Annotated in this window: 96 protein-coding genes and 3 pseudogenes (2 of these 99 cut by a window edge); 60 read left to right on the top strand and 39 right to left on the bottom strand. The window is 44.4% G+C overall.

Annotated features, from left to right (window positions below; genetic code table 11):
• Together LFX25_RS17740 and LFX25_RS17735 are read right to left on the bottom strand one after the other, a co-directional pair.
• On the bottom strand, positions 1-70 hold the beginning of the coding sequence (locus LFX25_RS17740; protein WP_238731420.1) for a monovalent cation:proton antiporter-2 (CPA2) family protein. The gene continues 1,727 nt to the left of window position 1, outside the view; the window shows 70 of its 1,797 coding nt (coding positions 1-70); it begins with the start codon at positions 68-70; the stop codon falls past the left edge of the window.
• 47 nt (positions 71-117) lie between these two features.
• On the bottom strand, positions 118-873 hold the full coding sequence (locus LFX25_RS17735; protein ID WP_238731648.1) for a type 1 glutamine amidotransferase domain-containing protein: 756 nt from the start codon (positions 871-873) through the stop codon (positions 118-120).
• Between the two features lie 176 nt (positions 874-1,049).
• On the opposite strand from LFX25_RS17735, the gene LFX25_RS17730 reads away from it, so the two are divergent.
• Together LFX25_RS17730 and LFX25_RS17725 are read left to right on the top strand one after the other, a co-directional pair.
• Positions 1,050-1,535 carry a glutathione peroxidase gene (locus LFX25_RS17730; protein WP_238731419.1) on the top strand — a complete coding sequence of 162 codons (486 nt, stop codon included), beginning with the start codon at positions 1,050-1,052 and terminating at the stop codon, positions 1,533-1,535.
• Positions 1,536-1,581: 46 nt separating this feature from the next.
• Entirely contained in the window at positions 1,582-2,019 is a 438-nt protein-coding gene (locus LFX25_RS17725; protein WP_238731418.1) for a MarR family winged helix-turn-helix transcriptional regulator, read from the top strand.
• Here the strand turns inward: LFX25_RS17725 and LFX25_RS17720 are convergent.
• Positions 2,016-2,990: an NAD-dependent epimerase/dehydratase family protein gene (locus LFX25_RS17720; RefSeq protein WP_238731417.1), complete on the bottom strand. Its 975-nt coding sequence runs from the start codon at positions 2,988-2,990 to the stop codon at positions 2,016-2,018. The genes LFX25_RS17725 and LFX25_RS17720 overlap by 4 nt on opposite strands.
• Before the next feature lie 128 nt (positions 2,991-3,118).
• On the opposite strand from LFX25_RS17720, the gene LFX25_RS17715 reads away from it, so the two are divergent.
• Positions 3,119-3,490, top strand: coding sequence for an LIC13410 family lipoprotein (locus tag LFX25_RS17715; protein WP_238731416.1), 372 nt, complete (start codon positions 3,119-3,121; stop codon positions 3,488-3,490).
• Between the two features lie 4 nt (positions 3,491-3,494).
• On the opposite strand, the gene LFX25_RS17710 is transcribed toward LFX25_RS17715, so the two are convergent.
• Positions 3,495-4,286, bottom strand: coding sequence for an LIC13411 family adhesin (locus tag LFX25_RS17710; RefSeq protein ID WP_238731415.1), 792 nt, complete (start codon positions 4,284-4,286; stop codon positions 3,495-3,497).
• 107 nt (positions 4,287-4,393) lie between these two features.
• On the opposite strand from LFX25_RS17710, the gene LFX25_RS17705 reads away from it, so the two are divergent.
• Positions 4,394-6,817: a 1-acyl-sn-glycerol-3-phosphate acyltransferase gene (locus LFX25_RS17705; RefSeq protein ID WP_238731414.1), complete on the top strand. Its 2,424-nt coding sequence runs from the start codon at positions 4,394-4,396 to the stop codon at positions 6,815-6,817.
• Here LFX25_RS17705 and purT read toward each other — a convergent pair.
• The 3 genes from purT to LFX25_RS17690 form a co-directional block, all read right to left on the bottom strand.
• Positions 6,814-7,977 carry a formate-dependent phosphoribosylglycinamide formyltransferase gene (gene purT / locus LFX25_RS17700; RefSeq protein WP_238731413.1) on the bottom strand — a complete coding sequence of 388 codons (1,164 nt, stop codon included), beginning with the start codon at positions 7,975-7,977 and terminating at the stop codon, positions 6,814-6,816. The two genes, LFX25_RS17705 and purT, sit on opposite strands and share 4 nt — an antisense overlap.
• Positions 7,978-8,085: 108 nt before the next feature.
• Positions 8,086-9,249 (bottom strand): FecR family protein, encoded by a 1,164-nt coding sequence (locus LFX25_RS17695; RefSeq protein WP_238731412.1) that lies wholly within the window; start codon positions 9,247-9,249, stop codon positions 8,086-8,088.
• A 166-nt stretch (positions 9,250-9,415) separates the two neighbouring features.
• Complete coding sequence (locus LFX25_RS17690) at positions 9,416-11,047, bottom strand: helix-turn-helix domain-containing protein (protein WP_406600509.1); 1,632 nt, start codon at positions 11,045-11,047, stop codon at positions 9,416-9,418.
• Positions 11,048-11,725: 678 nt separating this feature from the next.
• On the opposite strand from LFX25_RS17690, the gene LFX25_RS17685 reads away from it, so the two are divergent.
• From LFX25_RS17685 to LFX25_RS17650, 8 genes are all read left to right on the top strand, one after another.
• Positions 11,726-12,694 (top strand): sodium-dependent bicarbonate transport family permease, encoded by a 969-nt coding sequence (locus tag LFX25_RS17685; protein ID WP_238731411.1) that lies wholly within the window; start codon positions 11,726-11,728, stop codon positions 12,692-12,694.
• Between the two features lie 168 nt (positions 12,695-12,862).
• On the top strand, positions 12,863-14,806 hold the full coding sequence (locus LFX25_RS17680) for an alginate export family protein (RefSeq protein ID WP_238731410.1): 1,944 nt from the start codon (positions 12,863-12,865) through the stop codon (positions 14,804-14,806).
• A 21-nt stretch (positions 14,807-14,827) separates the two neighbouring features.
• A complete protein-coding gene (locus tag LFX25_RS17675; RefSeq protein WP_238731409.1) occupies positions 14,828-16,549 on the top strand; it encodes a proton-conducting transporter transmembrane domain-containing protein in 1,722 nt (573 codons plus the stop codon).
• Complete coding sequence (locus LFX25_RS17670; RefSeq protein WP_238731408.1) at positions 16,516-17,403, top strand: NADH-quinone oxidoreductase subunit H; 888 nt, start codon at positions 16,516-16,518, stop codon at positions 17,401-17,403. The genes LFX25_RS17675 and LFX25_RS17670 overlap by 34 nt, the downstream gene beginning before the upstream one ends.
• Positions 17,404-17,419: 16 nt before the next feature.
• The gene (locus tag LFX25_RS17665) at positions 17,420-18,040 is read left to right on the top strand and encodes a formate hydrogenase (RefSeq protein WP_218739467.1); all 621 of its coding nucleotides are present in this window, start codon (positions 17,420-17,422) and stop codon (positions 18,038-18,040) included.
• Positions 18,037-19,245 carry a proton-conducting transporter transmembrane domain-containing protein gene (locus tag LFX25_RS17660; RefSeq protein WP_238731407.1) on the top strand — a complete coding sequence of 403 codons (1,209 nt, stop codon included), beginning with the start codon at positions 18,037-18,039 and terminating at the stop codon, positions 19,243-19,245. Before LFX25_RS17665 ends, LFX25_RS17660 begins: the two co-directional genes overlap by 4 nt.
• The gene (locus LFX25_RS17655; RefSeq protein WP_238731406.1) at positions 19,246-20,655 is read left to right on the top strand and encodes a hydrogenase large subunit; all 1,410 of its coding nucleotides are present in this window, start codon (positions 19,246-19,248) and stop codon (positions 20,653-20,655) included.
• Positions 20,652-21,473 carry an NADH-quinone oxidoreductase subunit B family protein gene (locus LFX25_RS17650; protein ID WP_238731405.1) on the top strand — a complete coding sequence of 274 codons (822 nt, stop codon included), beginning with the start codon at positions 20,652-20,654 and terminating at the stop codon, positions 21,471-21,473. Before LFX25_RS17655 ends, LFX25_RS17650 begins: the two co-directional genes overlap by 4 nt.
• Positions 21,474-21,608: 135 nt before the next feature.
• Here the strand turns inward: LFX25_RS17650 and LFX25_RS17645 are convergent, their stop codons facing one another.
• Entirely contained in the window at positions 21,609-21,998 is a 390-nt protein-coding gene (locus LFX25_RS17645; RefSeq protein WP_238731404.1) for a DUF1304 domain-containing protein, read from the bottom strand.
• 157 nt (positions 21,999-22,155) lie between these two features.
• Between LFX25_RS17645 and LFX25_RS17640 the strand changes: the two genes are divergently transcribed.
• Positions 22,156-23,139, top strand: a complete 984-nt coding sequence (locus LFX25_RS17640; RefSeq protein ID WP_238731403.1) for a GlxA family transcriptional regulator — start codon at positions 22,156-22,158, stop codon at positions 23,137-23,139.
• Here the strand turns inward: LFX25_RS17640 and LFX25_RS17635 are convergent.
• Positions 23,132-24,547, bottom strand: a complete 1,416-nt coding sequence (locus LFX25_RS17635) for a hypothetical protein (protein ID WP_238731402.1) — start codon at positions 24,545-24,547, stop codon at positions 23,132-23,134. The two genes, LFX25_RS17640 and LFX25_RS17635, sit on opposite strands and share 8 nt — an antisense overlap.
• A 193-nt stretch (positions 24,548-24,740) precedes the next feature.
• Positions 24,741-25,670: a glycosyl hydrolase family 18 protein gene (locus LFX25_RS17630; protein ID WP_238731401.1), complete on the bottom strand. Its 930-nt coding sequence runs from the start codon at positions 25,668-25,670 to the stop codon at positions 24,741-24,743.
• A 111-nt stretch (positions 25,671-25,781) separates the two neighbouring features.
• On the opposite strand from LFX25_RS17630, the gene LFX25_RS17625 reads away from it, so the two are divergent.
• The 7 genes from LFX25_RS17625 (at position 25,782) to LFX25_RS17595 (ending at position 32,908) form a co-directional block, all read left to right on the top strand.
• The gene (locus tag LFX25_RS17625) at positions 25,782-26,672 is read left to right on the top strand and encodes a fructosamine kinase family protein (protein ID WP_238731400.1); all 891 of its coding nucleotides are present in this window, start codon (positions 25,782-25,784) and stop codon (positions 26,670-26,672) included.
• 61 nt (positions 26,673-26,733) lie between these two features.
• Positions 26,734-27,465 carry an SDR family oxidoreductase gene (locus LFX25_RS17620; RefSeq protein ID WP_238731399.1) on the top strand — a complete coding sequence of 244 codons (732 nt, stop codon included), beginning with the start codon at positions 26,734-26,736 and terminating at the stop codon, positions 27,463-27,465.
• Positions 27,466-27,532: 67 nt separating this feature from the next.
• Complete coding sequence (locus LFX25_RS17615; RefSeq protein WP_238731398.1) at positions 27,533-28,489, top strand: ABC transporter ATP-binding protein; 957 nt, start codon at positions 27,533-27,535, stop codon at positions 28,487-28,489.
• Positions 28,486-29,607 (top strand): ABC transporter permease, encoded by a 1,122-nt coding sequence (locus tag LFX25_RS17610; RefSeq protein WP_238731397.1) that lies wholly within the window; start codon positions 28,486-28,488, stop codon positions 29,605-29,607. The genes LFX25_RS17615 and LFX25_RS17610 overlap by 4 nt, the downstream gene beginning before the upstream one ends.
• A gap of 26 nt (positions 29,608-29,633) precedes the next feature.
• Complete coding sequence (locus LFX25_RS17605) at positions 29,634-30,752, top strand: quinone-dependent dihydroorotate dehydrogenase (protein ID WP_238731396.1); 1,119 nt, start codon at positions 29,634-29,636, stop codon at positions 30,750-30,752.
• 109 nt (positions 30,753-30,861) lie between these two features.
• Complete coding sequence (locus LFX25_RS17600) at positions 30,862-32,298, top strand: M43 family metalopeptidase leptolysin (RefSeq protein WP_238731395.1); 1,437 nt, start codon at positions 30,862-30,864, stop codon at positions 32,296-32,298.
• A 25-nt stretch (positions 32,299-32,323) separates the two neighbouring features.
• Positions 32,324-32,908 carry a hypothetical protein gene (locus tag LFX25_RS17595; protein WP_238731394.1) on the top strand — a complete coding sequence of 195 codons (585 nt, stop codon included), beginning with the start codon at positions 32,324-32,326 and terminating at the stop codon, positions 32,906-32,908.
• A 144-nt stretch (positions 32,909-33,052) separates the two neighbouring features.
• Here the strand turns inward: LFX25_RS17595 and LFX25_RS17590 are convergent, their stop codons facing one another.
• Entirely contained in the window at positions 33,053-33,727 is a 675-nt protein-coding gene (locus tag LFX25_RS17590) for a hypothetical protein (protein ID WP_238731393.1), read from the bottom strand.
• A gap of 47 nt (positions 33,728-33,774) precedes the next feature.
• Here LFX25_RS17590 and LFX25_RS17585 point away from each other — a divergent pair, with 47 nt between their 5' ends.
• From LFX25_RS17585 to LFX25_RS17570, 4 genes and pseudogenes are all read left to right on the top strand, one after another.
• Positions 33,775-34,320, top strand: a complete 546-nt coding sequence (locus LFX25_RS17585; protein WP_238731392.1) for a SixA phosphatase family protein — start codon at positions 33,775-33,777, stop codon at positions 34,318-34,320.
• Complete coding sequence (hpt, locus tag LFX25_RS17580; protein WP_238731391.1) at positions 34,317-34,862, top strand: hypoxanthine phosphoribosyltransferase; 546 nt, start codon at positions 34,317-34,319, stop codon at positions 34,860-34,862. Before LFX25_RS17585 ends, hpt begins: the two co-directional genes overlap by 4 nt.
• A 269-nt stretch (positions 34,863-35,131) precedes the next feature.
• Positions 35,132-36,919: pseudogene (locus LFX25_RS17575) on the top strand (cation:proton antiporter domain-containing protein).
• Between the two features lie 5 nt (positions 36,920-36,924).
• Complete coding sequence (locus LFX25_RS17570; protein WP_238731390.1) at positions 36,925-37,113, top strand: DUF1289 domain-containing protein; 189 nt, start codon at positions 36,925-36,927, stop codon at positions 37,111-37,113.
• A 129-nt stretch (positions 37,114-37,242) separates the two neighbouring features.
• Here the strand turns inward: LFX25_RS17570 and LFX25_RS17565 are convergent, their stop codons facing one another.
• Positions 37,243-38,505: a glycosyltransferase family 4 protein gene (locus LFX25_RS17565; RefSeq protein ID WP_238731646.1), complete on the bottom strand. Its 1,263-nt coding sequence runs from the start codon at positions 38,503-38,505 to the stop codon at positions 37,243-37,245.
• Positions 38,506-38,691: 186 nt separating this feature from the next.
• Here LFX25_RS17565 and folE point away from each other — a divergent pair, with 186 nt between their 5' ends.
• The 7 genes from folE (at position 38,692) to mtnP (ending at position 47,441) form a co-directional block, all read left to right on the top strand.
• A complete protein-coding gene (gene folE / locus LFX25_RS17560; protein ID WP_118954575.1) occupies positions 38,692-39,243 on the top strand; it encodes a GTP cyclohydrolase I FolE in 552 nt (183 codons plus the stop codon).
• 236 nt (positions 39,244-39,479) lie between these two features.
• On the top strand, positions 39,480-41,444 hold the full coding sequence (gene acs / locus LFX25_RS17555) for an acetate--CoA ligase (protein WP_238731389.1): 1,965 nt from the start codon (positions 39,480-39,482) through the stop codon (positions 41,442-41,444).
• A gap of 309 nt (positions 41,445-41,753) precedes the next feature.
• Complete coding sequence (locus LFX25_RS17550; protein ID WP_238731388.1) at positions 41,754-42,527, top strand: cobalamin-binding protein; 774 nt, start codon at positions 41,754-41,756, stop codon at positions 42,525-42,527.
• A gap of 202 nt (positions 42,528-42,729) precedes the next feature.
• Entirely contained in the window at positions 42,730-43,566 is an 837-nt protein-coding gene (locus LFX25_RS17545) for a bifunctional helix-turn-helix domain-containing protein/methylated-DNA--[protein]-cysteine S-methyltransferase (RefSeq protein WP_238731387.1), read from the top strand.
• Between the two features lie 99 nt (positions 43,567-43,665).
• Entirely contained in the window at positions 43,666-44,778 is a 1,113-nt protein-coding gene (locus LFX25_RS17540) for a poly(ethylene terephthalate) hydrolase family protein (RefSeq protein ID WP_238731386.1), read from the top strand.
• A 135-nt stretch (positions 44,779-44,913) separates the two neighbouring features.
• Entirely contained in the window at positions 44,914-46,482 is a 1,569-nt protein-coding gene (locus LFX25_RS17535) for a methyl-accepting chemotaxis protein (RefSeq protein ID WP_238731385.1), read from the top strand.
• A gap of 95 nt (positions 46,483-46,577) precedes the next feature.
• Entirely contained in the window at positions 46,578-47,441 is an 864-nt protein-coding gene (gene mtnP / locus LFX25_RS17530; protein WP_118954580.1) for an S-methyl-5'-thioadenosine phosphorylase, read from the top strand.
• A gap of 7 nt (positions 47,442-47,448) precedes the next feature.
• Here mtnP and LFX25_RS17525 read toward each other — a convergent pair.
• From LFX25_RS17525 to LFX25_RS17510, 4 genes and pseudogenes are all read right to left on the bottom strand, one after another.
• Positions 47,449-48,274 (bottom strand): annotated as a pseudogene (locus LFX25_RS17525) (alpha/beta hydrolase).
• Positions 48,275-48,285: 11 nt separating this feature from the next.
• Positions 48,286-49,614, bottom strand: coding sequence for an alkaline phosphatase D family protein (locus tag LFX25_RS17520; protein WP_238731384.1), 1,329 nt, complete (start codon positions 49,612-49,614; stop codon positions 48,286-48,288).
• Between the two features lie 104 nt (positions 49,615-49,718).
• Positions 49,719-50,750, bottom strand: coding sequence for an alpha/beta hydrolase (locus tag LFX25_RS17515; RefSeq protein WP_240009061.1), 1,032 nt, complete (start codon positions 50,748-50,750; stop codon positions 49,719-49,721).
• A complete protein-coding gene (locus tag LFX25_RS17510) occupies positions 50,737-52,170 on the bottom strand; it encodes a flavin-containing monooxygenase (protein WP_238731382.1) in 1,434 nt (477 codons plus the stop codon). Before LFX25_RS17510 ends, LFX25_RS17515 begins: the two co-directional genes overlap by 14 nt.
• 119 nt (positions 52,171-52,289) lie before the next feature.
• Here LFX25_RS17510 and LFX25_RS17505 point away from each other — a divergent pair, with 119 nt between their 5' ends.
• From LFX25_RS17505 to LFX25_RS17495, 3 genes are all read left to right on the top strand, one after another.
• Positions 52,290-54,110, top strand: a complete 1,821-nt coding sequence (locus LFX25_RS17505; protein WP_238731381.1) for a GMC family oxidoreductase — start codon at positions 52,290-52,292, stop codon at positions 54,108-54,110.
• 104 nt (positions 54,111-54,214) lie between these two features.
• Entirely contained in the window at positions 54,215-55,675 is a 1,461-nt protein-coding gene (locus LFX25_RS17500; RefSeq protein WP_240009060.1) for an NAD-dependent succinate-semialdehyde dehydrogenase, read from the top strand.
• Between the two features lie 197 nt (positions 55,676-55,872).
• Positions 55,873-59,040, top strand: coding sequence for a SpoIIE family protein phosphatase (locus LFX25_RS17495; RefSeq protein ID WP_238731380.1), 3,168 nt, complete (start codon positions 55,873-55,875; stop codon positions 59,038-59,040).
• A 104-nt stretch (positions 59,041-59,144) separates the two neighbouring features.
• Here LFX25_RS17495 and LFX25_RS17490 read toward each other — a convergent pair whose 3' ends face one another.
• Complete coding sequence (locus LFX25_RS17490; protein WP_238731379.1) at positions 59,145-59,594, bottom strand: OsmC family protein; 450 nt, start codon at positions 59,592-59,594, stop codon at positions 59,145-59,147.
• Between the two features lie 393 nt (positions 59,595-59,987).
• Between LFX25_RS17490 and LFX25_RS17485 the strand changes: the two genes are divergently transcribed.
• From LFX25_RS17485 to LFX25_RS17465, 5 genes are all read left to right on the top strand, one after another.
• A complete protein-coding gene (locus LFX25_RS17485) occupies positions 59,988-61,577 on the top strand; it encodes a methyl-accepting chemotaxis protein (protein ID WP_238731378.1) in 1,590 nt (529 codons plus the stop codon).
• A 105-nt stretch (positions 61,578-61,682) separates the two neighbouring features.
• Positions 61,683-63,272, top strand: a complete 1,590-nt coding sequence (locus tag LFX25_RS17480; protein ID WP_238731377.1) for a methyl-accepting chemotaxis protein — start codon at positions 61,683-61,685, stop codon at positions 63,270-63,272.
• 214 nt (positions 63,273-63,486) lie between these two features.
• Positions 63,487-64,488, top strand: coding sequence for a ketol-acid reductoisomerase (gene ilvC / locus LFX25_RS17475; protein ID WP_135573076.1), 1,002 nt, complete (start codon positions 63,487-63,489; stop codon positions 64,486-64,488).
• Between the two features lie 396 nt (positions 64,489-64,884).
• Positions 64,885-65,784 (top strand): porin OmpL1, encoded by a 900-nt coding sequence (locus LFX25_RS17470; RefSeq protein ID WP_238731376.1) that lies wholly within the window; start codon positions 64,885-64,887, stop codon positions 65,782-65,784.
• 319 nt (positions 65,785-66,103) lie between these two features.
• Complete coding sequence (locus LFX25_RS17465; RefSeq protein ID WP_238731375.1) at positions 66,104-67,726, top strand: caspase family protein; 1,623 nt, start codon at positions 66,104-66,106, stop codon at positions 67,724-67,726.
• Positions 67,727-67,883: 157 nt separating this feature from the next.
• Here LFX25_RS17465 and LFX25_RS17460 read toward each other — a convergent pair whose 3' ends face one another.
• Positions 67,884-68,090 (bottom strand): hypothetical protein, encoded by a 207-nt coding sequence (locus LFX25_RS17460; RefSeq protein WP_238731374.1) that lies wholly within the window; start codon positions 68,088-68,090, stop codon positions 67,884-67,886.
• Between the two features lie 175 nt (positions 68,091-68,265).
• On the opposite strand from LFX25_RS17460, the gene LFX25_RS17455 reads away from it, so the two are divergent.
• Both LFX25_RS17455 and LFX25_RS17450 read left to right on the top strand, forming a co-directional pair.
• Complete coding sequence (locus LFX25_RS17455) at positions 68,266-68,502, top strand: hypothetical protein (protein ID WP_118954649.1); 237 nt, start codon at positions 68,266-68,268, stop codon at positions 68,500-68,502.
• Positions 68,499-70,334 carry a MutS family DNA mismatch repair protein gene (locus tag LFX25_RS17450; protein WP_238731373.1) on the top strand — a complete coding sequence of 612 codons (1,836 nt, stop codon included), beginning with the start codon at positions 68,499-68,501 and terminating at the stop codon, positions 70,332-70,334. Before LFX25_RS17455 ends, LFX25_RS17450 begins: the two co-directional genes overlap by 4 nt.
• 120 nt (positions 70,335-70,454) lie before the next feature.
• Here LFX25_RS17450 and LFX25_RS17445 read toward each other — a convergent pair whose 3' ends face one another.
• From LFX25_RS17445 to LFX25_RS17415, 7 genes are all read right to left on the bottom strand, one after another.
• Positions 70,455-70,880: an LIC_13387 family protein gene (locus LFX25_RS17445; protein ID WP_238731372.1), complete on the bottom strand. Its 426-nt coding sequence runs from the start codon at positions 70,878-70,880 to the stop codon at positions 70,455-70,457.
• A gap of 23 nt (positions 70,881-70,903) precedes the next feature.
• Positions 70,904-72,955, bottom strand: a complete 2,052-nt coding sequence (locus LFX25_RS17440) for an AsmA family protein (RefSeq protein ID WP_238731371.1) — start codon at positions 72,953-72,955, stop codon at positions 70,904-70,906.
• Positions 72,952-73,914 (bottom strand): ABC transporter ATP-binding protein, encoded by a 963-nt coding sequence (locus LFX25_RS17435; RefSeq protein ID WP_238731370.1) that lies wholly within the window; start codon positions 73,912-73,914, stop codon positions 72,952-72,954. The genes LFX25_RS17440 and LFX25_RS17435 overlap by 4 nt, the downstream gene beginning before the upstream one ends.
• A gap of 21 nt (positions 73,915-73,935) precedes the next feature.
• Positions 73,936-74,919, bottom strand: a complete 984-nt coding sequence (locus LFX25_RS17430) for an ABC transporter ATP-binding protein (protein WP_238731369.1) — start codon at positions 74,917-74,919, stop codon at positions 73,936-73,938.
• On the bottom strand, positions 74,916-75,959 hold the full coding sequence (locus LFX25_RS17425; RefSeq protein WP_238731368.1) for an ABC transporter permease: 1,044 nt from the start codon (positions 75,957-75,959) through the stop codon (positions 74,916-74,918). The genes LFX25_RS17430 and LFX25_RS17425 overlap by 4 nt, the downstream gene beginning before the upstream one ends.
• On the bottom strand, positions 75,956-76,966 hold the full coding sequence (locus LFX25_RS17420) for an ABC transporter permease subunit (RefSeq protein WP_238731367.1): 1,011 nt from the start codon (positions 76,964-76,966) through the stop codon (positions 75,956-75,958). Before LFX25_RS17420 ends, LFX25_RS17425 begins: the two co-directional genes overlap by 4 nt.
• 124 nt (positions 76,967-77,090) lie before the next feature.
• Complete coding sequence (locus tag LFX25_RS17415) at positions 77,091-78,203, bottom strand: lipocalin-like domain-containing protein (protein ID WP_238731366.1); 1,113 nt, start codon at positions 78,201-78,203, stop codon at positions 77,091-77,093.
• On the opposite strand from LFX25_RS17415, the gene LFX25_RS17410 reads away from it, so the two are divergent.
• Complete coding sequence (locus tag LFX25_RS17410) at positions 78,202-80,142, top strand: hypothetical protein (RefSeq protein ID WP_238731365.1); 1,941 nt, start codon at positions 78,202-78,204, stop codon at positions 80,140-80,142. The two genes, LFX25_RS17415 and LFX25_RS17410, sit on opposite strands and share 2 nt — an antisense overlap.
• Positions 80,143-80,265: 123 nt before the next feature.
• On the opposite strand, the gene LFX25_RS17405 is transcribed toward LFX25_RS17410, so the two are convergent.
• Positions 80,266-80,403 (bottom strand): hypothetical protein, encoded by a 138-nt coding sequence (locus LFX25_RS17405; protein ID WP_238731364.1) that lies wholly within the window; start codon positions 80,401-80,403, stop codon positions 80,266-80,268.
• On the bottom strand, positions 80,400-81,311 hold the full coding sequence (locus LFX25_RS17400; RefSeq protein WP_238731363.1) for a CPBP family intramembrane glutamic endopeptidase: 912 nt from the start codon (positions 81,309-81,311) through the stop codon (positions 80,400-80,402). Before LFX25_RS17400 ends, LFX25_RS17405 begins: the two co-directional genes overlap by 4 nt.
• 473 nt (positions 81,312-81,784) lie before the next feature.
• Between LFX25_RS17400 and LFX25_RS17395 the strand changes: the two genes are divergently transcribed.
• Genes LFX25_RS17395 through LFX25_RS17370 form a run of 6 tightly spaced genes read left to right on the top strand, consistent with a single transcriptional unit; the run spans position 81,785 to position 87,816 of the window.
• Positions 81,785-82,522 carry a phosphoadenylyl-sulfate reductase gene (locus LFX25_RS17395; protein WP_238731362.1) on the top strand — a complete coding sequence of 246 codons (738 nt, stop codon included), beginning with the start codon at positions 81,785-81,787 and terminating at the stop codon, positions 82,520-82,522.
• An 8-nt stretch (positions 82,523-82,530) separates the two neighbouring features.
• Positions 82,531-83,436, top strand: a complete 906-nt coding sequence (cysD, locus tag LFX25_RS17390) for a sulfate adenylyltransferase subunit CysD (protein ID WP_238731361.1) — start codon at positions 82,531-82,533, stop codon at positions 83,434-83,436.
• The gene (cysN, locus tag LFX25_RS17385) at positions 83,436-84,686 is read left to right on the top strand and encodes a sulfate adenylyltransferase subunit CysN (RefSeq protein ID WP_238731360.1); all 1,251 of its coding nucleotides are present in this window, start codon (positions 83,436-83,438) and stop codon (positions 84,684-84,686) included. The genes cysD and cysN overlap by 1 nt, the downstream gene beginning before the upstream one ends.
• A 3-nt stretch (positions 84,687-84,689) precedes the next feature.
• Complete coding sequence (gene cobA / locus LFX25_RS17380; RefSeq protein WP_238731359.1) at positions 84,690-85,490, top strand: uroporphyrinogen-III C-methyltransferase; 801 nt, start codon at positions 84,690-84,692, stop codon at positions 85,488-85,490.
• The gene (locus tag LFX25_RS17375; RefSeq protein WP_238731358.1) at positions 85,487-86,095 is read left to right on the top strand and encodes a precorrin-2 dehydrogenase/sirohydrochlorin ferrochelatase family protein; all 609 of its coding nucleotides are present in this window, start codon (positions 85,487-85,489) and stop codon (positions 86,093-86,095) included. The genes cobA and LFX25_RS17375 overlap by 4 nt, the downstream gene beginning before the upstream one ends.
• A gap of 38 nt (positions 86,096-86,133) precedes the next feature.
• On the top strand, positions 86,134-87,816 hold the full coding sequence (locus tag LFX25_RS17370; protein ID WP_238731357.1) for an NADPH-dependent assimilatory sulfite reductase hemoprotein subunit: 1,683 nt from the start codon (positions 86,134-86,136) through the stop codon (positions 87,814-87,816).
• A gap of 124 nt (positions 87,817-87,940) precedes the next feature.
• Here LFX25_RS17370 and LFX25_RS17365 read toward each other — a convergent pair whose 3' ends face one another.
• Together LFX25_RS17365 and LFX25_RS17360 are read right to left on the bottom strand one after the other, a co-directional pair.
• Positions 87,941-89,020: an SMP-30/gluconolactonase/LRE family protein gene (locus tag LFX25_RS17365; protein ID WP_238731356.1), complete on the bottom strand. Its 1,080-nt coding sequence runs from the start codon at positions 89,018-89,020 to the stop codon at positions 87,941-87,943.
• Positions 89,013-89,933, bottom strand: coding sequence for a LysM peptidoglycan-binding domain-containing M23 family metallopeptidase (locus LFX25_RS17360; RefSeq protein ID WP_238731355.1), 921 nt, complete (start codon positions 89,931-89,933; stop codon positions 89,013-89,015). Before LFX25_RS17360 ends, LFX25_RS17365 begins: the two co-directional genes overlap by 8 nt.
• 62 nt (positions 89,934-89,995) lie before the next feature.
• Between LFX25_RS17360 and LFX25_RS17355 the strand changes: the two genes are divergently transcribed.
• The 7 genes from LFX25_RS17355 (at position 89,996) to LFX25_RS17325 (ending at position 100,839) form a co-directional block, all read left to right on the top strand.
• Positions 89,996-90,907 carry a CPBP family intramembrane glutamic endopeptidase gene (locus LFX25_RS17355; protein ID WP_238731354.1) on the top strand — a complete coding sequence of 304 codons (912 nt, stop codon included), beginning with the start codon at positions 89,996-89,998 and terminating at the stop codon, positions 90,905-90,907.
• Complete coding sequence (locus LFX25_RS17350) at positions 90,904-91,683, top strand: hypothetical protein (protein WP_238731353.1); 780 nt, start codon at positions 90,904-90,906, stop codon at positions 91,681-91,683. Before LFX25_RS17355 ends, LFX25_RS17350 begins: the two co-directional genes overlap by 4 nt.
• A gap of 66 nt (positions 91,684-91,749) precedes the next feature.
• Positions 91,750-93,630 (top strand): chloride channel protein, encoded by a 1,881-nt coding sequence (locus LFX25_RS17345; RefSeq protein ID WP_238731352.1) that lies wholly within the window; start codon positions 91,750-91,752, stop codon positions 93,628-93,630.
• A gap of 171 nt (positions 93,631-93,801) precedes the next feature.
• Positions 93,802-95,325, top strand: a complete 1,524-nt coding sequence (locus tag LFX25_RS17340) for an OmpP1/FadL family transporter (protein ID WP_238731351.1) — start codon at positions 93,802-93,804, stop codon at positions 95,323-95,325.
• Between the two features lie 220 nt (positions 95,326-95,545).
• On the top strand, positions 95,546-96,847 hold the full coding sequence (locus LFX25_RS17335) for a sterol desaturase family protein (protein ID WP_238731350.1): 1,302 nt from the start codon (positions 95,546-95,548) through the stop codon (positions 96,845-96,847).
• A gap of 97 nt (positions 96,848-96,944) precedes the next feature.
• The gene (locus tag LFX25_RS17330) at positions 96,945-99,068 is read left to right on the top strand and encodes a DUF4139 domain-containing protein (protein ID WP_238731349.1); all 2,124 of its coding nucleotides are present in this window, start codon (positions 96,945-96,947) and stop codon (positions 99,066-99,068) included.
• A 148-nt stretch (positions 99,069-99,216) separates the two neighbouring features.
• Positions 99,217-100,839 (top strand): mucoidy inhibitor MuiA family protein, encoded by a 1,623-nt coding sequence (locus LFX25_RS17325; protein WP_406600539.1) that lies wholly within the window; start codon positions 99,217-99,219, stop codon positions 100,837-100,839.
• Positions 100,840-100,851: 12 nt separating this feature from the next.
• On the opposite strand, the gene LFX25_RS17320 is transcribed toward LFX25_RS17325, so the two are convergent.
• The 7 genes from LFX25_RS17320 to LFX25_RS17290 all read right to left on the bottom strand — a co-directional run bounded on the left by LFX25_RS17320 (position 100,852) and on the right by LFX25_RS17290 (position 106,569).
• On the bottom strand, positions 100,852-101,883 hold the full coding sequence (locus tag LFX25_RS17320; protein WP_238731347.1) for a vWA domain-containing protein: 1,032 nt from the start codon (positions 101,881-101,883) through the stop codon (positions 100,852-100,854).
• Between the two features lie 101 nt (positions 101,884-101,984).
• Positions 101,985-102,569 (bottom strand): alpha-ribazole phosphatase, encoded by a 585-nt coding sequence (gene cobC / locus LFX25_RS17315; RefSeq protein WP_238731346.1) that lies wholly within the window; start codon positions 102,567-102,569, stop codon positions 101,985-101,987.
• On the bottom strand, positions 102,554-103,345 hold the full coding sequence (locus tag LFX25_RS17310; protein WP_240009059.1) for an adenosylcobinamide-GDP ribazoletransferase: 792 nt from the start codon (positions 103,343-103,345) through the stop codon (positions 102,554-102,556). The genes cobC and LFX25_RS17310 overlap by 16 nt, the downstream gene beginning before the upstream one ends.
• 5 nt (positions 103,346-103,350) lie before the next feature.
• Positions 103,351-104,385: a nicotinate-nucleotide--dimethylbenzimidazole phosphoribosyltransferase gene (gene cobT / locus LFX25_RS17305; RefSeq protein ID WP_238731345.1), complete on the bottom strand. Its 1,035-nt coding sequence runs from the start codon at positions 104,383-104,385 to the stop codon at positions 103,351-103,353.
• Positions 104,382-104,987 (bottom strand): DUF6580 family putative transport protein, encoded by a 606-nt coding sequence (locus LFX25_RS17300; RefSeq protein WP_238731344.1) that lies wholly within the window; start codon positions 104,985-104,987, stop codon positions 104,382-104,384. The genes cobT and LFX25_RS17300 overlap by 4 nt, the downstream gene beginning before the upstream one ends.
• A gap of 15 nt (positions 104,988-105,002) precedes the next feature.
• Entirely contained in the window at positions 105,003-105,833 is an 831-nt protein-coding gene (locus LFX25_RS17295; RefSeq protein WP_238731343.1) for an LIC_13355 family lipoprotein, read from the bottom strand.
• A 148-nt stretch (positions 105,834-105,981) separates the two neighbouring features.
• Complete coding sequence (locus tag LFX25_RS17290; RefSeq protein WP_238731342.1) at positions 105,982-106,569, bottom strand: LIC13354 family exoprotein; 588 nt, start codon at positions 106,567-106,569, stop codon at positions 105,982-105,984.
• Between the two features lie 606 nt (positions 106,570-107,175).
• Here LFX25_RS17290 and LFX25_RS17285 point away from each other — a divergent pair.
• Positions 107,176-108,522, top strand: coding sequence for a flavin monoamine oxidase family protein (locus LFX25_RS17285; RefSeq protein ID WP_238731341.1), 1,347 nt, complete (start codon positions 107,176-107,178; stop codon positions 108,520-108,522).
• A gap of 119 nt (positions 108,523-108,641) precedes the next feature.
• Here the strand turns inward: LFX25_RS17285 and LFX25_RS17280 are convergent, their stop codons facing one another.
• Positions 108,642-109,328 (bottom strand): DAPG hydrolase family protein, encoded by a 687-nt coding sequence (locus LFX25_RS17280; protein WP_238731340.1) that lies wholly within the window; start codon positions 109,326-109,328, stop codon positions 108,642-108,644.
• 173 nt (positions 109,329-109,501) lie between these two features.
• Between LFX25_RS17280 and LFX25_RS17275 the strand changes: the two genes are divergently transcribed.
• Positions 109,502-110,152, top strand: coding sequence for a TetR/AcrR family transcriptional regulator (locus tag LFX25_RS17275; protein WP_238731339.1), 651 nt, complete (start codon positions 109,502-109,504; stop codon positions 110,150-110,152).
• Between the two features lie 230 nt (positions 110,153-110,382).
• On the opposite strand, the gene LFX25_RS17270 is transcribed toward LFX25_RS17275, so the two are convergent.
• Together LFX25_RS17270 and LFX25_RS17265 are read right to left on the bottom strand one after the other, a co-directional pair.
• A complete protein-coding gene (locus LFX25_RS17270; protein ID WP_238731338.1) occupies positions 110,383-112,518 on the bottom strand; it encodes a toprim domain-containing protein in 2,136 nt (711 codons plus the stop codon).
• Complete coding sequence (locus LFX25_RS17265; protein ID WP_238731337.1) at positions 112,515-113,903, bottom strand: DNA gyrase subunit A; 1,389 nt, start codon at positions 113,901-113,903, stop codon at positions 112,515-112,517. The genes LFX25_RS17270 and LFX25_RS17265 overlap by 4 nt, the downstream gene beginning before the upstream one ends.
• 75 nt (positions 113,904-113,978) lie before the next feature.
• Here LFX25_RS17265 and LFX25_RS17260 point away from each other — a divergent pair.
• From LFX25_RS17260 to gltX, 3 genes and pseudogenes are all read left to right on the top strand, one after another.
• Positions 113,979-114,181: pseudogene (locus LFX25_RS17260) on the top strand (hypothetical protein).
• Positions 114,105-115,034, top strand: a complete 930-nt coding sequence (locus LFX25_RS17255; protein ID WP_238731336.1) for an LIC_13346 family putative lipoprotein — start codon at positions 114,105-114,107, stop codon at positions 115,032-115,034. The pseudogene LFX25_RS17260 and the gene LFX25_RS17255 overlap by 77 nt, the downstream one beginning before the upstream one ends.
• A protein-coding gene (gltX, locus tag LFX25_RS17250) for a glutamate--tRNA ligase (protein WP_238731335.1) crosses the window boundary here: on the top strand, positions 115,031-115,343 show its 5' portion. It continues 1,250 nt past the right edge of the window; 313 of the gene's 1,563 nt are visible here — the first part of the coding sequence; its start codon is at positions 115,031-115,033; its stop codon lies off the right edge, out of view. The genes LFX25_RS17255 and gltX overlap by 4 nt, the downstream gene beginning before the upstream one ends.

Raw genomic sequence — 115,343 nt, 5'->3', positions numbered from 1 at the left:
AAAGTGGAACCGAAATTACGGCCGCGGAAAGAAATACGATGAGTGTAATGAGTAAATTATGATCCTGCATTCTTCTTCCTTGAAAAGTTTAGACGATCTAAGTGATCCCAATGGACCTCAAAACAACTTCATAAAAGAAATTACGAACGAATGCGCGTCTCCGGGCCATCTTGAAGAAACGTAATTTCCGTCGATCACTGCGTGACCTCGTTTCAACTTCTTATCGTTGTCTCGGAAAATGGGTTTCGGTCCGAAATGAAAATCCTTCGGATCTTGAAGCGCGGCTTTTACTTCCTCTTCCACGGATTGAGGATAAGTCCGGTAATAATTTCCGAGCCACAATCGCGTAAGATTCCACGCGGCCATTTCTTGCGATTTTAAAAGCGCGGTTGTTTTCTTTCCGAAAAGAATGGAACGATCGCTTCCGGGTAATTTACTCCGCGCGGCCAAAACCACTCCGTGACAAATCGCCCCCACCGGTTTTCCCGTGGCAAAAAATGCACCGACAAAATCCTGAAGTTCCTTCGATTCCAGATATTCTTTCATCCCGGGGGCGTGTCCGCCTGGAAGAATCAATCCGGAAAAATTCTCCGGTTTTAAATCCCGATACGAAAGAGGATTTTGAAAGTTAGAATCGGCGATCATCTCTTTGTAAGCGGCTCTTGCCTTTTTATGCGCGATCAAAAGCGGCTTCCAGATTCCGAGCCCTTTCCCTGTGAGCATTCTAAAATCGGCAACTCCGGGTTTACCGTTCGGCGTTGCATAGAAAACTTCAAAACCGTTCTCCTTGAGAATTTTCCAAGGAATCGCACTTTCGGAAGGATCAAAATCAACGGAGGGAAGCGGGATGAGAATCTTGTGCTTTTCGGTCATAGGAAGAATTCTATCCATTCTCTTAAAAAATCAACACAGAAGAAGAAAGATTACGATTCCGGAAAAAATTATAAAAGTCTTCGAAATACGATCGGAAGCACGATTTTTTTCTTGACTAAAACGGGAAAAATGACTTTTGTAAAATTAAATTGTGCACAATCTAAATGGAGATTGAAATGAGCCAGACATTATATGATTTGACCGCGACTCTCAACAGCGGTAAAGAGCAAAAGCTCGAAGATTACAAAGGAAAGGTTCTTCTGATCGTGAACACCGCAAGCGAATGTGCTTTTACTCCGCAATACGCGGGTTTACAAACCTTGTATAACAAATACAAAACGGACGGATTGGAAGTGCTGGGATTTCCCTGCGATCAGTTCAAACACCAAGAGCCCGGCTCTGACGAAACGATCAAAGCGTTTTGCCAAAGAAATTACGGTGTGGAATTTCCGATTTTCAAAAAGATCGACGTGAACGGGGACAACGCTCATCCGGTGTTTCGGTTTTTGAGAAACAAAGCGTCCGGATTTTTCGGAAATGCGATCAAGTGGAATTTCACGAAGTTCTTAGTCGATAAACAGGGAAACGTAATCAAACGTTATTCTCCGATGACGACTCCCGAAAAGATCGAAAAAGAAATTCAGGATCTTTTAAAAAAATAAACGCGACCCCGTCCTATCGGAAGGACGGGATGCTTTTATAACTGCCGTGAAAGAACTACTTCTAGAAAATCAAATTTGTTTTCCTCTTTACGCTTGTTCCAGAGCTGTGACGGCCTTGTATCGTCCGATCCTGGAAGAATTGGGTTTAACGTATCCGCAATACCTTGTTCTATTGGTTCTTTGGCAGGAGGACGGATGCAGCGTAAAGGAGATCGGAAAAAAATTATATCTCGATTCCGGTACGTTAACCCCACTGCTTAAACGGATGGAAGATTCGGAGCTCGTGATTCGAAAACGTTCGGAAGAAGACGAACGCTCCGTAGAGATCTATCTTTCCTCCAAAGGAAAAAAGCTCAAGGACAAAGCCGTATGCGTGCCGACGAAACTTTTGGAAAACTTGGACGTGGATAAAAAAAGTCTTACCGATTTAAAGAACGATCTCGATCGTCTGCTGACTCTTCTTTCCGAAAAGACCGAAATTTAATTTTGTTTTGCCGGGTGAAGAATACTTGCGATTCCCTCTTCAAAATCCGTTTTAAACTTCAATCCTAAATCCTTTTGAATCGAATCGCTTACCACGATCGAAGATTCCTGGATGTATTGCAGATTGATTTTTTTCTTTGTGATCTTGGTAAGAATCGAGTTTGCCAGGTTGAATAAAAATAAAACCAATCCGGAAAGTCGTACTCGAACGAAAAATTTTCCCGGAATCGATCTCTGAAACAGGGATTCTATGTCCTCGGTCGATAATGCGTGCGGATGTGCTACGTTGTAAATTTTTCCGGAAGCTTTATTCCATTTCCTTAATATGTCTAGGATACATTCGATCACGTCGGAGGAATGAACCATCGACTTTTTAAAGTTCGGGTTTCCGGAACGAAGCAGAATTCCGTATCGGAATAGTTTCAACAGCTTATTCAGAAAACTTTTATTCGAAGGTCCGTATACGGAAGCGATGCGGAGAATCACGTAGGAATTTTTCCCTTTTTGAAGGATCGATTCGCATTCAATCTTTGAGAGTGCGTAAAACGTATTTCCCTTTAAGGGAGAAGTTTCCGTAACCGGTTTTTCGGAAAAGCCGTAGACCGAAGAGGAACTCGAAAATAAGATTCCGGTTTTTCGATTTTTGGACGCGAACCGAAGTACTTTCCGTGTGACGAATTCGTTTCCCCGTTTGTAATCTTCGAAAGTAGCCGCTTCTCCGCTTACTTTCCCGGCGAGATGAACGATGAAGTCGGGTTTTTCTCCGATGGAAATTTCGGAATCGTTTTCGAGGTCGATTTCATAAAATACGAAATTCCTGTGAAACCGAATCGTATCCGGATAAGAGGAAAGTTTTCTTCCGATACAAACAACTCTGTATCGTTCTAGAAGTTTCGGAACGAGGATCAAACCTAGAGAACCGCTTCCTCCGGTGACAAGAATCGTTTGGATGGAATCTCCTTTCTCGTTCATGCGGTCATCGTGAAGAAGATCGAAAGATAATGAAGAATTTTTTAAATTTCGTTCGGATTTTTCATCTGGACAGAGTGAAAATAAGAATCAACCTTGTTGTTCAAAATCCAAACTTAGAGAAGAATACGATGAAAAAGATTTTTTCAGCGCTTTTGATTGTAACTTGTGCAATGGCTCTTTCGTTTTGCAAGTCCGAAGAAAAGAAACAACCTCCTCGCCAGGAGTTTCAACCGAACTCCGATATTAGAACCTTTGAAGTGGGAATGATAAAAGAAGGAGATAAGCGAATCAAAGCGGAAGCGGTTCTCGGAACTCCATCCGTGGAATTGAACACGCAGGACGGAGCGGTTTTGGAATGGTATTTGGTTTCCACCGATTATCAGAAAAATTCTTACAAAACCTTGGCGGAAAAACCGTCGAACATCACCGAAGATACGAAGTTCATTAAACTTACGATCGATAAGAAAGGTGTTATTAAAAAAATGGAATATAAACTCTGAGAGTTTAATCGGCCACGTCGTCTTCCATTAAATCCAATCCCGCGAGTCCGACTAAAAAGTCGAGAAACTCCGCGGGGTTGAATCCGATTCTTAAACCCACATACGCACCCAAATAGATTTCGATCTGATACAGAAAACTTCTTGGATAACCGTCTTTCTTTTTATTCAAAATCTGTAATGCGTTTTGAATGGCGGGATCGTTGCGATCGAATGTCTGTTCTTCGATGAACCGTCTGTAAAATTCTTCCTTCTTTCTTTTTCTTCGTTCCGCAACGGGAATGTTGTAAAAGGAAAGATAACGAAGTTTCTGGCTTTTGATATTGTATCGTTCGTTTAAAAATTCCGGGACTTTATCGCCGGGAGTTTTCGAGTTCGCGAGGTTTTTGAGTTCTTCTTGAACTTCGGGAGAAATTTCTTCGCTTGTTTCTTCCGTTTCCGAAGTTTGTGTTTCCGTACCCAAAGGAAAAAAGGTATCCCCGCCTAGAATTCCAAAGATCAATTGTTGCGATCGATACGAACCGAAATAACCGCCTCTTAGTCCGTATCCTTTTCCTAAATCTCTTTTACCGGGTTCGGATTCTCCGCCTTGAAACACAAAGCCCGCTGCTAAAGGGCCGATTCTTACACCGGCACCATAACCGGGAGTTTCCACGCCGGCGGTAAAGATGTCCTTAAAATCGTTTTTTCTGTTTTGAAGATAAGTCGCACAGTTCGTAGCGCTGATAAATAAATAAAGTATGAACGTAATTAAAAGAATGGATGAACCGCCGTTCTTTTTCGTGCTCGATAAAATCACAAACCCACTCTGTTATGATTTGTTCCTTAGGCAACCATGAAAAAGAAAACGAAACACGACGTTTTCTGATTGTTTCCGGTATTCTTCGCTTCTCAATAGCAATCAGAATGGAAGAAACAAAACCATCCGAACTGATTTCCGCCAATATCGCCGTTTTAGGAGGAGGGCCGATGGGGGTCTTTCTCTCCACATATCTTTCACCGCAGGCAAAAGAAGTTTTTCTCTGGTATGACGATAGAAAACGCGCTCAAAAAATAGAGAAGGAAAGAATCGCTTCGTTGCTCGAAGATTCGATCACTCTGCCCGAAAACGTCCGCGTCAAAAGCGAATTCGATTTTTTAAAAAGCGGATCCTGGGTTTTGATCATCGCTGTTCCTTCCCGATTGATGGAAGGGATTTTGGACGAACTTGTAAAGGTTCTAGATAAGAATTCTTCACATTTTATTTTTACGTTTACGAAAGGGCTTTTGTCTGCCTCGACGAGAAGAAAATCAAATTGCATTACATATTCTGAATATATTCAAAAACTTTCCGCCGCAAACGAATTGAAAAACATCGAATATACGGCGGTAAACGGCCCCAATCTTTTGGGTGAATTAAAACGGGGACATCACAGCTTTTATTGTCTCGCTTCTTCCGGACCGAGATCGGTGGATATCTTCGAATCCTTGTTTGCGGGATCGAGAAATCACACGAAAACATACGAGGACTTGGTCGGTTTGGAAGTATTCGGGGTGATGAAAAATCCGATCGCGATTGCATGCGGAATCGCATCGGGAATTCCGGAATGCGGAAGCAACTTCGAAGGAGAATTGATCAGCCTCGGTTACTCGGAGATTCTCACCCTTTTGGAAACCCTCGGAATCTCGACCAGATCCGTTCAGGAATACGGTCTCGCCGATCTGATCGCGTCCTGCACGTCGCGTTACAGCCGAAACAAGGCATATGGACATCGCTTTGTCCACAAATTGATTTCGGGAGAAGACCAACCGAACCTCATCGAAAGAATCGAACTCTTTTTCAATCCGGCCGAATTCATTCAAAAAGAAGTGAGTCAAAGTGAAAGTCACGTGGAAGGTGCGTTTGCGTTGGCTTCGATCACCGCGCTCGCGGAAGAGAAGAATGTCGAGATTCCTTTGTACAATACGTTGTTTCAAATTCTTACAAGAAGGGTCTCGCCGACGGAATTGATTCGATTCGTTTCCAAGTCCACATCCGACGAAGTGCGTCACATCTCTAAAACCGCGACGAAACGTTCCGGCTTAGGGATGGCTTCCGGAAAGAAGTTTCAAGAAGCTCTTAGCAAAAATGTTCTGCGTCATATCAACGGGCAACCGGGCATGACGGACCGAATCGTAAAACAATCCACGCTTTTGATCAAGGCTTTGGAAAAACGATATGCGGAAGCGCAAGAAACGAACGACATCACGGATCTTTTGCAGATTCCGAAAGAAATTCAACTTTGGAAAGAAGTGGAATCTGTCTTTCAGGAAAAGGGAAATAAGGATCTGACTAAAATATTAGATTTTTATGTTTCTGAGATCGCCGACGATTACAAACCGTTTCTACGAGATACTCTCATTCATTTGATCGCCCCGACTCGATACGTATTGAGCGGTTTTAAACCGGGAGCGGGATTGCCTAAGATCGGCGGTTGTGTTAAGGAAGTCAAAGCGCTCGCTTCAAGATACGATATTCTTTATACGCCGACGCATCGATCTCATTTGGATTCAGTGGAAGTCGCCTTCGGATTAAAATGGCTCGGACTTCCCGTACCTCGATACGCGGCGGATAAGAAAGTGATGGCGACTCCGGGACTTGCAAACATTTTGAAATCACTCGGCGCGTATATGGTCGATCGAAAACGGAATCGGAATATTCTTTATTTGGAATGTTTGACTCAATATTCCACGATGATGTTGGAGGCCGGAATTCCGACCTTGGTTTATCCGGAAGGAACTCGTTCGAGAACAGGCGGAATCATTCCGATCAAAACGGGAATCTTATCGACTTCCGTGGATGCGTACAAACATACGGGATCCGAAGTGATCGTAGTTCCGATTGCGTTGTCCTATGAAAATGTTCCCGAAGACGAGGAATTTTGCGGAAGCGATAAAAAGCCCGGATTTAAGGATTTCTTTTATAAGAGAACGGAAGTTTACATGGATCTTTGCGAGCCGATCCCCGTTTCCCGATATATTCACGAAGAGGATCCGACGGGTTCCATCGGTTTTGAAATCATGCAAGGATGGAAAAAATACAGAAGAATTCTCCCGAACCAATTGATCGCGCGTTTGATGGTCGAAACGGGAACCGAAGTCGCAATCAAAGATCTAAAGAATCTGATTGGGGAAACGATTCTTACTAAAAAAGGAAATTATCTTACGAAAGACCCGGATGAGATTTTAAATCGAGGCTTGAAGGTATTAAAACAAAGAAAGATCATTGCGGTCGAAAACGGAAGCGCGAAAATACTGGATCGGAATTTAATCCAGTATTACGCGAATATGTGTACGGACGAATCGACTTAGTCGATTTTGATTTTAGATGCGAGCAGAGCCGCGCGTTTGCGAAGAGAGGAAATTTCTTCTCCTTTTGTGGAATAAGATAGAGTAACACCCATTCTTCGATACGGTCTTGTAACCGGTTTTCCGAAAATTCTGAAATCCGATTCGGCCATTCCGGAAGCGACGTCCAATCCTTTGACTTCGGGAGTTTTTCCGTCCGTGCTTGCAAGAATCACCGCGCTTGCTCCTTTTCTTTCCTGAACGATTTCCAAAATCGGAATTCCCAAAATCGCACGGAGATGAAGCTCGAACTCGTTGAAATTTTGTGTTCCGGCTAACGTGACCATTCCCGTATCGTGCGGTCGCGGAGAAAGTTCGGAAAAGTAAACCTTGTCTTTTGTAAGAAAGAATTCCACACCCCAGATTCCCGCTCCGGTCAGAGCTTTTGTAACTGCGTCCGCCATCCTTTGCGCTTCTTTGAGCTGTGTTTCGGAAAGTTCGGCGGGTTGCCAACTTTCTTGATAATCCCCTCGTTCTTGTCTATGGCCGATCGGCGGGCAGAAAAGAGTTTTTCCGCTTTTTTGAGTTACGGTTAAAAGGGTGATTTCCGAATCGAAAGGAATGAACTCTTCTACGATTACTTCGGCGGCTCCGGCGCGCCCTTTGGTTTGCGACGCTTCCCAGGCTTTGGAAATTTCGTCTTTGGATTTGATCACCGATTGTCCTTTTCCGGAAGAGGACATGAGAGGTTTTACTACACAAGGAATCCCTAATGTTTCAACCGCACTTCTGAGTTCCACTTCCGAAGAAGCGTATAAATATTTTGCGGTAAGAAGATTGAGTTCCTTTGCCGCAAGATCGCGGATCGCCTTTCGGTTCATCGTGAAGTTGGCCGCCTTCGCGGATGGAACTACTTGATATCCTTGTTTTTCGTAGTCGTAAAAACGTTCGGTTCGGATCGCTTCGATTTCGGGAACGATCAGATCCGGTTTGTGTTTTGAGACTACCTGATCCAAAAGATCTCCGTCGAGCATATTGATGATTTCTTTTTCGTGAGCCACTTGCATGGCGGGAGCGTTGTCGTAAGAGTCGACGGCAATTACGTGTTGCCCCAATCGCTGCGCTGCGATTACGAATTCTTTACCGAGTTCCCCGGAGCCTAAGAGAAGAATTTTCTTTTTCATATCCTGTCGGCAGAATGCAGGAATTCTTAGAAAGATCAAAAAGAAAATCGGAGGATCGATTCAATTTCTCGCAAAATTAGATTTGCGACCGCATCTTGCGTTTTGCTTTTACTTCGATTTCGTTTTAATCTGAAATGTTTGATAGTCTACGTAGTCGATATCGTCCTTGTTCAAACGAATAACGCCGGAGGGCATATGAAGAATCAGACGATTTCCGATTTGGGTTACGATCGCACCGGAAAGTTTTGTTCCGTCAGATTTGACTACAATCTCAAGAACGTTGTAATACTCTCGGATTTTTTTCTCATCCTTAAGTTCGTTCGCTTCCGCGTCGGATTCGATTTTTTCCAACGCCAGATCCAGTCTGGATGTCTGATCCTTTTCTATCTCCGAAGAAATCGAAGCGATCTTCGGTTGAGTCGGATCGGGATTTTCTTCTAAGAGGGCCTTTTCTACGAGCTGCTGATCGGCTTGGACGAGCGTTTCCAATTCCGCTTTTTCCTGCGGGGTCTCGACGAAAGCCTTCTTTTCGAGATTCGGATTTTCCATTTTTTTCAGCGATTCGAATTCTTTTGCGATATCTTCGTTCTTTTCGATTCTTGTCAGAACGAGTTGAATCATGTGATCCAAATCCGGCTTCACGTAAGAGGCCTCTCCGTTCTCCAAAACGACTTCGTTTTTTTCCAGGAAGGTTACGAATTCCTTATAAAGCTCCTTATCCAGCGCTTTACTGTCTTCGAGAATCTCTTTAGGAATTTTGAATGTGATTGCGACCGCACCTTCGTATACTTTCACTTTCGGAGGTTTGCCGTTCGTCAGTTCGAATGAAAAAGCGGTTCCTCGAACTCCCGCGACCGTCGTCGGGGTGGAAATCGTAAAAGCGTCGCTCGTTTTGAGCTTGTTTGTTTTAATCAGCAATTCGCCCGCTTGAACGTAAAGATTGGTTTCTCTGCGGTTGGGATCGGAAATATTTTTTAATGCGACTTTGCTGTAGGATTTGATTCGAATCACGTCGCCTTTAGCGGTTTGTATGTCGATCGATCCGGAAAAAGTATGAATCCAATCGTTCACCTGCAGAATCAGTCCGGGCTTTGATTTCAGTTTTTTGCCGTTTCTTTCGATGATGACTTCGCCGCTTTGAAAAATTACGATTATCCCGGAAGGAGGAGCGGGTTCGTCTTTGATGAAAAGCGAAGAAACAAAACGGCAGGAGAGATCTAGGCTTAAAATAAAGGAAGATAGAATTAAAAAGGAAAGAAGTTTTGTTCGCATGGGAATTTCCTAGACCAGGTTAAATATAATAAATCTGTTAAATGTTAACAGGCTGGAGATTCGAATTTTTCAGATTTAAATCATATTTTATTTCCGAAAAAGATACATACAAACCCGATTTCGGATTTCTGATTCCACAAAAGGGAGCAATCCGAAAGAATTTTCCTTAGATGCGTTTTTCGAAAGCGGCTTCGTTTTTGATTTTCTTTCTGCGGAAAGCGTTCGGATTGGTTCCGGTGAATTTTTTAAATTCCATATAGAACGTTGACTTGGAGCTGAATCCCGCTCGTCCGCCGATTTCTGCAGTGGTTTCCTCGGGATGATCCAAGAGGAGTTTTTTGGATTCCTCGATGCGGTATTGATTGATCAACGATGGAAAATTATTTCCAAATTCGACGTTGATGATTTCGGAAAGCTGATGGAGGCTCAAACCCAATTCTTTCGCAACGTTTTCTTCCTTTAAGGATTTCTGAAGATAAATCTTTTTCTTTTCGAGAAGGTTTTTGATGTCGAGAACGATCTCGCTGACATTCAAGGAAGAGGTCGTAGATTTTCTCGTTTGAGCGGATTCTTTTTCCTCCGATTCCTCCGCCGATTTTCTATTGAAGAATTCATTCAGCGAAAAACTGACTAAGATCGAATGAAACGGAAGAAACAGAACGACTCCGAAAACGGAGAAAGAATTAAACGGATAAAAATCGAAATGGAAAATCGTCTTGTACGTATCCAACAATAAGAAAGCGGTCCACGAAGCAGTGTAAAGCAAACCGATCGGAGAATTCGTGCGCAAGAATTGATAATGAACTCGGATAAAATAATAACTGGAAAGCCCGACGGTCGCGACCAAAAGAAGAATTCTATGATCATACCAGGATTGAAATAGCGGTATCAAGGCGTACAAAGAACCCAACGCACCGGCGATCCAAAAAAACACGGAGCGAAATACTTTTTTCTGATTCGCCCGATCGATCGTAAAAAGATAAAGGAAAAGAAAAACGTGCGATATCGCGAGAAATAAAAAATAACTGTGACGGAATAGATTGTTCGTATTTCCCGCGATTTCCGCGAAGGTTCTTCCGTGAAGAAAATAGAACGTAAGAAGAACGGAAAAGGTATATAAAGGAAACGTAATAAACACTTTGTTCTTAAACCGGAAATAACCGAAGAGTGAGTATAGAACTGCGATTCCGACGACGCCAATGATCGAATACGGTAGAATCGACCTCATTCTTTTGTGAAGTTCGTATTCTTCCAAACCCATAATCCGAATCCTGTAATTGATATCTTCGTTGGATTGAATGAAAAGATAAAAGATTCGGCTTTCGTTCGGTCCCAGATCCATTCTGAAATGAGGTAAAGAAGCTAGAATTTTTTCGTCCGGGTTCGAGTTGGAATATCCGGAGCTTGAAGAGATGAACTTTCCGCTTTTATCAAAAAAACAAAGCTGAGTGTCGGGGACGTTCAACCAGCCTAAAAGAAGGATTCTGCTTTGAAGCGTATTTTCCGAATTCTTTACGCTAAACCGAAGCCAATTTCCGAACGGTGTCCTTTTTACGCGGAGAACGTTCCCGGAGATAGGATGCCATTCCAAATCTTCGAGTCCTTCGATATGTTCGGGAGAACATCCTGCAAATTGTTGTCCTCTGTATCGATATTCAATAAGAGAGCTGATATCCTTAGAGGAAGTATCCTCGTTCAATAATACGGATTCCGGGTGGGCAAAAGCCGATGAAAAGGAAAAAAACACGCTGAGAATCATCGCAAAAAATTCGGGTTTTAACGTTGAACTCGTTTGCATTCTTTTCTTTATTCCTAGTCTTATAATATTCATCGGAGATGATATCATTCTTTTTCAAAAGGTTTCTGAGGCAAATTGAGTTTTTATTTTTTCTCAGAAAGAAATGCCTGATTTTTAGGTTTGTTTTCCGAACTGGATTCTCTTAGAAAACTCGGTTTGCACCAGTACTTTTTTACAATCTGTCTTTAAAAAAGAAAGGGTTTCATTTTTCGATCGTTCCTTTCAACCCGCATATTCGAAAAATTCACCAATCTTCCAATTTTATAAAGTTAGACACTATTTCCGGATTCTTTTAAAACACTTCTGAATCCGAAAAAAGACAAAAAATTCGGTATAAAATAGAAACAAACTTCTTATAAACTAACGAAATCGGCTCGACTTTAGGCAGAATAAAGAAATGCCAAAGATTCATGACGTAGTAAAAAAACTTCCATTCAGCCTTTTACGTTATGTCGCACGGTTTTTTAACGAACAGGAACGAATTTTTTTGGAAAACTTAATTTTCCAAAAAGTGATTGTCCAATTTTATAATCCTGGAAAGTCTATTCCTTCAGTAGGGGAGAGTTGAGAAAGGGTTCCAATTTCTTCCTTCCCTTAACTTTGGATTACTGCTTTCTCCCTTTGAGGTTTCAATTCAAATCGAGTAACGGTGTCTTTTAATCATGGAGTTAGCTAACTATGGACATGCACGCTATATTAGAAAATGTGCTGAACCCGCCGGTGTTGTTTTTCTTCCTCGGTATGGGAGTGGTCTTTTTCAAATCTGATTTGGTAATCCCCGAATCCTTGTCTAAATTCTTCTCAATGTATCTCCTTTTTGCCATCGGCTTCAAGGGAGGACATGAGCTTTCCCGTACCGCGTTCAGCCAAGAGCATTTCTTTACTTTGCTCGCTTGTTCGATCATGGCGATTGCGGTTCCGATTTACGCGTATTTCGTTCTGAAGATTAAATTAGATAAACATAACGCCGCCGCTTTGGCGGGATCTTTCGGTTCGATCAGTGCGGTAACTTTCGTAACAGCGGGCGCGTTCTTGCACAATCTCGGCGTTGAATACGGCGGGTTTATCGTTGCAGGGATGGCTTTGATGGAATCCCCTGCGATCGTAATCGCAGTCGTCCTCGACCGTTTGAATAAAAATAAAATGAACGGTGGCGGAGCGATTAACTGGAAAGCACTGTTTCACGAAGCGCTGTTCGGTTCTTCCATTTATCTTCTTGTGGGAGCCTTAATCGTTGGTTATGTTACCGGGGATTCAGGTTGGAAGGCAGAAAAGGTTTTTGCAGATGATTTGTTCAAGGGAATTCTAACATTCTTCCTTTTGGACATGGGTATTTCAGCGGCACGCAGGTTTAAAGAACTCACTCACGTGGGATTCTTTTTGATAGCGGCTGCGATCGGCTTGATGATCGTAAACGCAGCTTTGGGTGTTGTTCTGACGAAAGTTATCGGAATGCCTGTGGGAGACGCGCTTATGTTCGTCGTTCTTTGTGCATCCGCCTCTTATATCGCGGTTCCTGCCGCTATGAAGGATATGATCCCGGAAGCGAACCCGAGCATTTATCTTACGGTTGCGCTTTCGATCGTATTCCCGATCAACATCGTCGCAGGAATTCCTCTTTATTATTACCTTGTGACTTTGACCTGAGGAGGGTTTGCTTTTCTCGGCGAACCGTTTATTTGAATGGAAAATCGCCGAGAAAAGCCGAATACTAAAACATTCAATAATTCTCATTTGAATCCTTCCTTAAACGGAAGGATTCAATCGAAGATGAAGATGATCGTTTTCTTAAATAAAAAAAGAAGAGTTAATCAAATGACTTCGAATCAAAAAAAAAATACTGTAAAAATAGGTTTCATTCTGTTCTTTCTCCTCTCTTTCGAGAGCGGAGCGTTACTGGCCCAAACAACCCCGACGCCAACGGCCGAGGTTAAATCGGCGGGAGAGGCCGCCAAACCTTCGACCGAATCGAAAACGGACGACGCTGATTACGTTTCCCCGATGAAGAAGGGCGGCGTCGGCGCAGAATACAATCGTCACATGTTTATCGATCCCGATCTCGCCAGGACGGTGAATAAATACTCGAATAAACTTTGGCTAAACGATTGGATCAAGTTGGGTTTTTATCTCAGACCGAGATACGAATCCAGAAACAACTTAAACTTCGATAAATCGAATCACGCGTATACGGATCGTATTATGCAGACTTCCGCATTTTACTTTCTGGTCGATCCGAGTCCTTACGTGACCTTCAAGGTTACGGTTCAGGACACAAGGGTTTGGGGAGGCGAATCTCCGGCAAACGTGGGGGATATTCGTTCCGGTTTCTTCAATAATACGCCGACCCTAAGTTCCGATCCGAACACTCCCGGAAAACCGAGTAATTCCATCGCTCAGAATAATACGAGCATCCGTGAGGCGTTCGTAATGATCAAAAAACTTCCTCTCGATGCGAAGGTTCAAGTGGGTCGACAAATCTGGGCTTACGGCGATCAAAGAATGTTGGGCGGCGCGAACTGGACGATCAACGGTCTTTCTTATGACGGTGCGCGTTTGATGTTCGACTATGAGAATTTCAGCTCTCACTTTTTCGCGGCGAGACCGTATTGGACTCAGAGCGGCGTCAACGGCGTCCTTTCCTCCAACGATCCGAAAGTGAATTCGACTGCGGGAAATACCAACCCCGCGGCTTCTCAATCGGATACGACCTTATTCGGAACATACAATAGTTTTAAACTCTTAAACGAAGTGGTATTAGATGTTTATAATATAGACGTCGTTAAGAAATGGATTCCGCAGACGACTCCGGCTTCGACGGCGGACGACGTTTTAGCGCAGAATCGCAAAAAGCAGACCGATATGCTTTACACGACCGGCTTTCGTCTGACCAACAGAACCAATAAGAACAATCTTCCCGAAGGAAAGTCTTGGGACTGGACGATCGAAAGCGCGTGGCAGAACGGTTACAACGGACAGAGAATTCATAAACAGTTTATGGGTTATAATCTTCCCGGTACCATCGAAGGCGCGAATCTTGCCGATATGAGAACGGAGCGGGTTAAGTATTCCGGCCGTTTTCACGTTGTGCAGACCGGCTATACTTTCGATAAACTGCGGATCGGCGCGCAATACATGTATGCCTCGGGGGACAACAATCGCTCGGACGGCAGCGTCGGGACTTTTCAAACCCTCGTGAATCCCCGATTCGGCGTAATACCTTATTGGAATAACGTCGCAGGTCTTTCCGAAAATATCGATACGAAGAATCTGAGTTCTTGGAACGCAAACATCACTTACAAAAGCGAAAAGTGGGGGATGTTTCAAGTCGCTTATATCATCAACGACAAGGTTCAAAAGAACGATGCATGGTACGCGATCAACGGAGGAGCGAATTCCATCGCGGGTTCCGCTTTGTCTTCTCCCGTTGCAACGGCGACTAACGCGACCGGAACGATGGCGACTGCCGGTTCCACCGAAAATTATACCGGAAACGCTTACACACAATCGTATTCGACAGGCAGAAACATTTATAACGAATTGGACTTAACGTGGATGTTTCAGGTGAACGACAACGTGTCCATTTGGACCGGGGCCGGATTCCTGATCGCGGGAAATTCGATTCGGAACTATAGAAACAGTCCGTTGCTCTATAACGGAACAACGAACCAGTTTGAACTGAACCCCGCTGCGTTTATGAAACAGCACACTTCCGCGAATAACGCGAGCGTGTTCTTCTTTCAAGTGAACGCCGCTCTTTAGAAAAAGGAGGCTCATCAGCCGATGATCATTCTATCTTACCTGATAGTCGCAATGTCCCTTATCGCACCTTTCCTTGCTGGAAAGGTGCTCGGTAAGAATTTTTTCGGACAAGACACGGCCATATTCATTGGTCTCACTCTCCAATCAGTCTTGGGTCTGATCACCTCCATCTACGTTTACGGATACGAACACCGCAGAAGAACGACGGTTCTCTTAGGGTATGCCGTGTTCTTCCTCAGCACGGGATTTTGCTATTTGGTCGGTAAGACCTTGTGGCTGATTCTTTTTTGGGAATTATCCACGGTCAGTGCGTTCCTTTTGTATCAAGGCGGCAAGTGGACGCCGAACTCGATCAAAAGTTTTATTGCGCTGGTCGTTGCGGGAGGCGTGGGCGCTTTCTGTTTTACGTACTGGATCTATTCCCCTGAAAGCGAATTCGGAAATATGTTTTTGGTCGCGGGTCTTTTGGTTAAGGCCGCGTTTTTCGGATTTCATTTTTGGCTTCCCGAAGCGCACTCCGGTTCCCCGGCTCACGCATCCGCCGCTTATTCCGGGATCTTGGTCAATCTTCCTTTGATTCTTTTTCATCAACTCGTCGCACCTTGGCTGGGGAATACGGTTTATATCAAGATTCTGATTCCTCTCGCGGGCTTCGGAGTTCTTTGGGCGGGGCTTTCATCTTTGTTTTCGAGAGACGCGAAGAAGGCGATCGCTTACAGCACGGTGGAGAATATGAACTTTCTGTTTCTCTGCATTCTTCTTTCCGCGTTATGGAAGGACAACGAAGTCGGGAGTTTGAGGGTGTTGAGCCGATCCTTTTCGTTTCTCTTTATTCTTTCTTTGATTCATCACAGCATCAGCAAGACGTTTCAATTTCTTTCCATCGGATATCTCACTAAAATATCAGGTTTTTCGAATGTGGATCAGAATACCGGGGTCGGAAGAATTTCCGGTCTCCCTTCTTCGTTGCTGAGTTTGGGGACGATCAGCTTTCTTGCGATTCCCGGAACGACAGGCTTTTTATCCGAAGCCACCTTCGTGAAGTTAGTCGCCGGTGTTTTGGAAATTCCGGGACAAAGCGCGATTCTCGTACTTCCTTTGCTGATCTTGGTATCTTCAGGTTTGGTGCTGGGCGCCGCGGGTCACTTAAGAATTTTTTTGGGAATGGTATTGTCCAGACCGAGAAACAACTGGCAGGAAAACAAACCTTCCCGTTCGATTTTTTATTCTCTTTCTTTGAGCGGAATTTTGATTCTTCTCGTATCATTGGGAATTTCCGCTTACGCGGTTTATTATTCTCCGACAACCGAATGGCTGGATGAGAAATGGTATCGCGGACTTGCGATCGTCAACTTTTTAGGTCTCGGGATGATTGCGCTCGTAGGAATTTTCGGATGGAGAACGAAAATTTCCAAAAGAAAACTCTGGGATTGCGGGGGAAATTACGGAGGAGCGGACGTCGCGATTCCTTCGGACGGGATTTCAGATCCGCTGGTCCCTTCTTTGGGAAGATATTTCACTAACGAAGACGGGAACTCCAGATTGGACGATGGAATACTTCACGGTATTATAAAATTCTTAAATACTTTCAAGACAAGAGTCAACGAAGCGGACGAAGAATCGATTTCGATCAATCTCGCGTTTTCTTCCGTAACCGTCGTGATTCTTCTGTTCGTGATTATCGGCCTCAAATTAGCCGAGGGAGATTTATGGAAATTATTCTTAAATACCTTGACCCAGTAATTCGGGTATTATCGTTTATCGCACTTCCGTTCCTTTGCGGAGGTCTTGTCCAAAAGATAAGATCGTACGCTCAGGGAAGAGTGGGCGCGCCCGTTCTTCAGATTTTGTACGATACCTGGAGAATGATCCGAAAAAAACCGGTGGACGGACCTTTCTCCGGATTCTTTACGGAAGCTTCTCCGTTGATCGCGTGTTTGTCCGGATTAGTCGTATGGAGTTTGGCGAGTTTCGAATGGGGTTCCTTTCTTCTCATTCCGTTCTTAATCGGAATCATGAGATTTGCGTTGCTCGCTTATTCCGTGGAAAACGGAACCTCGTTTGCGGGGATGGGAGCTGCGCGTGAAGTGATTCTCTACGTTTTCTGCGAACCGATCATGATTCTCGTTCTTGTCGTTTTCGAATCGCACCTCGTATTCAACGCGAACTTTGCGAGCCTCGCCTTCGGCGGTCTTTTTCTTTTGGGAACTTCTTTGGTGATTTTAGCCGAACTCGCCAAACCGCCGTTTGACGATCCTAGAACTCACTTGGAACTAACGATGGTTCACGAAGCGATGTTGTTGGAAGCGTCTGGCAGCAGGAGAGCCCTTTTCGAATTGGCGCAACAATTCAAGACGTGTGCGTTGTTTCTCTTTGTCGCAAAGATGGGCGTTTATCACGGAGAATTCTTTTTGAATAGGACGGTCGCTCCGTTCTGGCTCGATATCGTCGCCGTCTTGGGAGCGCTTTTCGTTTCGGTTTGTGTGGGTTATATAGAAGCGAACAGCACTCGAAGAAAATGGCTCTGGGTTCCCGAGTTGCTCGGTTTGAATTTTATCTTCATGCTCTTTTTGGGCATTCTTCTCAAGTTAGGTTGATCCTAAGGAAAATTATATGGGAACAGAATTCAGTTATTTAATTCTACTTCTTTTGGGAGTCGTGATCCTGCTCGAGAACCGTTTGAAACGACTCGTGCTTTTGCTCGCGTTTCAAAGCGTTTTTCTTTTGGTTCCCTTGTTTGAAAACAACGGTTACGGAAAGCACAGTTTGTTTTTGGCGGGAATGATCCTTTTGTTCAAGGTCGTCCTGACTCCTTGGATTCTTTTTTGGACCGCAAGAAGAACGAACTCGGTTGAATCTACGTTTCCGAAGGTGGGGTATATTCCCACTTTCGCGCTGTTGATGGTAGGGGCCGTAGTGGGGTTTTTTATATTAGGATTTACTAAACTTCGTTTCGGTGAAGTGAATCAAATGTCCTTTCTTTACACATTTCTTCTTTTGTATGTTGGGATGGTGGGATTTGTCGTTCGACGCCACTGGGTCGGTGTGATCGCTTCCTTTGCGGTCTTTGAAAACGGAACCTTTCTTTTGACTCAAATCTTAAGAACGGAACTTCCTCTCGGGATCGAGTTCGGTTCCTTTTTGGACGCAGTGTTTATCATCGGCGCGGCGGCGACCTTGAGAATCAGCATGGAAGGATCTTCCGAAAACGAAAAAGAAGAGGTTTCCGTATGAGTCTTCTCGTTTTAAACGGAATCGGAGCCGCGGTTTTATTTCTGATTCTGCTCGCATATATTTTGGCGCCGACTCGGGGACAAAGACAGATCGCAATGTGGTCTTTCTTGATGATCCTCTGTGTCGGATTAACGTTTGCCGCATGGAACCTGGAAGGTTTTGCGCTTCAGTGGGTCTTGATCGAAGCGACCACGTTTACGGGTGCGTTGCTCGTGTCTTCGAGCAGAACGTCCAAATCGTTTCCGATCGCTTGGAAATTTCTTCTGATCAACTCGTTCGGATTGGGGATCGCGTTTTTAGGGATCATCATCGTAACGGCTACGTTACACGGTATCGATCATCCCGTCGAAGTGTTGGCGGGTAAATTATCCGAGCATCCCGAAAATCTGTGGATCGAAATCGGGCTTTGGTTGGCGATCTTCGGTTACTCAGCAAAGCTCGGACTTTTTCCGAATCACGTTTGGGTCGTCGATACGTACGGCGAAAGTCCGAGTCAAATCTCCGCATTGATCGCATCCTTCGTTCCGGTCGCGGTAAGTTACGCGCTCCGACCGTTCATACACATGGATCATCAGTTGTATCCGACCACGTTCAGCGCGGCGGACGGTTTGTTGATCCTCGGTGTTATCACGATGTTGCAGAGTATCGTCGCGTTGTATCAAAGAAACGACTTGAGAATGATGACCGCGAAAGTGGCTCTCTTTCATAGCGGTGCAATCGGAATTTTTCTTTGGATGGACCTTCCGGATCCGGTGTTCAACTTCGTAATGGCCGGAAACATCGTGCTGAAATCCGTTCTCTTTTTAACGATGGGAATCGTGAGAATGGACGCGGGTAAACGCGAACTCAGCAAGATCTTTCTTTCGGATTCGATCAACAAAAAGGCGCTCGCGCTTTACACTGCATCTTTGTTCGTCGCGTTTGTTCTTCCCGGTTCTCCGATTTTCGTGAACGATCTTCTGCTTTTAAAAGTGGGTTGGACGCAGGGTCAGTGGTTCGTGATTACCGTTCCGTTTTTGGGATTGATCTTTTTCGGAGTGCTGCTCTACAAAACGGTTCCTCTTTTCAATTTGGAAGACCGGCCTTTCGCAAAGGAATTTGCCGGTACGTTGCAGATCCGTATGACCAACTCACTTTTACTTTTTATCATGGTGTTGGCTCTCGGTATCTGGGGATTTTACCACCTACTGCAAGGAGAATTTTGAATGCGCAGCGTAACGGGTTTGTATCCGAGAAAAGGCAAAAAGGGTTACAACCGCTTCTGGCTTACGAGCGACGGAGTGGAACACGAAGTCGTCGAATATTCCGAAAAGGAAGCTTACGAAGACACCGCGAATCCGATATGGATTCTCAGACATTCTCTCGGAACCGATCAGGGAGAAGAGGATTATTCTTCCTATGATTTCGAAAGATACATCTCCGCGGATCGCAAGACGGACGTGGAAAAATTCGTAACCAAAAAAGGCATTAAGGATTTAGTATATAAGGGATTGAAGGTGCCGATTCCCGCGAGTCATTATTCGCACGCGGTCGGTCCGATTCATGCGGGTGTGATCGAACCCGGACATTTTCGTTTTATCGTAAAGGGGGAAGAGATCCGCAATCTCGACATTCGCCTCGGCTTTCAAAAACGAGGATTGATCGACTTGATTAAGGGAAAAGGACCGAAGGATTCTTTGCCTTATGCGGAAGCGGTTTCGGGAGACAGCACGATCGCGTATGCGATCGCTTTCTCTAGAATCTTCGAGGAAGCGCAGAAGATCACGGTTCCGCAAGAGTTGGACTTTGCAAGACTCGTTTTGCTCGAATTGGAAAGAATCGCGACTCATATCGGAGACATGGGAGCGATCGCGGGCGACATCGGCTATTATCCGTTGCAGGGGGTTTGTTCTTTGCAAAGAGGGGTTCCTCTCGGAGTGATGGAGGCGTTGACCGGAAATCGTTTCGGAAGAGGGGCTTTGTCTCCGAGTAAAGTGCTTCTTAGAAAGAATCTGAACCGGGAAAAATTAAACGAACTCGCGGAAAGAATCCGGTCGGTAACCGCGGATGTTGCGGGACATTTCGAGCGCGCGGCAGACGCTTCCACAAACCGGGAAAGACTTCAATCCTGCGGAGTGATTCGACAAAAGCAAGTCAGACATCTCGGCTTTATCGGAATGGTGGAAAAATGCACCGGACTCAACAGAGATCTTCGTCATTTAGAAAAATCGTATGCGTTTAGTTCACCGATCTCACTCGACCTCAATCGGGATCATATGAGAGGAGACGCGTGGGCGAGATTCTACCTGCGTTATGAAGAATTGAAAAATAGCGCCCAGTGGTTGGTTGAAGCGATTCCTAAATTGGAAGCTGCGCTCGACGTAAAGACTGTTAAGTCCGCGGCGAAATCCGCGATCAAAAAAGGAACGTATTATTCCGCGGTGGAAGGCTGGAGAGGTCCGGTTCTCGTTTCCCTGGATTTGGACGCCGAAGGGACGATTGAAGAAGCGTATATTCGCGAAGTATCCGTTCCAAACTGGCACGCGCTCGAATTGGCGGTAAGGGGAGAATACATCGGAGACTTTCCGTTGAACAACAAATCCTTCAACCTGAGTTACGTAGGAGTCGATCTATGAAAGTTATATTCGAAGTACTGAATATTCTTCGTCCCGCAAAGACGATGAACTACAAAAAGGTATCCCCTTTGAATCCGAACGCGCGGGGGATTCCGATTCCCGTGCTTGCATCCAACGAGTCCTGTCTTTCCTGCAAATCCTGCGAACAGGTTTGTCCGACTCATTCCCTCAAGATTATTTCTAAGGATAAGATGAGTTTCGATTATGGGGCTTGTCTTCAGTGCGGAAGATGTTCGGAATTTTGTTCCGAAGGAAAGATCGTCGACTCCGGTTTCGTTCACGTTTATTCCACCGATCGCGAGGCTTTGAAAGTCACTTACACGAACGGCATACCGGACGAAAGACAGGAAGTTGAAACCGAAGAGGTGAAACAATTCAGGAAGGCTACCAAGAAAACCGGATTTCAATTCAGAGAAGTCGCCGCCAGCGGAAATAACACGACCGAAGCGGAAATCAACGCGAGCTTTAACGCGCTCTTTGACGCCGAAGCCAGTAAGATTCGAGTGGTCGCATCTCCGAAACACGCGGACGCGCTCGTATATTCCGGACCGGTCGGACCGAATATGGAAGGGCCGCTGGACACCGCTTGGGAAACGATGCCTTCTCCGAAGGCGCTTGTCGCCGCCGGATCGGAAGCGGTTTCGGGAGGACTTTTTAAACTCGGTAAACTTCCGAAAGAGCCGGATCTATTTATCGGCGGTGATCCTCCTAGACCGGACGTAATCGTATCCGCATTCCGTTATCTGATGGGAACGAGAGAATTCTCCTTTCGAGCGGAATTATCCAAGTTCGTTCAGAATTTAAGAGAAACAAAGTAGTTTAAAAAATTTTAATACGCTCCGCGACGAAACCGAATCGAAAAAACTGTTTCTCGTTCGTCACCGAGCATATTAGAAAAATCCAATACGACGCCGCACCGGATTTCGAGATTCGAAGTTCTTTGCGGTTTTTTCTTATCCGCCGGAAACGGCTATTCCGATCAAAACGATCGCGATCAAAGGCGGTAATCCTTGAATGATCGCAGCCCGTGCCATTGAAGGTTTAGAAGCGAATAGAACCGTGCCGGCTCCGAAAACCGAAAGACAGGAAAAGATCATGATCGCCGGCGCGTAGCTTGCGTGAAGTTCGAAAAAAATCGCCCCGTAAAGCGCTCCGATCGCAAGAAACAGGTTGTAAAAACCTTGGTTTAAAAAGACCCCTTTCATCGCTTCCGCTAACTTTTTATCCGTAACTCCGAAACGTCTGTGAATTGTCGGTTTCATCCAAAGAACGCTTTCCATAAGAAAAATCCATACGTGAAGTGCACCTACGATACCGGCTAAAATCCTTGCGGCTAAAATCATTCGTCTAACTCCTAAAATTTGTGGGGGTAGTTTAACAGTTCGGCTTTTCTTTGTAAAGGCGTATCCGCGCCAGTTTTCGACGCGATTCGGCCGATCATTTATTATCCGAATCGGAGTTTTTGTTGCGATTTTGCTAAATCTCGTTCCCATACCGAATATGGACGTTGTCATTTTGCTAATTCCGGGAGCTCCGGCCTCGGTCATTACCGGTCTTTGCGAATTTTTTGAATTCGCAGGAATCGATTTGGAGAATCGGCGTAAGCCTCCCATCTGCCGTGTTCGGACCGCGGCGATTCAATCGGAACCGGTTCAACTTCATGGAAACGTTCAGATCAAACCCGATATAGTCGGTCGTTGTGAAAAGACCGATCTTGTGATCGTTCCCGCCGTTGGGCCGAATGTTTTCAATCTCAAACGTCGATGCGGATTCGAAATCGAATGGCTGAAAGACGCTTCTACGAAAGCGGATCGAATCGCGAGTGTTTGTTCCGGAGCGTTTCTACTTGCGGCTACCGGATTGTTGGACGGGTTGTCCGCGACGACTCATTGGCAGTTCGCTTCTTTTTTTCGGAGAATGTTTCCGTCCGTTCGTTTGGATATCAATAAGTTAGTGATCGACCAAGGTAAATTTCTGACTTCCGGAGGCAGCAACGCTTTTTACGATTTAAGTCTTCATGTTTTAGAACAATCTCTTGGAAGAGAGGTCGCCCTTAAATGTGCGAAACATTTTCTTCTCGATTCGGATCGAATTTCGCAAACTCCGTTTATGACCTTCGCTACGCAGAAGCATCATGACGATCAACCGATCGCGACCGCGCAGGACATTCTCGAGAACGAATTCAACACCGCCATTTCGATGGAATCTCTTGCGCAAAGAGTCGGTATCAGTTCCAGAAGTTTAAAAAGAAGATTCAAAGAAGCGACGGGAGAACCTCCTTCAACGTATTTACAACGCCTTCGCATCGAATGGGCGAGAAGACGTTTGGAGGAAACGGGAGATTCCATTGAAGAAGTAAGTTATGCAGTGGGTTATGAAAATGTGGGTTTCTTTCGAGTTCTTTTCAAGCGTTATATCGGAACCACGCCGCTTGAACATCGGCGACGTCATTCGCTTAAGCTTCTTCCGGCTCGACTTAAATGAACTTTCCCATTCTTTCCATCGAATAAATGGCTTCTCTGGATTTCAAACCCATCGATGAAAACAGGGTTTCGGAATTGATTCCTTCCAGGATATCGACCGGATATGTGATTCTCGGATCGTCTTTCGAGCGTATGGGATAAAAACGTTTTTGATCCCGATAAGAATACGTAGTCAGTACGATCGTTTCCACGTCTTGAAAGACGACTTCCAAGTTTCGCAGCAAGGTGTTGATCTTAGAAGCGATGTTCTCGTTGATATCTTCCCAAGCGGAAAGTTCTCCCGAAATTTCCACGTTGAGATGAATTAAGATCGGTTCGGTTGCCGGTTGTTTCGAACGATTCTTTTCCAAAACCCTTCTCGCAACGTTTAGCGCGTCCGTATCGTTTCCTCTTCCGGTTTTGACGAGAATCGCTTTGTTTCTTTGCAAGAGTTCAAAGCCGTCGCCGTAGCAGATCAATTCTTCCGCGTGGTCTAAGATCCTCCATTTTTCCTCTTCGTTTAAAAAGGACAACTTGCGTCTTTGATTTAGAGAATACGTGATATTCCAAATCGATTGATACAAAAGCGCCGGAATCAAAAGAGGGGGAAGGTCTTTTACCGAAAAAAGTTTTTGAATCAACGCGTGGAATAATTCCGGTTGAATCAGCTTTTGCGATTCGAAATCGTCCGAAACGACGATCGAAGCGGTTTCACGGATGAGATACGACTTCATACAAAGCGCGGTTTGAAAATCGTTGAAAAAACGAAACTCCGGTTCCTCGAACAATTCTTCGGGAGTTTTAAAACCTACGTATCTTGCAGTCGCAGGGTCTTTGATCGGATATTTTAAGAAAGCCTTATGAAAGATATCGGAAGGATGTTTGAAGTCGAAGTTGTCGATGAACTCGGTCGTATCCAAACGGGTTCCGTCTTCGAAGATGAGAGTTTCGGCCATCGAGTCCGTGTTTGTGATTCCTTCCATCACATAAAGTCTGTCTTTTCGAAACATTTTCCGAACCGCTTGCGTCTGTTCTTGAATCGCTTTTCTCGCGGCTTGGTCGTCGTGATTGTGGGCCGCGCAGCCGAGTCCGGGGAGATCGGATCGGTGCATATATGCGATAAACAAAGCGGGAGTATTCGGAGTGTTGCAGGCAGCGTCGTTGATCAGTCGATCGATGCGGTTCCAAAACCAGAAGTTGTTGAGGTTCGTCGAAACGATGTTTCCGTCCGTTCTTCCGAAACGAATCGTAGTCACCGGATAACCTTTGAGTTTGCTTCCGTGCACGCGTCCATCGATGCACTTCGTCACTAAAACCTTGGGCGCTCGAACGCTGAATTCATGGATGACGTGTTTCATTCGATGAATCGTTTCCGATTGAAGAATATTCTCTTCCAAATATTGATCCAAATATCGATGAACTTCCTGCACGAAAAAACCTCTTTAAATGGTTCCTTTCAAAAGAATCCCGATTTCCATTGTAAGAATAGAATGGAAATCGTAAATCCATTTGAAAGAAACCGGAAATTAAAAATGAGCCCGAAGTTTTCGGAAAGCACAGAAAGTCGGAAGAAAACTACGAGATGAATTCGAGGTTGAAGAGCCTGCCGACTCTATTCCAAACTTAAAAACCGATTCTCCAGAACGCGGTCCCTTTGAGTCGAAACGATCGAACCAGTTCTTTATATTTTTCTAATGTTTTTAAATCGGTGATGGCGCCGGTTCCGGACGAATTCTTTAAAATCAAAAAACCGTCTTCGTGCTTTTCGATTTCGAGATCGTTGTTTTCGTTTTGTAAATCCTTTTGTGTGAGAATTCTTACCTTACCGTTTCGATTCCAAAAATAACCGTATAAAGGAAGCCCTAACCAGAGTTTAGAAGGGTCTATTCGTTCGGATAAAAATTCCAGATTCTTTTTCGTAAGAGATAAGGAAGTCACCGGACCAGGTGACGTTTGCGGAGAATGGTAATCGTAACTCATTAGTACAAATTCATCGATCGCTTTTTCTTGAAAGAGATCGGAATGAATCACATAGTTTGGATTTGGAAAGTCGATCTGCGGAAAAACAGCGATTGTGATTACCCGATCCTTGGAGAAACGTTTTTTTAAGATTCTCAGGAACTGTTTATACGAAGCGATTTCCGATTTAGGAATGGATTCTATGTCCAAATGAATTCCCGCTAAATGCGGATTTGAATGTAAGACATCGATGATATTCCGAATCGCAACTTCTATCGTCGCATTCGATTTAAGAAAGCTCGAACCGTTTTTAGAAACGGCCGTGATCAGAGGAATCAGTCGAATTTTATAATTCTTCGATAAAGATACGAAATCTTGCGGCAGCCTCGCCGCTTTCAACGTCCCATCTGATAATATGGTATTCCCTGTATAACTAATGGTATGTGATTTGGAGAGAATCTCCGTCCAGTAAGAGGATGAACGCGTTTCTATCGTTGTAAACAAAACGTAATTCCAATGATTCGATGTTTCCTGAGCCCAAAGTGCGTTTCCGACAAACAAGGATAGTACGGTAAGAATTCTGAAGATGCTCACGTCTTACGGATTATAAAACCATTTTGTAAATTTCAATCAATCCGGGAACCTTTCAGACCGATTTTCTAATCAGATGAAAAGGACCGGAGTCATCCGGGAGGAAGCGAAATTGTGGTTATCAAAGCGGGTTTAGAAGAAGCGATCTGCGAAGGCTTGGAAAGGCTCGGAATTTTAAATTCCGGTCAAAAACCGAGAGTGACCTTTCATTCCTCCAGCCTCAATGAAATCTATCTCGCTACCGTTCCGAATCACTCCTTTGCGGTTAAGGTCATCAAAAACCGCGATATGGCGGAAACCGAAAAAGAATCCCTGGAACAACTTTATAGAATCGGCGTAAGAGTTCCAGAATGTTATGGAATCGTACAAGCGGGGAATGCCTGGTTGTTGGTTATGGATTTCGTCGAATCGGGTTCTGCCTCGGGAACCCGCGAGGATTTAATCCGAAGTCTAAAACTTCTCTACCGCAAGGATTCGAATTCCTGGGGATGGAAACGGAATAATTTTATAGGAACCCTTCCGCAAAAGAATCGATGGCACCCGACCTTTTCCGAATTCTTTTGGGAAAGTCGCTTAACAACGCAGCTCGAGTTGGCTTCTTCCCGAAAACTGATTACGACGAAGGATTTTGAAAACGTAAGGGATGTATTCGAAAAGTTTACGGAAGAATGGAATCTCAATCAGGCAAAACCCCGTTTGATTCACGGAGACCTTTGGTCCGGAAATATTCTGACGGGCAAAAACGGACATTCGTATTTGATTGATCCTTCGATCGCATTCTCTCATCCCGAACAGGATCTTGCGATGTTGAATCTTTTCGGAAGTTCTTTGAACTTGGAGGAGATGCAGCAGATTCTTTCTTCGTGCGGGATCGACGACCCGGATCATTTAAAGGATCGAATTCCTTTTTGGCAGATGTATCCGATCTTAGTTCATATTAATCTTTTCGGTCCTTCTTACCTTTCCTCACTTCGACAAATTCTGCGTTATTACGGTAAGAGCTAATTCCGTTTAAAAACCGCGAATTGCTTGCTTGATTCGTTTGCGAAACAAAGATAAGCGGATCATGAAACTTTCTGGAAATACGATTTTAATCACCGGCGCGACTTCCGGAATCGGTTTGGAACTTGCAAAACGATTTGCGGGTTTGGGAAATACGGTTCTTGCTTTGGGAAGAAACAAGGATTCCCTTTCTAAGTTATCCTCCGTTCCCGGGATCGAAACGATTCGATGCGATCTCACCAAACCGTCGGACTTCGAAAAACTCGTATCGACGATCCGTAAAAAATATTCTTCGCTTAATATTTTGATCAACAACGCGGGCATTCAATACAATCCGGATTTTTCCAAAGATCCGGATCAAACGGAGTTTATCCAAAAAGAAATCGATACGAATCTAACGATTCCGGTCCGATTGATTTCGGTTTTAATTCCGGTTTTAAAAACGCATTCCGAATCGGCGATCGTAAACGTAACATCGGGGCTGGCGCTCGTTCCGAAACGATCGGCACCGCTTTATTGTGGAACCAAGGCCGGCTTACATATGTTCACCGAAGCGCTCCGTTACCAACTCGAAGGAACCAATATCAAAGTGATCGAAATGCTTCCGCCACAGGTGGATACTCCGATGACAGCGGGCAGGGGAAAAAATAAACTGACCACTTCCGCCCTTGCGGACGAGTTTATCGCCGCGCTTGAAAAGAATCGAACGTATATCGGAATCGGCGTCGTAAAGTATTTAGGAGTCGCACTCCGACTTTTTCCTTCTTTGATTTATAGAATGATTAAAAACGCATAAGGAATCGTAATCATAAGTTCGCACAAACGAATTCAAAATTTAGAATGTAGTATGAAAAGGACATCTCTTGAACCGGAATACAAATCTTAATAGTTCTACGGAAACCGTGATCGACGTCAAAAACGTGGTCAAACGATTTAAAAACACGGTCGCGGTCAACGATCTAAGTCTTCAAATCGTTAAGGGAGAATTTGTCGCTTTGCTCGGACCGAACGGCGCCGGTAAAACGACCTTGATCGAAATGTTGGAAGGAATTCAAAAACCGGACGGCGGCTCGATTTCGATTCTCGGAACGACTTGGAAACAAAACGAAACATTTCTACGATCCAAGATCGGTTTGGCGCTTCAGGAAACGCGTTTTATGGATCGGATTACGGTCCAGGAAACCCTCGATCTTTTCGGGACTTTTTACAAAAGTAAAAAGGAAAGAATCAACGAGATTCTCGAATTGATCAATCTCGAAGAAAAACGAAAGGCGTACGTCAGCAATCTTTCCGGCGGTCAAAGACAACGGCTTGCGCTCGGAGTTTCCATATTAAATTATCCTGAAATACTTTTTTTGGACGAGCCCACAACCGGACTGGATCCCGGAGCGAGACGGGACGTTTGGAAAATTCTCGATCGTCTTCGCGAAAACAAAACCACGATGATTCTCACCACACATTACATGGAAGAGGCTGAGACGCTTTGCGAACGGATCATCATCATGGATAAAGGAAAGATTTTGGATCAGGGATCGCTTTCCGATCTTCTCGGCAGGACGGACGGAGGAGAAATCATCCGGTTTTCCATGGAAGACGGTTCTAACCCCGAATCTTGGATTCCCGAAAAAGGAAGATATAAATTTTTCTGGGATCAAGCGAAGTCCGAAGCGCGAATTTATGTTTCCGCGATCGCAGATTATCTTCCCGGATTGATGCAGGCGATCGGCTCATCTGGTAAAAAATTAAACACGTTAGAATGTCATAAAAAGACATTGGACGATCTTTTCTTGAGTATGACCGGAAGAGGGTTGGAAGGATGAAACAGATATTTCAATTGGTCGGCATTCAGCTGAAGGAATTCTTCAGAGAACCCGGAATTTTATTTTGGGCGTTTTTATTTCCGATCGCAATGGCCGGAGTTTTAGGAGTCGCTTTCGCGGGACAGGGCTCGGAAGAAGTTAAAATCGCAGTATTAGAAAATTCTTATCAACTAGAAGAACTTAAAAAAATGCTGAGTGCAAACGACGTTCAAAACCCGCAAAACGGTTTTTCCGGAGCGGTTTCAGAGCCGACTCGAAATCAAGAGAAAAATTCTTCCGTTTCCAATCCGGGCTCACTCCCTTCTTTGAAATTCGTGATTCTTTCCAAAGAAGACGCGATCCGCGATCTCAAACGAGGAAAGTTGAACGTAATCGTCGAACGAACTCAGGATGGAACGGTTCATTTTTCCTTTGACGGAGAAAATCCGAACGGACAGAGGGATTATCTTCTTTTGCTTTCCAAGATTCGATCGAACGAAACCGGTTTCATCTCCAAGATAGAACGATTGGAATCCAAGGGTACGCGATACATAGATTACTTAGTTCCCGGTATGATCGCGATGGGAGTGATGAACTCTTGTCTTTGGGGAGTCGGCTGGAATTTGATCGAGATGCGGATGAAAAAGCTTTTGAGAAGAATGTCCGCAACACCGATGAACAAGTTGTATTTTCTTCTCTCTTTCTTTTTTACGCGTTTGATCGTGACTGCGGTCGAATCCGCGATTTTGCTCGGCTTCACGCTTTCCACGTTCGAAAATGCGTTGGAAGGATCGATCGGTGCCGCGCTTTTGGTGTATCTTTCGGGTAACTTTGCATTCGCTTGTATCGGAATGTTTGTCGGATCGAGAGCCGCCGGTTCTCAAGTAGGAAACGGTCTCGTGAACGCTGTGACGTTTCCGATGATGGTTCTTTCCGGAATCTTCTTCTCCTATCAGAATTTTCCGGAAGCGGTTTTGCCGTTTATCAGAAATCTTCCTTTAACGTTGATGGCCGATTCGTTGCGTGCGGTTTTTATCGAAGGAGCGGGATTCGCTTTCGTCTTGCCGGCCGTGCTTTCGCTATTCGTATATGGAGTGATTTTTCTTTTTGCGGGAATTAGAATTTTTCGCTGGTCTTGACCAATGCGGATTAAAAAGTTTCAGAGATGCTTTCTTCTTTTCTTCGACAAGCCGCCTATTCGACGTTTCTGAAACCGTTCTTTCATTCTTTGGATCCCGAGACCGCACACGATCTTGCAAAGACGCTTCTCGGGATCAGCAATAAGCTTCCCGGCATTTTACCTATGATCGAATTGACGACTTCGTATAAAAGCGATCGTTTAAAAACGAAGGTTGCTGGAATCGAGTTTGAAAATCCGTTGGGAATGGGCGCGGGTTTTGATAAAACGGGAGAACTGTATCCGTTTCTTTCTCGCATGGGTTTCGGTCACGTCGAAATCGGAACGATCACCGGCCAAGGCCAACCCGGAAATCCGAAACCCAGAGTGTTCCGTTATCCGGAAGATCAAGCTCTCATCAATCGAATGGGATTTAACAATCCCGGCGCGGACTTGGCGGAGAAAACGATTTCTTCCCAGAAAAAAAGAAAGATCCGCGGCATAAACGCAGGAAAGACGAAAATCGTTCCCGAAGAAAAAGCGATCGAAGATTACGTTTATACTCTGAAGAAGCTTTCGCCTTACGGCGATTATGCGGTTATCAATATCAGTTCTCCCAATACTCCGGGTTTACGCAATTTTCAAAAACAGGAGAATTTCGTTTCATTGATTCAAGGGATTCGAAACGGACTCGGTGAGAATTTTAAAATTCCGTTGTTCGTGAAATTCGCGCCCGATATGGAAACGAAGGATTTGGAAGCGTTGCTCGAAACCTCTTTGAGTTTGAAATTGAACGGCGTGATTTTGACGAACACTACGATCGATAAATCTTCCCTGAAGCGATATCCGAATGTGGAAAAGGAAGGCGGGCTTTCCGGCCTTCCTCTAAAAAAGCGATCAACTGAATTCGTTCGAGTCGCTTATCAAATTTTAAAAGGAAGAATTCCGATCATCGGAGTCGGCGGTATCGACTCGGGAAAAGCGGCGCTTGAAAAAATTCTCGCGGGCGCTGACCTAATTCAGATTTATACCGGTTATATTTATCAAGGGCCCTTTTTACCTTTGAGAATTCTCGAATTTTTGGATCAGTTCCTAAAAAAACAGGATCTAAAATCGGTGTCGGATTTGGTAGGAAAGGAAAAAGAACTCCGTTTCGATTCGAAATAGTTTGTGATCGTTCCCGAATTCTTTCCTTTTGATTGAAATAAAGAACGATAAACGAATTGATTGTTTTAGAATATTAGGGCTTTCTAAAAGACCGTAGGAAAGAAGGAATATGTTGGGAAGATCTTTAGTTATAGTTTCGATTCTCTGTTCTTTGATGTGGGGTTGTCCCGCAAAAGACGACGATACCGCCAAAAACTTACAACTTCTTTTAGGTCTTTATGCGATCAACGAAGCTCTTTATTATTGCGATCCCGCGGAAAACGTCCGCACGAGCGGAAGCGCACCGAACTTCAGCGTTTCCACTTCTACCTTGAGCCAAGTCTTATTAACGGAAAGCGGCGCTTATGCGGACGGAGGAACGGCCTATCTGGTTGGTACGGTTAAATTTCCCGGCATCGGAAAAAATAATCCGATGGGAATCGTTTATACGGAACAAAACCACGCGTTCTCGTCCAATCCGAATCGTTTTATCTATCCTCTTTGGGAAACGGCAACCGGTAATTTAATCCAAGACAACGGGAAAAGCGAGTCCGCCGGATATCGGTCCGCAACGACCGCATTTCCGATCGGTGCGACGCCTGGATATTACGCTCCCAGTTCGGGGTACAATAACTTTACTACCAATCTCTTAGGAACCGACTTTATTTTACCGAGCATTCCGAGTCCGTCGATCACAACTCGAAGAGTCACGAACAATACGGTTCAAACCTGTGAAGAATATAAATTTCGCGCCGAGCCGAACGGACTTTTCGGAAGCGCGGCTTCCGGTTTGAGTAAGATTTGGCAATCTCGTAAGAAGTTGAACATCAATCTGATTTTTATTCCCGGAGCGGTTACAACCCCGACTACGGCCGCTATGACGACGATGATTCAAACCGTAAAAGATATTTACGCACAGAATACCGTTAAAATCGACGTAAGCGTGACTGCGTCCGTTGCCGCTGCGGGTGCGTCGTATCTTACGATTGCGAATATCACGGACGATTATGGAGACGTCGCTAATTCATTGGGATCTCTTTATAGAACCAATCCTTCCGGCGTTCAAGACGCGAATTCTTTAAACATCTATATCACCCGAGATTATACCGTTTCCAGCAGCGCTCCTGCAGGCATCTTAGGAATTTCTTCCGGTATTCCCGGGATTCCGGTGGCCGGAACTCCGAAATCGGGAATGGTCGTGTTTATCGAAAATCACAGAACCGCTTCCGGCTGCGGAGCGGTCGGCTCCGATTTAACTTGTTCGGCCGATCAAGTTTTTCTCGCAAAAACGATCGCACACGAAGGTGCGCACTTCTTAGGTCTTTATCATCCCGTGGAAAAGGACGTGGTGAAAGGACGATACACTTTGGACCCTTTACCGGAAACCCCGGAATGCAGGGATCAAAACGGGAATAATCTCGTAGGCTTGGGAGAATGTTTAGGGGACGGATTTTTCAACAGCGGCGGACTCAATCTTATGTTTTGGGCCGGAAATCCGGCGATCAATCAAACTCAGTTAACCGGGGAACAAGGATGGGTACTTCGTTCTCATCCACTGGTATATTAAGAAAATGGAATTAACGGATCGGCTTATGAAACTCAAAACCAACGGCGTTATTTTTTCAATCACGTTCTTACTACTATGGATTTCTTCGGCGGTTCAAGCGCAAACCTTGGATCAAACTCAATACAATAAGATCAAAGAGATCGCCACACAAACCGGACATATCGACAAAGAAACTTTGATTCGCGAAATCTTCGCAATCAATCCGAATCCTCAGGAATACTTGATCGCAATTTCAAAAGATCCGGACCTGCGAGTATATGCGATTTCTCAGATCAACGAACTGATCGCCGATTTCGGAGGAAGTTCCGCAAAGAATCATTTGGAATCGACGATTTCGAACGAAAACGCGCATCCTTCGATTCGAAATTCGGCCGTGTTCTCTTACGGTAAAACGTATTATTTTTTGGATAAGGCTCAAACGGAGAATTTTCTAAAACAGTATTCTACTCATGAAAGAATCGGATCTTCGATTCAGAATACGTTGAAAGAACTTCGATTGGGAAAAGTCGGTTCGATTCGTTTTGTTGATCGATTGAAAAAGGAAAGCTTGGATAAGCTTAGAGAGAATCAGAATTTCAGAAAGTCCGGACCTTCCACAAAAAATCCTTAAAAGAATTTGATCGTGAAGGATCCGTAAAACGCGCTCTGATAAGAATTTGAAAAAAATCGGTTTCGGTGAATTGCGGAAACCGATTTGAAAATCGATCGTAAAATCGAATCAAGAAATATTCTTAGAACGAACCGATTCCTATTTTCACGGAGAAGGTTCGTTTGAATTTCCAGCGCTTTGTCTACAAATTCCCTTTTCTTTCCAATCCAATTTCCAATCGTTTGCGGAAGCTTCTTCCTTAAACAAACGAACGATCATTCCGGTACACGTATAACGGGTGTTATAGTCTGCAACCTCGTATTCACCCGCATAACGATACCAATACGTTTCCAGATCGCTGCCCGCCATCGGATCTCCGATCTTTAGGTTTTCGATTATTTTTCCTTTCCATCGCTCGGATAACAGACCTTCTTCGATCAATTTCAGCGCGACTTCTTTATCGGGAGATTCTCTGCCGGGATCGGATAATACGATATTCTTACCGAAACCCAATTCGGAAAACAGCCAGCCTTTTGTGCGAACAAAAACGTAATTCGCGCCGACTTCGGTACGCGTTACGCTACCATCTTTGCGTTTTGCGGTAACTAAAAATGGAAATTTGTATAAGATATCGACATTCGGTTTTGCGTTTTCGATAAGAACCGGCTCGCCGTTGCTCTCTATGGATTGAATTTTATCGCCCGCATTCTTTTTCAGCCAATAAATTTGAACGTCTTTCTTCGCTTTTTCCTCGTCGGGAGGACCAGCTAGTTGTGCACCTAACACGGCCGGCAGTAAAACGAGCAAAGCAATACCTGCTAACGCAAAGACATGTTTCATAGCCCCATAATTACAGTCTTCTTTTGGATCTTGTCAATGAAATTAAGTTGACCGGAAAATGGGAAAGCGAGAGACAAAGTTCGTTGAAACAAATTCATTTAATCAGACACGCTAAATCGGATTGGGAAACCGAGTTCAAGTCCGATCACGAAAGACCTCTTTCCGAACGAGGAAAGAAAAACGCTCGCGCTCTTCGGAAGTATTTGGAAAAGATAGAATTCAAAACGGATCTATTTTTAGTTTCAGATTCTAAAAGGACTCTGGACACTTATAAGAGTATAACTAAGAATAGAAAGCTGTCTTCCGAAATGATAGCAACAGAAGAATTATACGAATCCGATAGCGAAGACATTCTCCTGAAACTTAGAGAGTTGGACTCTCGATTGGAGAATGTTGTTTTGTTAGGTCATAATCCAGGGATTGAAGAGATTGCAAATCGACTCATTCGAGGAACGGAAGACTTATCGCTTTCCGAATCCGTATTTTATAAATTCCCGACCTCCGGCTTTCTAAGTATACAAGTGGAAACGGATTCATGGGAAGAATTGGGAAAGGTTCCCGGAAAAATCATTCGCTTCTGGGTACCGGGATGAATCGAGCCGGAGCCGATATTCTGCACACGCGTTTTTCTCAGGAAGAAATTTCGCAACGAGTCAAGGCGCTCGCTTCCGAAATCGAAAAAGATTATAAAAAACTAAATCCCATTCTGATCTGTGTTTTGAACGGCGGAGTGTTCTTTTTCACGGACTTGGCAAGAGCGATTCCTTTTTCTCTAGAGATTGATTTTATTCAAGCGAAGTCGTACTCCGGAACCGTTTCCACGGGAAGAATCGATTTGTTAAAAGACATCAGCGTCGACATCTCCGATCGTCACGTCATTCTTGTGGAAGATATTTTAGATACGGGATTTACGCTTCAATATCTCGTACGTCATATCTTTACGCGTAATCCGGCAAGTCTTGAAATAGTAACTCTTCTTTTGAAAGAAAGAAAAAACATCTTAGAATTTCCGGTGAAATATGTAGGCTGGAGAATCCCGGATGAGTTCGTCGTCGGTTATGGTTTGGATTTTGACGGAAAATACAGAAATCTTCCGGACATTCACGTTTTAGAATCGGGCGATATTTCCGTTTAATTTTTAAGTCAGAATGCCGGAAATTTAACGGAACCGATTTATTCTTGTACGCTTTTCTTTCATTTCCGCAAACGATTCGAGTCGATTCGGAAAATTACACGAAATTATTCCGATTCGATTCATGTTTTTAAGGAATCGCTAAAAAAAACGTTTTTTGCTCCGTGATTCTTTCCTATTTTTGTACATAGGGCGTTTTATAAGAAACTATCGAGAGATTGTTTCCGAAACTAGAAGTAAACACAAAGAAATCAGCCTTAGGATACCCGTAAATGGAGCATCATTCCCTTTCACTTTTGAACGATATTGCGTTGAGCATAATCTTCGCTACATTCTTTTCTCATATTGCCAGAGTTACGAAACAACCGTTGATTCTGGGTTATGTGGCCGGGGGACTTTTGCTCGGGCCGAACTTGGGTTTCGGTCTTGTGGTCAATGAAGAGAGCATCGAGTTGATCTCGGAGATCGGTTTGATTCTTTTGTTGTTCATTATCGGTCTTGAAATCGACCTCAAAGAATTGGCGCGCATGGGAAAATCCATGTTCATTCTCGGGATCAGCCAATTCGTCTTTTGTGTATTATTCGGTCTTTTATTCTTTAAAGGAATTCTCGCGGGTTCGCCGGGAAAGTTCGATCTTTTATACTTTGCGATCGCGCTCGCCATCAGTTCCACGATGATCGTGGTCAAACTTCTTCATGATAAATTCGAAGTGAGTACGATCGCGGGTCGGCTTACGATCGGAGTTTTAGTTCTTCAGGATATTTGGGCCATTATCTTTATGGGAGTCCAACCGAACTTACAAGATCCGCAGATTCTCAAGATTGCGGGATCGCTCGGGATCGGTTTGGTTCTTATCTGTGTCGCGTTTCTTATCAGTAGATTCTTTTTATCCAAATTGTTTCAAGCGGCGGCCTCCAAACCGGAGTTGATCTTGATCACTTCGATCGCGTGGTGTTTTTTACTCTGCGGTCTCGCGGAGCGCGCGGGGCTTTCCAAAGAAATGGGGGCCTTGATCGCCGGAGTCAGCATCGCTGCGTTTCCGTACGGCGCGGACGTCATCGCAAAACTTTCCGGAATCAGAGACTTCTTTATCACTTTGTTTTTCGTAGCGCTGGGCATGAAGATCCCGATTCCTTCTCTTCAGATCATTACGATTTCATTGATTGCGGTCGTGTTCGTGGTTTTCAGCAGAGTCATCACGGTCGCGACTCCGGTTTATTTTTCCGGAAAGGGTCTACGCGCGGGAATCGTAACCGGCTTGAATCTCGCTCAGATCAGCGAGTTCTCTCTGGTCATTCTTGCGTTGGGAATGGGCTACGGACATATCAGCAAAGAATTGGAATCCACCGTTTTAACTTCGATGATTCTTGCGTCCGTCGTTTCGACTTATATCATTCTTTTTAACGATCCGATTTCCAGATTTATTTTGAAGATGTTGGCGATCGTCGGACTCAAAGAAAAAGACGAAGAGGATCGAACCGAATCGGATATCACGGGACAACCGAAACGAGATATCGTCATTCTCGGTTATTTTAGAATCGCACAAGGACTTTTGGAAGGAATCGAACGAGAGAAACCGGAATGGTTGAATCGAATTCTCATCGTGGACTTCAACCCCGTGTTTCGCCAGTCTTTGGAAGCGAAAGGAATTCGCTGGGCGTACGGAGATCTTGCAAACCCGGAAACTCTGCATCACTTGGGAATCGAAGACGCACGTTATGTGATTTGCACAATCTCCGATATGATTCTGAAAGGAACTACCAACAGAAGACTTTTGGAATCTCTCAAGTCGATTTGTCATCATACACAACCTTCGATCATTCTTACCACGGACGATGTGCAAGAGGCCGAAGTTTTAGTGGAAAGCGGTGCGGCTCACGTTATCGTTCCGGGAAGAATCAGCGGTATGTCCTTATTTAAGGAAATGAAAACGATTGTGGACCATACGAAGAACGGAGTCGAATAATCCGTGATTCAAGCGATCGCCTCGACCCAATCCAAAAAGAAAAAACCAGTTGGGAAAAAGGCGGCTTCCAAGTCTAAAGTGAAAGGGGAGTAAGAATTTTGGTTCGTTCGCCTTGTAATAAAATTTGCACGATGGATTTTGAAACCGGTTTTTGCGAAGGATGTTTCAGAACCATCGAAGAGATCGGGAATTGGACGCGTTATTCCGATGCGGAAAGGGACGATCTCTTTTTAAAACTCAAAGCACGCAAAGAAGAAATCCTTTCAAAGAAAAAACAGTTTCGCTGATTTTTAAATGAAGAATGGGGTTCGTCGTTTCGGCGTTTTCATTCTGAATGAAGTCGAATTGTAAATCATTTTCGGATGTTTTTGTCGGGACAGTTTTCGAAAACGAAGTGTAGGAACTCCTACCTCACCTCAAAGAAGTTCTTTATAAATCTTTAACGTTTCGTTTGCGGCCTTCTTCCACGAGAATCGTGCGGCGTTCTTTTTGCCTTTTGCGACCCAAGTTTTGCCGTAGTTCCGACCTTTTAAAAATTCCTTCAGAAGAATTTCGAGTTCCCGCCGTTGGACGGGGGAAAAATACGAGACGCTTCCTTGTAATATCTCCGGCAAAACGCTCGCGTTTGAGGAAACGACCGGGCAACCGCAGGCCTGCGCTTCCAATGGAGGAAAGCCGAACCCTTCGTATTTAGAAGGAAAAATCAAAAGTCCCGCGCAGGAATACAGACAACGAAGTTCGTCCAAAGACAAACGTTCCATGGGAAAAATGAATTCTTCGTAACCGGCTACGTCTTGTTGCAGATAATCCGGAATTTTTCCCGAAGCACCGCCTAACACCCATTTGGTTTTCAGTAGTTTTGAATCCCATAACGGTTTTAAAACGTTCGCAACGAAATTCAAATTCTTGTGACCTTTGCCGATTCCAACGCTGAGAAGGTATCCTTCTTTGAGTTTATATTTTTTGAGAAAGGTTTTCTTTTCGGCTACGGAAGCGGGATAAAATACCGAATCGTCGATCCCGTTGTGAATCACCCGGATTTCTCGTTTCTGAAAACGAAAAACGGATTCCAAATCTTGAGCCGTATATTCCGAGACGGAGACGATCTTTTTTGCAAAGAATTTCAATAAACGAAATACGATCTGCATATAAGCCCGTTTAAAGAGGCTCGAGTGAAACTCTTTCATCCGAAAGGGAATGATATCGTGAATCGTTACGATCGACTTTTTCAAATACGGTAAGGGCGCGTTGAAGTGGGGAATGTCCAGAAGATCCATTCTCCTCATAAGAGGATGACCGAAAAACTCCTTCAGAGAATAAATAGGAGTAGAATACGATACTACCGGATACGAAAACTCTTTTGCTTTCGAAGAAGTCGCCGAATTTTTTTGCGTCTTGTTTACATTCGATTTTGCGGCGTCGGTTGCGGTTTGGTTTGTCCCTGAATTCTCATTGGAGTCGGACAAACTCGAAATCTCATGACAGGGAATTCCTTCGTTGCGAATCTTTGCTACGTCCCCGAATAAATAAATCCGCAGATTTTCCTGAGCCGCAGCAGGTCCGAGATATTTTAGAAGGCCCCGGATTCTCATTCCGATTCCGGAATGTGCGATCATACGCGCGTCCAATCCGATCGCCAAATTGGCGTTGATTGTTCCTTCTTTTTTTCGGATTCCCATGATCGGACAGGATTCACCGGTGTTGGAAATCTGCAAGAAAATGAAAATCCGATGGATGATTCCGAAGCCACTTTCGAGAATGGGAATAGATCCGAGATTCGAAAAAAAAAATTCCGAAATTCTCCGAAAGGAATCTAATGAAAGACTCCCGGCGGAAAACGGGAAATTGAATAAAGAGAGTTTAACTTGGAAGATAACATCGTAAACATTCTAAAATCGATCGGAGAAGATCCGAATAGGGAAGGTCTTCTCGATACTCCGAAACGCGTTAAAAAAGCGTACGATTTTCTGACGTCCGGTTATCACGCGGATATCACTAAGATCGTCAACGGCGCCATCTTTGAAGAACCCACCGACGGTATGGTTCTCGTGCGCGACATCGAAATGTATTCTCTTTGCGAACATCATCTTTTACCTTTTTACGGAAGAGCTCATGTGGCTTATCTTCCCAATAAAAAGATCATCGGGATCAGTAAAATTCCCAGAATCGTGGACGTGTTTGCCAGAAGACTTCAAGTTCAGGAACGTCTTACCGAACAGATCGCCTACGCGATTCAAGACGTTCTCGAACCGCAAGGAGTCGCCGTCGTCATCAAAGCGAAACATCTTTGTATGATGATGCGAGGAGTCGAAAAACAAAACTCCGAACTTTTTACTTCCTGCATGTTGGGGGCGTTCAAAGAAAATATGGTGACTCGCTCCGAATTCTTGGATCTCATCCGCACCGGTTCAACCTAATCGCAGCGCAGAGGAGCAACAGTGTTGCTCCGAACGCGAGATTAAGGACTCGTGAAGAGCGAAGGCGAAGCACGAAGTCCTTCGATGTCAATATAAACTGACTTTGGCCTCAATAGACTTCAAAGGTAGATTGTAACCGTCGCAGCGCAGAGGAGCAACGGTGTTGCTCCGATTTTCCGCAATTTGGTAGACAGAGAAAAAAAAAGAAACATTCTTTACCGAATCCGGAGGAAGTCATGGCAAAAGAAAGAGTCGTTCCGCCATCCGCAGAATTTAAAAAGAATACGAACATCTCCCTCAAAGACTATAAGAAACTTTATAAAGAATCCATCGAAAATCCCAACAAGTTTTGGGCGAGAGAAGCCAATCGATTGACTTGGTTTAAAAAGTGGACCAAAGTTCTCAGTCATGATTTTAAAAACGCAAAAGTAGAATGGTTTAAAGGCGGAAAACTGAACGTTTCCTACAACTGTTTAGATCGCCATATCGAGACTCCTCTTAAAAACAAAGCCGCACTTATTTGGGAAGGTGACAGTCCTTCCGAAACCAGAGTTCTAACGTATTACGACGTTTATCGCGAAGTGAATCGTCTCGCAAACGTTCTGAAAAATTACGGAGTAAAAAAGGGAGACCGGGTTCTCGTTTATCTTCCGATGATTCCCGAATTGGCTATTACGATTCTTGCATGTACTCGGATCGGTGCGATTCACTCGGTCGTATTCGGAGGATTCTCTCCCGAAGCGTTGCAAAGCAGAATCGACGATTGTAAACCGAAGTTGATTGTCACGGCGGACGGAGGTTATCGCGGAGGAAAACAGGTAGAACTTAAAAAGAATGTGGACCTCGCTTTGGAAAAATCCAAAGAAAACGTAAAGACCGTGATCGTAGTTCGACGCACCGGAAACGAATCCGGTCTGACTTGGAAGGACGGTCAGGATCACTGGTATCATTTTTTGATCGGTGATCCGGAACTTCCCGCGTATTGTAAACCTGAGCCGATGGATGCGGAAGATCCTTTGTTTATTCTTTACACTTCCGGTTCCACGGGAAAACCGAAAGGTGTTCTACATACTACGGGAGGTTATCTTCTCGGAGCGAATCTAACGTTTCATTACGTATTCGATATTAAACCGGAAGACACGTATTGGTGTACGGCGGACATCGGTTGGGTCACGGGTCATTCCTATTTGGTATACGGTCCTCTTTCCAACGGAGCTTCTTCCGTTATGTTTGAAGGCGTTCCTTCCTATCCCGATGCGGGAAGATTTTGGGATGTCATCGATAAATACGGTGTGAATATTTTTTATACCGCTCCAACCGCGATTCGCGCTTTGATGAGAGAAGGTCTCGAGCCGATTCAAAAAAGAAATCTGAGTTCTTTGCGTCTTTTGGGTTCGGTTGGAGAACCGATCAACCCCGAAGCTTGGGAATGGTATTTCAAAAATATCGGAAAAGGAAAATGTCCGATCGTAGATACTTGGTGGCAAACGGAAACGGGTTCGATCATGATTACCGCGTTGCCCGGCGCGATCCCGCAAAAACCCGGTTCGGCGACCTTACCTTTTTTCGGAGTTCAACCCGTACTCGTCGACAACGACGGAATCGAAATCACCGGAAAGGGAGAAGTCTCGGGCAATCTTTGTATCAAAGCTCCTTGGCCTTCGATGATGCGCGGAGTTTACGGAGATCCGAAACGATTCTTTGATACGTACTTCTCCCAGTTCAAAGGATATTATTTTACCGGAGACGGAGCGCGAAGAGACAAGGACGGTTATTATTGGATCACGGGACGCGTGGACGACGTGATCAACGTTTCGGGTCATAGGATTGGAAGCGCGGAAGTCGAAAGCGCTCTTGTCGAAAACAAGTCCGTCGCCGAAGCCGCGGTCGTGGGATTTCCGCACGAGATCAAAGGTCAGGGAATTTACGCATACGTTACGGTGAAGGAAGGAGTCACGACCAATGACGCTCTGAAAAAAGATCTGATTGCGATGGTCGAAAAGATGATCGGCAAGATCGCAAGACCGGATGTGATTCACTGGGCGCCCGGACTTCCGAAAACCCGCTCCGGAAAAATTATGCGGAGAATTTTGAGAAAGATCGCGTCGGGAGAATTCGAAGGTCTCGGTGATACTTCGACTCTTGCCGATCCGTCCGTAGTTCAGAAACTAATCGAAGACAAAATGAAATTTCACAGCTGAAGCGCGTAAAAATTTTTTCGTTTGTCTTGGAAAATGTAGGAACTCCTTCGAAAAAGATGAGAACGGTTCTAACGACGAATCCGTTCGAGCGGACATAATTTGTAGGAACTCCTTCGTAAAAACGCGCGCAAGGGATAGGATAAAAAATCTTTTTGAAGGACATAATCTGTGGGAACTCTAACAAAACTCTTAAGAAAGTGCAGGAGTTCCCACATTTTTCCGAAATTCAACTCTCCAATCGATAAAGATTCTTTTCCAGGATTGAAAATCCGAATCAAATAAATTCAGTATAAGGAAACGTTAAAACCATTGATCGGCCCTCAACGAATCATTTGCCTAACGGAAGAAACGACCGAGCTTCTTTATATGCTCGGAGAAGAGGATCGTATTGTGGGAATTTCCGCGTATACGGTTCGACCTCTTCGAGCTAAAGAAGAAAAGCCGAAAGTTTCCGCGTTTATCAACGGAAACGTGAAACGAATTAAGGATCTTCATCCCGATCTTGTCGTCGGGTTTTCGGATATACAGGCCAATCTTGCGAAAGATCTGATCGCCGAAGGTCTCAACGTTCTTATAACCAATCAGAGAACGTTAGACGAAATCTTGAATACAATGTTGTTGTTCGGCTCGATCGTCGGAAAGGGAAAGGAAACGCAAACCTTGGTAGACGGTTGGAAATCGAAGTTGGAAAGAATCAAAAACGAAAACAAATCGGAAAATCGGCCGAATGTATTTTTTCAAGAATGGGACGAACCGATCATCACCGGAATTTCCTGGGTGAGCGAACTCATTGAAATCGCGGGCGGTAAGGATTGTTTTGCCGAACTTCAAACCAAGTCGTTGGCAAAGGATAGAATTATCACGGCGGAGGCCGTGGCCGCGTTCAATCCCGACGTGTATATCGGATCTTGGTGCGGTAAACCGATGAACTTCGATTGGGTCCAAAATCATCCCGAATGGCAAACTACCAATGCGATTATCAATCGAAAAGTGTATGAGGTTGATCCTTCGATCATACTTCAACCGGGACCGGCTCTTTTTGAAGAAGGGATCGATCAATTGGTAAAGCTGATCCATTCTTGATGGATTTTTTCGGAATTTTGGGAGAACTACAATTTTGATCCGTAAAACGGCAATTATTTTGCTCAACAAAATATGTGGGAACTCATACGAATCCGTTTTTACGGAATAATCAGGGTAAAACGGGCAATAAAATTCTCCCCAAAAAAGAAAAACAGCAAGGATCGGGTTTTTAAAATAGAGGACTTGGAATACGATTAGGTTTATGGATCACTACGAAAAAATCGCGACTGCAATCCAGTTTATACAAAAGCATGCGACTTCTCAACCGGAATTGGATGAAATCGCAAAGTCCGTCAACTTAAGCCCGTTCCACTTTCAAAGATTATTTACCGAATGGGCGGGAGTGAGTCCGAAACAATTTCTGCAATACCTGACCTTGCAAAATGCGAAGTCGATTCTTTCCAAACCGCAATCCACTTTGTTCGACGCGGCGTTTGAAACCGGGTTGTCCGGCACAAGTCGGTTGCACGACTTATTCGTAAAGATAGAAGGGATGACTCCGGGAGAATTCAAGAACGGCGGAGAGAAACTTCAAATCCGATACAGCTTTCAGAAAAGCTCTTTCGGAAACTATGTCGTTGCCTCTACGGAAAAAGGAATTTGTAATTTATATTTTTATGATATTCCAAAAAGTGAAATAGTTTTCGAGTTGAAAGAACAATGGAAACAAGCCGATCTTACGGAACAGACCGACGAAAATCAGGATCGGGTTGTGCGATTTTTCGATCAGACGTTACTCGAAAAGGAAAAAATCCGACTTCATCTGAAAGGAACCGATTTTCAGATCAAGGTATGGGAAGCGCTCTTAAAAATCCCCGAAGGAAAATTGGTTTCGTATGCGGAGGTCGCCGAATCGATCGGTCAGGAAAGCGCGTCCCGGGCGGTAGGAACCGCGATCGGAAAAAATCCGATCGGCTATTTGATTCCTTGTCATCGCGTGATTAAAAGCACCGGTGGAATCGGAGAATATCGCTGGGGTGCCGAACGGAAAATGGCGATGATCGGCTGGGAAGCGAGTCAAACGAAACTTCGCTCCTAAATTTTTAGAATTCTTTCGAAACGATTCGGATATAGTTTTGGACAAAGGACAGGAATCGCGAAATCTTTGATGTAAGACCGAACTCTCGTAGGACTTTTTATGAATCGTTTGTTTGTTGCGTTTCTCATTCTCACTTTTACGTTTTGCAAAGTCGATTTTAACGAGAAGCCGAAAAAAGACGCTCTCGATTCTTGGATGGAAATTCTTCTAATATTGAGTTATCCATATTTGATCGATACGTGTGCGGTCACTCCAGTTTCGCGAAGCGGACCGATTCCGCCTATTTCGCAAGGGTATGGCGCGAGAGGCGCTCATACTGTTTCCGTTACCGCTTTGCCGAATCCGAGCGCTCCACGAAATGTTTGCGTTTATTATCCGTCCGATCTGTCCTCTAAAGCGCCGGTTCTATTTTTAATGCACGGTTTTAGCGCTCCTTCCGCGGAAGCGTATTATCCGTTGATCGATTTATACGTTTCAAAAGGATATGTCGTCGTGTTTCCGATTTATATATCCGACACAAGACCTCCCACCGAAAATTATAAATATATGTTGGACGGAATCAATTTTGCAGTTTCACAATTTTCGAATATAATCGACACGACTCGGGTCGGTTATATGGGGCATTCCTACGGGGGAGGAGCGACTCCCTATTTGGCGCATCAGGGAATCGTTCAAAAGGGGTGGGGCGCGAACGGCTCGTTCGTATTTCTTCTAGCGCCTTGGTATTCTTTTTCGATCACGAACGCGCAGCTCGCGCAGTTTACGAATGCGACAAAAATGATCGTGCAGATTTACGATAACGACAGCGTTGTCGACAATCGAATGGCGATCGACATCTTCAATCAGATCGGAATCGCAGCGGCTGAAAAGGACTTTGAAATCGTTTATTCCGAAACATACAACGGAACGATTCTCGATGCGGATCATTATACTCCGATCAAGAATACGGTCATCGGTTTGGGCGCGTTAGACGTTCTTGATTATTATGGAATTTGGAGACAACTCGACGCACTCGCTACATATACTTATACGGGTTCAGCGTCGGCAAAGGACGTAGCCTTAGGGAACGGTTCGGCGAATCAAAAGAATATGGGTATTTATCCTGACGGACGGGCAGTCAAAACGATGACTGTGACGGATGCTCCAGCACCATTGCACCCAGAAAGTTTCTTCTCCCAACCATTTTCGAGCTCAAACAATCCTAGATTGTAAATCTAAATTTCGAAACGGTGTCAGAAGTTCATTCAAGGGAAACACGAATCTGTCCTTTTATAATACGGTGATTTCATTTCGAAGTTAGAATTCAGTTTTCATTTACTTTAATCAAATTCTGTACACGTTTGGTCTATGTCCAAGCAGTCCATTGAATCCATTCGTAAGAAAGGAGAGGCGCTCACATATTATTCCAGAATGGGAATTATGATTATGATGCTTCTTTCCTTGGCTTCGAGTTTAAAAGCGCTTCACCCCACGATTCGAATCATTCATTCTTCCGCGGCAGGGTTTATGTTCGTTTATACGATCATAGGCTTTATCGTCTACAAAAAGTTCAACATCTATCCTATCGTTCATAAGATATTCATTATATTCGATTCTCTTTTATTGAGTGCCACGATTCTTTTGGACGGAATGGTTTCTGCGGAAATCGTCGCTCCCGTCTTGAAAAACGCGATTCTTTATTCCGTATATTATTTTATCATCGCCTATTCCGGTTTACTCGGAAGTCCGAACTTTGTGATCATCGTCGGTCTTTTCTGCTCGATCGGCTATTCGATCGGCTTGACGAATTCGGTTCTACACGGTTTAAAATTTTCGGAAGACAACACGATCAACATGACCCCGGGTTATGTAAAACTCAGCGCGGAAATCACTAAGATCATATTCATGTCGAGCGTAAGTTTCATCCTGTATCGTCTGATGAATCTTTTTGACAGTCTGTATAAAGAGGCTTCTTCTTATTTTAAGGAGAATCGCGAATTTCTTACCAAGCTGGAGAACAACAGGAAAGTCATTCATTCTTCCGCTGAAACCTTGGAAGTTTCCGTGAGTAATTTCTCCGAGTTTACGAGTTTAACCAGTGCGAAGATGGAATCGCAGGCCGCTTCACTGGAGGAAGTGAATGCAGTGATCGCATCTTTGTCGAAGGCTTCCGAAAACAATGCCGATTCGATCCGAATTCAAAACGAGAACTTGATCGAACTCAATCAGAATTCTCAGCTTCTTTTGGAATTGATCGCGAAGATTTCGGAACACTCCAAAGGTCTCGATACGATCGCGAAAGAAAGTAAGGCGGAGATGGATTTCGTGAAGGAATCCGTGGACAAAACAAGCGAGTTCTTAAAGAACATTTCGAACTCGTTTCATCGAGTCGACGAGATCAACCGGATTCTCGGAGAGATTGCGGATAAAACGAATCTTCTTTCCTTGAACGCATCGATCGAGGCGGCCCGTGCGGGCGCGGCCGGACGAGGATTTGCCGTAGTCGCTCAAGAAGTTTCCAAGCTCGCCGAGTTCACGGCGAACAACGCGAAGATGATTTCCAAGGTCGTCGAAGAATCTCTTGATTTTATCAAGGACGCAAACCGAGCTTCCGCGGATACGGGACATCTGACCCAAAGTCAAAGCGTCAAGATCAACGTGACCGCTTCCAAAATCGAAGAGATGAATATTCTCTACGGACAAGGAACGGAAATCGTTCAAAACTTCGTTCGAAATCTGGAAAAGGTAAAACGATTATCGGACGAACTTTATTATTCCACCGAAGAGCAGATGACCGGTCAGAAAGAAATGATGAAGGCGATGCTCGAATTGGAAAAAGAAGTGAACGAAATCACACAGGAATCCGGTAAGATTCAGGACGGAGTTCTTCAGATCAAAACGCAATCCAGAGATTTGAAGGCTTTGAGCGTGGTCTAAATCCGCTTCGTTTGAATCACTTCCGATTTACAATTTAGGTCCGTTTTCCGAAACTGTCCTTGAAGAAATCATACTTTCTTTAGGAGAACGGACTCATGTCTCACAATGTTAAAGCGGCAATCATAGGCGGAACGGGACTCTATAGCCTGGATGGAATGGAGTTGATCGAAGAAGTTTATCCCGATACTCCTTGGGGAAAACCTTCCGATAAAATCAAAATCGGTAAATACAAAGGAAAACTCATCGCATTCCTACCGAGACACGGAATCGGACATTTTCTTTCTCCTCCGGAAGTTCCGAATCATGCGAACATCTGCGCGCTCAAACAACTCGGTGTGGAAGAAATCGTAGCATTCAGTTCCGTGGGAAGCTTAAGAGAAGAAATCAAACCTCTCGACTTCGTTCTGCCTTCTCAGATCATCGATCGCACTCGTTTCAGAAACTCGACGTACTTTGGAAACGGAGTCGTCGCTCATGCTCCTTTTGCGGAACCGTTTTCCCACAACCTCGGAAAACGAATCGAACAAACAGCAAAGAAGATCGGTTTGGAAATTCATACGGGCAAAACTCTCGTTTGTATGGAAGGGCCGTTGTTCTCCACAAAAGCCGAATCGCATTTATATCGCTCTTGGGGAGCGGATATCATCAATATGACCGTTCTTCCCGAAGCGAAACTGGCGCGTGAAGCCGAGATCGCATATCAGATGATCTGTATGTCCACCGATTACGATTGTTGGAGAGAAGGGGAGGAATCCGTTACCGTTGAAATGGTGATCGCGAATTTGAGCAAGAACGCCGAAACCGCGAAAAAACTTTTAGCGGAACTCATTCACGTGATCGGAAACGGAGACGATCTGACTTTGAAGAACAGCACGAAGTATTCTCTCATCACCGCTCCCGAAAAAAGAAATCCGGAAACCGTTAAAAAGCTTAAAGTTCTTTTCCCCGAATATTTCTGATCTGGATTTACCGAATTTCATCCAGGCTTTTTTTCAAAGCCTGGTGATATTCCGGAAAAACGGTTAAGTCGTTGTGCGAGCCGTTCGGAATCGCATATAACAAAACGTCCCGATTTTGTTCTTTCAACTTTTTGAATATGATTTCCGAATTTGAGAACGGAATAATTTCGTCTTCCGTTCCGTGAAAGATCCGAATCCTGGATCGGACCGATTCCAATTTTTCCAAATTCTTGAATTGAAACCGAAGCATCCAAGGCTTTAAAAACGGATAATATTGTTTTGCGAGAGAAGATAAATCCGTAAACGGAGTTTCCAGAAACAAAGGAAGATCCGGATTCTTGGAGACCAGGTCGCAAGCCGCTCCCGTTCCGATCGAACGTCCGTAAATGATAAGCGAAGTCCGTGGGATTTTTCGTTCTTCGAGAAGATAACGCAACCAAAGTTCGGCGTCATCGTTCATCGAGGCTTCCGAAATCGTTCCGGTATTTTTCCCGTAGCCCCGATAATCCGTAACCAGAATATTCCATCCCAAAGGAAGAAAGTCTTCGTAGATTCCACCCCAAGTGCGGAGGCTCCCCGCATTTCCATGAAAGAATAAGATCGTTTTTTGCGAGTCGTTTTTTTTTTGCCTCGAAGTAAAGGGCGTAACTCGTTTCGCCGTCCGGTGTTTGAAGTTTGATTTCTTGAGACGCCTCCGGAAAACGAAACGTAAAATCGTTCGGAAGTTTTTCGGGAAAAAAGACGAGCTTGTCCTGATTCCACCAAATCAGAAACAAAACGAAAAAGATAAAACCGAATAAAAATAAGAAAATCAGATTCATGGAAGGTTTCATACTGCTCAAGGTCAAGGACTCGGAGGAATTTCCCTTTTCCAGACTTCTTTACCCATTGCATCAAAAATTTGTAATGTAAGCTTTCTTTCTCCCCGTTTTCCGGAGACGGAAATCATTCCGAAGTTTCTTCGATCCACAAGAGTTCCTTCCACTCGCAAGGAATTCTTTTCGGTGATCGGGGAATAATAGCCCGACGTCAAAGGCGAAACGGTAAAATCATAGATCGGTTCCGCACCTTCTTCCTTAAGAAGATTGAGTTCGGTATGATGGCGGTCGCCCGTCAAAAAGATCAGATTCTTCACTTTCAAATCCCGAATTGCGGAAAGAATTTTATTTCGCTCTTCGGGATATGTCGCGTAGTTTTCATAAACCGCGTTCGGGTTGAGGAACTGTCCTCCGATCGCAACAAACTTGAACGAGGCTTTTGAAAAAGCCAAAGAGTTGACGAGCCATTGAAATTGTTTTTCCCCCAGAATCTGTCTCGGACCAACCACCTTATTATTGTTAGCCGTTCGAAACGTGCGGTCATCCAAAAGAAAAAATTGAACGTCTCCCCACGTAAAGGAGCCGTAAATTCCTTCTTTTGCATAATTCGGATTTCCCCAATGAAGTTTGAACATTTCTTCCGCGGTTTCCTTCATCCAAAAGGAAGAATCTCCGTCGTTCGGGCCGTAATCGTGATCGTCCCAGATCGCATATTGATGAACGGACGCAAAGAACGGCGCGAGTTCGGCAATTCCGCGCTGATGTCGATACCGATGAAAGAACCCGGTTCTTGAATCCCAATCCGTTTCCCGCAGATAAATATTATCTCCGAGCCAAAGCATAAAGTCCGGCTTTTTTGAAAGGATGGAATTGTAGATAAAATATTCCCCGCCGTAAGGTTTGCCCGGAACATCGTATTCGGTTTCGTTGACATAGGCGCAACTTCCCAGCGCAAAGGAAAAAGACGGAGGATCTTGTCCGGCGGCAAAAAAGGGTTGAGCTTGGAATATTTGCGGATGTTTCGCTTCGATTCGTTTTCCGTCTACGAGTAAATTGTACTGATACCTTTTACCCGGAATCACTTTGTCCGCGATCAACTTTGCGACAAAGCCAGTTTTTGCATTTGTTTGAATTTCTTCGGAGATGAATTTGTTTTTATGGTTTCCAATTTCAGAATATTCTAATGTTACGATGGATTTTCGATCCGTCTGCACCCAAACGAGAACTTCTTTGAGAGTGGAATACCCGAGGATCGGTCCGGAAACGATGTTTGCGGGTTCCGCGCTCAAAGGAAAAACGCAAGCGATCAAAAAAGAAAGAAGAATGGATGGGTTTTTAAGAATTCGAAATTTCATAAACGGAATTGCCTTGGATCCATTACCTTTGTTGAACCGTTTAAAAATTCAAGATAAAGTTTTTATAAAAAGAAAAACGATTCTGCCTTAACAAGAATCCGCTTTTATTTGATCCCGAATCCTTTTCGGATTAACAAAACCGCGCCGTCGAGCGCTTTCTTTGCGTCCGGGATCAATCCGGCAAAATTGAAATATCCGTGAACCAATGTTTCGTACATCTGAAATTCAACCGGGACTTTGGCCTTTTTTAAAGTTTCTATAAGCTCGATCGCTTCGTCTTGCAGAGGATCGAAGCCGGCTAACTGAACGAACGTGCGTGGAAAGTCCGTAATTTTTTTATGAAGAATCGGAGATGCTGCGATTTTTTTTCCTTCCGGAGGCGAATGAAGATAATGCGTGTTGAAAAAATCCAATAGGTCGTTGGTCAATGCGTACCCTTTTCCGAATTCATATCTGCTTTCGCTCATTCGAAAAAGATCCAAATACGGATAAATCAAAAGCTGAAAAAACGGGGATCGTATTTTTTTCCTTTTAGAAAGTATACAAACGTTTGCGGCCAAATTTCCTCCCGCACTGTCGCCGCCGACCGCGATTTTTTTAGGGAGAATTTTCAATGTCTTTGCGTTTTTCACGATCCATTGATAAGCGACAAAGGAATCTTCGACCGCCGTTGGAAATTTATGCTCCGGTCCTAAACGATAATCGACCGCGATCACGGTAACTCCGGAATTTTTTGCGATATAACGCAACGGGGGATCGTGCGTTTCTAAGTCGCCGATGACAAAACCGCCTCCGTGAAAATAAACGATCGCGGGCGTTGTTTCGGCGGATGAATTCGATCGATACGATCGAGCTTTGATATTTTCGTCCCCGACCGGAATTATGAGATTCTCTGTTTGAACTCCAAGTTCCGGTTCCAGATCAAAGAGGAACATGGAATTTTTAAAGAAGATTCTTGCTTCTTTCGGAGCAAGGGTTTCGATTTTCGGTTTAATACGAGCGAGAAAAAGGGAGATTTGAATTTTCGCGTCGAGAATTCTTCCCCGCTTTGTAATCGTTCCGCCGGAAATTTTCCGAAGAAAAGTTTCCGGTAAACGTAGAATCCATTTTAAAAGGAATCGTTCAAACTTTCGCAAGAGCACGGGTTTTCTTTTTGAATCCGTTGGAGGAAACACCGTTTTTGGAAGCGGATTTGTGCTGTGCGATCGCTTCTACCGAAAGTTTGTTTCCGTTTTTGGAAGCGCGTTTGGTTCCTCGTTTCAATTCCGATTTCATATCGTATAAGAAGTCCTCAAAGTCCACCTGCATCGTGTGCCTTGTCGATGCCACATAACGTTTCTTCATCGCCGATTCGTATTTTTCGATGGATTGATTCATTTCCTCCGTGGAAGGAAATACGTAGTTTCCGGTTAAATATTCGGAGATCCATTTTCCCTGAAATTCCGCGAGAGGCATAATCGCACCCAGAGGCTGATACAGGCCGACAAAGAAAAGATTGTTGTATTCCGGTTTTATCATTCTGTGAAAGAGCGGAATGTGGTTGTCCTTTGCGGAAAGGAATTTTTCGTCGAAGAAAGGAAACTTCACGTCGTATCCTGTGCAATAAATGACCGCGTCGACTTCCTCTTCGCTTCCGTCGACAAAACGAACCTTATTGCCGTTATACGATTCTATATTCGGTTTCGGAGTCACGTCTCCTCTCCCCAATCGAACGAGAATATCCTGGGAAATCGTAGGATGGGCCGCTCCCGGCTTGTGATCCGGTTTTTGTAAACCGAAGTCCTGCACGTTTCCTACTCCGAAACGTAATACGAGTCCCATGATAAAACTCTTCAACCAGAACGGCGTATGAACCGGAATCAGTTCGGTGGACTTGTCTAGCGGTTTTCCAAAAAGGTAATTCGGAATAATATAAGCGCCTCTTCTCGCCGCTAAGAAAACCTTCGATGCGACGCCGGGACGACAAAGCTCCACGGCGATATCCATCGCACTGTTTCCCATACCGAGAACGACGACTCGTTTTCCGGTTAATTTAATCGGATTATCCGGATCAACGTAAGAATGCGAGTGAATGATCTTTCCTGTAAACTTGCCTGGGAATGGAGGACTGGGCCATCGTTGCGACCAGTGATGGCCGTTCGATACTACGAGCGCGTCGTAATACTTTTGTTTTCCGTCTCCTGTTTGAACCAACCACGTCCCGTCTTCTTGACGTTCGACGTGAACAACGGGAGTTTTGAAGTGAATGTTCTTACGAAATCCGAAATGATTCACGTAATCGATAAAGTATTCCAGAATCTTTTGGTGACCCGGATAATCCGGATATGTGCGTGGCATCGGATAATCTCTGTATTCCATACGATCACGATGCGTATTGATATGCAGAGATTTGTAGATGTTGCTCATCTTGTTGTCGTTGTTGAATCTCCAGTTGCCTCCTACTTCGCTTCCTGCCTCGTAACAATCAAATGGAATCCCTTTCTCTTTGAGAGCCTTGCAAACGGCTATACCGCTTGAACCCGCTCCGATCACACAAACACTCGGCAATGAAGACATATCCTTCTCCTCTTTTTACGGATGATACGTTAGGAATTATGATACAGCTTTTAAATTATAACGCAGTCAATTAAAAAATGTTTTGAATTTATAATTCGCGGAAATAGGAAGGAATCCTTATGGAACAGAAGAAGAGAACAAATGTTCACTATGATTTCGATTATGTGATCGTAGGCAGCGGATTCGGCGGAAGCGTATCGGCGATGCGTTTGAGTCAGAAAGGTTATTCCGTTGCTGTAATTGAATCGGGAAAACGATGGAGATCCGAGGATTTTCCGAAATCAAACTGGTCGCTTAACAAATATCTTTGGATGCCCCGTATCGGTTTTTACGGAATTCAACGTTTGAATCTTTTGAAGGATTTCTTTCTTGTTAGCGGTGCGGGAGTCGGCGGCGGTAGTTTAGTATATGCGAATACTCTTTATGTGCCGGGGGATAAGGTTCTAGATTCTCCCGCTTTTAAAAAAATGGGCGGAAAGTCAGGAATGCTCCCGTTTTATTCGGTCGCATCACGCATGTTAGGCGTCACTCAAAATCCTCAGCTTTACGAATCCGATTTTATTTTAAAGGAAATCGCGGAGGAGATGGGAAGAGGGGAAACATTCCGTCCAACGCCCGTCGGAGTATTTTTTGGAGAAAAGCCGGGTAAGCTTACGAAAGATCCGTATTTCTTAGGAGAGGGTCCGGATCGTGTGACCTGCAATCACTGCGGCGGTTGTATGGTGGGCTGCAGATTCAATTCAAAGAATACGCTCGATAAGAATTATCTCTACTTTGCCGAAAAGATGGGAGCAAAAATTTTTCCGGAAACCAAAGTCGATTCTCTGATTCCTCTGAACGGATTCGGCGTTCCCGACCCGGCAGCCACGGGGGAATTCGGATATCAAATTCAAACCAGATCTACGACGGGTCTTTTCGGATTTCCGAAAAAGAAATTCTATGCAAAAAACGTAATTCTTTCCGCGGCCGTGATGGGAACGGTCGGTCTGCTTTTAAAGATGAAACAAATGGGAAAGATGCCGAGGATTTCCGATGTCTTAGGCGACAGCGTGAGAACGAATAGCGAAACCGTATTAGCGATTACTAATTTTACAAAGGAAGTGGATTATTCAAAAGGGGTTGCGATCACTTCTTCCATTCACCCGGACGAACATACCCACATGGAGCCGGTCCGCTATCCGAAAGGTTCGGATTTTTTCGGAACGATCGCATCCGTACTTACCGACGGCGGCGGAAAATTTCCCAGGCCACTTAAATACTTTCTCACCTTATTTACGAATCCGTTGTATTTCTTTCAAGCTTCCTGGCCTTTCGGTTTTGCAAAACGATCCTTGATTCTTTTGGTGATGCAGACGTTGGATAACAAGATTCGTTTGGTTCGGACCAGACGATTCGCTTGGCCGTTTGAAAAGACGATGAGTTCCGCTTTGACCGAAGGAGAAAAAACGCCTTCTTACATTCCGATCGCGAACGATACCGCACGAAAAATCGCACAAAAGACCGGAGGAGTTCCGAGAAGTTCGATCAACGACGTTCTGTTAAACGCTCCGATTACAGGGCATATCATGGGCGGTTGTATTATGGGAGATTCCGAAAAGGAAGGAGTGATCGATTTTCAAAACAGGGTCTTCGGTTATCAAAATTTAAGAATCTGCGACAGCTCGATGATCACCGTCAATCTCGGAGTCAATCCGAGTCTTTCGATTACGGCGATCACCGAACGAGCGATGTCCTTAATTCCTCCGAAGGAAGGATTTCAACCGATAGAATATCGTTTCGAGAAAGAATTCGGAATCTCTTCGATTCTAAGTACTCGCGAAAAGAAGTCCGCTTCGAAAAAACAAACCGCGTCGCGGTCCGATCCAAATTCTAAATCGAAATCGACGGCCAAACAAAAACGGAATTCAAACGGCGTGAAAGGAAACAAGATACGTAAATAACCCAATTCGAAGATCGCGAGTTCGTTTCAAAAAATTCCGAATGCGCGGTATATTCTTCTTTCATTTCCTCGTTTTCAGAACGAAGATGAAGACGAGGTCCGATTTTGAGTTTAGAATTTCTGCATAGACAAGAATTATTCAAACAGGAAGCGTATTGGCGCGGTTCTTGGAACGAGGGAAATCCGAATCTGAAAATTCAGGTCCAAAATCCCGCCAGCTTAGAAATGTTAGGCGCCGTTCCTTCTTTGGGACAAAAGGAAACGTTGGAAGCGATCGAAACTTCCAAGGAGGCTTTTTCCGATTGGTCCGCGCGACCGGCAAAGGAACGTGCGGTTCTGATTCGGAACTGGGCCGATAAGATGAAAAAGAATCGGGAAGATCTCGCGCTTCTCATGACTCTGGAACAGGGAAAACCTTTGAGCGAATCCAGAGGTGAAATCGATTACGCTTCTTCCTTTTTGGAATGGTTTGCCGAAGAAGCGAAGAGAACATACGGCGATATTATTCCGAGTCATAGAACCGATACGAAGATCGAAGTCTTAAAACTTCCCGTTGGAGTTTGCGGAATTTTAACTCCTTGGAATTTTCCTTCCTCGATGATCACGCGCAAAGCCGGGGCGGCGTTGGCCGCGGGTTGTACGGTGATCAGCAAACCTTCCGAACTCACGCCATTCTCCGCTTTAGCTTTAGCGGCGCTTGCGCAGGAAGCCGGAATTCCGGAAGGCGCCTTTCAAGTTCTCACGGGTTATCCGGAAGAAATCGCGAACACTCTGATCGATCATCCCGATGTGAAGAAGATCAGTTTTACCGGCTCGACTCGAGTGGGAAAATTGATCATGGAAAGAAGTTCCAAAACTTTGAAACGTTTATCCCTCGAATTGGGAGGGAATGCCCCGTTTTTGATTTTCGACGACGCCGATTTGGAAGCGGCGGTCAAAGGTGCGATTCTTTCCAAATTTAGAAACTCGGGTCAAACCTGCGTTTGTGCGAATCGATTTCTGGTTCAGAAAGGAATTTATAACGAGTTTATAAGTTTGTTTTCAGAAGCCGTATTACAATTAAAGACCGGCAGTGGGTTGGAAAAGGACGTAAACGTTGGACCGCTCATCAACGAAGCGGCGGTTCTTAAAATGGAACATCACGTTGAGCATGCAAAGGCGACCGGCGCAAAACTTCTGCTAGGCGGGAATAGAATCGAATCGGGTAAATTATTTTTCTCTCCAACGGTTATCTCCGATGTGAGTAAAGATTCTCTTTCGATGCGGGAAGAGATTTTCGGTCCCATCGCGCCGGTATATCGTTTTGATTCCTTAGAAGAAGCGATTCGAATCGCGAATTCTACACCTTCCGGGCTAGCTGCATACGCGTATTCGAACGATTACAAAAAGATTCGTCTTCTCTCGGAAAGGATCGAATCGGGTATGTTGGGGATCAACGAAGGGTTGATTTCCAGCGAACAAGTTCCTTTCGGAGGAGTTAAGGAATCGGGTTTCGGTAGGGAAGGATCAAAATACGGAATTCATGAATATCTTAACGTCAAATATGTCTGTATCGGTGGTTTTTGAGTAGCAAACAATCACAGTTCGTTTGTGAGGCATCTCTTTATGCAGAGCAACATTCGATTTCGATGATTTCCTTCCGAACTTTCGTTTTTGTACAGAAGTTTTTGATGATTCGGAATCTATAACGTACGATATACGAGTTCAAATTTCCTTTTTGCTTGACGATAATAATTTTAAGCGATTTTTAGAGTGCCTGTCTTATGGATCTGATTTATTTAAATTACTTTTCATTGGCTTCGTTGATCGGAGTCCTCTTTATCGGGTTCACAACCTTCTTTTTCTTCTCCATCCAGGAAAAGGCATCGGGCACGATATATGTCAGCATCGGTTTGCTTTGTCTCGGGATATTTCATCTCGGCTACATGGTGGGATTTCCTTTTTACGGACCATGGTCCGTGTTCCATCGGTGGATCGTAATTCCTTCTCCGTTTTTCGGATTTCTATTTTTGATCATGTTCTTTCTTCACTATCCGGAACCGGTTTCCAGGAAGATCGTGATTCCGGTTTTTTCCATCGCATTAGTGGGAGTTCTTTTCATTTGCGCGTGGTATTTGTATGAATCCTTTCCCGCCAAAAGAGTGTTCTACTTTTCGGGGCATTACTGGGATTTTCAGATCAATTACTTTTATAAAATTTATTCGGCGGTCATCATTCTTTATACCTTCATCTTTATGGGAATCGGCGTCTGGAGAATGGTGAAACTCAAGGGTAAGGAAAGAATCATCACGGGTATTATTCTCATTCCTTTGACGTTAGTCACTCTTTTCCCGGGAATTCTGAATGCAATGAGTCGAGACGGAGCGGTTTCGAGAGAATTGTATCAAACCGTTTTGGATATTTCTCTCGTGATCGGACTGTTCGTAATTCTCGTAGGTTATATCAACTATACGAGTGAAAAGACTTCGATTCTTTCCAGAATTACCGGAATCACGCTCGCGACTTTCTTTTTAATTTTACAAATCGTCAGTTTGTTCATCTTCAATAAATACGAAGAATCCTACGATCTGATCAAACGAAAAGAAGTCCGCTTATCCGTATCGGGTTTGGAGGTTTCAAAAGACATCGAATACGTTTTCGAGTATGATTCGGAATCGGATTCCGCGAAATCCAGTTCGATCAAAAATTCTCTTCAACCGAACGAATCGGTTTTGCGGGAATTCCGTTTTTTTAAAATTGCACATACCCTTTTCGAACTTCCGGTCCTGGCAAACGAAGAATTGATCGAAAGATCGGATTCCATTTTAAAGAATTCTCCTCCCGGGTTTGAAGCGTATAAGGCAGGCGTGAAGGAATATCTTTCCTCGAAAAAGGATTTCAAAAACCTTTCGGGAAAGGACGTGGAATCTTTCTTTGACGACTTGGAAAAGAAGCTGGTTGTTCTTAGAAATAAATACTTTCATCTTCCTCCGAAGGAAAAAAACGACCCTGTCGCGCTTGAGAAGTTATTTCAATCGAGCGTTCCGGGTATCGACGCGTATTTAAAGGAACTAAAAAAGGCCGCGTTGAATTCGAACGTGACCGATTCCGCGAAAAGAGATAAGATCATTCAAACTCTCCTGACTCAAGTAAGAAAACAGGATGAAAGAACGTACAAAGGCGAACGCATATACGAGTTAGGAGGCCATGTTCCGAAGCACTATATCTCTTATTTTTACGTTTCCGAAGCCGGTTCCAAAATATACGAGGTCGGGTTTCGATACGAATCGCTCCGCGAATATCTCCATTCAACGGGTAAGATTCTTTATATATCCGCGCTTTGCATTTTGGTTTTAGTTCTTTTCGGATTCCGTTTTTTCTTTCAAGGCGCCCTTCTCAACCCATTGGAAGAAGTCGTGATCGGTTTGAGAGAAGCGAATTCGGGCAACTTAGAATATCGTCTTCAAGTGAAAGTCGAGGACGAGATCGGTTTTATCGCTCGTTCGTTTAACAGAATGGCGAGGTCGATTCAAGCCGCAAGAAAACGTCTGCAACAGTACGCGGAAGAACTTGAAGAGAAGGTAAAAGAAAGAACCAAAGAACTTCAGCAAACTCTCGAAGAAGTTCAGGAATTGAAACAACAACAGGATGGAGATTATTTCTTAACTTCCCTCTTAATCAAACCGCTCGGCTCGAACAAAGCTCGTCAGGAAAACGTAAAAGTGGATTTTCTGATCGAACAAAAAAAGAAATTCTCCTTTAGAAGGTTCAACGACGAGATCGGAGGGGACATCAATATCTCCAACGGAATCGAATTGCAGGATCGGTATTATACCGTTTTCTTAAACGCAGACGCGATGGGAAAATCGATGCAAGGCGCGGGCGGGGCGCTCGTACTCGGAGCCGTTTTTGAATCGATCATCGAAAGAACGAAAATGGCAGCAACGATGAAGGAGCAATCCCCCGAACGCTGGCTGAAAAACGCGTTCTTAGAATTGCACAAGGTCTTTGAAAGTTTCGACGGATCGATGCTCGTTTCACTCGTGTTAGGCGTTGTGGACGATGAAGCGGGACTTCTTTACTTTATCAACGCGGAACATCCTTGGACCGTGTTGTATCGGGACGGAATCGCAAGCTTTATCGAAGACGATCTGATGTTCCGAAAACTCGGAACGACCGGTATGGAAGGAAGTGTCTTTATCAAAACGTTCCAAATGGAACCGGGCGATATCATCATCGCGGGTTCGGACGGGCGCGACGATCTGTTGATCGGAACCGATCGCGAGGGCGGAAGGATCATCAACGACGACGAGAAATTATTTTTGAGAAAGGTCGAAGAGGCGAACGGAGAACTTCAATCGATTTATGAAGGTATTCAAAAACAAGGAAGTTTAACGGACGACCTTTCTTTGGTTCGAGTTTCATTTAAGGAAAATCTAACACAGTCGAAAATCGCGCAAGCTCACGAGAGGGAACAAATTAGGGAACTTCTCAAAAAAGCAAAAGAAGGCGCGGGCAACAAAGAGATCGAAGAAGCGATTTCGTATCTCGAACAAGCCGAATCTTTGAACAACCAAGTTCCCGAAGTCAAAAAGTTATTCGTAAGTCTTTTTTTGAAAAAGAAGGACTACAGAAATGCGGCGCTCTACGCGGAAGATTATCTGAATTTGAAACCGGTGGATAAGGAAATTCTTTATATCGCTTCGACGGCCGCCCGCAAAGCGGGAAGTCTTCAGAAGGCGTTGGATTTCGGAGAACGATTGAAACTGAGAGAACCGACTCACATGAAAAATCTCGTGAATCTTGCGCAAATTTACATCGCATTGAAGAATTATAAACGAGCGATGGAAATGGTGGAGATCGCACTTTCGGTGGATCCGCACCACGAAGTGATCTTAAAGATTCAAGACGTGCTCAGAAAGTATTCGCATACGATGGCCGAAACCGAATAAGAACCTGTCCCAAAACCGGGACGGAACCTTGCAGCTGATCTTTCTGGTAAAGTAAAATTAGGTTTTGGGACACGCTGTAAATTAAAAAGGACGATCATCCTCCTTCATTGAGGATGGATCGTCACTTCCGATTTGATCGAATTCGAAATAAAACAATTCCGATGAGATTTCGCATGAAGATCCGCTAATGCCTCCGAATCGGGAATTTTTTCGCCTTCGAATGTTACCTTCGGATAAAGATCGATTTTCGTTACGACCATCTTTCCTTCCGCGTTCTTTTCCAATGTGGCGATTGCGTGGTCCTGATATTCGGACACGACATATCTGCTCTTTGCGGCAACCGCAAGAAAGGTTAAAAAATGACAGCTGCAGACGGAAGACGCCAACAATTCTTCCGGGTTGGCGTGCTCCGCTTTTCCGAAGGTCTCTACTGTGGAAGATCCGAATAATTTCTGACCGCCGTCGTATTGAATCGAATGTGTTCGGTCATACGAGTCATATTTGAATTCTTCCGGTCCTTTTTTCCAATAGATGCCGATTTTATGTTCAGACATGATCATCCCTCTAATTATAAAAGTCCAAATGAATCAGATAAAATTCAAAAAGAAATTTTTTATTCGATGTTCGTTCAAAAAAAGAAAGCGGCAAAATGAACGAACCGGAATCAAATTGCGGATGGAAACAAACAAAAATCCGTCCCCAATGGGGCGGAATTTAGAGTAAGCCCTTTTGCGATATGCGCTCATTTCAGAACGAACGTGAATTCGCGGAAAACATTTCGAAAAAAGTGAATCAATGTTTCCTAAAATTCGATTTTCAGAACGGCAAGTTATCAGGATACAAGTCACTTAACGTTTTTTCGAATTGTAAATCCGAACTCGTAAATTATAAATTTCCATTTTAGAAAAACCATTGATTTTTCGAAGTAAATTCTCGTCATTAGTATCATGACATCCAAGAAAGAATCCTCGCGAAAAACGGACGAGGAAATCATTGCCTCGGGCCCCGCTTACATCAACTGGATTCGGCTCGGATTGATTCTACTGTATTATTCTTCGATCGCGATCGGTTGGAACCGGAGCAACGTAGTTCAAAACACTTTGTATCTAAGTGGAACTACGACGATGCTCCTGTATTTCTTTTATAGTCTTTATAAAATTAAAACCACCGGAACTCTTTCCCATACCTTAAGTAAGGTGTTCATTTTGGCGGATGTCGGCGCTCTATTTTGTGCGATGTTCGGCGCTGCGATGGATCACCCTGATTATACGTCCGGAATGGTTAAAAGTTCCGTTCTATACGGAATCAGTTATCTTTACATCATTTATGCCGGTTTGCTACTTGCGCCTAACTTTATTCTTGTGGTCGGATTCTCGTCTGCGCTCGCCCATATTGTCGTCGTTTACACGGCCACACAACACGGTTTGGTTCTTACCGAGGAACCGAAACTTGCCAATTCTTTGGGGCACGCGGCGACCTCCGAACAAATCACTAAGATTTTGTTCATTTTTGCATGCACGTTTATCGTGAGAATTCTCGTGAAACTGTTTATGCGGCTTCGAGAAAACTCCGAATTTAGGCAAAAAGAATTGGAAGACTCTCATAGATTGATCGCCGAAAGAAGCGATAAAATGAGAGAATCCGCTCGCGCTCTAAAAGAATCTTCCTTAAACTTAAAGAACTTTATGAACGATTTTTCCACGTTGGTTTCGGATCATGCTTCTTCTTTCGAGGAGATCAGCTCGACGATGGAGGAATTTCAATCGCAAACGGAGAATTCTTCCGATAACGTAAAAAATCAGTTTAGCAATATTGAAAATTTGATCGGACATAGTAGCAATTTAAAATCGATCATCGAAAGGATTTCGCAGTTCAACGAAGTGCTCGATCAGAGTATGGATAAGGTCCGTAAGTCCGGTTCGATGGTGACCGGTTTCGTGGAAGAACTTGCCAAATCTTTATCTTCTTTAGGCGATTCTTTCCGTAGCGTGGGCGAAGTGAATCGGATCATGTCCGAGGTTGCGGATCGAACCAATCTTCTTTCATTAAATGCTTCGATCGAAGCCGCTCGTGCGGGAGAGGCCGGAAAGGGTTTTGCGGTAGTCGCTCAGGAAGTTTCCAAACTTGCGGAAAGCAGCGCTGGCAACGCGGATTTGATTTCCAAGATCATTCGCGATTCTTCCAATCACGTGGTTACGGGGCAAAAATCTGCGGAGACTACGGCGGGCCATGTAAAAGAACAGGAATCTTTATTTCAGGATTTGTTCGGCAGGTTTGAAGAATTTTCAAAGATGTTCGAAGAACAAAAGAGAATCAATGCTCAGTTTTTTTCCACCTTGGATCGACTGAGAGTTTTATCCTCCGAAATTGAGATCGCATCCTCCGAGCAAAAAACGGGTTTGAGAGGAATCGTGGAAGCGATCGCGAGTCTTCAGAATTCTATGGAAACTCTTGTTGAAAAAAGCGAGAATCTAAGCTTGATCGTGCGGGAACTGGAAACTCAATCGAATTCTTTAACACGAATCGGAGATTTCTGAGGATTGAATCCACAATCCCAAAGTTTTTATAATTTGATAGTTCTGTTTCGCATAACGTATTAAAAATGATTTGAGAAACTAACTAAAAGCAAATATTCAGGGTCGATGCAAGTTATCGACAATGAAATCAAACAATCCGACCAAGAGATTATCGCTTCCGGTTCGATCTATATCAACCATATACGATTGATTTTGGTTTTTCTTTTTTATTTTTCCGTCATCGTAAATTGGAAACAAAATAGTTCGGGACAAAACGCTTCTTATCTCGTAGGTATCAGCACCATATTCGCCTACGCGCTTTACGGTTATTATAAAATCAAATTTCGGAACGGTTTTACGGAAATTCAAAGCAAGGTTCTGCTTGTGGCCGACGTTCTTATTTTCTTTTCTTCTATGGCGGTTGTCGCGGTTGATAAGCCCGAACTTTCGGCGGGTGTCGTTCGCAATCAAGTTTTGACGGCGATCGGATTCGTATATATCATCTGTTCCACTCTTTTACTTTCGCCTAACTTTATCGTTTTGATCGGTTTTATTTCCGCTTTGACCCAATCGATCGTAATCTTGCTTTCGGGATTAAACGGACTTAACTTTGTGATCGATCCGATTCTTTCAACTTCGATCGGAAGCGCTTCTCCTTCGGAACAGTTTTTGAAGATCTTGTTTATGTTCACTTCTTCCCTGATTCTGCAATTTCTTGTAAAACTATTCTTAAAACTCAGGGACAATTCCAAGATCAGACAAAAGAAATTAGAAGAGTCATATCGATTTATGAACGATAGAACGCAAAGAATGAACGAGTCCGCTCAATATCTGAAAAGTTCCTCGCGAAATCTGAAGGAATTTATGAACGATTTTTCCGCGTTGGTTTCGGATCATGCTTCTTCTTTCGAGGAGATCAGCTCGACGGTCGAGGAATTCCAATCGCAAACGGAGAATTCTTCCGATACGGTCCAGAAACAGTTTAAACAAATTGCAAGTCTTTTGGATCATACGGATAATTTAAAATCGATCATCGAAAGAATTTCGCAGTTCAACGAAATACTCGATCAGAGTATGGATAAGGTCCGTAAGTCCGGTTCGATGGTGACCGGTTTCGTGGAAGAACTTGCCAAATCTTTATCTTCTTTAGGAGATTCTTTCCGAAGCGTGGGCGAAGTGAATCGGATCATGTCGGAGGTTGCGGATCGAACCAATCTTCTTTCTTTAAATGCTTCGATCGAAGCCGCTCGTGCGGGAGAGGCCGGAAAGGGTTTTGCGGTAGTCGCTCAGGAGGTTTCCAAACTTGCGGAAAGCAGCGCTGGCAACGCGGATTTGATTTCCAAGATCATTCGCGATTCTTCCAATCACGTGGTTACGGGTCGGAAGTCCGCGGAAACGACCGCCAGCCATGTGAAGGAACAGGATATTTTATTTCAGGATCTCTTTTCCAGGTTTAACGAGTTCTTAAAATTATTCGAACAACAGAGAACGATCAATTCTCAATTTTTTTCTTCACTGGACCATTTGCGGTCTTTGTCTTCCGAAATCGAACTTGCTTCTTCCGAACAAAGAATTGGTCTTACCGGAATCGTAAACGCGATCGCGAGTCTTCAGAATTCTATGGAATCGCTGACGGAAAAAAGCGAGAATCTTGCGAATATCATTCTCGAACTGGATCTCCAGTCGAATCGGTTGACCAAGGTCGACGGGGAATAGGCTTCGTTCTATAGAAGATCGGTTTAATTCGAATTTCAATGATACATAATTTACACGCTTAGAATTCGGTCTTCCGTCCTTACAAAGAAGGTTTCTTCTACTTCAGCGATTGTAGAAAGGGATGGAATCGTCTCGGACTCAGGTTTGTTATTTCAGTTGTCATTCTACCCTTTTTCAAATGTTTAGTAAAAAGGAACACTCGAGGAAAGGGAAAATGGCAAATATCTATTACGACGCCGACTGTGATTTAAACTCGCTCAAAGGTAAGACCATAGCAGTGATCGGCTACGGAAGCCAGGGACATGCCCAGGCTCAAAACATGAAGGATTCCGGACTCAAAGTTATTATCGGTTTGAAAGAAGGATCCAAATCAGTTCAAGACGCTAAGAATGCGGGTTTCGAAGTGTACAGCGTCGCTGAGGCTTCTCAAAAAGCAGACATCATTCAAATTCTTGCACCCGATACGATTCAAGCGGATCTTTACAAAAAAGATATCGAACCGAATTTGAAAAAAGGCGACGCGCTCGTTTTTTCTCACGGGTTTAACATTCATTACGATTTCATCCAACCTCCGAAAGACGTGGACGTATATATGGTCGCTCCGAAAGGACCGGGTCATTTAGTTCGCCGAGTTTATACGGAAGGCGGCGGAGTTCCTTGTTTGATCGCGATTTATCAAGATTCCACCGGCGAGGCTAAGAAAAGAGCGTTGGCGCATGCGGCCGGAGTAGGCGGGGGACGCGCGGGAATTCTGGAAACTTCTTTCCGTGAAGAAACGGAAACCGATCTTTTCGGAGAACAAGTCGTTCTTTGCGGCGGTCTTTCCAACTTGATTATGGCGGGTTTTGAAACTCTGACCGAAGCAGGATACGATCCTGAAATCGCTTACTTCGAGTGTCTTCACGAAGTGAAACTCATCACCGATTTGATCTACGAAGGTGGATTGGCGAGAATGAGATTCTCCATTTCCGACACCGCAGAATACGGTGACTACGTTAGCGGACCTCGCGTGATCGACGCAGGCGTTAAACAAAGAATGAAGGAAGTTCTGAACGATATTCAAAAAGATAAGGGAGCAAAATTTGCAAACAATTGGATGGCCGAAACAAAAGCGGGATATCCTAACTTTAAGAATATGAGAGAGAAGAATGCGGCTCACCCGATCGAATCGGTCGGTAAAAAACTGAGAAGTATGATGAAGTGGTTGTCTAAGTAATTTTCACTTCGCTTTTCTTGCAGACAAAACCCGGCGGACTTTAAAGTCTTCCGGGTTTTTTTTATTGGCGTTTGCCCTTTTCGTCTTAACGAAAACTTTTTTAAGGAAAGAATGCTTTCGAGTTTTGCGAGCTTATCCTTTCGTCCGGTCAGATTATAATGATATCGAAAAAATGAAGAAAAAAGTTCGATTTAGCAAAACAAACGTTATCTAATGAGCATTATAATATAATTAAATTTTAATGTAGTTGCTTGAGAAATAATGCTTCCTGAACGGTTTCCGTTGAATGTCGTTTGACATTCTTTTCTACTCTATATACGATTCGTTCACATTCGATTTAGAGTGAGTGTTTCTCACTCTAAATCCGGAAACTAAATCGAAAATTAGAGGTTAATCATGTTTCGAAAATCGCTTACGGTTGTATTTGTTGCCGCATCAATATTGCTTTCGTTGAATTCAATCAGCGCAAAGTCGTATGTATTCGGAAGTCTCGGTCTTCAGTTTGATCTTGCTCAATTGGGCGGAACGATTACGAAAGACGGTTTAGATTCGGCAAATTATTACGACATCGCTTCCGGTGGAACGGGTGGAAATGCGAATGCAGGAGTCGCACCCAGAAGGGCGGTAATTCCTGAAAATCGTCTGCAAACCCTGGAGAATACGACGGCCGGATTGATCAATGTGAAAGCGAACGGCGCTATGTCAGGTCTCGTTTTTTCGGCGGGCTATGAGAAGGAATTCGGGAAATTCTATTTTGCAAGGATTGCTGCAAATTATACGAGAAAATACTTCGGCGGGGACACGGAAGCGAAGGCATTAGGATTCAAATTTTATGATATTACTTGGGATTATAACGCGATTCAAATTCCGATCAACGTAGGGATGAAGGTTACCGTTTCGGAAGACAACGCAATTTACATCGGCGGCGGAATTCATTATTTTAAAGGCGGATGGAGTTTATCCGGTTCCAGTCTTTCCAATTTGGTGCACGATGCCGTGATGCCTTTGAGTCCCGCGGTTGCAGGTTTGATTTCCGACGGAACCAACCCCGCGGCGATTTGGGAAGATGTTCGTTTCAGCGTTTCCGGTGTCGCACCAAACTGGATCGTGGGAGCTCAATCCAGACTTACCGAAAAGGGGTTTCTCTACTTAGAAGCGGAAACACTTTATTCTTATAAGTTAGGCACGGGTCACACTCAATCTGCAGGGGGAATTCTCGGATTATCGCCGTCACCGGCGTATCCGGTTGTACTAGGCGGAACACAATACCGAGTCGGTTACAAACACGAACTCTAATTTTCAAGATTTTATTTTTAAGAAGCGGTCTTTGTCGAATATGAAAAGACCCCTTCCGATTTCTTTTTTCGTTTTATAATTCTCGGAAGAGTTTCTTAAGAACCGTTTTTAATCAAAAACAATTCGATCGAGTTTCGTTTCAAGATACGCCGTAAATTCGATTGTAAATTGTATCCTTTTTCGCTCCATTCCGGCCAAATAAATTTTGGAAAATTCTTTCCTAAATTTAGAAGCATCGATTCTTTCCCTAAAAAAATAATGACAAAAGGATTTCTTTTGCTACCCTGATTCCATTCCAAATCATCCCAGGAGGCCAGGTTTGAAATCCAAGCTATCGGCAATCAGCGTCTGTTTGATTTTATTTTTTGCGACCGACGCTTTTGCACAAAAAAGATACGGGCTTATTTTCGGTTCCAATTATACCGGAAACAAAGCCGGAATTCCGGAACTCAATCTTTGTGAAGCGGACGCCACTTATTTAAACGACGAGATTCGGAGAGTGGGAAACTTCGACGAAGTGAAGATCGTTCTCGGTAAGGAAGTCACGAAAGATAATATAGAAAAAGAGATTAAGGCCTTAGCGAAGAAAGCCGGCGACAACGATACCGTTCTTCTTTACTTTTCCGGTCACGGAGCATTTCAAAGGGACGCATCCGCAAAGAACGGGATGAGAAACTTAATCATCTGCTACGATCGCCCGCATCTTCCGGACGACGAACTCAATAAGTATTTGGAAAAAGTTAAATCTCCGAAAACGGTCTTCATCTTCGACTGCTGTTTTTCAGGCGGTATCGCTAAGAAAGGAAAAGCGACTCGAGGTTCGGCGGACGTTCCGATTCCCGAGGGAAGCGACGGAACCGTGAAACAAGACTCGGAGGATTTTTTCTTTCAAGACAAAGCGATCATTTCATCAGCGGATGATAATCAAACCGCGATCGAAGTGGGCGGCAGCATCAATCACGGAATCTTTACGTATAACTTCGGTAAGGCGCTCAGCACGGCCGACTTGAATAAGGATAACGTGGTTACGGCCTTGGAAGCTTTTTTTAAATCCAGAGAAGAAACCGTTCAGATGGCAAAGAAGTTTCAGCACGAACAGGTACCGCAAATTTCCGGAAACGCATCCGGGATTTTTCTTTCTGGTAAAAAAACTCCAGAACCTCCTAAGCCAGTCGATCCTCCGAAACCTCCCGCGCCTTCCGTGGAACCGGAACCCGATCCGGTAAAACCGAATCCGACCGAACCCGTGGTAACACCGCAAGAACCTCCTGTCGTTCCTACGAACGAAAGAGGGGATTTGGTATTAAAGACGACGATCATTCAAGACCGTGCTTACGGACTTTCCGATCTTCCTCCCGATATTCTTATCTTTGCTAAAAAGAAAAGAAAAGGAAATAGGAACGTAAAGGTTTATATCGACGATCAAGAATTCACTTCTTCCGTTACGGCGACTTCTTCCAATTTTTGGGGAGCGGTGAAACGGCAAGGACAACTGATTCCGGGAAATATCTACACGATCACTTTGAGCAAGGTGCCCGCCGGCGTTCATAAAATTACGATCAAGGCCGACGATTATCCTGAGATTCAGGAAACGTTTGCGGTTCTTCCGAATAAAAAGAACGAACTTCCGATCAACGTTTCTATGAGCGGTTTCGGTGCGATTCAAGGAAAGGTTTTTTACAAAACATTGGATAACCCTGTAATCAACCAACCGATCTTTATGCCTACGATTTCCAGCGTAACCGGAATTCAAAAATTGAATACGGACAGCGAAGGAAATTTCTGGTTCACAAACCTCAAGCCGGGTGATTACGAAATCAAGGCTTCTTTTGCGGAGGATTTGAATCTCAACAATTCGATGATCAACGTGAGAGAAGGGGACGTGACGAAGGTGGACGTAATTCTAAACGTTAAGATGCCTTCGACCAAAACCAAATACTAAAAACGTATTTGGGTTTAACACGAAAAAGCCTGCTATTTTAGCAGGCTTTTTTATTTTATAGGTTCGATTCTCTATGAATTCGTATTCGCATGGAAGTTTCGCTTTTACGCGAAGCTCCTTAGAATCGAATCCGCCGTTTGTTAAGCGAAGTTTGAATTTAGTCCTTTAAGAATTGTTTCCACTCATTGGATCTGAATCTGCGTTTGCGGATTTCCTTTAATTTTTTCATTTGATCCGCGTTCAGAAGGTTACCGGCTTTTAATCCGGATTGAGGAAGAATCGTATTGTTTACGAGATTTGCGACGGTTTTGTCGATCGAAAGAAAGGAACTTTTTAAATCTGGATCCATTTCCGGGTAAAACATTTTGCGCCTCCATGCGACTTCTGGTTTGGTTGGTGATCTTTTTATTGGGAATTCCGGCCGATCTCATCCGTGAGAAAGCAATTGACTCCCTGAACTACCTATCGATGAAATTGGAAAATCCTTGAGTATTTTTTTTCTTGTACGAATTTTCCCAAAACGGTAAAATTGCAAAAAAATGCAGATTCGGTTGATCAACAATACGGGTAAAAGGACGGGAAGATTCGTCGCCTACGAGTACGGAACGGATCTGTTCGGATACGCGTACGTGGACAAGATCAAAGGCAAGGACCGCGGGAAATTGGTTTCACGCTGGGTGATGCCGGACCTCGGATCTTTGGTTCGTTTGCTGGATTTTGAACTTTATAAACGCGAAAACGAACACTACGAAAACATCAATTCCCTTACCGGATGATACCCTCTCTTCAGATCGATCGGCTTCAACGTAGAGCTGAAATAGTAGACCGCCATCAGGATCGTGTCTCCTCGCTTTTATCCAGACTTTCCTTGTTTCGCTTAAGCTTCTTTTCCGCCTTTGCGGTTTGGATTTCCGTTTTCTATTATCTTCGTTCTTCGTATGTTTATTATCTTCCGTCTTTGATTCTTCTTTTGATCTTTTTCGTTTTTGTAAGGAGATACAAAAAGACTCTTTTATCCAGGGAAAGAATTCGACTTTGGAGTTTCGTATTGAACCGGGAAATCGCAAGAATCGAGATTCGCGGTTACGGTAAAAAATACGGAACGAAACTTTCTTCGGAAACGGTTTCTCCGTTGGCAAGAGATTTGGATTTGTTTCGGGAGAACGGACTTTTTCCGTGGCTCGATACGACATTCACTCGGAACGCGGAACAGAGATTGGTTTCGCTTTTGGATCCGATCGACGATCTTTCCGATGATTTTAAAAGGGAGAATGTTCTATTACGTCAATCGATCGTAAAATCGATTTCCGAAAAAACATTCGCGATTCCTAAAGTATTGAGACTGGCTTCGTATCTTCGGGAGAATCAGGATGCTGCGCCCGCAGTTGCCAAGGCGGAATTGAAACTGATACGGAACGATTCCGATTCGAAATTCTGGGATCAGTATCCTTGGCTCCGGAAAATTTATAAACCGGTTACGATTCTCGTGTTGGCTTTTATTCCTGCAAACGTCCTTTTAGGCGTTCCGTTTCCCGCATCGGTTCTTTTCCTCAATCTGATTTTATTCGGGTTGTATCGCTCCCGCTCCCTCGAAATTTTCAGGCAGTATTATGATCTTTCAGGAAGCATCGGAGGACTTCAGAAAATTCTAATTTATTTGAAAGGTCTGAACGTTCGCGACAAAAACGAGAGGACGCTTTTAAGTGAAACTTCAAAGAAAGAATTAAAATCCGCGTATGAGGATTTGGATCGGATTTTGAAACGGGTTGCTTTAACCGAAGCGCCTCTACTTCATTTGATTTTAAACAATCTGTTCTTATACGATCTTTGGATCCTGCAAAGAATTTCGAAATGGCGAGAAAAACATTCGGCTCTTTTGGAACATTCGATTGAGGATTTGACCGTATTCGATTCTCTCTTTCCTTTTGCGAATCTGAAGCGGATGTTTCCCGATTATTGTTTTCCGGAAATTCTTCCGGAAGCTTCCAACAGAGGAATAGCAGGTAAGGAACTTTTTCACCCTTTGCTTCCTTCCGAGTCGAGAGTTTCGAATCCTTTGGAAGCGATTGAAGAAGGAAATGTCGTTTTAATCACGGGCTCCAACATGTCCGGCAAAACGACTTATTTACGCACGATCGGTGTCGCCTCCATTCTTTCTTTGGCCGGAGGTCCGGCTCCTGCAAAAGAATTTTCGCTGCCCGTGTTGAAAGTTCATACAAGTATGAGAAACGAGGACAACCTGGAAGAAGGAATCTCTTTCTTTTATGCGGAAGTAAGAAGGCTTTCAGAGATCGTTAAAAAGATCAAAGACGGTAGCAAACCGCATCTTGTTTTACTCGATGAAATTTTGAAAGGAACCAATACGAGAGAACGTTCTCTTGCGTGCAAAGGAATCTTAAAGGAACTCAAAAAGAATCGAGTGGTCGGTTTGGTCACAAGCCACGATCTCGAACTTGCAAAAGTTGACGGTGTCGTATTAAAACATTTTCAAGAGGAAATCCTAAACGGAACCATGCACTTCGATTATAAGATTCGAGACGGGCTGGTGGAAACGAGCAATGCGCTTCGAATTTTGATTCAAGAAGGAATGGATCTGGATTTTACCTGAACGGGCGGAAGCCATTTGAAGTTCACGGTGTAATCGCGGTATTTCCGACAACATAATCTTTCATAGTCAATTGCCGAACGGAAACGATCCCTTCGAAAGATTATCGAATCTCAATTCTTACTATGACTTCTTCTGCAAGATCGCGATGCTCGCCAAAAGTGAAATCGCACCCAACGATGAAATCAGTGTCGGCGCCGCAAAGAAATACAAAAAACCCGTAACTGAAAAAGCGGCGACACAAAAGAAAATCGGAAGCAAAAGTTTCAAAGTCGCACCTGGATCAGACTCTGCAAGATTCGATAGGAACCAAAGAAGGATCGTCAACGAAAACAAAACGATGCTCAGGTTCAAACTCATTCCCGAATAGAATTGATCGTATGATTTTGTAACGCCTTCCATTGGAATTTTTGTTTGCTGCATTGCGGAAATAACGGTAAGCGCTTGCGGATCGGTCGTGTTGTATCGAGTAAAATGACCGATCGAATGACCAATTGCAAAGATAAGCAACATGATGGCGGCGATCCGAATCAATAATTTTGGTTTCATAAATTCTCCTTACGATTTCGATTTTATTTTTTCTTGTTTTCTTCTTTGGATGAGAATAAACCTTTAAAGCCTTCCCATGCGTCCCGCACATATTCCGATACGACGGATCCTGCAATACCTCCACCGTAAGGTCCACCCACGGGCGTAAAGAATGGCGCTAGAATCGTGCTTCCTGCAAAGACCGATCCCAGCCAAATCGGATCTATATAAGGAATCGATTGTTTAAAGACTCCTTTATAAATGATCGGAATTTTCAGAGCCTTACCGACGATGTTTCCCCCCATTCTTAAATTCAGAAGAACGTCCACGTTCTTATCGAAGCCGATGTTTCCCTTTACGTCCGCTTCCAAACCGTTGCCTTGCAGTTTTAGATTTTGGAAATAGAATCGATTATTTTCGATTTTGAAATCCGATTTTAAAGTGGAGAATTCCACCTTTCTTCCGTCGATCCCGTTGAAGGAAATGATTTTTCCGAGCGTGTTTAAAACCGGAATCATAAAGTTCGCGTAACCCAAAAGTTCTCCGTTCAAGATTTGCAAATTTCCGGAGCCTTCCATGTTCCTAAAAAAATCTCCCACAAAATCCGGAGATCGATCGTGCACCTCCGTTACAAAACTGAATTTGCTGAACAGATTTCCGTTGATGATCCGGTCGTTTATATATGGCATGAGAATCCGATCCGTTTGAATTCGATATGCTTCTCCTTGAACCTCGAATCTGGATTTGAAAGGATTTATTTTAGATTTTCCTAATATTTCTCCGTTGTAAATATATGCGTGGAAACTGGAAATGTGAATCCAGGGATATGCGTATTTGATCTCGGCTTTTAAAACAGGGAATCTATGTTTTAAGGCGTACACGTTTTTCAGATCAGCGCTGAAATAAAAAACACCGTCCGGACGTTTAGGATCGTCGAACTTCTTCGTAAATTCGAATAACTTTCCGAGACGAAGTAAACTCTGATAATCCAGATAGCTTGCGGAAATTTGAAATGACGAATTTGTCTTATAGTTCCACAGAACCGTTCCTCTCGCAGTTCCTTCCGCCACTCCGGGCCAAACCGCCGTTATATAAGGAAATTCTAATTTTTTATTCGGAATGTCCAAACGTAATTCCAAATTCACCTTAAGATCACCGAACGGATTCCCGCCTTTGTATGCGAAGTTTTTCGCTTGAGCGATTACGTTGAAATTGATGGTTTCGTTGGCCGCTTTGCTGATTTTAATCGTTCCGTTATAGATCGTCTTGGAAAAATCGGCGTTGGGAAAAATTGAAAGTAAATCGCGAAAGATGGAAAGGGAACAGTTGTCGAATATGATCGTTGCTTGGAATTGAAGTTTTTCGAGAGTTGTAGGAAATTCTTCCAGCCCGGCGCTTCCATAAATTTGAAAACTCTGCTCGTCCAATTTTCCTTGCAGAGTTATGTCGAGCGTGTCTCCGTAAAAGGAAATACCGAAAGAGGATTTCCAAAGATAGATTCCATAGGTTCTATTATGAGTATCGTCCTGATAATGAACGTAGAAATTTTCGATCTGAATGTTCTTTAATCCGATCTTGAGAACTTCCTTCGGATTCAGAGGAGCGCCCGCGTTCGATGAAGTCGGATCGAAGATTTTGATGGTATGAGTTTCACGATCTTCTTTGGGCGCTTCCTTTCCATTTTGAAGAAATTCGATCAGATCGATCGATCCGTCTTTCAGTTTGTGAAGATTGATTTGACCGCCTGAAATCGAAACGTCCCGGATCTCGACCTTTTGCCCTAAAAGACCGAACCAGGAGATGTCTATCTTGATCTGATCGCTGATTCCGATAATCAAATCGCCTTTTCGAACTTGCACGGAATTCAATTCGATTCCGGGAAACGGAAAGAGAATCAAATCGGAAGATTCTACCTTCACTTCCAATCCCGTTTCCTTTTCGATTTCGGTTAATATAAAGTCCTTATAAAAATCCTGACGGGAAAGAATCGGCAGCAGTGTGAAAAGCGCCAATGCAAGAACCTGAAACAAAAGAATCGCAAGGAATTTGATTCGATTGCTATATAAGAATTCTTGAATGCGCTTTAGGAGTTTCATTTTCCTTTTCCCAACGGAAAGTGACACAAAACCTTTTGTCCGTTTTCGTTTTCTTTCCAAACGGGAATTTCCTTTTTACAGAGATCCTGTGCGATCGGACATCGCGTGTGAAAGTGACAACCGGAAGGTTTATGAACCACGCTCGGTATTTCTCCCTGGAGCGGAATACGAATTTTCTTTCGATCATAAACGTCGAACGTCGACTGAAATAACGCTTTCGTATAAGGATGAGCGGGAGAAGAAACGATGTCCTTCGTTTTTCCGAGCTCGACGATTTTCCCCAAATACATGACCGCAATCCTGTCCGAGATCGATTTTACCACACCCAGATCGTGAGAGATAAACAAATACGAAAGTCCGAATTCGTTTTTTAATTCGACCAAAAGTTTTAAAACTTGAGTTCCCGTGGAGACGTCCAGTGCGGAAACCGATTCGTCACAGATGACAAACTTCGGTTTTAAAACGAGCGCTCTTGCGATCGCGATCCTTTGTCTTTGACCGCCGGAAAACTCGTGGGGAAATCTCGAAAGAATATCGGATGATAGATTCACTCTTTGCAGAATGTCTTTGATTTTGGATTCGGCTTCTTCGGTGGAAAGTTTCTCGTGAATTTCCAAACCTTCCCTAAGAATTTCCGCAATCGTCATCCTCGGGTTCAGGGAAGAATACGGATCTTGGAAGATGATCTGAAGATTTTTTCGAAGCGGAAAAAATTCGGAAGAAGAAAGGGAAGAAATCTCCGTATCTTCAAAATGAATCGTACCCGATTCGGGTTTTAAAAGTTTTACAAGACCTCTTCCTAACGTGGACTTACCGCAGCCGGATTCTCCCACTAATCCGAGAATTTCATTACTTGCGATTTCAAGACTTACCCCGTCGACCGCGGCGATTCGATTCTTTTTGAATCCGAATCCGGATTTCGTATAAAAACTGATGGATAGGTCTTTGATGGAGATCATGATTTCTTCTTCGATAGGATCCTATTCTTTCGTTAAAAAACAAGCGGCCAGATGCGGTTCTTTTTCGGAGCGTACTGTAAACAATTCCGGTTTGGTTTCTTTGCACGAATTCATCACAGCTTTACAACGCGTGGAATAATGACAACCGATCGGGTACTGATCGGGCGAAGGAACGATTCCTTGAATCGGTTGCAAGTCCTCTACCGATTTGGCGAGCGACGGAATCGACGCGAGCAAATCCTTCGTATAAGGATGATTCGGCGAATCGATGACGGAATCCGTGTCTCCGATCTCCGCGATTCTTCCCGCATACATAACAGCGATTCGATGCGCGATCGTTCCGACTAAACCGAAGTCGTGCGAGATAAAGAGAATCGACATTCCGTTTTGTTTTTGAAGGCGGAGAAGAAGTTCCACAAGCTGTGCTTGGATCGTTACGTCGATCGCGCTCGTCGGCTCGTCGGCGATGAGAAGAGTCGGATCGCACATCAACGCCATCGCGATGCTGATTCGCTGGAGAATTCCTCCGCTCATCTGATTCGGATAGGAATATAATCTTTGTTGAATGTCCGTGATTCCGACCGAAGACAAAAGATACTTCGCTTTTTCAATCGCCTCTTTGCGGTTATCCGAAATGTGCATCAGATACGCTTCGATCATTTGTTCTTCGATTTTCAACAAAGGATTGAGAGCGGCAAACGGTTCTTGAAAGATATAAGCGATTTCTTTTCCTCGGATCTTTCTCATTTCCTCGGCGGAAAGTTTTAAAAGATCGTTTCCTTGGTATAAAATTTCACCCGAGCGAACCTTAGAAATATTGGAAGGAATCAAACGCGTCAGTGCGAGCGCTGTCAAAGACTTGCCGCAGCCCGATTCCCCGATCAAAGAAAGAATTTCACCGGGTCGTACGTCGAAACTTAAATTTTGAAGAACGGGAAGCCAGCGGTTTTCCGAATAGAGATCGAGTGAAAAATTCCTAACCTGAAGCAAAGAAGAAGCGTTCATTCATACACCGCCTTTTCTCTGGAATCGAAAGAGTCTCTCAGTCCTTCTCCGATAAACGAAGTCAATAAAATCGTGAAAAAGAGCGCTGACGACGGAAACGTGATGAGCCACCATGCACTCAATCGTTCTCTTCCTTGCCCGATCATTTCTCCCCAAGACGGATTCGGCGCTGGAATTCCGTAACCGAGAAAGTCCAATGCGCTTAGAATGGAAATCGATCCGATCAGCGTAAACGGCAAGAACGTTACGAGGGGCGTGATCGCATTCGGAAGTATGTGTCGCAGCATGATTCGAAACGAACTGACTCCCAACGCTTTTGCGGAGTCCACATAGGTCAGCTGTTTGAGTTTGTAGAATTCTCCGCGCATATAATACGAAATGCCGATCCAACTCAACGCGCCGTACGTGATCAATAAAACCGTAAACCCTCTTCCGAAAAACGCGCCCACGATCAGAATCAAATATAAGAAGGGGATCGCGGAAAGAATTTCAATGATTCTCTGCAGGAGAATATCCGTTTTTCCTCCGAAGTAACCCTGCATTCCGCCGATCAAAGTTCCCATCGCTAGTTCAAGAAATACTAATATAAGTCCGAAGCTCAGAGCGTTTCTGTAAGCGTAAAAGACTCTCGTAAAAACGTCGCGCCCTCGATCGTCCGTCCCAAGCCAGTGTTTCCGATTGGGGGAAGAGGGAGGGGTTTCCCCTTCTTCCAAACTTTCCAAGTTGTCCTCGTTGTAACCGTAAGGAACGGGAGCGAATAGGATCCAATTGGAACCGGTGAGGAAGTCGTCTCGTTTCGCGAGTTTTTTGTAGTTCGGGGGGGTTAGATTTTCCCCTCCGAATTGCGACTCGGGATAAAACGCAAAAATCGGGAAATGCCATTTCCCCTGATAACTTACGATCAAAGGTTGATTGTTCGCGATGAAAGGCGCGAACAAGGAAATCACATAAGAAATCAATAATATGTTTAAGGCGTACCAGGCCCGTTTGTTCGCCTGGAATTTCTGAAATCGTTTTTTTAAGATCGGACTCAGAATCATTCGAATTGAATCCTCGGATCGATAAGGACGTAACAGAAATCGGAAAGAATATTTCCGATCAATGAAAGAAGACTTTGAACCAATAAAAGTCCCATCATCAGATCGGTGTCTCTTTCCGTGACGGCTTGGAAACTTAAAAGTCCCATTCCGTCGATGTTGAATACGAGTTCGATGACGAGCGAGCCCGCGAAAATCAAACTGAGATTGCTTCCGAAGCCGGTCGCGATCGGAATCAAAGAATTTCGAAACGCGTGTTTGAAGATCGCTTCCTTAAAACTGAATCCCTTGGAAAGAGCGGTGCGAACGTATTCTTTCGAGATTTGTTCCAAGAGGGAATTCTTCATCAACAATGTGAGAACCGCGAACGAACCGGAAACGTAACAAATCACCGGGAGGAACATATGTTGGATTCGATCGACGATCTTTTCCCAAGAGGATAAGGATTCGTATTCGTCCGAAACCTCGTGACCGAGCGGGAAGATCGACAATAATTCTCCCGAAGCGAACGTGTAAAGCAGTAACACGGAAAGTGCGAACACAGGAATCGAATACGTGATTAGGATGATTCCGCTGGAAGCGATATCGAATCGTTCTCCGTTCTGAAGAGCCTTTGCGATTCCGAGCGGAATACAAATCAAATAGGAAAGAAAAAAACCAGAAAGACCGAACGTAAGCGAAACGGGAAGTTTTTCCAAAATCAAATCCGTCACTTGCCGCGTATGTAGTCTGGATTCTCCCAGGTTAAAGCTAAGAATTTCTTTGAGCCAGTAAAGATAAGCGATGCCGACGGGTTTATCTAAATGTAATCTTTTTTTGATGATGTCTATTTCTTCTTCGGAGATCGTTTTTGCGCTCCCGCCTTGCGCGTTCGCATATCCTCGGATCTTTGCGATTTCGGTTTCAAGCGGACCGCCGGGCGCAAAATGAGAAATCAAAAAAACGATAAACGTCATTCCCAACAAAGTCGGGATGATGAGAAGAAATCGTTTCAGGAAATATTTTTTCATTTCGTTTCCGGTTCCCGGAAAAACAGTTTCGAGGAATTTGATTCTAAGACAAAGTCTTTTTCAAAAAAGAGTTTTAATTGTTAAGAGAAATCGTTTGAACGTTACGTTCCGATTTTATTCGGTTTCAATCGCGATTTCCTTTAAGCTCCAAGTATCCGAAACCTTGAACGGATTTTCCGGCTCTCGTTCCTCGAACTTTTACCGCTCCTTCCCAATAACTGAATCCGGTTGTAGGTCTGGAATCGAATTCTTGATCTTCAAAGAATGGTTCTATTATAAGCTGGAGAGTCGAATCTTCTTGTGTCGCTCGAGTGGTCAGATTCCATAGAAGAGGATATTTTTTATCGGTGCGCCGACTTTTCCAAACGGAAGAATCGTGTAAGAAAAGTATTTCGCCTTCTCTTTCGAATTTCGTTTTTTGTCCGGACTTCAATCGGAGCGTTCCGAAACTTTCCGAAGCGGAGCCGGGAGTTTCCCGAAAGTTAAACGCCATCAGATCGGTTCCGTCCTCGAGTTGGATGCAGATCCAATCCCAAGAATTGGATTTGTCCGAGAGTTCCGCTTGTCTTGTGGAATCCATCGGACTGCTCCATTCATGGTCCATCCAAGAACTGCCGCTTTCGATCCGAATCTTTTTCCCGTTGAAAACGAGTTCTCCTTGTGTGGAAAGTCCGGGGATGCTGTAATAATACGAATAGAAATCGGGATTTTTTCTGCTCTTGATCGATTTCCCATTGTCTCCGTGTATTAGAATATTTGAATCCTTTGCGCTGAGATGCAGATCCAGCGAAAGTCCGGGGACGTTTTTCGGTTTTGCGATCAAGTGAAATTCCGTTTTTCCTCGAATTTCGAGAACGAAGTCACCGCTAAAAATCCGTTTTCCGTCGTAACCCGCCATACCGCCTAACTTTCGTTCAACGATTTGCGCGGTTTCGTGTTTTTTGTTTTCCAGATCGGAGATCGCAAAGTGAACGGGAAACGCTTCCCTATTCTTGCCGAAAATCCCTTTGAAAAAACTCAGCTCGTATCCGTATCGTTTTCCGTCCGAAGAACGGATAATTCCCACGAAATAACACCATTCCACTTTATACGAAGGATGAAAGGAATGATCCTTGGGAAAGACGAAGGGCCGATCGTCCGCGTGAAGCGTAAAAAAAATAGGGAATAAAAAATAGATTCCGATTAGTCGATTGACCGTAATCCGAAAGAAGTTGTGATGATTCCTGAAATCGATCATGCAGTTTTTGAAGAACATCCGCGCGTCCGCATTTTTATCTCTGGGACTTTTTTTACCTCAGTTCGTTATTTTAGGAATCTATTTCCGAAAACTGTATCTTAAATTTATAACGTTTTGTCCGAATCAGAATTTTTTAACGTGGGACCCGGACGCGAGATTAGTTACTTCGATTCGAATCGCGGAAGCCGTGCGTTCCTTCGACGCGATCACCGTTCTGAAGTTGATCTTTGATTCGCCGACTTGGCCGGTTCTTCGAAATATTCCCGAGGCTTTGATCGTTTTGATGTTCGGTCCGGGTGGAACTCCCGTTTCGTTGTTTACGTTCGTAGAATTGATTCTTCTTTTTGCGATCGTTCCTTGGATCTTGACGTCGTTTAACAAAAATAGAAGTTGGATCGCAGCCGCGATTTTGTTTCCGATCGTTTGGGCCGGGCTTTTGCAGAATCCGGGATTTATGCATTATTCTTTTTCGGGAATGTTGGAAGTGCAAGGCGGACTTTTCTTTCTGCCTGCGATTCTTGCCTTTTGGAATTTGTACCGAAACTCGATCGAAAATCAAAAACCGAATTCACCCTGGTTTTTATTGATCAGCTCGAACCTTTTGTTTCATACGAAATATCCGTACGGTTATATCTTCGTTTTTTTCGGTTGTTTGTTTTTAACCGTGTTTCGTTTTCAAGAAACCAGAACGTTCCTATTCGATCTGTTGCATTCTTATCGACGAACTTCGGAAAAGAATTTTTTTAAAAGAGTCAAATGGGGCGCTTTGCTTCCGATCGTTCTGTCGATCGTGTTGATTTTTACATTGATCCTTTTTTCCAAGGAAACGTTTCCGGGAAAAACCAAAGCGCTTTTGCGTTACGCGGGCGCGCTCGTGTTTTGGATCAGCGCCAGCATTTCACTTTGGAACATATTTTACGGTTCTGCAATCAAAAGGGGAAATACGGAAATTTCTTCCGATAAGAATCTTTTCAAACGCGAGGAATTTTTTCTTTGGAAATATTTCTGGACGTACGTGATTCTTCCGATCGGTTCTTGGGTTTTATTGCATCCGGACCGATTTTCCAGTTCGAGCAGCACGATCGGGCACGCGCAAGGCGCGGGTTTATTGCCAGGACAAGGCGACGAATCGATTTTTAGTCTTACTTACTTTCGAGAGATCGTCGAGAATTCGTTTTATGCTCCGTATGGCGGATGGATTTTGTTTGCGGGCTTGTTGTTCGGGATCGGATTCGGAATCTTTCGTTATCGCGAGAAGGGGGAGGTCAGCGCTTCGTTCTTTTTGTTTTTATCGATCTTCGTTTCGATTTTGGGACTTACACTGATGACGCCCAATCATCAACCGCGGCATATTTATCATTTGTATCCGGCTTTGTTGATCGCGATCGGGATTTTTTGCCGCGAAGAGTTTTCGAAAGAAGGATTCATCAAAATTTTTGCCGCGGCCGTATATTCCTTATTTATTATGTTTACGCTCGGGTATTGGAGTTGGAAGAATGATTCGGTTTGGGAGAGAACCAATCTTTGTTTTTCGGGGGTGGACCGTTCTTTGTTTTATACCGCCGACGACGCTGAGGAATATTTCCTAAAAGAAGTAAACCGTTCTTCCGTTTTATGGAATTTGCTTCCACTGGAACATCACAATCGCCCGGATATTACATTGTCTTTTTATCGAGCCGGTTTTTTGAATCGCCAAATGGTCCGTGAAAAGAGAAAAAAAGAAGAAGCGGAATTTTTGAAAGCTCGCTCTTCCGAGTCGATACCGACGACCTCCTTTCCGGTTTCCAAAGAAGATTGGTTTATCGTTGCAAAGTCTTGTGAAGAGATCGAGGGAGGTCTTACCGAGATCTTGACGAAAGAATTGAAGTTCGCAAAGAATACGATACAAACGCCGATTCGAGGGGCTTGTATCGTTCGAACGAAACGATCCAATAATTGAAATAACTACACTTTAGTAAAGCTTCGTTGAGATTCAAAAGAATTCACTTTTTAGAATGTATTTTGCGACAGGGATCGAGCGGAAATACTGCAATGCGCCGTCGTTTTCAATTCGTTTTTCGTTTTAAAAAAGGCCGTACGGCGCTTTGCAGATTGAAGCGAGAGCCCGGTCCTGCGAAAACTCGGCGCGTCCTTCTCCACGGATCGTTTCCGCGGGAGTCGCCCCGATTTTTAGAAAAAGTCTCTTTTCCGATTCATTCAAAACAACTTCTCCCAAACGTATATCCCCGCAAAAAATTCCATTCCCGCCGCGAGAGCGATATGAGCGTAAAGTCCTCCTCGGATCGAATGCGTTCTTATGCTCAAGGCTCCCATCAATAAACCTCCGAAAAAGGAACTGAGAATTTCTCCTCTCGGTTTTTCGAAATGAACCATTCCGTAAATCAAAGCGCCCATTCCGACCGCGTGATACCGTCCCGCAAAACTCAAATAACGAATGATGAATTTTCTAAAAAAGAATTCCGTAAAATAAAACGTGGAAAGATAAACGATTTCAAAACCCAAAGTCGTGAACCAAGTTGCGTGATACAAAAGTTGTTCGTTGCTCAAAGGCGCTCGCGGATAAAATTCGCGGAAGCCGGGAACCAAAGATCCGATCGCGGCAATCAACAATCCGAGAATCAAAATCGGATAGTAACGGGGGTTTTTCTTTTTTTCGAACGGAACCGGATCGGTTTTGTGTCTGTAAAAATCGTACAACAACGGAATCGCGAGCAAGGGAACAAAATGAACGAATTGTTTCGCGACCTTCCAAGACCAATAGATCCATTCTCTGGGGAGATACATTAGAAATTTCTCATGCGAAAGATCTAAAAATTCCAGCACGATCATACAAATCCAAAATACGAATAGAAAACCGGCGAGTTTTCGTTTTGCAAATCGGTTCCTTCTTTTTGGGGAAATGTGAAAGTAGAAGAAGACCATCAGCATTCCGTAGATGCAGAGCGTGGCGATTATTTTTAGAGCTGGGTTCTTGGCGCCAAGAAGGGGAAATCCGAATTCTTCGTTGAGAAAGAGGAGGAGGAAAAGGCTTCCGTAAACTCCGAATAACAGAACGTAAATCGTTCGGTTCTTTCGAAAGAATCCCTTGAGGATCGAGAGGATTTCCATTAGGAATCGATTGAAGTAAAGGGGAGGATTCTTTCCAATACTTTCGTTTTTGGTTTTTGCAAATTATTTTCGTTATTGGGAAGGGAAACGCGGCCGCCGAATTTCGCAAGAGTTCCGACAGGAAGAGAGAATTGATTTTGCAGGAACGAAGGTTTTGTGATAGAGGGGAGTTTCGCGGTTTTTTCCCGCCAACCCGCCACCACCGCCCAATTTTAGGGTGGGGCGCGCGTTTTCACGGTGGATCGTAGGTCCTACAGAAAAATTCTTTTGAATACTTCCAGATTTCCAGTAAGACTGAGAAATTGCCGCTCTAAGATACGCTATATCAAATATAGTTTACAAAAAATCCAATATATAGAACTTTGGCAAATAAATAGGTCCATTTTTTCTTAAATCTGGACTATTTCTTGGATCAATTATAAAATCAAGCTGGATGCGTGAGCCTCCAATTCAAGACTTAGATTATCACGAACATGAACCCGCAAGAGTTGGAACAAAAACTTGCGCCTTTGAGCCTGGAAGACGCCTTAGAATGGATCAGCAACGAGTATGGGGAAACTGCGGCCTTTTCCACGAGCTTAGGTCTTGAGGACCAAGTTATCACTCACGTTATATTCTCCCGAAATCTGAAAATCAGAGTTTTTACTTTGGATACGGGCCGCCTTTTCAACGAAACGTACGACCTTCACAAACTTACGAACGCAAGTTATAACAAAAGGATAGAAACGTATTTTCCCGACACGACCGCGGTTCAAAATCTCATCAATACGAAAGGACCCGACAGTTTTTACGATTCGGTGGATAACAGAAAAGAATGTTGTTATATTCGAAAAGTCGAACCCCTCAATCGAGCGCTTGTCGGAACAAAACTTTGGATCACCGGAATTCGGTCGGAACAATCCGATTCCAGACATTCGCTCACGAAAGTGGAACTTGATTCTTCGCGTAACATTTTAAAGTATCATCCGCTTCTCGATTGGTCTTTGGAACGCACGCAGGACTTTATCGATACGTATCGGATTCCGACTAACGTGCTTCATAAAAAAGGATTTCCTTCGATCGGTTGCGCCCCTTGCACGAGAGCGGTTCAATCGGGAGAAGATATCCGCGCCGGAAGATGGTGGTGGGAAGAATCCAATCAAGAATGCGGACTTCACGTCGTCGACGGCAAGTTGGTCCGTCAAAAATCCGGCCCCAAAAGAGCAATATGAATTCAACTATGAATAGATCCAGACTTACACATCTCGAACAACTCGAAGCGGAATCGATTTACATTCTTCGGGAAACCGCATCTCAGTTTGAAAGACCCGCCCTTCTTTTTTCAGGCGGAAAGGATTCGATCACGCTTGCGCATCTCGCGTTGAAAGCGTTTCGTCCCGGGAAGTTTCCGTTTCCTTTGGTTCACATCGACACCGGTCATAACTTTCAAGAAGCTCTTGATTTCAGAGACGAGCTCGCATCCAAAATCGGCGAGAAGCTGATCGTTCGTTATGTTCAAGATTCCATCGACCAGGGAAAAGCGGTCGAAGAAAAAGGAAAGTTCCCGAGCAGAAACGGAATTCAAACCGTGACTCTTTTGGATACGATCGCCGAATTTAAATTCGACGCTTGTATCGGAGGCGCTCGCAGGGACGAAGAAAAGGCGAGAGCGAAAGAACGGGTTTTTTCCGTTCGCGACGAATTCGGTCAATGGGACCCGAAACTGCAAAGACCAGAACTCTGGAATATCTACAACGGTAAAATCAGTCCGGGGGAGAATGTACGCGTTTTTCCGATTTCCAACTGGACCGAGCTGGACGTTTGGGAATACATCCGCAAAGAAAACATCGCTCTTCCTTCATTATATTTTTCTCATAAACGACAAGTGATCTATCGCGAGAATCTTCTCTTCCCCGTTTCGAAGTTCATTACGATCGACGGAAACGATCGTGTGGAAGACAAGATCGTTCGTTTCCGCACGGTGGGTGATATGACTTGCACCGCGGCCGTAGATTCTCAAGCGGATAACATCGACGACATCATCCTCGAAATCCAAACGACTCGGACGACAGAACGAGGTTCCAGACTCGACGACAAACGTTCCGAAGCGGCTATGGAAGACAGAAAAAGAGGAGGATACTTCTGATGGATTTATTACGTTTTATTACTGCGGGAAGCGTGGACGACGGTAAGTCCACTTTGATCGGAAGACTTCTCTACGACAGCAAATCGATCTTTGAGGATCAGCTCGAAGCGATCGAAAAAACCGCGCGAGGCAACAACGGTCAGATCAACTTGGCTCTTCTTACCGACGGTCTCAAAGCGGAAAGAGAACAAGGGATCACGATCGACGTAGCCTATAAGTATTTTTCGACTCCGAAACGAAAGTTCATCATCGCCGACGCTCCCGGTCACGTTCAATACACTCGAAACATGGTTACGGGTGCATCTAATTCCAATTTGGCGATCATTCTGATCGACGCGCGGAAAGGTGTGATCGAACAAACTTATCGTCATTCTTATATCGCTTCGTTGCTGAGAATTCCTCATCTCGTCGTTTGTATCAACAAGATGGACTTGGTGGAATTTTCCCAAGCTCGTTACGAAGAAATCAAAGCGGAGTATTTGAACTTCGCTTCCCGATTGGACATTAAGGATATTGAATTTATTCCGATCAGCGCGCTCAACGGAGACAACGTAGTCGATAAATCCGAAAATCTTTCCTGGTACGACGGACGTACTCTTCTCAATCATCTGGAAGAAGTGTATATCGAAAGCGACGAGAACATTGAAGACGCTCGTTTTCCGGTTCAATACGTGATCCGGCCTCTTTCCGACGAACACCACGATTACAGAGGATACGCCGGACAGGTCCGCAGCGGAATTTTCAGAAAAGGCGATTCGATCACCGTTCTTCCGAGCGGATTTACGAGTACGATCGAAGCGATCGATACGTTTGACGGAGAAGTGGAAGAGGCGTTTCCTCCGATGTCCGTCACGATTCGTTTGAAGGACGAGATCGATATTTCGCGCGGAGATATGATCGTTAAGTCCGATAACCAGCCGGTCGTTTCTCAGGATTTGGAAGCGAATATCTGCTGGATGGATTCCAAGTCTTTGTTATCCGGAAATAAATATCTTCTTCGCCAAACCACGAATTCGGTGAAGGCCATCGTAAAAGAAATCGAATTCAAGGTCGCTCCCGACACTCATGAAAAACAAGATGCGTCGAAAGGTCTTACGCTGAACGAAATCGGTAAGATCAAAATCCGCACCGCAAAGCCGGTCAGTTTCGACGAATATAGAATCAATCGTTCCACGGGAAGTTTTATTCTCGTGGATGAAGGAACCAATTCCACAGTCGGGGCGGGAATGATCACCGGAGTCGGAGCCTAATCGATGTTAAACGCCGACGCAAACGCTGATCTCCGTCGAACCGGCAAAGTGTATCTTGTCGGCGCGGGCCCGGGAAATCCGGAAGATCTTACTTTGCGCGCGTATCGGATTCTAACCAAGGCCGAGGTAATTTTATATGACGCGCTTTTGGATCCTTCTTTTTTGGAGATTTTTCCGAAGGACGCGGTCGTTCACTACGTGGGCAAACGTTCCGGCGCTCATTCCGCTACACAGGAAGAAATCAACGAACTTCTTCTTTTCTACGCTTTGCATGGAAAGAATGTGGTTCGTCTGAAAGGCGGAGATCCTTTCGTTTTCGGAAGAGGCGGCGAAGAACTCATCACATTACTCAATCATAATATAGAATACGAAATCGTTCCGGGAGTCAGTTCTTTGAACGCGGGTTCGTCCTTTGCGGGATTTCCTCTGACTCACAGGGGTTTGTCCCGCCAGGTTTTGATCATGGACGGACATACCGTTCTGAACGAGGAAACCGATTGGGAATGGTTTGCCAAGTTCAAAGGAACGATTGCGCTTTTTATGGGAACGACTTCTCTTCCTAAAATCGCAAATCTTCTTTTGCGGCACGGGAGCGATCCGTCCTTGCCCGTCGCCCTTGTGGAAAATGCGTCGCTCGAAACCTGCAACGTTCAAACGTGCACACTTCGGGAAGCGGCCGATTCTTACTTTGAAAAAAAGACGAAAGGTCCGGGTATCATCTATATCGGAAAGGTCGTTCAATTTTTGGAAAGAACCCGTTTCGCACAATTTGTCTCCGAAACGCTGGGAGGCGAAGAAGAATGAGCCGTAAATATCCAGCGTTCCTTAATTTAGAAAACAAGAATGTTCTTTTGATCGGGGGCGGCAAGGTCGCTCTCGAAAAATTACCGCATCTCTTGGATGCGGGAGCTAAGATCACGTTGATCGCCTTGGAAACTTGCCGCGAAGTCGCTCAGATTTTGGAAAAACATCCCGAGATCAAAGTAGAATACAGATCCGTCGAATTTTCCGATCTTCAAGGACGTGCCTTGGTTTTTTCCGCGACCAACGATTCCGATTTGAATCGAAGACTCAGCGATTATGCGCATTCTTGGAAGATTTGGATCAACTGTGCGGACGATCCTTCGAACTGCGATTTTTATTCCGCCGCCGTATTGGATCGCGGTCCGCTACGCGTGGCAATTTCCACCGAGGGAAATTTTGCGGGTTTGTCCGGAGTCGTTAAGACGACATTGGAAGAGCTTATCCCCGACGAACACGAAGATGAACTGCAAGAGTTGATACGACTTAGAAAAGAATTGAAGTCGATTCTTCCCGATCCCGAAAAAAGAAAAAAAGTTTTGAAAGATCTGTTACAGACTCTGAAAGAGGATTATTTCAAAATTCCCGCGGAACCCAAACGTATATAACGAAATCATAAACCCGAAAAAGGAAAAAGATCCAAGCCATGTCAGAAACAAAAGAATTATCACCCGTAGAAGAGATTAAGCTGAACTCTAGAAATCTAAGAGGAAAAATCGCTGAAGGCATAGACCAGAACATCGATACCTACGAAGAGGACGAGAAGCAGCTTCTTAAGTTTCACGGACTATATCAACAGAAAGACAGAGATCGTAAAAAAGACGAAAACGGAAACGATATCGAAGCTCCTACCAGCTTTATGATTCGGGGTAGAATTCCCGGCGGAAGACTCTCTTCCGAGCAATACTTGGTTTGGGACGAACTGGGAGATAAATTCGGAGGGGGGGCGATTCGTTTAACAACGAGGCAATCGGTTCAGCTTCATACGCTGAGAATTTTTCATCTCCGCGACGTGATGAAAGCGATCCACGAAGTGAATCTTTCGAGTATGGGTGCATGCGGAGACGTTGTGCGTAACGTGACTCAAGCCGTAAATCCTCTCGGTAAAAAAGATCTCCAACTGTTGGACGGAGTCGCTCAGCTTTTATCCGATCATTTTAAATATAAGACGAACGCTTACGCCGAAGTATGGTTAGGCGACAAACAACTCAACAAGGACGAAGAGGATCCGATCTACGGAAAAACCTATCTTCCTAGAAAGTTTAAGATCGCCGTAACTCTCGCTGGAAACAATACCGTGGACATCTACGCGAACGACATGGGATTTGCAGCGACTTTATCCTCGGACGGAAAGATCGACGGCTATTTCGTGTTTGCGGGTGGCGGTTTCGGAATGACCCACAACAAACCGGAAACGTTTGCGCGTGCCGCAAGTTTGCTCGGTTGGATTCCTGAAAACGCGTTGATTCCCGTTGCGGAAGCGATCGTAACCGCTCACAGGGATTTCGGAGATAGAACGAATCGTAAACACGCTCGTTTAAAATACGTTCTTGCTGAAAAGGGAGTGGAATGGTTCAGAACCGAAGTGGAATCCCGTTCCAACGTAAAACTCGATACGAATAAGTCGCTTCCGACATGGACGACCCCTTCTTATTTAGGATGGCACGAAAGAGAAGACGGAACTCTGTCTCTCGGGTTCCATACCCTTGCCGGAAGAATCAAGGATTTCCCGGGAAAACCGTTGAAGTCGGCTTTGAAAGAAATCATAGGAAACTACAAACTCGGCGTTCAGATCACCGCGGATCAGGACTTGATTCTTCTCGGAATTCAAAAATCCGACCGTGCAAAAATCGAAACAAGATTAAAAGAATTGAATGTAGCTTGGGAAAGCCCTTCTCCGCTTTTTGATCGCGCACTCGCTTGCCCTGCGCTTCCGACGTGCGCGCTTGCGTTGACCGAATCCGAGCGTTCCTTTCCGGAACTTCTGAACGGAATTCAAAAGGTTTTGGACAAACTCGGATTGAGCGACAGAGCTCCCGTGGTTCGTATGACCGGTTGTCCGAACGGATGCGCAAGACCGTATTCCGCCGAAGTGGGAATTGTCGGTCAGATGGCCGGAGGAAAATATTCCATCTTCCTCGGAGCGGATTCGGAAGGAACCAAAGTAGGGGAATACGTAGCGAAAAAAGTTCCTCTTGCCGAGATTCCGAATCAACTCGAAAAAGTGTTCACGCTTTGGAAGAACGAAGGAAATCCCGGAGAAAAGTTCGGCGACTTCGTAAACCGTTTTCCGTTGGAAAGATTCAGAGAAACCTTAGGATCTATGTAAGAATCCGCGACACGATCCGTGGAAAGTGTCGCGGCCGAAGACGACGAAGTCTTATCGAGGGATTTCGGCATAAAGCCGAGATCCCGATCGAAGGGGCCGTTTTGAGTTGTAAGTTTCTTGAATATTAGAAAAACTGAATTTCTTCGATGATCGGTTTCATTCTCGCGATTTTACCGATGCTTGAAGAAACCAAGTAGATGCTTCCGCCGTGGTTCAAAACGGCCGTCACTCCGTTGATCGAAGAACCCGAAAAATCCTGATAATTCGCCGTAATATCCCCGAAGTCGTTCAACGCGAAGACCAATCCTCTCGGCGCGTTTCTCGCAAAAAGTAACGTAGGGAGACCGGATAACAGATTTTTGATTTCAGGATATTCTTGAGCCCGATCCAAAACTTCGTTTCGATAATACGGAATTCCGACCCAAAACGAACCGCCGTTTCCTGAAATCAAACCTGGAATTCCGGGAATATTGGTAAGAAAAAACTTCTCCACCCCTTTTTTCGGACCGTACAAAGGAACCGAAGAAACCCTGTGACGGAACGGTTCGGTAACGAGCAGAAATTGTTCGTTGGAAGACAATGCGATTCCCGTTGGATAAAACAATTCTTTATTCAATATTTCTAATGTGTTCGAGCTCTTATCCGCGACGAGAATCATTCCGTCCGGAAGCGAGGAGAGTTCTTCTAAAAAGGATTCGTTCCAAGAATGCGATCTGCTTGAAACTGTAAAATAAATTCTCCCGTTTTTGGAAACGTCGATCCCGTGCGGAAAACGAAGCGCCGAGCCGTCCGGCATTTTGGAAATCAACGTTCTTTGAGAGCCGTCCTTTTTGATTTCCACGATTCCCGTTTCTTCGACGCAGACCAAAAGATTTCCGAAAGAATCGAAAACCATTCCCAAAGGTCTTCCATTCACGACCGCAAAGATTTCCACCTTTTCGTTCGTGCGGACGCGCATGATTTTATTGTCCGCGGTTCCCGTATAAACGTAGCCCGATGTGTCGATCGCGATTCCGTAAGGACGGTTTAAGGATTCCTTATGAATCCATTCCGATTCCAAAAGATAATTGTTCTTACCCGGGTCAAAGGGAGAATCGACCAGATATTCTTCCGTGTTTTTATGCGATCTGAAAAACAGAAATGTCGTAAATGCGAAAGACGTGAGTAAAAATACGCCGATAAAAAGTAGAATTCGTTTAAGCATGATCTCTAAAGACGGGTCTTTGTCTTTGATTGAATCTTCTGACTTCGAAGTGAAGGTGATTTCCCGTCGCCCTTCCGGTTTGACCGACTTCTCCTATCTTTTGACCTTTGCGGACTCTCTCTCCCGGCTTTACCGAAATGGAACTGAGATGTCCGTATAACGTCTCATAGCCGAGTCGATGATTGAGTACGATCAGATTTCCGTAGCCGCCCTTCTTATCCGAAAAGGAAACTTCTCCGTCCGCAGAAGCGTAAACGGGAGTTCCCTCTTCCGCCGCGATGTCCAATCCGCCGTGAAACGTTTCCTTTCTCGTAAACGGATCCTTCCGTTTTCCGAAACGGGAGGAAACGATTCCTTCTTCCCCTAAAGGTCTGTAAAAAGCGACTCCGTAGAAAAATGATCGTTCTTCTTTCGGGAGTCCTTTTCCGGGAATGAACCAAAGTTCCTTTCCTTCATCAAAGGAAATAAATTTCTCGGAGAGATTGTATTTCTTGGAAAGTTTTTTCCGAGCGGCGGAAGAATTCTCCCGTTCGTCCGAATCGTAAACTCCCCTCATGTTAGGAATCAGAAGTTCCATTCCGGGATAAATGTCATACGGAGAAGACAAGCTGTTCACCGAAGAGATCGTATCGATGTCCATTCCGGTTCGCGTCATGATCTTGAAGAAGTTGTCCTCTTTCTTTACTACGTATCGATAAAATTCGAGGGATGTGAGTTCGGATCGTTCCAGATTGGAAACGGAGATTCTCAGATTGTTTTTTACGTCTTCTCTGAGTCGTTTTACGGATTGGTTGTTGTAATCCAAGTTTTTTAGAAGTTCCGGTTTTTGACGGGAATCGATCGGACCCTCTAAAAAAAGCAGCGCAACGGCCGCGGTTATGAATCCGATTGGATACCGAAGAGAACGTTTCATGGTCTTATACGTGTAGAATCGGCCGATTCTAAAAAAACAATGACGCAAAAAAAGAGACAGAAATGCTTGTAACCGAGACTCCCGATCCAATGGAATCCTTAGAAAATATCGGCAATCCGCAAAAGAAACCCTTTGAACCGGTTTTTATCGCCTTTCAACAGCTTCTCGTTTTGATTCTTGGAACATATATCCTTCTTCCTTTGATCGCGACTTCGATCGTTCTTACCGTTTTGATTTCGAAAGAACTTCCGAGCGACTTCCCGTATCTCGACGGGGAAACAAGAGCGGAAATTTATAAACAGACCGCCGAAAAATTTCAGAAAGAAATCCAAACCGATACGAAACAAATCTATCATCGTTATGTCGATGTGATGGTTAAGGAAAAACCCTGGCTTTTGATCGTGGACAGATTGATCTGGGCCCTTTGTTTTATTCTTCCCGCGTATTTTATTTTGGTGAGATTCTTTAAAGCGGAATACGCCAACCTCAGCGATCCTTTCGATTTCAAGACTATGTTTACCGGAGCCGGACTCGGCGCTTTGGTCTTTTTGTTCGTAATCGTATTCGGTTTTTTTCTTACCAAAGTTTTCGGCAAACAGACTCCGAACGAATTTCAAGAGGCGCTTTTCAAAGAAATGAAAGGGAATCGCGCCTTATTGCTCTGGTCGCTTTACAGCGTAGGTTTGATCACCGGAATCGTGGAGGAGGTTTTCTTCCGCGGATTTTGTCTGAAACAATTCCAAGCCCGCGGTTTGGAAATGCCCGGTCTTTTATTTACGTCCGTCGTTTTCGGTTTGGTTCATTACAGCGGACAAACATCCGTGAGCGTTCCGATTCTTCTCAGCTTTGTGGGAATGTTTTTCGGACTTTTTTATCTGAGAACCGGAAATATTTGGTATTCCATTTCCGCGCACGTTAGTTACAATTCCATCATGTTGTTGATCGCTTATATCAAAGGAGGGGAGATTCAGTGAGTCGTTTATACAAACTCCTTCCGATCGGAATCGTTTATCTTTTGACGGCTTATTCTCTCGGCGCCTCCGAGGTGATCGAACTCGAAGGAAACGTGGAAGAAAACAACATGAGAGTTTCCGCGGCGTTGAACAAGTTCGCGGAAGGTTCGGTAAAGTTCAGCAAGAAGACGAAAGGATTTAAATATCATTATACGAACCCTTGGTATTCCCGGTATTCGTTTAACGTTTATTTGGGAGAATTTGCAAAGCGCGACAACGTCAGCATTATGCGGATCGAGGCTCCTAAAAGCGGAATGGAAAAGGTGTTTCGGAATTACTTTAAGGAAGAATTACAGAGAAAGGATGCCGCCGGAATCGGCACTCCTTCTTCCGGAACGAATCCGGATGAGAAGATCGAAAAGCTGGAAAAAAAGTCCCATATCGTTTCCCAAGGTTTGAATTTGATTTCACCCGCGTTTTCCGTTTTATATAACTCTCGAAAATCCCCCGTTTATACTTCCGGCGAAACGTTTTCAAGGACTTCCTTTTACCTGCTTTCCGATTTGTTGATCGGCGGTCTTGCGTATTACTTTGCGATGAACAGCATTCCGAAAAAGAGCATGATGGACAATCTTCTTAACAAAGAAGGCCCGAGCGGAAACGTATTCGATTCCCCGTACGGAGGGATTTTCGTCGCGGCCCTTGTGGTTCCGAGATTGTATCGGATGACGGGAGCGATCGAGGATACGACGACGCATAACCGTTTGGTGGAATTGTCCTACACGTATAAATATTAAGTTTTTAGAATTTCTTTTTCGAAAATAAGATCGCCCTTTTCGTTTATAAAGACGATCGCCATGAATATGAATACGGATACAGTGAAACAACCGATTTTTCGAATCAGCGGAAGACGATCGTTATACTTTTATTGTATTCTTACCGGAATCGTTTCCGGTTTGGGCGCTTTTGTCTTCTCGAGAATTCTCGCGGTCTCGGAATATCTATTTCTGGAGCGCGCCGCCGGACTTTCTCTGCCTCACGCTTCGGGAGAATTTTTGATCGACTCAAACGACGTGCTTCACGGGGGAATTCCTTTTTCGAACGAATATCGTCCTTGGCTTTTGTTCTTTCTTCCGATCATCGGCGGTTTGTTGACCGGTTGGATCGTAAATCGATTCTCACCCGAATCGGGAGGGACGGGATCGGATGCGATGATTGATTCCTTTCACAATCAGGAAGGAAGAATGAATCCCGTCGTTTCACTGATTAAATCCGTTGCTACGGTCTTTACTCTTGCGAGCGGCGGTAGCGGAGGAAAAGAAGGTCCGATTTCGCAGATCGGAGCAGGATTCGGATCTTTGCTTGCGACTCTGTTGAAGGCAGGAGCACGGGCAAGAAGAACCTTGCTTCTTGCGGGAACCGCCGGAGGGCTCGGAGCGATCTTTCATGCCCCGCTCGGCGGAGCGTTGACTTCGGTCGAAATGATCTATCGCGAGGACATCGAAAGCGATTCTTTGATCCCCTGTATTATCTCTTCTGTTTCCGCGTATTTGGTTTACTGCGCTCTCAACGGATTTAATACGGTGTATCGAGTAGCGGACACGGAATTTTCAAGATATACCGATTTGATCTTTTACTTGGGACTCGGGGTTCTTTGTTTTTTATGCGGCGACGCTTTCATTCGATTTTTTAGAAAGGTGCAGAGCTTTTCGATCCGTCTAAAAATTTCTCCGATCATCAAACCTGCGTTAGGTGGAATTGCGATCGGAACCGTCGGACTTTTTCTGCCGGAGACGATCGGAACCGGAGCGGGCGTTTTACAAGTCGCGTTAGACGGAAAGGATCCTGTCGGAACGCAGGGAATTTTTTCATCGATGTTTCAAACGACCGGCCTTCGGCTGGTCGCTTTATTTTTCATCTTAGCGGGAATGAAAATTCTTACCACTTCGTTTACGATCGGAACGGGAGGATCCGCGGGAATGTTCGGTCCTTCGTTGTTCATCGGAGGGATGCTCGGAGGAGGAGTCGGAACTCTTGCAAAGGTTCTTGTATATCCCGATCTTTCCGTCGCTTCGTTTATCTTAGTCGGGATGGGAGCGTTTTACGCGGGAGTTGCGAGTGCGCCGATCGCGGGAATGATTATGATCTGCGAGATGATCGGAAGTTATACCCTGCTTCCTCCGTTGATGGTCGTTTCGATTTTGACCTTCGTGTTGAGTCATAAGCTGAGTTTATACCGCGCTCAGAAAGAAACGAGATTTCAATCGCCCGCTCATTTCTGGGATATGAATCGGGATTTTTTGGAAGAGATTCAAGTGAGAAGTTGCAGGAACCGACTCCGCACGATTGCGGTCGCGCAGGAAAATCGATTGCTTTCGGAACTCGAAGAAGAAGCGCTCAAAATTCAAGCGAGCGATTACGTGATCGTGGATCGTGACAATCGCTATCTGGGAATTCTTTCTCTTCGGAAGGCAAGGCATACCCTCGAATCCAGAAACGTCGCCGGGAATTTGATTACGGTCGGGGACGTTACGGACACTTCGGCTCCTTGCGGAACTCTGGACGATTCTTTGGCGAGTTTACTGAAGAATCTAATCGATCAGGACTTGGATAAAATTGCGATCGTTGATGAGGCTCGTTTTATCGGTTATCTGCGTTTTGCCGATTTAATGAAAATCTATTTCGAAAACACATTTCCCAAAAGCGCGAAATCGCTTCCTTCGTTCCTGAAAAATGAAACATAACTCGTTGACTGTAACGTACGCTCCAATTTTTTTCTCGACTTTTTAAGTATCGACCTATAAGATAATCAGAACTTTTTAAAAATAACTGATATTTAATAATAATATCAGCGAAACATAGAAGTCAAAATGTATCTTTGGTTCCTTTGAGAGGGATGAAGAGGGCAGGCGAAATTGAAAATTCTCAAGTTAAAAAGAACGTTCGGGATAGGTTTACTTTTAGGAATCGGCTTTGCGAGAGAAATCAAAGCCGGAAGTTACGGGGACATTTACGGCGCGCATCCGGGCGCCGCGGGGATGGGAAGCGCGGTTACGGCGATCGTCAATAACTCGTCCGCTGTGTTTTACAATCCAGCCGGACTCGGAAGGCTTTCCGAAGGGGATTTGATTCTTGCCTCGATCGAAAAAGAAGCCCGAACCAGCGGTGCGGAAAATCCTGAAAACAAGGATGCTCCTCCGCTGACTCCGCCCAACGCAGATCCCGCTGCGGTCGACCCGGCTACCCAACCGATCGTTGCAACCGGACCTTGGTACAAACGCCTTTGGACAGATACAAAGGAAGGTTTTACAAAAGACGTTTTAAAGTATAAGCCGCTCAGTCGTCCGGAACGAAACGTTCACGAAGTCAGTTTTCAATATCACTATGCGAATCCGACCTCGCACACGAATGCCCCACGAAATCAGAATATTACGAAAATCAGAGATAGTTTTGTCGGTCTCGGATTGACTCTCAACTTGAACGATATGTTCGATCTCGGGAGAGGTCTTCGTTTCGGGATCAACGCTCTTGTTCCGGGCAGCGGAAATCTGATGACTCTCAACGATCAGAATCCAACCGTTCCACGTTATCTGCAACAGGGGATCAGCAACGAAAGGCCGACCATTATGGGAGGTCTCGGCCTTGAACTTTGGAAGGATCGTCTTTTTGCAGGAGTCGGTTTTACCGCAACCGCCGGAGGTACGGGTAGTATTTTGATGAAGGACGTTCCGATTTCCCCTGATCCCGTTTCGGCAAACTCACAGGTGATTCTTACCGTAAAACCTCTCGTCAATCCGACATACGGTCTACAGTTTACGTATGGTAAATTCAGTTTAGGAGCTTCTTACAAACGGGAAACAGTCGCACAAATCGATCCGGTTCCCGCAAGAGCTCAAACCACCTTGCTCGGAATCCAATTGGACTTCGATCTCGCAATCTTGGACGGATTCAACCCGAGAGTTTTCTCGTACGGGATTGCATTTCGCCCGAACGATCGTTTGGTTCTTAGTTTCGATGCGAACCGCGAAATCTGGAGTCAGTTCAAAATGTCGCGCATTAAGGAAAAATATTCGGAAGCGTTTTACCTCCATGATACGACGAACTTTCGGATCGGGGCGGAATACTCACTGTTTAAATTCTTAAAAACAAGGGTAGGTTTCGCGACCAAACCCACCCCTCTTCCTGCGATGCCCGGAGCCAACAACTGGATGGATTCGGATCGGAATATTTTCAGCTTAGGGTTTTCCTATATATTTAGTCCGACAACGTTCCGGTTTATGAACCGCCTCCGTAAACCGATCGTCTTCGACGTCGTGATCGAAAATCACCAGTTGAAAGCGATGGAAGTCAATAAATACGTTCCAACGGAAAGAAATCCGAATTATTCATACGGGGGTTATATCTGGACGATTGGAGTTTCTATGACTCTTTTCTTCTAAAAAAAGAGAATCCATTCGTTTTTAATATTTTATCCATAACGTACGTTAGGTTATCCTGGCCGATTGTATTTTTATAGTTCGCCTTTTTTGTTGACAGTAGCGTTCGCTACAGAGCCACTTTGAGTTAGGATTTTGCGCTCGTTGTCCATGGATTCCTTAAGGAATCTATGGACCTTAACAACGTAAATTCTCGAGTGAAGAGGAAAGGAAGCGAACTCTAATGGAAAAGAATCTCATCGAGCTGATTACTCCCGTTTTTTTTGTGCTGCTGGTCGTGGAGCTAATCGTAGGATACGCGGTTAAGAAACCGGTTTATCGTTTTAAGGATTCCGTCAGCAATTTAACCGCCGGAATTTATATGCAGGTCTTTACGGTTTTCATAACCGTGGGGTTAGTCGCGATTTACGCTTGGGTGTATAAGAATTTTGGAATATTTCGAATTTCCGATACCTCCATTTGGGGATGGATCGCTTGTTACGTTCTGGCGGATTTTTGTTATTATTGGTACCATCGTCTGGGTCACGAGGTCAACATACTCTGGGCTTCGCACGTTGCTCATCATCAAAGCGAGGACTACAATTACACAGCCGCGTTAAGACAAGGGATCTTTCAGAATATTTTCTCCCTTCCGTTTTATCTTCCGCTGGCGATCATCGGATTTTCCCCTTTGATGTTCGTGCTTTGTATCCAGATCAATTTCGCTTATCAATTTTGGATTCATACTCGTTTGATCGGCAAACTCGGAATTATAGAGTATATCCTGAACACACCTTCTCAACACAGGGTTCACCACGCGCGGAATCCGAAATACATCGACAAGAATTATGCGGGCACGTTCGCAATCTGGGATAGAATGCTCGGAACGTATATCGAAGAGGAGGACGAGCCGATTTACGGAATCGTAAAACCGCTTCAGACTTGGAGTCCCGTTCACGCACAAATTCATCAATTCGAGGATCTCGCGAGGATGGCTTGGAAAACGAAAAATTGGAAGGACAAATTTCTGGTTTGGTTCAAACCTCCGGGCTGGCAGCCCTCCGATCTGGGCGAATTTCTCACACCTCCCGAAATCGATCGGAAAACATACAAAAAATTTAATACGGAAATTCCCGCGACATTGATGACGTATTCCGCGGTTCAATTCGCGTTGGGAATCGGCGCATCGATGATTTATATCGAATTTAAGAAAGAACTTCCTTTACTGGAGATGTTGATTCTCGGGTTTTATATTCTTTGGACGTTCTGGAATATCAGCGCTATCTTTGAAACCAAGACGAGCGGTTTGATTTCCGAAATCGTAAGGATGAGTTCCATAGCGGCTATTTCATTCCTTTTTCCGATGGATTTTACCGGTGTTGAAAAGCTGACATTGTTTTTGAGCAACGAATGGATTCTCGCTTTGCCTAGAATTCTTCAGATAGGATCGATCGTATCGCTTGCGATCTTCGGCGGTTTTTTAATCAGTCAGAAACGATTCTTTTCGATTCGAGGTCAAAAGCCCCAAACACAAAGTACTTTCTGAAATCCGCTTTCTACCCTTAGGGAAAACGGTTGACCCTTTCCGGGAGCCGGTGTTTCTTTTCGTGAAGAAGAAATCCGGTTTCCTGGAGAAAACCCGTATGCGAAGACATCCCTTTCGATCGTTGCGGATCGAAAAAAAGTTATTTCCAATCTTAATTCTTACCATAATCGTTCTAACGACACCGCCCGCTCGCGGTCAGGATGAAACCGAAGACGTCGACCCCGTAGCGGGGGAAAGAGTTGCGACGGCGACCGTTGATAAACCCGATCCTTCCAAAATTCAATCCGTCGTTCTGTATTCCAGCTTTGCGTACGTTACGAGAAATCTTCGCGCCAAAATCAAAGCGGGAAGTTCCGAAATTTATCTCGGAGAAATTCCCGAGATGGTTTCCGAAAGAACGATCTCGGTTCGTTTTCCGGATTCTTCCAAGAAGATCAAGATCCGCGGAATTCGCGGCAAGATCCGCGTGGAACGAAAGGCGAGAACGAAGGAAATCGCATCTTTATTAAAGCGACAAGAGATCCTTAACGATCAGATCGAACTTTTGAGTTCCGAAATTCAGGAATTGATCGAAGAGGAAAAGGCGATCGTAAAAATTTCTCCGGTCGTAAAAAAAGATCCGGCGCCTCAGGAAGAAATCGCAGATCCCGAATTTTTATCCGGCTTTCAAAAACAATATCAAGAACATCTAAACCAGTTGTCCGCAGTCCGCCAAAAAAAATTGGAAACCTTGGATCAGGTCCGCGAAGAAGGTTTGGTCGTGGACGCTCGTTTGGATCATCTGGGAAGACTGGAAGCGAAACAAAAAAAGGAAATTTATCTCGAAACCGAAACTTCCGAAGACGCGGAAGCTTTGATCGAATACAAATATCTGATTCCCGGGGCGAGCTGGTTTCCGCGGTATTCGCTACAGCTTACGGACGAATCGAGAAGCGGAGATCTGAGCTGGTTCGCTCTCGTTCGCAACGATACGGGAGAAGATTGGGATAAGGTGAAACTTTTTTTTACCGCTTCCAATCCGGACTTGGACATCGATCTTCCGATCGTTCGCGAGTGGAGAATTCAAACGCAATCTTCCGTTGATGAAACGAAACAACAAGTTTACAATGACAATGAAGAGATAGCCGCCTATGATCGTGCGGATGTCGCACCGAGTGCAGGAGCAGTGGCACGCGAAAAGAAAAAGGAAGAACTCAAGGCCACGGGCAAATTAAGCAAACGCGCTCCTTCCAAAGCCGACGGTTATGCACAAAACAACGAGCGGGCGAAAAACGCACCGGCTCCTATGGAACAATCGCGTCAGATCATTCAGCAGAATTATTCCAATCGAGCGAATTCTCTCCGCACCGAAGACAATCTCAATCAGTTGAAAACCGATTTAGCGAATCAGCAATACAACTTCAACAACGGTCAATACGATCAGGCGAACTATTACGGACAGGAAGCTCTCAAAAAGTTTTCGAAACTTTCGGACTTCTCCCGTAAGGAATTGAACTCGATCGAAACTTACACGGAAGAACTGCTGCGCAAAGGAAGTTTGATTCTTTCCTCGCAAAAAGTTCCCGGCGGTTTGATTCCTCCTTCTCCTTTGGAAGGTTTCGATTATCAATACGCATCCGGAATTTCGGAAACGATTCCATCCGATCGTTCCCTCAATAAGGTTTTTCTAAAGAAGAAGTCTCTTTCTTTGACGCCGGGATATTCCTCTTCTCCGTTGGCGGGATCGGGAGCTTATCTTACCGTCGAGGCTTCGAACTCGGAAGGAGAACCTTTGCTTGCGGGACCGATGGAAGTTTTTTCGGGAAATACTCTTTTAGGAAACACGATCGTGAGCGTGAGTAAACCGGGCGAAGCGATCCGTATGGAACTCGGCCAAGATCGCGACATTCTCGTGAATCGAAGAGAAACCTCTTTCGAACAAAAAGAAGGAGTGATTTCATCGCGAACAAAAATCAAATACAAGGTCAGCATCGAAATCAAGAACCGTAAAAAACGAAACGCGAACCTTACCTTGATCGATCGCGTTCCTTATACCGTGGACGACAGCGTGGAAATCAAATTCGAATTCGGCAAAGACGTTCCCGTTAAAAACGAGGAAGGAATTCTTACCTACAAAATGGAACTTCCGGCCGGCGGGAAGAAAACGATCGAGTTCGAATATTCGGTCAGTCATCCCGCGGAAAATCGTCTGATCCGCACTCCGGGTTCGGGAGGATATTAAAATGAAACATTCTAATTTTAGAATATTCTCAATGTTGAAACAAGCATCCGATGCGTGTGGAGTTTTCGCGGACAAACGGGAGAATTCTTCCGTAAAGAAGCTTGTTCCGAGTTTTTCGAGAAAGCTGCGGAACGAAAAACGTTATCCGCTGATTGCAATCTTCTTCTTGGCGGGAATTTTTGCTGTTTCCGAAACGAGCGCAAGGGAAGTCGAACTCAAGGTTCAAGACGTGACCTTATACGAATCCTCGGCCGGTGTTTTGAGGAGCGGAAGGATCAATTTGGAACCGGGTGTGAACGAACTCATCATTCGAAATCTTCCGGTTCAACTTCAGGACGAATCTCTGGTCGCTTCCGTGGACGCTTCCGGTGCCTCCGTTGTCGGTTCCAGCACTTGGATCGAAACCGGAGCGATCATTCATAACGAAGAAGCTCTGGAACTTCAAAAGAAAATCCGAGCCTTGGAAAAGGAGATCGAAGGGCACGAAGGCAAAGATTCCAATCTTAGAAACTTAAGAAGAATTCTGACGGACACGAGATTGAAACTGACGGAGATGATCTCGAAAAATCTGTTTTATAAAAAGAACGAAACCGATTCCAAACGATGGTTTCAAAGCCTTACCGGAAATCGACAAGCGATACATGCCGCGCTCGGTTCCAATCAGGAAGTCAGCCGTTCGATCAAGGATCTTCGAAAAAAACTTTCCGAACTACGGGACAAGTTGGGAGTGATTCTTTCCTTATCCGAAAAATCTTCGCGAATTACGAAGGTTCTCGTAAGTTTTAACGGAACGGAAAAGAAGGAAGTCAAATTGAACCTGACCTATCAAACCGGAGGAGTTTCCTGGAAACCGTTCTATTCGGTCCGTATGGAAGGAAGGGAAAAGATCGAACTGGAATATCTCGCCGAAATCAATCAGGAAAGCGGAGAGGATTGGAACAATATTAATCTTTTGTTATCTACTTCCAGCCCGGACGTAAGCGGTAGAAGACCTCGTCTTTCCAGTCAGAAGTTATACGATCAAAAGAAACAAACGAACAAGGATAATTTGATTACGTTCCAAAGTCAGAGCACCGCGGGCGAGGCCAACGTGGCTCCCGAAGCGGAAGCTCCCGAGGCGAGTACGGAGCCGACGACCGGAAAAAGCGAGGAATCGGGAAGCGGTTTCTTATTCCGTTATGCGAAACCGGTAACGCTTCTTTCCCGAAAAGAGTCCAAAAAATTATCCTTGGCTTCGTTTACGAGCGATGCGACGTTCGGGGCCCTGTATGTCCCCGCGTTAAAGCGTTATCCGCTCATTCGAGGAAGTTTTAAAAATCTTTCGGAGTTTCCGATTCTTCCGGGAGAAGCCGCGGTATTTCGTCAGGCGGGAATGGTGGGAACTTCGAGTTTCGGTTATATCAGTCCCGGTGAAAAGGCTGAAATTTCTTTCGGTTCCGAAAACGAAGTCCGAGCGATCTATCGAAAAGAATCCAATCAAACCAAAGAAGGAATTCTTTCGGGAACGAAGGTCATCGAAAAGTTGATCCGAGTCGAACTAGAAAATTTCGCGAAAGAATCCAGAACGATTTCGTTTCAGGAATCGATTCCGGTTTCCGGCGTGGAAAGCGTAAAGATCTCCATCGATTCGAATACGACGCCCGGTTATAACGAAGTCAGAAAAGATTCCGGAATCTTAGAATGGAAACTCGATCTGAAACCGAATCAGAAACAGGAAATCCGTTTGAAGTATAAGGTCAGCTTTCCTTCCGAATACGACTTGAATCTGTGACGTCTAACGTGTTTAGCGGAGTTCTTCTTCCTTGGAAATTCCAAGAGAAGCGGGAACTCCCGTCATATCCCATAGTTCCAAAACTCCGATTAAGGAAGTCTGATTGGGAATTTCGATCGTGATCGTTCCTTTTCCTTGAGGGAGATCGAAACACTCGCTTTTGCTTAAAAACAAACTCTCCGGAGCAACGATTCGTTTCGGACCCAAGTTTCGATTGGAAGAATCGCTCTTTTGTTTTAGATTGAACACAACGCAGTTTGAAGGATTGGGTTGTGTTTTAAAACCGAAGTCGATCGTATAAGTAGTCTTTGAATCCGATTCCCGGTTTCTATGAATTTTTTCGAACCATACGATCCGGTCTTCGTTCGATTCCGGAATCGGATCGGTTTGATGTCCTGGGGGCGCTGAAACGTTTTGATTTCTTAAAGAATCCAAAGCGGAATAAAAAGAAGAATCGTCTTCGATTCCGAAATATTTTCCGTCTCCTTCCTCCGTTAGAATTTTCATCTGATGTTCTTCGTTCGGTTTTAATCCGAGACCGAGAATATGAAATTTAAAAGGAATTCCTTTTTGTTTCAGAGCCTGAAGTTCTTTTTTCGGATCGCCGTAACAACTTTCGACGCCGTCCGTTACCAAAATGATCTCCGTGCCTTTTTTTCTCTGAGAGATCAGGCTTCCCGCGATTCGAATCGATTCCGCCAGAGGAGTCGCGCCCGACGGCGTTAAACCGAAGAGACGATTCTTAAACGCGTCGTGGCTTCCCGCTTCTAAAGGATGATACAATCTCGAAGAGGAACAACCCGGAACTCGATTTCCATACGCCATAAAACCGACCTCGGTTTCGGTCGGAAGAGCGGACACATAGCGACTAACGTGTTTTTTGGCAAGATGGATTTTTTGATAGATTCCGAGATATTCGTTCATCGATCCGGACGCGTCGATGATGAACAATTTGGACCGCTCTTGGTTTTCCGAAGAGATTTCCGTTCCCGTAAATAAGAATACAGAATATAAAATAAGAACGGATTTGAGTAAAGTTCGCATACTAAGAATTGTATCGGCGAATCCGAAAAAATCTATCTATCGCGTGTTCGGTTTTCGACAAAAAAACTTCGTCTTTTCGTAACGTTAAAGCCGCGTAAGAATCAGCGATTCCAAAAGATCAATTTGGAAAAAAATTCTGTCCCATTCTTCGTAATATCGATTTTGCTGACCGATCCGTAGTTCAACTCGAAGGAAAAACTTTGTTCCAAGGGGATGTTCAGCAATCTGCACAAAGCGGCTCGGATCACGCCCGCGTGGGTCACGATGCCGATCGGAGAATTTTCGGAAGTGTTTAAAATTTCGGCCAGGTAGTCGGAAACCCTTTCGTTCAAATCGAGATAGCTTTCGCCGCCGGGAGGACGCGCTTTGACGAAATCCTTGGTCCAGACTTCCGATTCGGATCGAGGAATCGCCGACCAGAGTTTTCCCTCCCAAATTCCGAAATTCAACTCCATTAAAGAATTAGAATATTCCAAATTACAGAATCGGTTTTCCGTTAAGAATTCGGCGAGTTTTTTACAACGGGAACTGGGACTGGAATAAAAAGTTTGCGGAAGCGCCGGGAGCTTTTCAAGGACGTTTGAAAATTCGGAGAGAAAATCGGATCGGAGCGGAACGTCCGTCCTTCCGTAACAAGTTCCGGCCGGAACATCCGGGGTCGTATGTCGGATTAAATAAAGTTCCAAACGATCGTCATTCCGATATAAAGAAGAACTTCGGTTCCTTGCTGCGTAAAACCGAGACAATCTCCCGTAAATCCTTCGATCCATTTTTTAAAGTAACTTCTAAAATAGAGAACGAACAAAAACGAAAGGAAAAATCCGAAGAGAACATTCATGATCTTTTCCTGATATTGATACGCGAAATAGATCGCGGGAAAACATCCGAAAAAAATGGAAAGAATAAAGTCCGAAACGGGAAGTCGTTTGACCATCGGTTTTGATTTAGAGAGATCGTTGTCTCTCGCGTATGGAATCAACATCATCATGACCAATGCGAACCATCGGCTTGCTGCGTGCGCGAACCAAGAAACGAATAAAAAAATCCAGGGCGACATTTGAAACAATTTCACCAGAAGAAGATATTTCAAACCCAATGAAAGGATCAATCCCAAGGAGCCGAAGGTTCCGATTCGGCTGTCCTTCATGATATCTAAAATTTTTTCCTTACTCCATCCTCCTCCGAATGCGTCGCAAACATCTGCGAGTCCGTCTTCGTGAAATCCGCCCGTTATCAAAACGCTCGCGATCATTCCGAGGATCACAGAGATTTCAACGGGTAGGATCCAGGAAAGAAAAAAGGTGGTAAAAGACGCTCCTCCGGAAACGATCCAGCCGATGAGCGGAAAATAACGAGAAGAACGGGAAACCGTCGCCTCGGAATAAACGTAAAACGGAGGAACGGGAAGTCTTGTATTGAACATCCAAGAAGCGCAGAAACGATTCCACTCTTCTCGAATCATAGATATCAATGTTTTTGATCCACTTTTGCGGATTCAAACGAGGCCATGTCTTTGAGAAAGGTTACGGCCGAAACGACGATCGGATACGCAATCGCACAACCAGTTCCTTCTCCGAGTCTGAGTCCCAGATCGAGAATCGGCTTTGCATTCCATTCTTCTAATAGATATGTGTGGCCGGGTTCGACGGATTTATGACAGAATACTGCGTTCTTTACGATTACGGGTTCCATTCTTTGTGCGATTAAAAACGCCGATGTCGCGATGAAACCGTCGATCAAAAGAATTCTTCCTTTTTTGGCCGAATCGATCATAGCCCCGACCATCATCGCGATTTCAAAACCGCCGAACGTCCGTAAGACGGCAAAAGGAGTTTCGAGAGAGGATTGGTATTTGCGGAGACATTCCTCCAAAATCACGATCTTCTTTTGAAAACCTTGGTCGTTGAGTCCCGTTCCCCTTCCCGTAACTTCCTTTAAGTCCTTGTTGAGCACGCTCGCGGTGATCAGGCTTGCGGAGGAAGTGTTTCCGATCCCCATTTCACCGAATCCGATAATATTACAGTTCTTTGATACCGCTTCGGTGGAAACCCAGGTTCCTCTTTCGATCGCCTGTTCACATTCTTCTTTTGTCATTGCGGGTTCCATCAGAATGTTTTTTGTTCCGAAACCTACTTTGGCTCCGATAAAATCCGGATTTATGGAAACCGAATCGTGAGGGAATGCGAAATCCACTCCGGCGTCTACGACTTTCAGTCGAATGGAATTCTGTTTGCAGAACGAGTTGATCGCAGCGCCTCCATTCAAAAAATTGAATACCATTTGATATGTGACTTCTTTCGGATACGCGCTGACGCCGGAATTCGCGAGACCGTGATCGCCGGCAAAAACGAGAATATGAGGATCTTTGAGTTCGGGAGAATCGGTGTTTTGAATCAAACCGATTTGAAGTGCAAGAGATTCCAAAGCTCCCAGAGAACCGGGAGGTTTGGTTTTTAGATCGATTTTACTTTGTAATTTCGTAAGCAGTTCATTCAAGTTCAAACAGAAAGTTCCTTCTCTGTCTCGACCTCGGGGTTCGTAAAATTCGCTTTCACTTTCAATTCAACACGATCCAAAATTCCGAAAAGCACGGGAGTGTAGATCATGTTTCCGAGCAGAGTCCCACCAAAATAAGGGATAGCCGCGATATAGCAAGTCAATAAACCGACGGACGTTTTAGGATAGAGAGAGGAAAACGCCCAGACTGAAAAATTCGAAAGAATAAAAAATTGAACGCTGGCTAAAAGGGAAACCGCCGCTACGGAAACGAATTTATCGTCGTTCCTTAAAAAGATTCTCCCCAAGAAAACGTTCACAAGAAGCGAACAGTATACAACAGGAAGTCCTTCGTAAAACCATTCGAAGCCGTGGATCTTGGATAGAACAAAATCGGTAACAAGCATCATGAACATCGGATAGGCAAACGCCTTCCAACCTTGCACTCTTGCCCCCGAGTAAACGGTCATGGCTTCCACCGAAGTGAAGTTGGACGGATGCGGTAAAAAACGGGAAATCCCCGAAAGAATCACCCCGAGTACGGAAATCGTATCTTTTGCCGCTAATGTTGATTTCAGATTTCGTAAAGTGTTATCGAACAGTTGCATTCAATTCTCCTAATATTATGGACTGACTTGTTTGGCGATTACGCCGTCGATGTCCGGATTTTCGTTGGAACCAGGAATCGGAAGGGAAGTAAGAATCGCTTTTGCGGACGTAAGTTTGATATAAAGAAACCCGTTTGTTTGAAGTTCGGTTTTTAAAGCCCCGCTACAACCAGTTCCCGAATTTCCGAAATTCGCATCCCCGAGATCAAAGGAATCCCCTCCGCCTGAGGCAAATAAAGTGGTCGAATTCATCGAATTCGTGATTTGATTGTAATCTACGTATTTCAATCCGGCGAATCGAAGCCAATTGGTAGGGTTATTCGAGAACGTTCCGCCGCCGGTGTACGTTGGATTCCAGCCGCACCAATTGGTTTGGTCGTTACCGACTTCGACGATTACCGGTTCTAAAAAGACAGTGTTTACGTTTCCGCTCACTTGAAACGGATTTTCGAACACGATAAAATCCGCACCGGTCGCATTTTCGACTTTTTTACCGTTCCATCCGAGAATCAAGGAAGCTCCGGCGCCGTTCGTATCCAACGTAAAAACGTCGAGAGAACCGTTAAAACTTCCTAATCCCAAAACGCCGTCAACGGCGCAGAGCGAATCCTGAAAACCGGAGTTCGTATTTGCCGGGGCGCTTACGATTTCTTTCGCGTGGTAAACGCCGGTTTGATCGATGGCAATTCTATCCTTGCAAGGTCTGGAAGTGGAACCGGATTGCTGAACCTGAATTAAAGCAAAAAGCCCGACGACCGATTCCGTACTATCGGTAGCATTCTCCTTACATACAATGAGAACCATAAGGAGAATTGAATATACTGGAATGAGAATTGTTTTTTTCATAAAAATATCCGAGTCTGAAGAATTCGATTTACAGCTTGTCCCAAAACTTAATTTTACTTCGATAGAAATACAAACCGCAAGAACCTGTTCCGTTTCGGGAAAAGGTTCTATAACGAGTGATTTTACTCACCCGTTATATTCAAAATTCTTAATTCGTTTTAACTTCTAAACGGCTCCAGGGAGACGGGTCGAATCCGCTGTTCAAACCGCAACCGGCGTTGATGCTTGCAGTGTTGGAATACGTATCAAGATTATCCGCCTTTGCCTGCGCGAGCGTGTTTTGGTTGTTTACTCCGGAAAGATCTGGGCATATATAGAAGTAGCCGCCATTGTATGTCCAACGAAACCACGCGAATTTTCCTTTGGAAAAAGAGGAATCTTGAGTGAACTGAACATAAACGACTTTTCTAGAAAGATCGATTTCCATAATGTCTCCGATCAATTGACTTGCTCCGAAACCGGCATCCTTGTCGTTTCGAGAAATTCTAGAATTAGTGATCGTATAGGTTCCTTGAGAAATCGTTCCTTTTTCTGTGAACGCCGCTCCTGCGTAATCGGGAGTTCCGTTGTAAAAGGTCCAAGAACCCGTAATCTCGAAGTTGTTCGCGATGATCGCCGCAAGAAGAAGATTATTATCGTTGTTATCCTCTTCCTTCTTCGTTTCAAAACAATTCACCAATCCGAGAATCAGAAAGGTTACCGCAAAGAGTTTCCAATGGATTGAAAGTTTTTTCATGTTGTTACCTGCAAAAGTTTTCCTTTGTCAGGGTAGAAAAGATTCTAAATTGCAAACGTATAGAATTCGATTTAGAATCCGTTCTAACGAATGGATTGAAAAGTTTGAATTTTCCACTCGGGTCCCCCGACGTTCGTCTTTCGGGACCCCATCGCGGACGCATGAAAAATGCAAAGGCGAGTTTCGAACTGTCCCTACCTCGAGGACGTTGTTCGCGGGGAAGATCTGGCTGTCCGATTCTAAAACTAAAATCGAATTCACAGTTGCGGGTCAGCGTGGGAATTTCACCCAACTTCCTCCCTGAAAGCTTATGGACAGGGGAAAATCGGAAGCTTGTACGGGCAAGATTTTTTTTGAGCAAAGAAAGACGGCCCTTTCTTCTTTTTTTAAGAATGGAAAATCGTCCGTTGTTCGTAAATTTCACCGTGAATTCTAATTCGTATGAGTTCCCACACTTTACTTTACGGAAAGATCTTGAACTTCGTGGGAGTTCCCACACTTCGACAAATTCAAAAAGTACGATCAAAATGATTCTTAAAATGCAAGATTTTGACCGAAAATAAAGGAAAAGGAATCTAACCTTCCAAATTCAATTCGGACAACCCAATGAAACTAAGCAGATCGGAGTTTATCAAACTAGGAATTTTGACCGCAGCAGGCATTTCCGGCCTTCCTGGGATGAATTTACGGGCGCAAGGGACGTCATCCCCGCAGAAGACCGTGATCGTGCTTGGCGGCGGAATTTCAGGGCTTTACGCTTCCTACCTTTTGGGCAAAACCGGAATCAAGGTAAAACTCATTGAAGCGACGGATCGTTTGGGGGGGAGAATCCGGACGGTCGCCGATGGGAGCGGCAACGTTTTGGATTTGGGCGCCGAGTGGATTCAGAATGAACATAGAACCGCAAGAAGTTTACTCCGCGAGCTGGGTTTAAAGACGACCGATTTCGAAGTTCAATCGGATTTGTTTTTCGGATCGTATCAGAAGTTCGGAACTTGGGACATTTCTCCGAAGTCGCAGGAGATTTTGAACAAACTCATTCAGATGAATTCTAAAATCAATTCCACGCAGCAACAGGAATTGGATCGAATCAGTTTTTATAATTTTCTGACGTATCAAGGAATGACTCCGGAAGATTTGAACGTATTGAACTTTAAATATTCCTTATATTACGGAGATTCTCTTCGTTCCTTATCCGCACAGAAGGTTTTGTCCGATCTCGTCAACTTTCCTAAATACAACACACGCGTCGAAGGCGGGATGGAAGCGTTGGCAAAGGCGCTCGTTTTCTCGTTGGAGAATACCGAAACCGTCTTTGCCGATCCGGTCGTTTCCGTTACACAGGGAGAAGGAAAGGTCGCGGTAACGACCGCGTCCGGAAAGAAGCTCGAAGGCAGCGCTTGTATTTCCACGCTTCCCGCAAATCAATTAACGTCGATTCAATGGGACCCGGAATTGGACAAGGAAAAGAAATTATCCGCGTTGAGAATCCGTTATTCGAGAATCTATAAGACTTTTCTAATGCTTCGCGAAGCTCCTTGGAATCGGGAGAATTTTTCCGCGTATTCGGATTCTGCCGCTGGTTTCATATACGACGCGGGAACCAAGGCCGGTTCCGAAGACAAGGTTCTCGGCATGATCGCGACGGGGGATCGATACGACGTATTTGCTTCTTCCACGGACGCGATGAAAGTGGAATATATCCGTCTTGCGCTCGAACGTTTGGGACAGAAAAAGGATTTGCAGGTATTAAGAATTCAAAGCAGCGAAATATCGCAGTCGAAGTTCGTTCCGACCGGAATTGCGACCTTTCCTCCGGGAAGTTACGGTTCGATCATATCTTTGTTAAAACCGATGGATCGAATTTTCTTTGCCGGAGAACACACCGCGGAAATCAACGGAACGGTGGAAGGCGCTCTCACCTCCGCGATCCGCGCTGTGAATCAGGTTTAGAATAGAATCGCATTTCAAACCGTCAAACCGTGGCGAAACCGGTGATCAATTCGTGTCTCCTCGTTTTTTCGATTCATCCGTTTTTTAAACGACTGCAACGTTGAAATCGAAATCGTTTTTTAAAGCGACACGGATTCAGCAAGTCGACTTTCCTTCGATGAAGCGGTTTCTTTTCGATACAATTCGGGTAAGAATCTTTCGAACTGACCGACTTCTTCCACGTTGTGTTTGATCCAAGCGAAACCTCTTTCCTTGTTAAACACGAACTTTAGGAACAAGGGACGAATCCAGTTCCAAGTCCATCCTTTCCAACCTATGATGAGGCAGTTCGTATAAAACGTATCGTTGCCGATCGCGGAGAATTCGTATTCCATTCTCGCGACCTTGTATTTCCCTTCCAATTTTGGATTGTGAATGTAACCGGTTTCGTCCAGCTTTTCGATTTCCGTAACGATATTGACGATGTAGTTTTTATTTCTACCCAGATATTCCACCAACCGAATGGAAGCACCCGGCCCGATCGAACCGTCTGGCAAACGTCTTTCGTAACTCGCGTGAACGTGATCTTCGGGATGCCAAATGCGGTATCGATTGAATACGCCGCCGTCGTATTCAATCGTGCCTTCCAAATGGGAAAACCACCAGACCAGCATTTTCGGAGTAACACCTTTTAAGGGAGAATGGCGGATCCAGAATTTCACTCTTCCATCGGGTAAAATTTCCATGCCCGATTCGGCCGTGTTTACGTTCTTCTTGAGCCATGAAACCGGAAGAGAAAGGGGAAGTTTTGTATCTACGTTTTTCATAAATTCTCCAAATATAGTAAATACTATACTAAAACAATAGACGGTAAAGTACGCACTATACAACAACTTTTCGGGAACCTTTCGAAAAAAAACTCCGCGAAAAGAGGCATTCATCGTTCGAAATCGGTTTTCTTTTTATGTTCGAATTTCAAGATCGATCGAAGAGGAACCGTTTGAAGCTCAATCGTAAAAAACTGATTTCGGAATACGAACGATACGCGAATCCGGTTTCGGAAAAGGAAATCGATATCGTAAAGGCCGGTGAATCCATTTTCGGAGAATTCGGTTTTGAAGGAGCGACCACCGCCCAGATCGCGAAAAAAGCGAACGTCACGGAACGGACGCTGTTCAAATACTTTCCGACAAAAAAAGATCTTTATATAAGAATCCTATCCGCGATCGTTTATGAAACCGCTTTCGGTTCCCAGATGCCGGAACTTCGCAAATTCCTCGAAACAAGGAATGTTTCTTTTGAACAGTGGTATCTTTCTATGATGAAAAACCGGATCCAAGCGGCTAAAGAGAATCATTCGAAAATTCGAATCCTTTTCTCCGCGATTTTACACGATTCGAGTTTTGCGGATTTTTTCGGAGACGTCTGGAAAGAGAATCTTTTCAAACCCGCGCTGGAAGCGATTCGTTATTTCCAGGAGAAGGGTGAGATTCGAAAGGATCTCGATCCGGAAACGTTCGCAAAAACTTCGTACAGCATCAATATATCCTATCTCGTATATCGGTTCGTTTTAACCAAAGACGACCGATTCGACGACGATGCGGAGATTGGAAAAATTCTCAAGATGCTTCAAGAAGGAATTCGAAGTTAAAATTTTGTTGTAGGTCCTACGATTTTATCGTGAAACGCGACGGCCCCGCCCTGTTTGGGTGGAGGAGGAGAGGTGGCGGGAACTTTTACCAAATCCGCTTATAACAGAAAAATCGAAAAAAGTCAATCCAATCTTAAACGCAAAATTTTGTCGGAACTCCGACAAAATAAAAAAGGGGCCGAAGCCCCTTTTCCAAAAACAGAATATTCTAATTTTCTATTGAACGAAAATCAGTCTTCGATCACGCTCATCGCATATTCGGAGATTGCGTCCCTTCTTTGTTCCGCGAAATCTTTGTGAAACCAGAGATTCTGAACTTTAGAAGCTTCTTTCTTGTTTCCGATCGTAATCTTCGTCATACATTCTTCGACCGCGAACTTCATCGCTTCTTTACCGGTTTCACCGAGTCCTTTGTTTCGTTTTTTACGGGTGATCTCGCCTCCGCTTTTTTCGACGCGTTTGATTAAGTCTTCATAATCCTTATCGTCGATGCAGAATACGGTTTCCTTCTTCTTATCTCCGAACTTCACATCCACTTCGTAAAGCGGGGCGCTGGAGATATGAATAAAACCCAGTTCGAAAAGTTCGGGCCAATACTCGTAAAAGAAAGAAAGCATCAAGGATCGAATCGCGTAACCGTCAAAGTCCGCATCCGTGATAATGCTGACTTTTTCGTAATTCAATTCGTCCAAAGATTTTACCTTTTGATCCAAAGGAAGTCCCACGATCGCTACGATGTTTTTTAGTTCTTCGTTTGCGATCGCCTTGGCGATGCTCAAACCTTTGCAGTTCAACGGTTTTCCTCTTAACGGAAATAAACCGTGAAGTTTTGGATTTCTCGCGGGACGAAGACCCGCGATTGCTGAATCCCCTTCCGCTACGAACAGAACTCGGCCCGGATCTCCCGCTTTTCCGGTAGGAGGCATGAGCTTCGGAATGTTCATCCGGCTCGCTTTTTTCAAACCCTTCTGCGCGTCTTCAAACGCTTTGAGTTGGGTTCTCTTTTCCATCTGAAGTTTGATCTCTTCTATCAGTCCGGTTTTTTTGATGAACTTCTCGAGATGTTTATCGACCGCATTCCGAATCTCTTCATTTAGGTCGTTGATCAGATACGATTTATCCTGGGATTTAAAACGAGGATTCAAAAGCCTCGCGTTTACATACATGTGAAAACAGTTTCTCACGTCGTTACGAGTCGAACTTGTCTTGAGTTTTTTCTCAAGCGCTACGATCTGACTTTTTTTACGAACCTCGTCGCAGATTCTGTTTTCCAGATATTCGATCGCGGACCCGCCTTGCGGTGCGAAGATGGAATTGACCCAAGCCAGGTTCTTATTCTGACCGATGACGAGATACGTTTCCAGATGAAGCTGAGAAGGTGAATTCGGAGCGACGTAATCCATCTTGTAGTAAACGAGATCGGAATGGGAAAAGATTTCGTCCAAACCTTTCTTGAACTTATACTTTTCCTTTTTCCCTTTGAAAACGAACTGAACCTCCAATCCCGGGTTCGTCATCGCAATATCCTGAAGATATTGTTTCATCAGATCCACGTTGAAGGAAATGTCCAGTTTGTTGAAATATTGCGGATTGAGTTCGAACTCCACGGAAGTCCCGTGATCCTCTTTGGGAGCCTTTTCGATTAATTCCTGCATATTCGTTTTTTTTAATAAAGGACCGAGCTTATCGATTTGATCTTTGGTAAGAAGATTGCAATCGGTGAACTTTCCGTGTTCGTCGAAGTAAAGAAAAACGCGGTCCGTATCCTCTTTGGAAAGTTTATAGGAACGGATTTGTTTTTTTACGTCGTCGTGAACGGTGAACAGCTTCTTAAAGGAATTTCCGTTGTTTACGGTTTTAACTTTGAAGTAGCTCGAAACCATTCTCACGAGGGAAATCCCCACGCCGTTTTGACCGGCTACGTGATCCTGTTTTACGTGATCATCGAAATTCTCCCCGTACATCAAATGGAGATAAACCCCTTCCGCGTTGGCGGCGGGGATTCCGCGTCCGTTATCTGTGATCGTCACACATTTGCGATCGGAAGAAAGTTGAATGATCAGTTTGGACATCTTATCCTTTTCAGGAATCGTTTTGTCCTTTTGATTTTTGCGGTATTCGTCCACCGCGTTCATACAAGCTTCGTCCAGACATTTCAGTTTTGCCGGAACGTCTTCGAGTTCTTCGTGAACGATCTCGTATTTTCCTTCGTTGTTCTTACGGAAAAAGTGTTGTTCGAACGTGGAAGCGGAGTTTTGTCCCAACCACATACCCGTTCTCATCCGAACGTGTTCCACGTTGGATAACTTTTTAAAATTTCTTTCTTGGGATGTTTTTTCTTTTACTTTGTTCTTATCGGCGCTCATACTTTATCCCATTTATTTTGGAGTTCGTCCAGCTCGGTGATCATATAGTCGGTCAGTTTTTTATCTTCTTTGACCAGACCTTGATAACGGGCCAGAGTGGTTTTCGCTTCCACGATCGCTTCTTCGCATTTACGCACTTCCTCGATCGTCATTCTATAGACGGGAATCGTGGACAACCATTCGAAGTATTTGAACTTGGAAACTTTGAGTTTTTCCTCAAAATCCTTTTTCGATTTGATTCCGACGACCTTCTCGTTCCATTTCTCTTTAATAAAACGGATCAATTCGGAGTTTCTTTCGATTTTCTCCTCTTCCAAACCGGCGAGTCGTTTGAATCTTCGGATCAAATGCGTTTTACGGAAGTCGCAGAAGCGTTTGATGATTTCTTCGGGCTTTAAATTCTTCAGTTTACCGTCGTAAGTAATGACGTTTGTCGCCAGAGTTTGCACGTCCTCTTTGTTGAAGAGGGCCATGATTTCTTTTTGGCTCGGCTTTTCTCCCTTCTTATACTGAAGTTCGATCTTAAACGTTTGGCTGGAATAATCCACATAATCCTTCAGCCACGAATCCTTCTTTTCAAGAATATCGTCCAAGAGGGAAATCACCTTCTCACGGTTCCAGTTCATCGGCGAATCGGTAAGATACAAAGTATCTCCGTCCCATTTGAACGCGAACGTTGTGGACATCGTGATATTTCCGGTCTCGGTTTCGGCCATCTTCACTTCCCCGTTGAAGTCCTTGTACCAAGGTTTTAACGGAAGAGGTTTTTTGGTTTTGAGATAATTGACTTGAGACTTAACGATGTCGGCAAGTCTATGACCCGGAATAAAACAACGAAATCCGGTCGCGATTCCTTGAATGTTGTTCAAAAGAACGATCGGAACTTTTCCGACAAAATGAATCGGTTCGTCCTCGGTTTCGTCGTAGTTCTTAACGTAATCGATATCCGGCAAACTTTCAAAGAATCCCAAATCTTTTACAAAGTCGGATAGTTTTACTTCGGTGTAACGCGGGGAAGCGATCGCGCTCGGATCCAAAACGTCTCCGAAGGTTCCTTCCCCGGAAACGAGAGGAATATTATTGGCAAAGGTAAAATCCTGAGCCATTTGAGAAAGTGCGTCCTGAATGGATTTATCGCCGTGCGGGTGATATCCCATCGCAAGACCGGCGACTTTTACCGTTTTTGTATAACGGTTTCTTGCGTCCGAGTTCCACATGGCCCAGAGAATTCTTCTCTGGACGGGTTTCAGACCGTCGATTTCGTGCGGAATTGCCCGAGAATCACATACATAGCGAGAATATTTTCTCTGATCGTCATTGACTTGATCTTCAAAAGGACGTTTTGGAAACGATTCTTTCGATTTTGGTGGATTGGAATTCTTCATACGGTTTTGGCCAACGAAATTCTAGAAGACTATCCTGTCAAATGAAAAAAGTTGACCGGATTGAATACAGTGTTTTTGAAGCGAATCTTTGAACAATTCGCTTTCGCGCACTTTGCTAATCCACGCCTTGTTTTTGTAAAGAAAGTTTAATTTTTGGGATTTTCCTTGCAGGTTTTTTCGAAAATCAAGAAGAACAATTCCATGAAAACCGATTTCAAACCTATGCAGACGCTTTCGATTCAACGGAATTCTCTTTTCAAGAAAGCTGGAATTCTTAGTTTCTTTTTCATTCTGTTTCAATGCGGAAGTATTCAAGAGGTTTTGCATTTCGGTTCCAAACCGATTTCCGAAAACTACGCATCACAAATCTTCTTCGCTTCTTCCGCGCTCCACTCTCCGTATTACGAACCGTCCAGCCTTCAAGTTCGGTACGTGATTCTCCGCAACCGATCGGGAAAGGACGAAATGATTCAAGGAATTCTAAAATACTTGGAGCTCGGTGAAAAGACGGAACGCTCCGAAAGAATTCTTCTGGAAGTTTCGGAATGGAGAGGCCCGATTCTTAGAAATCCGAACGACAACCGGAGAATCGAATTCGTCGCGAAGTCGGTAAACAAACGATCCGAAATATCGAACACAAAAGCGTTGCCCGAAATTCCTCCTCAACCGAAAAGCGAAGTCTTTGAAGATTTCAAAAAAGAATTTTTGATCAATGACGAGGGCGGCTTGCGGGAAGTCGAAGAAATCCGCCGAGTTCCGGGAATCGGAATTCTAAAATGGAGACACAGTCTCCGCGGAATTTTAACGAAGGTGATGCAGACCGAATTCGTTTCCGCAAGCGGAGTCGTTTCCTTATCCAGAGATTACGATTATGAATCCTTGGAATATCCTCCCGCGATCGGACTCAGCGGAACGATTCCGATTCTTCCTCTTCGAAAAACCGATTCTTATGTCGAATACTATTGTCTGGATCTTCCGTCCGAGATCGACTTAACCGCGCTTAGAAAGAACGATGTCAAAAAATCCGTTTCATTTTACGATCTGATCGCAAATAAACCATTTACCACAACGGCTAATTTCAAAAATTATCCTATCATAAGAATTTCGAACGAGAAGAATCAATCCCCATGAATCAAAATAGAGAAGTTCGCACACGATTTGCTCCGTCTCCCAGCGGATTTTTACACGTAGGCGGAGCGAGAACCGCTCTTTTCAATTATCTGTACGCGAAAGCCCAAGGCGGCAAGTTCATCTTAAGAATCGAAGACACGGATCAGAACCGATCCACGGAGGATTCTTTCAAAATCATATTAGAATCTTTGAAATGGTTGGGCGTTCATTGGGACGAGGGTCCGGAGGCCGGGGGAGAATACGGACCTTACATCCAAAGCCAACGTTTAAACATCTATAAAGAATACACCGAAAAACTTCTGAAGGAAA

Source organism: Leptospira sanjuanensis (assembly GCF_022267325.1).
Lineage (GTDB): Bacteria > Spirochaetota > Leptospiria > Leptospirales > Leptospiraceae > Leptospira > Leptospira sanjuanensis.
This window is presented reverse-complemented; position numbering and strand designations above follow the sequence as displayed.

Bases quoted from the DNA above. Each gene is read 5' to 3' on its own strand.
- LFX25_RS17735 (WP_238731648.1), bottom strand. From the start codon at position 873: ATGACCGAAAAGCACAAGATTCTCATCCCGCTTCCCTCCGTTGATTTT.
- LFX25_RS17730 (WP_238731419.1), top strand. From the start codon at position 1,050: ATGAGCCAGACATTATATGATTTGACCGCGACTCTCAACAGCGGTAAA.
- LFX25_RS17720 (WP_238731417.1), bottom strand. From the start codon at position 2,990: ATGAACGAGAAAGGAGATTCCATCCAAACGATTCTTGTCACCGGAGGA.
- LFX25_RS17715 (WP_238731416.1), top strand. From the start codon at position 3,119: ATGAAAAAGATTTTTTCAGCGCTTTTGATTGTAACTTGTGCAATGGCT.
- LFX25_RS17705 (WP_238731414.1), top strand. From the start codon at position 4,394: ATGGAAGAAACAAAACCATCCGAACTGATTTCCGCCAATATCGCCGTT.
- purT (WP_238731413.1), bottom strand. From the start codon at position 7,977: ATGAAAAAGAAAATTCTTCTCTTAGGCTCCGGGGAACTCGGTAAAGAA.
- LFX25_RS17695 (WP_238731412.1), bottom strand. From the start codon at position 9,249: ATGCGAACAAAACTTCTTTCCTTTTTAATTCTATCTTCCTTTATTTTA.
- LFX25_RS17690 (WP_406600509.1), bottom strand. From the start codon at position 11,047: ATGCAAACGAGTTCAACGTTAAAACCCGAATTTTTTGCGATGATTCTC.
- LFX25_RS17685 (WP_238731411.1), top strand. From the start codon at position 11,726: ATGGACATGCACGCTATATTAGAAAATGTGCTGAACCCGCCGGTGTTG.
- LFX25_RS17680 (WP_238731410.1), top strand. From the start codon at position 12,863: ATGACTTCGAATCAAAAAAAAAATACTGTAAAAATAGGTTTCATTCTG.
- LFX25_RS17675 (WP_238731409.1), top strand. From the start codon at position 14,828: ATGATCATTCTATCTTACCTGATAGTCGCAATGTCCCTTATCGCACCT.
- LFX25_RS17670 (WP_238731408.1), top strand. From the start codon at position 16,516: ATGGAAATTATTCTTAAATACCTTGACCCAGTAATTCGGGTATTATCG.
- LFX25_RS17665 (WP_218739467.1), top strand. From the start codon at position 17,420: ATGGGAACAGAATTCAGTTATTTAATTCTACTTCTTTTGGGAGTCGTG.
- LFX25_RS17660 (WP_238731407.1), top strand. From the start codon at position 18,037: ATGAGTCTTCTCGTTTTAAACGGAATCGGAGCCGCGGTTTTATTTCTG.
- LFX25_RS17655 (WP_238731406.1), top strand. From the start codon at position 19,246: ATGCGCAGCGTAACGGGTTTGTATCCGAGAAAAGGCAAAAAGGGTTAC.
- LFX25_RS17650 (WP_238731405.1), top strand. From the start codon at position 20,652: ATGAAAGTTATATTCGAAGTACTGAATATTCTTCGTCCCGCAAAGACG.
- LFX25_RS17645 (WP_238731404.1), bottom strand. From the start codon at position 21,998: ATGATTTTAGCCGCAAGGATTTTAGCCGGTATCGTAGGTGCACTTCAC.
- LFX25_RS17640 (WP_238731403.1), top strand. From the start codon at position 22,156: ATGGACGTTGTCATTTTGCTAATTCCGGGAGCTCCGGCCTCGGTCATT.
- LFX25_RS17620 (WP_238731399.1), top strand. From the start codon at position 26,734: ATGAAACTTTCTGGAAATACGATTTTAATCACCGGCGCGACTTCCGGA.
- LFX25_RS17610 (WP_238731397.1), top strand. From the start codon at position 28,486: ATGAAACAGATATTTCAATTGGTCGGCATTCAGCTGAAGGAATTCTTC.
- LFX25_RS17605 (WP_238731396.1), top strand. From the start codon at position 29,634: ATGCTTTCTTCTTTTCTTCGACAAGCCGCCTATTCGACGTTTCTGAAA.
- LFX25_RS17600 (WP_238731395.1), top strand. From the start codon at position 30,862: ATGTTGGGAAGATCTTTAGTTATAGTTTCGATTCTCTGTTCTTTGATG.
- LFX25_RS17595 (WP_238731394.1), top strand. From the start codon at position 32,324: ATGAAACTCAAAACCAACGGCGTTATTTTTTCAATCACGTTCTTACTA.
- LFX25_RS17590 (WP_238731393.1), bottom strand. From the start codon at position 33,727: ATGAAACATGTCTTTGCGTTAGCAGGTATTGCTTTGCTCGTTTTACTG.
- hpt (WP_238731391.1), top strand. From the start codon at position 34,317: ATGAATCGAGCCGGAGCCGATATTCTGCACACGCGTTTTTCTCAGGAA.
- LFX25_RS17565 (WP_238731646.1), bottom strand. From the start codon at position 38,505: ATGGGAATCCGAAAAAAAGAAGGAACAATCAACGCCAATTTGGCGATC.
- acs (WP_238731389.1), top strand. From the start codon at position 39,480: ATGGCAAAAGAAAGAGTCGTTCCGCCATCCGCAGAATTTAAAAAGAAT.
- LFX25_RS17545 (WP_238731387.1), top strand. From the start codon at position 42,730: ATGGATCACTACGAAAAAATCGCGACTGCAATCCAGTTTATACAAAAG.
- LFX25_RS17540 (WP_238731386.1), top strand. From the start codon at position 43,666: ATGAATCGTTTGTTTGTTGCGTTTCTCATTCTCACTTTTACGTTTTGC.
- LFX25_RS17535 (WP_238731385.1), top strand. From the start codon at position 44,914: ATGTCCAAGCAGTCCATTGAATCCATTCGTAAGAAAGGAGAGGCGCTC.
- mtnP (WP_118954580.1), top strand. From the start codon at position 46,578: ATGTCTCACAATGTTAAAGCGGCAATCATAGGCGGAACGGGACTCTAT.
- LFX25_RS17520 (WP_238731384.1), bottom strand. From the start codon at position 49,614: ATGAAATTTCGAATTCTTAAAAACCCATCCATTCTTCTTTCTTTTTTG.
- LFX25_RS17510 (WP_238731382.1), bottom strand. From the start codon at position 52,170: ATGTCTTCATTGCCGAGTGTTTGTGTGATCGGAGCGGGTTCAAGCGGT.
- LFX25_RS17505 (WP_238731381.1), top strand. From the start codon at position 52,290: ATGGAACAGAAGAAGAGAACAAATGTTCACTATGATTTCGATTATGTG.
- LFX25_RS17495 (WP_238731380.1), top strand. From the start codon at position 55,873: ATGGATCTGATTTATTTAAATTACTTTTCATTGGCTTCGTTGATCGGA.
- LFX25_RS17490 (WP_238731379.1), bottom strand. From the start codon at position 59,594: ATGTCTGAACATAAAATCGGCATCTATTGGAAAAAAGGACCGGAAGAA.
- LFX25_RS17485 (WP_238731378.1), top strand. From the start codon at position 59,988: ATGACATCCAAGAAAGAATCCTCGCGAAAAACGGACGAGGAAATCATT.
- LFX25_RS17480 (WP_238731377.1), top strand. From the start codon at position 61,683: ATGCAAGTTATCGACAATGAAATCAAACAATCCGACCAAGAGATTATC.
- ilvC (WP_135573076.1), top strand. From the start codon at position 63,487: ATGGCAAATATCTATTACGACGCCGACTGTGATTTAAACTCGCTCAAA.
- LFX25_RS17470 (WP_238731376.1), top strand. From the start codon at position 64,885: ATGTTTCGAAAATCGCTTACGGTTGTATTTGTTGCCGCATCAATATTG.
- LFX25_RS17460 (WP_238731374.1), bottom strand. From the start codon at position 68,090: ATGTTTTACCCGGAAATGGATCCAGATTTAAAAAGTTCCTTTCTTTCG.
- LFX25_RS17455 (WP_118954649.1), top strand. From the start codon at position 68,266: ATGCAGATTCGGTTGATCAACAATACGGGTAAAAGGACGGGAAGATTC.
- LFX25_RS17450 (WP_238731373.1), top strand. From the start codon at position 68,499: ATGATACCCTCTCTTCAGATCGATCGGCTTCAACGTAGAGCTGAAATA.
- LFX25_RS17445 (WP_238731372.1), bottom strand. From the start codon at position 70,880: ATGAAACCAAAATTATTGATTCGGATCGCCGCCATCATGTTGCTTATC.
- LFX25_RS17440 (WP_238731371.1), bottom strand. From the start codon at position 72,955: ATGAAACTCCTAAAGCGCATTCAAGAATTCTTATATAGCAATCGAATC.
- LFX25_RS17435 (WP_238731370.1), bottom strand. From the start codon at position 73,914: ATGATCTCCATCAAAGACCTATCCATCAGTTTTTATACGAAATCCGGA.
- LFX25_RS17430 (WP_238731369.1), bottom strand. From the start codon at position 74,919: ATGAACGCTTCTTCTTTGCTTCAGGTTAGGAATTTTTCACTCGATCTC.
- LFX25_RS17425 (WP_238731368.1), bottom strand. From the start codon at position 75,959: ATGATTCTGAGTCCGATCTTAAAAAAACGATTTCAGAAATTCCAGGCG.
- LFX25_RS17420 (WP_238731367.1), bottom strand. From the start codon at position 76,966: ATGAAAAAATATTTCCTGAAACGATTTCTTCTCATCATCCCGACTTTG.
- LFX25_RS17410 (WP_238731365.1), top strand. From the start codon at position 78,202: ATGCAGTTTTTGAAGAACATCCGCGCGTCCGCATTTTTATCTCTGGGA.
- LFX25_RS17415 (WP_238731366.1), bottom strand. From the start codon at position 78,203: ATGATCGATTTCAGGAATCATCACAACTTCTTTCGGATTACGGTCAAT.
- LFX25_RS17400 (WP_238731363.1), bottom strand. From the start codon at position 81,311: ATGGAAATCCTCTCGATCCTCAAGGGATTCTTTCGAAAGAACCGAACG.
- LFX25_RS17395 (WP_238731362.1), top strand. From the start codon at position 81,785: ATGAACCCGCAAGAGTTGGAACAAAAACTTGCGCCTTTGAGCCTGGAA.
- cysD (WP_238731361.1), top strand. From the start codon at position 82,531: ATGAATAGATCCAGACTTACACATCTCGAACAACTCGAAGCGGAATCG.
- cysN (WP_238731360.1), top strand. From the start codon at position 83,436: ATGGATTTATTACGTTTTATTACTGCGGGAAGCGTGGACGACGGTAAG.
- cobA (WP_238731359.1), top strand. From the start codon at position 84,690: ATGTTAAACGCCGACGCAAACGCTGATCTCCGTCGAACCGGCAAAGTG.
- LFX25_RS17375 (WP_238731358.1), top strand. From the start codon at position 85,487: ATGAGCCGTAAATATCCAGCGTTCCTTAATTTAGAAAACAAGAATGTT.
- LFX25_RS17370 (WP_238731357.1), top strand. From the start codon at position 86,134: ATGTCAGAAACAAAAGAATTATCACCCGTAGAAGAGATTAAGCTGAAC.
- LFX25_RS17365 (WP_238731356.1), bottom strand. From the start codon at position 89,020: ATGCTTAAACGAATTCTACTTTTTATCGGCGTATTTTTACTCACGTCT.
- LFX25_RS17360 (WP_238731355.1), bottom strand. From the start codon at position 89,933: ATGAAACGTTCTCTTCGGTATCCAATCGGATTCATAACCGCGGCCGTT.
- LFX25_RS17355 (WP_238731354.1), top strand. From the start codon at position 89,996: ATGCTTGTAACCGAGACTCCCGATCCAATGGAATCCTTAGAAAATATC.
- LFX25_RS17345 (WP_238731352.1), top strand. From the start codon at position 91,750: ATGAATACGGATACAGTGAAACAACCGATTTTTCGAATCAGCGGAAGA.
- LFX25_RS17335 (WP_238731350.1), top strand. From the start codon at position 95,546: ATGGAAAAGAATCTCATCGAGCTGATTACTCCCGTTTTTTTTGTGCTG.
- LFX25_RS17330 (WP_238731349.1), top strand. From the start codon at position 96,945: ATGCGAAGACATCCCTTTCGATCGTTGCGGATCGAAAAAAAGTTATTT.
- LFX25_RS17320 (WP_238731347.1), bottom strand. From the start codon at position 101,883: ATGCGAACTTTACTCAAATCCGTTCTTATTTTATATTCTGTATTCTTA.
- LFX25_RS17310 (WP_240009059.1), bottom strand. From the start codon at position 103,345: ATGATTCGAGAAGAGTGGAATCGTTTCTGCGCTTCTTGGATGTTCAAT.
- LFX25_RS17300 (WP_238731344.1), bottom strand. From the start codon at position 104,987: ATGCAACTGTTCGATAACACTTTACGAAATCTGAAATCAACATTAGCG.
- LFX25_RS17295 (WP_238731343.1), bottom strand. From the start codon at position 105,833: ATGAAAAAAACAATTCTCATTCCAGTATATTCAATTCTCCTTATGGTT.
- LFX25_RS17290 (WP_238731342.1), bottom strand. From the start codon at position 106,569: ATGAAAAAACTTTCAATCCATTGGAAACTCTTTGCGGTAACCTTTCTG.
- LFX25_RS17285 (WP_238731341.1), top strand. From the start codon at position 107,176: ATGAAACTAAGCAGATCGGAGTTTATCAAACTAGGAATTTTGACCGCA.
- LFX25_RS17280 (WP_238731340.1), bottom strand. From the start codon at position 109,328: ATGAAAAACGTAGATACAAAACTTCCCCTTTCTCTTCCGGTTTCATGG.
- LFX25_RS17270 (WP_238731338.1), bottom strand. From the start codon at position 112,518: ATGAGCGCCGATAAGAACAAAGTAAAAGAAAAAACATCCCAAGAAAGA.
- LFX25_RS17265 (WP_238731337.1), bottom strand. From the start codon at position 113,903: ATGAAGAATTCCAATCCACCAAAATCGAAAGAATCGTTTCCAAAACGT.
- LFX25_RS17255 (WP_238731336.1), top strand. From the start codon at position 114,105: ATGAAAACCGATTTCAAACCTATGCAGACGCTTTCGATTCAACGGAAT.